The organism is Nitrospira marina (genome assembly GCF_059568365.1).
The window spans coordinates 2,249,189-2,364,531 of record NZ_JCANTH010000001.1; the positions used below are offsets into that span (position 1 = coordinate 2,249,189).

114 protein-coding genes, 2 tRNA genes and 3 pseudogenes (1 of these 119 cut by a window edge) are annotated in these 115,343 nt (G+C 50.0%); 72 read left to right on the forward strand and 47 right to left on the reverse strand.

Annotated features, from left to right (window positions below):
- Window positions 1-139: 139 nt before the first annotated feature.
- The gene (locus LX98_RS09225; protein ID WP_496428624.1) at window positions 140-358 is read left to right on the forward strand and encodes a hypothetical protein; all 219 of its coding nucleotides are present in this window, start codon (window positions 140-142) and stop codon (window positions 356-358) included.
- A gap of 14 nt (window positions 359-372) precedes the next feature.
- On the opposite strand, the gene LX98_RS09230 is transcribed toward LX98_RS09225, so the two are convergent.
- The 3 genes from LX98_RS09230 to rph all read right to left on the reverse strand — a co-directional run bounded on the left by LX98_RS09230 (window position 373) and on the right by rph (window position 1,802).
- A tRNA-Pro gene (locus tag LX98_RS09230) sits at window positions 373-449 on the reverse strand.
- Window positions 427-1,062 carry an XTP/dITP diphosphatase gene (locus LX98_RS09235; RefSeq protein WP_496428625.1) on the reverse strand — a complete coding sequence of 212 codons (636 nt, stop codon included), beginning with the start codon at window positions 1,060-1,062 and terminating at the stop codon, window positions 427-429. The genes LX98_RS09230 and LX98_RS09235 overlap by 23 nt, the downstream gene beginning before the upstream one ends.
- Before the next feature lie 14 nt (window positions 1,063-1,076).
- On the reverse strand, window positions 1,077-1,802 hold the full coding sequence (rph, locus tag LX98_RS09240) for a ribonuclease PH (RefSeq protein WP_496430584.1): 726 nt from the start codon (window positions 1,800-1,802) through the stop codon (window positions 1,077-1,079).
- 384 nt (window positions 1,803-2,186) lie between these two features.
- Here rph and serS point away from each other — a divergent pair, with 384 nt between their 5' ends.
- A complete protein-coding gene (gene serS / locus LX98_RS09245) occupies window positions 2,187-3,470 on the forward strand; it encodes a serine--tRNA ligase (protein WP_496428626.1) in 1,284 nt (427 codons plus the stop codon).
- Window positions 3,471-3,741: 271 nt separating this feature from the next.
- Window positions 3,742-3,829: transfer RNA gene (locus LX98_RS09250), tRNA-Ser, on the forward strand.
- A 502-nt stretch (window positions 3,830-4,331) separates the two neighbouring features.
- Here the strand turns inward: LX98_RS09250 and LX98_RS09255 are convergent.
- Together LX98_RS09255 and LX98_RS09260 are read right to left on the reverse strand one after the other, a co-directional pair.
- Window positions 4,332-5,186 (reverse strand): annotated as a pseudogene (locus tag LX98_RS09255) (IS3 family transposase); the annotation flags it as partial.
- Window positions 5,171-5,473 carry a transposase gene (locus LX98_RS09260; protein ID WP_496428627.1) on the reverse strand — a complete coding sequence of 101 codons (303 nt, stop codon included), beginning with the start codon at window positions 5,471-5,473 and terminating at the stop codon, window positions 5,171-5,173. The gene LX98_RS09260 and the pseudogene LX98_RS09255, both read right to left, overlap by 16 nt.
- Before the next feature lie 20 nt (window positions 5,474-5,493).
- On the opposite strand from LX98_RS09260, the gene LX98_RS09265 reads away from it, so the two are divergent.
- From LX98_RS09265 to LX98_RS09280, 4 genes are all read left to right on the forward strand, one after another.
- Window positions 5,494-6,081 carry a PsbP-related protein gene (locus tag LX98_RS09265; RefSeq protein WP_496428628.1) on the forward strand — a complete coding sequence of 196 codons (588 nt, stop codon included), beginning with the start codon at window positions 5,494-5,496 and terminating at the stop codon, window positions 6,079-6,081.
- Between the two features lie 518 nt (window positions 6,082-6,599).
- Complete coding sequence (locus LX98_RS09270) at window positions 6,600-6,974, forward strand: hypothetical protein (protein ID WP_496428629.1); 375 nt, start codon at window positions 6,600-6,602, stop codon at window positions 6,972-6,974.
- The gene (locus tag LX98_RS09275) at window positions 6,917-7,072 is read left to right on the forward strand and encodes a GIY-YIG nuclease family protein (protein ID WP_496430585.1); all 156 of its coding nucleotides are present in this window, start codon (window positions 6,917-6,919) and stop codon (window positions 7,070-7,072) included. The genes LX98_RS09270 and LX98_RS09275 overlap by 58 nt, the downstream gene beginning before the upstream one ends.
- Before the next feature lie 116 nt (window positions 7,073-7,188).
- Complete coding sequence (locus tag LX98_RS09280) at window positions 7,189-8,952, forward strand: M3 family metallopeptidase (RefSeq protein ID WP_496428630.1); 1,764 nt, start codon at window positions 7,189-7,191, stop codon at window positions 8,950-8,952.
- Between the two features lie 221 nt (window positions 8,953-9,173).
- On the opposite strand, the gene LX98_RS09285 is transcribed toward LX98_RS09280, so the two are convergent.
- The 10 genes from LX98_RS09285 to LX98_RS09330 all read right to left on the reverse strand — a co-directional run bounded on the left by LX98_RS09285 (window position 9,174) and on the right by LX98_RS09330 (window position 15,887).
- A complete protein-coding gene (locus LX98_RS09285; RefSeq protein WP_496428631.1) occupies window positions 9,174-9,602 on the reverse strand; it encodes a c-type cytochrome in 429 nt (142 codons plus the stop codon).
- 57 nt (window positions 9,603-9,659) lie between these two features.
- Window positions 9,660-10,340, reverse strand: coding sequence for a 7-cyano-7-deazaguanine synthase QueC (gene queC, locus LX98_RS09290; RefSeq protein ID WP_496428632.1), 681 nt, complete (start codon window positions 10,338-10,340; stop codon window positions 9,660-9,662).
- A 198-nt stretch (window positions 10,341-10,538) separates the two neighbouring features.
- Complete coding sequence (locus LX98_RS09295) at window positions 10,539-11,054, reverse strand: TraR/DksA family transcriptional regulator (RefSeq protein WP_312641248.1); 516 nt, start codon at window positions 11,052-11,054, stop codon at window positions 10,539-10,541.
- A 109-nt stretch (window positions 11,055-11,163) separates the two neighbouring features.
- Window positions 11,164-11,679 (reverse strand): adenine phosphoribosyltransferase, encoded by a 516-nt coding sequence (locus LX98_RS09300; protein WP_496428633.1) that lies wholly within the window; start codon window positions 11,677-11,679, stop codon window positions 11,164-11,166.
- Between the two features lie 83 nt (window positions 11,680-11,762).
- Window positions 11,763-12,053 (reverse strand): acylphosphatase, encoded by a 291-nt coding sequence (locus LX98_RS09305; protein WP_496428634.1) that lies wholly within the window; start codon window positions 12,051-12,053, stop codon window positions 11,763-11,765.
- A gap of 13 nt (window positions 12,054-12,066) precedes the next feature.
- Window positions 12,067-13,566 (reverse strand): protoporphyrinogen oxidase, encoded by a 1,500-nt coding sequence (gene hemG, locus LX98_RS09310; protein WP_496428635.1) that lies wholly within the window; start codon window positions 13,564-13,566, stop codon window positions 12,067-12,069.
- A 110-nt stretch (window positions 13,567-13,676) separates the two neighbouring features.
- Window positions 13,677-14,714: a uroporphyrinogen decarboxylase gene (gene hemE, locus LX98_RS09315; RefSeq protein ID WP_496428636.1), complete on the reverse strand. Its 1,038-nt coding sequence runs from the start codon at window positions 14,712-14,714 to the stop codon at window positions 13,677-13,679.
- A 164-nt stretch (window positions 14,715-14,878) separates the two neighbouring features.
- Entirely contained in the window at window positions 14,879-15,313 is a 435-nt protein-coding gene (locus LX98_RS09320) for a hypothetical protein (protein ID WP_496428637.1), read from the reverse strand.
- A gap of 72 nt (window positions 15,314-15,385) precedes the next feature.
- Window positions 15,386-15,589 (reverse strand): hypothetical protein, encoded by a 204-nt coding sequence (locus LX98_RS09325; RefSeq protein WP_496428638.1) that lies wholly within the window; start codon window positions 15,587-15,589, stop codon window positions 15,386-15,388.
- A 118-nt stretch (window positions 15,590-15,707) separates the two neighbouring features.
- Window positions 15,708-15,887, reverse strand: coding sequence for a hypothetical protein (locus LX98_RS09330; RefSeq protein ID WP_312641234.1), 180 nt, complete (start codon window positions 15,885-15,887; stop codon window positions 15,708-15,710).
- Window positions 15,888-16,088: 201 nt separating this feature from the next.
- Here LX98_RS09330 and LX98_RS09335 point away from each other — a divergent pair, with 201 nt between their 5' ends.
- The 22 genes and pseudogenes from LX98_RS09335 to LX98_RS09440 all read left to right on the forward strand — a co-directional run bounded on the left by LX98_RS09335 (window position 16,089) and on the right by LX98_RS09440 (window position 36,694).
- Window positions 16,089-16,382 (forward strand): FmdB family zinc ribbon protein, encoded by a 294-nt coding sequence (locus LX98_RS09335; RefSeq protein WP_312747467.1) that lies wholly within the window; start codon window positions 16,089-16,091, stop codon window positions 16,380-16,382.
- 185 nt (window positions 16,383-16,567) lie between these two features.
- Window positions 16,568-17,464 (forward strand): substrate-binding domain-containing protein, encoded by an 897-nt coding sequence (locus LX98_RS09340; protein ID WP_496428639.1) that lies wholly within the window; start codon window positions 16,568-16,570, stop codon window positions 17,462-17,464.
- 123 nt (window positions 17,465-17,587) lie between these two features.
- Window positions 17,588-19,006 (forward strand): acetyl-CoA carboxylase biotin carboxylase subunit, encoded by a 1,419-nt coding sequence (locus LX98_RS09345; protein ID WP_312641227.1) that lies wholly within the window; start codon window positions 17,588-17,590, stop codon window positions 19,004-19,006.
- A gap of 51 nt (window positions 19,007-19,057) precedes the next feature.
- Complete coding sequence (oadA, locus tag LX98_RS09350; protein WP_496428640.1) at window positions 19,058-20,998, forward strand: sodium-extruding oxaloacetate decarboxylase subunit alpha; 1,941 nt, start codon at window positions 19,058-19,060, stop codon at window positions 20,996-20,998.
- 2 nt (window positions 20,999-21,000) lie between these two features.
- The gene (locus tag LX98_RS09355; protein WP_496428641.1) at window positions 21,001-21,954 is read left to right on the forward strand and encodes an alpha/beta fold hydrolase; all 954 of its coding nucleotides are present in this window, start codon (window positions 21,001-21,003) and stop codon (window positions 21,952-21,954) included.
- Window positions 21,955-22,064: 110 nt separating this feature from the next.
- Window positions 22,065-22,718 carry a thiol peroxidase gene (tpx, locus tag LX98_RS09360; RefSeq protein ID WP_496428642.1) on the forward strand — a complete coding sequence of 218 codons (654 nt, stop codon included), beginning with the start codon at window positions 22,065-22,067 and terminating at the stop codon, window positions 22,716-22,718.
- 40 nt (window positions 22,719-22,758) lie between these two features.
- Window positions 22,759-23,427: a thiaminase II gene (gene tenA, locus LX98_RS09365; protein WP_496428643.1), complete on the forward strand. Its 669-nt coding sequence runs from the start codon at window positions 22,759-22,761 to the stop codon at window positions 23,425-23,427.
- A gap of 107 nt (window positions 23,428-23,534) precedes the next feature.
- The gene (locus tag LX98_RS09370) at window positions 23,535-24,245 is read left to right on the forward strand and encodes a hypothetical protein (RefSeq protein WP_496428644.1); all 711 of its coding nucleotides are present in this window, start codon (window positions 23,535-23,537) and stop codon (window positions 24,243-24,245) included.
- A gap of 59 nt (window positions 24,246-24,304) precedes the next feature.
- Window positions 24,305-24,694: a VanZ family protein gene (locus tag LX98_RS09375; RefSeq protein WP_496428645.1), complete on the forward strand. Its 390-nt coding sequence runs from the start codon at window positions 24,305-24,307 to the stop codon at window positions 24,692-24,694.
- Window positions 24,695-24,803: 109 nt separating this feature from the next.
- Window positions 24,804-25,409: a hypothetical protein gene (locus tag LX98_RS09380; protein ID WP_496428646.1), complete on the forward strand. Its 606-nt coding sequence runs from the start codon at window positions 24,804-24,806 to the stop codon at window positions 25,407-25,409.
- 327 nt (window positions 25,410-25,736) lie between these two features.
- Window positions 25,737-28,121: a secretin GspD/PilQ domain-containing protein gene (locus LX98_RS09385; protein WP_496428647.1), complete on the forward strand. Its 2,385-nt coding sequence runs from the start codon at window positions 25,737-25,739 to the stop codon at window positions 28,119-28,121.
- Entirely contained in the window at window positions 28,099-28,638 is a 540-nt protein-coding gene (locus LX98_RS09390) for a prepilin-type N-terminal cleavage/methylation domain-containing protein (RefSeq protein ID WP_496428648.1), read from the forward strand. Before LX98_RS09385 ends, LX98_RS09390 begins: the two co-directional genes overlap by 23 nt.
- Window positions 28,638-29,039, forward strand: coding sequence for a prepilin-type N-terminal cleavage/methylation domain-containing protein (locus LX98_RS09395; RefSeq protein ID WP_496428649.1), 402 nt, complete (start codon window positions 28,638-28,640; stop codon window positions 29,037-29,039). The genes LX98_RS09390 and LX98_RS09395 overlap by 1 nt, the downstream gene beginning before the upstream one ends.
- A 7-nt stretch (window positions 29,040-29,046) precedes the next feature.
- Entirely contained in the window at window positions 29,047-29,979 is a 933-nt protein-coding gene (locus tag LX98_RS09400) for a LysM peptidoglycan-binding domain-containing protein (RefSeq protein ID WP_496428650.1), read from the forward strand.
- On the forward strand, window positions 29,979-31,184 hold the full coding sequence (locus LX98_RS09405; RefSeq protein ID WP_496428651.1) for a type II secretion system F family protein: 1,206 nt from the start codon (window positions 29,979-29,981) through the stop codon (window positions 31,182-31,184). The genes LX98_RS09400 and LX98_RS09405 overlap by 1 nt, the downstream gene beginning before the upstream one ends.
- Before the next feature lie 51 nt (window positions 31,185-31,235).
- A pseudogene (locus LX98_RS09410) lies at window positions 31,236-31,637 on the forward strand (GspE/PulE/PilB domain-containing protein); the annotation flags it as partial.
- Between the two features lie 54 nt (window positions 31,638-31,691).
- Window positions 31,692-32,942 (forward strand): ATPase, T2SS/T4P/T4SS family, encoded by a 1,251-nt coding sequence (locus tag LX98_RS09415; RefSeq protein ID WP_496430586.1) that lies wholly within the window; start codon window positions 31,692-31,694, stop codon window positions 32,940-32,942.
- Complete coding sequence (locus LX98_RS09420) at window positions 32,942-34,123, forward strand: type IV pilus biogenesis protein PilM (protein WP_496428652.1); 1,182 nt, start codon at window positions 32,942-32,944, stop codon at window positions 34,121-34,123. Before LX98_RS09415 ends, LX98_RS09420 begins: the two co-directional genes overlap by 1 nt.
- Window positions 34,120-34,734, forward strand: coding sequence for a PilN domain-containing protein (locus LX98_RS09425; protein ID WP_496428653.1), 615 nt, complete (start codon window positions 34,120-34,122; stop codon window positions 34,732-34,734). The genes LX98_RS09420 and LX98_RS09425 overlap by 4 nt, the downstream gene beginning before the upstream one ends.
- Window positions 34,731-35,303 carry a hypothetical protein gene (locus LX98_RS09430; protein WP_496428654.1) on the forward strand — a complete coding sequence of 191 codons (573 nt, stop codon included), beginning with the start codon at window positions 34,731-34,733 and terminating at the stop codon, window positions 35,301-35,303. The genes LX98_RS09425 and LX98_RS09430 overlap by 4 nt, the downstream gene beginning before the upstream one ends.
- Window positions 35,303-35,899, forward strand: coding sequence for a hypothetical protein (locus tag LX98_RS09435; RefSeq protein ID WP_496428655.1), 597 nt, complete (start codon window positions 35,303-35,305; stop codon window positions 35,897-35,899). The genes LX98_RS09430 and LX98_RS09435 overlap by 1 nt, the downstream gene beginning before the upstream one ends.
- Window positions 35,900-36,019: 120 nt before the next feature.
- The gene (locus LX98_RS09440) at window positions 36,020-36,694 is read left to right on the forward strand and encodes a retroviral-like aspartic protease family protein (protein ID WP_496428656.1); all 675 of its coding nucleotides are present in this window, start codon (window positions 36,020-36,022) and stop codon (window positions 36,692-36,694) included.
- Between the two features lie 284 nt (window positions 36,695-36,978).
- Here the strand turns inward: LX98_RS09440 and LX98_RS09445 are convergent, their stop codons facing one another.
- A complete protein-coding gene (locus LX98_RS09445; protein WP_496428657.1) occupies window positions 36,979-38,019 on the reverse strand; it encodes a pectinesterase family protein in 1,041 nt (346 codons plus the stop codon).
- A gap of 119 nt (window positions 38,020-38,138) precedes the next feature.
- Between LX98_RS09445 and coaE the strand changes: the two genes are divergently transcribed.
- The 9 genes from coaE (at window position 38,139) to LX98_RS09490 (ending at window position 47,438) form a co-directional block, all read left to right on the forward strand.
- Entirely contained in the window at window positions 38,139-38,834 is a 696-nt protein-coding gene (gene coaE, locus LX98_RS09450) for a dephospho-CoA kinase (RefSeq protein ID WP_496428658.1), read from the forward strand.
- A gap of 41 nt (window positions 38,835-38,875) precedes the next feature.
- Window positions 38,876-39,796 carry a thioredoxin-disulfide reductase gene (trxB, locus tag LX98_RS09455; protein ID WP_496430587.1) on the forward strand — a complete coding sequence of 307 codons (921 nt, stop codon included), beginning with the start codon at window positions 38,876-38,878 and terminating at the stop codon, window positions 39,794-39,796.
- A complete protein-coding gene (thiI, locus tag LX98_RS09460; RefSeq protein ID WP_496428659.1) occupies window positions 39,796-40,998 on the forward strand; it encodes a tRNA uracil 4-sulfurtransferase ThiI in 1,203 nt (400 codons plus the stop codon). Before trxB ends, thiI begins: the two co-directional genes overlap by 1 nt.
- Window positions 40,999-41,196: 198 nt before the next feature.
- Window positions 41,197-42,012, forward strand: coding sequence for a hypothetical protein (locus tag LX98_RS09465; protein WP_496428660.1), 816 nt, complete (start codon window positions 41,197-41,199; stop codon window positions 42,010-42,012).
- 770 nt (window positions 42,013-42,782) lie between these two features.
- A complete protein-coding gene (locus LX98_RS09470) occupies window positions 42,783-43,109 on the forward strand; it encodes a hypothetical protein (RefSeq protein ID WP_496428661.1) in 327 nt (108 codons plus the stop codon).
- 121 nt (window positions 43,110-43,230) lie between these two features.
- Window positions 43,231-44,355, forward strand: a complete 1,125-nt coding sequence (locus LX98_RS09475; RefSeq protein ID WP_496428662.1) for a hypothetical protein — start codon at window positions 43,231-43,233, stop codon at window positions 44,353-44,355.
- Between the two features lie 280 nt (window positions 44,356-44,635).
- Window positions 44,636-44,947 carry a putative signal transducing protein gene (locus tag LX98_RS09480; protein ID WP_496428663.1) on the forward strand — a complete coding sequence of 104 codons (312 nt, stop codon included), beginning with the start codon at window positions 44,636-44,638 and terminating at the stop codon, window positions 44,945-44,947.
- Between the two features lie 149 nt (window positions 44,948-45,096).
- On the forward strand, window positions 45,097-46,218 hold the full coding sequence (locus LX98_RS09485; RefSeq protein WP_496428664.1) for a hypothetical protein: 1,122 nt from the start codon (window positions 45,097-45,099) through the stop codon (window positions 46,216-46,218).
- A 65-nt stretch (window positions 46,219-46,283) separates the two neighbouring features.
- Window positions 46,284-47,438 carry a phage tail sheath C-terminal domain-containing protein gene (locus LX98_RS09490; RefSeq protein ID WP_496428665.1) on the forward strand — a complete coding sequence of 385 codons (1,155 nt, stop codon included), beginning with the start codon at window positions 46,284-46,286 and terminating at the stop codon, window positions 47,436-47,438.
- An 83-nt stretch (window positions 47,439-47,521) separates the two neighbouring features.
- Here LX98_RS09490 and LX98_RS09495 read toward each other — a convergent pair whose 3' ends face one another.
- The 6 genes from LX98_RS09495 to LX98_RS09520 all read right to left on the reverse strand — a co-directional run bounded on the left by LX98_RS09495 (window position 47,522) and on the right by LX98_RS09520 (window position 52,159).
- Window positions 47,522-47,809 carry a hypothetical protein gene (locus LX98_RS09495; protein WP_496428666.1) on the reverse strand — a complete coding sequence of 96 codons (288 nt, stop codon included), beginning with the start codon at window positions 47,807-47,809 and terminating at the stop codon, window positions 47,522-47,524.
- Window positions 47,810-48,336: 527 nt separating this feature from the next.
- A complete protein-coding gene (locus LX98_RS09500; RefSeq protein ID WP_496428667.1) occupies window positions 48,337-49,275 on the reverse strand; it encodes an RluA family pseudouridine synthase in 939 nt (312 codons plus the stop codon).
- Between the two features lie 182 nt (window positions 49,276-49,457).
- Complete coding sequence (locus LX98_RS09505; RefSeq protein ID WP_496428668.1) at window positions 49,458-50,036, reverse strand: VTT domain-containing protein; 579 nt, start codon at window positions 50,034-50,036, stop codon at window positions 49,458-49,460.
- A gap of 284 nt (window positions 50,037-50,320) precedes the next feature.
- Entirely contained in the window at window positions 50,321-51,190 is an 870-nt protein-coding gene (locus LX98_RS09510; RefSeq protein ID WP_496428669.1) for an MOSC domain-containing protein, read from the reverse strand.
- A 178-nt stretch (window positions 51,191-51,368) separates the two neighbouring features.
- Window positions 51,369-51,827 (reverse strand): globin domain-containing protein, encoded by a 459-nt coding sequence (locus LX98_RS09515; protein WP_496428670.1) that lies wholly within the window; start codon window positions 51,825-51,827, stop codon window positions 51,369-51,371.
- A gap of 89 nt (window positions 51,828-51,916) precedes the next feature.
- A complete protein-coding gene (locus LX98_RS09520; RefSeq protein ID WP_496428671.1) occupies window positions 51,917-52,159 on the reverse strand; it encodes a thioredoxin family protein in 243 nt (80 codons plus the stop codon).
- A 109-nt stretch (window positions 52,160-52,268) separates the two neighbouring features.
- Between LX98_RS09520 and LX98_RS09525 the strand changes: the two genes are divergently transcribed.
- Window positions 52,269-52,835, forward strand: a complete 567-nt coding sequence (locus LX98_RS09525; RefSeq protein WP_496428672.1) for a MarR family transcriptional regulator — start codon at window positions 52,269-52,271, stop codon at window positions 52,833-52,835.
- A gap of 117 nt (window positions 52,836-52,952) precedes the next feature.
- On the opposite strand, the gene LX98_RS09530 is transcribed toward LX98_RS09525, so the two are convergent.
- The gene (locus LX98_RS09530) at window positions 52,953-53,696 is read right to left on the reverse strand and encodes a TerC family protein (RefSeq protein WP_496430588.1); all 744 of its coding nucleotides are present in this window, start codon (window positions 53,694-53,696) and stop codon (window positions 52,953-52,955) included.
- A gap of 379 nt (window positions 53,697-54,075) precedes the next feature.
- Between LX98_RS09530 and lexA the strand changes: the two genes are divergently transcribed.
- From lexA to LX98_RS09545, 3 genes are all read left to right on the forward strand, one after another.
- Window positions 54,076-54,618, forward strand: a complete 543-nt coding sequence (gene lexA / locus LX98_RS09535; protein WP_312641151.1) for a transcriptional repressor LexA — start codon at window positions 54,076-54,078, stop codon at window positions 54,616-54,618.
- 7 nt (window positions 54,619-54,625) lie between these two features.
- Window positions 54,626-55,831: a Y-family DNA polymerase gene (locus tag LX98_RS09540; RefSeq protein ID WP_496428673.1), complete on the forward strand. Its 1,206-nt coding sequence runs from the start codon at window positions 54,626-54,628 to the stop codon at window positions 55,829-55,831.
- Window positions 55,832-56,111: 280 nt separating this feature from the next.
- Entirely contained in the window at window positions 56,112-59,270 is a 3,159-nt protein-coding gene (locus LX98_RS09545; RefSeq protein WP_496428674.1) for a DNA polymerase III subunit alpha, read from the forward strand.
- A 201-nt stretch (window positions 59,271-59,471) separates the two neighbouring features.
- Here the strand turns inward: LX98_RS09545 and LX98_RS09550 are convergent, their stop codons facing one another.
- A complete protein-coding gene (locus LX98_RS09550; protein WP_496428675.1) occupies window positions 59,472-60,050 on the reverse strand; it encodes a hypothetical protein in 579 nt (192 codons plus the stop codon).
- A 473-nt stretch (window positions 60,051-60,523) separates the two neighbouring features.
- Between LX98_RS09550 and LX98_RS09555 the strand changes: the two genes are divergently transcribed.
- Complete coding sequence (locus tag LX98_RS09555) at window positions 60,524-61,726, forward strand: sodium-dependent bicarbonate transport family permease (protein ID WP_496428676.1); 1,203 nt, start codon at window positions 60,524-60,526, stop codon at window positions 61,724-61,726.
- A gap of 73 nt (window positions 61,727-61,799) precedes the next feature.
- On the opposite strand, the gene LX98_RS09560 is transcribed toward LX98_RS09555, so the two are convergent.
- Entirely contained in the window at window positions 61,800-62,003 is a 204-nt protein-coding gene (locus tag LX98_RS09560) for a hypothetical protein (protein WP_496428677.1), read from the reverse strand.
- Window positions 62,004-62,239: 236 nt separating this feature from the next.
- Here LX98_RS09560 and LX98_RS09565 point away from each other — a divergent pair, with 236 nt between their 5' ends.
- From LX98_RS09565 to LX98_RS09575, 3 genes are all read left to right on the forward strand, one after another.
- On the forward strand, window positions 62,240-62,548 hold the full coding sequence (locus tag LX98_RS09565) for a P-II family nitrogen regulator (RefSeq protein ID WP_496428678.1): 309 nt from the start codon (window positions 62,240-62,242) through the stop codon (window positions 62,546-62,548).
- Between the two features lie 161 nt (window positions 62,549-62,709).
- Window positions 62,710-63,462, forward strand: coding sequence for a c-type heme family protein (locus LX98_RS09570; protein WP_496428679.1), 753 nt, complete (start codon window positions 62,710-62,712; stop codon window positions 63,460-63,462).
- A gap of 113 nt (window positions 63,463-63,575) precedes the next feature.
- The gene (locus LX98_RS09575) at window positions 63,576-64,589 is read left to right on the forward strand and encodes a hypothetical protein (protein WP_496428680.1); all 1,014 of its coding nucleotides are present in this window, start codon (window positions 63,576-63,578) and stop codon (window positions 64,587-64,589) included.
- Between the two features lie 1,144 nt (window positions 64,590-65,733).
- Here the strand turns inward: LX98_RS09575 and LX98_RS09580 are convergent.
- The 5 genes from LX98_RS09580 to LX98_RS09600 all read right to left on the reverse strand — a co-directional run bounded on the left by LX98_RS09580 (window position 65,734) and on the right by LX98_RS09600 (window position 68,990).
- Complete coding sequence (locus tag LX98_RS09580) at window positions 65,734-66,039, reverse strand: BON domain-containing protein (protein ID WP_496428681.1); 306 nt, start codon at window positions 66,037-66,039, stop codon at window positions 65,734-65,736.
- Between the two features lie 64 nt (window positions 66,040-66,103).
- The gene (locus tag LX98_RS09585) at window positions 66,104-66,415 is read right to left on the reverse strand and encodes a BON domain-containing protein (protein WP_496428682.1); all 312 of its coding nucleotides are present in this window, start codon (window positions 66,413-66,415) and stop codon (window positions 66,104-66,106) included.
- 72 nt (window positions 66,416-66,487) lie between these two features.
- Window positions 66,488-66,973 (reverse strand): hypothetical protein, encoded by a 486-nt coding sequence (locus LX98_RS09590; protein WP_496428683.1) that lies wholly within the window; start codon window positions 66,971-66,973, stop codon window positions 66,488-66,490.
- A 590-nt stretch (window positions 66,974-67,563) separates the two neighbouring features.
- Complete coding sequence (locus LX98_RS09595) at window positions 67,564-68,232, reverse strand: SOS response-associated peptidase family protein (protein ID WP_496428684.1); 669 nt, start codon at window positions 68,230-68,232, stop codon at window positions 67,564-67,566.
- A gap of 314 nt (window positions 68,233-68,546) precedes the next feature.
- Window positions 68,547-68,990 (reverse strand): DUF3568 family protein, encoded by a 444-nt coding sequence (locus LX98_RS09600; protein ID WP_496428685.1) that lies wholly within the window; start codon window positions 68,988-68,990, stop codon window positions 68,547-68,549.
- A 453-nt stretch (window positions 68,991-69,443) separates the two neighbouring features.
- Here LX98_RS09600 and LX98_RS09605 point away from each other — a divergent pair, with 453 nt between their 5' ends.
- Both LX98_RS09605 and LX98_RS09610 read left to right on the forward strand, forming a co-directional pair.
- Entirely contained in the window at window positions 69,444-71,066 is a 1,623-nt protein-coding gene (locus LX98_RS09605) for a pentapeptide repeat-containing protein (RefSeq protein ID WP_496428686.1), read from the forward strand.
- Window positions 71,067-72,355: 1,289 nt separating this feature from the next.
- A complete protein-coding gene (locus tag LX98_RS09610; protein ID WP_496428687.1) occupies window positions 72,356-73,708 on the forward strand; it encodes a DUF481 domain-containing protein in 1,353 nt (450 codons plus the stop codon).
- A 180-nt stretch (window positions 73,709-73,888) separates the two neighbouring features.
- Here LX98_RS09610 and LX98_RS09615 read toward each other — a convergent pair whose 3' ends face one another.
- Window positions 73,889-74,620, reverse strand: a complete 732-nt coding sequence (locus tag LX98_RS09615; RefSeq protein ID WP_496428688.1) for an FAD-binding oxidoreductase — start codon at window positions 74,618-74,620, stop codon at window positions 73,889-73,891.
- A gap of 547 nt (window positions 74,621-75,167) precedes the next feature.
- On the opposite strand from LX98_RS09615, the gene LX98_RS09620 reads away from it, so the two are divergent.
- Window positions 75,168-76,139, forward strand: coding sequence for a DNA binding protein (locus LX98_RS09620; RefSeq protein WP_496428689.1), 972 nt, complete (start codon window positions 75,168-75,170; stop codon window positions 76,137-76,139).
- A 180-nt stretch (window positions 76,140-76,319) separates the two neighbouring features.
- Here the strand turns inward: LX98_RS09620 and LX98_RS09625 are convergent, their stop codons facing one another.
- The 7 genes from LX98_RS09625 to LX98_RS09655 form a co-directional block, all read right to left on the reverse strand.
- A complete protein-coding gene (locus LX98_RS09625; protein ID WP_496428690.1) occupies window positions 76,320-77,444 on the reverse strand; it encodes a citrate/2-methylcitrate synthase in 1,125 nt (374 codons plus the stop codon).
- Between the two features lie 108 nt (window positions 77,445-77,552).
- Window positions 77,553-78,434 (reverse strand): methylisocitrate lyase, encoded by an 882-nt coding sequence (gene prpB, locus LX98_RS09630; protein WP_496428691.1) that lies wholly within the window; start codon window positions 78,432-78,434, stop codon window positions 77,553-77,555.
- A complete protein-coding gene (locus tag LX98_RS09635) occupies window positions 78,431-79,819 on the reverse strand; it encodes an MmgE/PrpD family protein (protein ID WP_496428692.1) in 1,389 nt (462 codons plus the stop codon). Before LX98_RS09635 ends, prpB begins: the two co-directional genes overlap by 4 nt.
- Window positions 79,806-80,588, reverse strand: a complete 783-nt coding sequence (locus LX98_RS09640) for a hypothetical protein (RefSeq protein WP_496428693.1) — start codon at window positions 80,586-80,588, stop codon at window positions 79,806-79,808. Before LX98_RS09640 ends, LX98_RS09635 begins: the two co-directional genes overlap by 14 nt.
- Before the next feature lie 2 nt (window positions 80,589-80,590).
- On the reverse strand, window positions 80,591-81,574 hold the full coding sequence (locus LX98_RS09645) for a fumarylacetoacetate hydrolase family protein (RefSeq protein ID WP_496428694.1): 984 nt from the start codon (window positions 81,572-81,574) through the stop codon (window positions 80,591-80,593).
- Window positions 81,571-82,677 carry a homogentisate 1,2-dioxygenase gene (locus LX98_RS09650; protein WP_496428695.1) on the reverse strand — a complete coding sequence of 369 codons (1,107 nt, stop codon included), beginning with the start codon at window positions 82,675-82,677 and terminating at the stop codon, window positions 81,571-81,573. Before LX98_RS09650 ends, LX98_RS09645 begins: the two co-directional genes overlap by 4 nt.
- 43 nt (window positions 82,678-82,720) lie before the next feature.
- Entirely contained in the window at window positions 82,721-83,272 is a 552-nt protein-coding gene (locus LX98_RS09655; protein ID WP_496428696.1) for a VOC family protein, read from the reverse strand.
- Window positions 83,273-83,594: 322 nt separating this feature from the next.
- Between LX98_RS09655 and LX98_RS09660 the strand changes: the two genes are divergently transcribed.
- The 15 genes from LX98_RS09660 to LX98_RS09730 all read left to right on the forward strand — a co-directional run bounded on the left by LX98_RS09660 (window position 83,595) and on the right by LX98_RS09730 (window position 98,783).
- Entirely contained in the window at window positions 83,595-84,362 is a 768-nt protein-coding gene (locus LX98_RS09660) for an iron-containing redox enzyme family protein (protein ID WP_496428697.1), read from the forward strand.
- Window positions 84,363-84,452: 90 nt separating this feature from the next.
- Window positions 84,453-86,192 (forward strand): AMP-binding protein, encoded by a 1,740-nt coding sequence (locus tag LX98_RS09665; protein ID WP_496428698.1) that lies wholly within the window; start codon window positions 84,453-84,455, stop codon window positions 86,190-86,192.
- 103 nt (window positions 86,193-86,295) lie between these two features.
- Window positions 86,296-87,279, forward strand: coding sequence for a thiamine pyrophosphate-dependent enzyme (locus LX98_RS09670; protein WP_496428699.1), 984 nt, complete (start codon window positions 86,296-86,298; stop codon window positions 87,277-87,279).
- The gene (locus tag LX98_RS09675; protein ID WP_496428700.1) at window positions 87,276-88,268 is read left to right on the forward strand and encodes a pyruvate dehydrogenase complex E1 component subunit beta; all 993 of its coding nucleotides are present in this window, start codon (window positions 87,276-87,278) and stop codon (window positions 88,266-88,268) included. Before LX98_RS09670 ends, LX98_RS09675 begins: the two co-directional genes overlap by 4 nt.
- A 19-nt stretch (window positions 88,269-88,287) precedes the next feature.
- Window positions 88,288-89,469 (forward strand): 2-oxo acid dehydrogenase subunit E2, encoded by a 1,182-nt coding sequence (locus tag LX98_RS09680; RefSeq protein WP_496428701.1) that lies wholly within the window; start codon window positions 88,288-88,290, stop codon window positions 89,467-89,469.
- Window positions 89,466-90,656, forward strand: a complete 1,191-nt coding sequence (locus tag LX98_RS09685) for an acetyl-CoA C-acyltransferase (RefSeq protein WP_496428702.1) — start codon at window positions 89,466-89,468, stop codon at window positions 90,654-90,656. Before LX98_RS09680 ends, LX98_RS09685 begins: the two co-directional genes overlap by 4 nt.
- Before the next feature lie 56 nt (window positions 90,657-90,712).
- Window positions 90,713-91,576 (forward strand): 3-hydroxyacyl-CoA dehydrogenase NAD-binding domain-containing protein, encoded by an 864-nt coding sequence (locus tag LX98_RS09690; protein ID WP_496428703.1) that lies wholly within the window; start codon window positions 90,713-90,715, stop codon window positions 91,574-91,576.
- A gap of 23 nt (window positions 91,577-91,599) precedes the next feature.
- Window positions 91,600-93,264 (forward strand): methylmalonyl-CoA mutase family protein, encoded by a 1,665-nt coding sequence (locus LX98_RS09695; protein ID WP_496428704.1) that lies wholly within the window; start codon window positions 91,600-91,602, stop codon window positions 93,262-93,264.
- Between the two features lie 146 nt (window positions 93,265-93,410).
- Entirely contained in the window at window positions 93,411-94,265 is an 855-nt protein-coding gene (locus LX98_RS09700) for an MBL fold metallo-hydrolase (RefSeq protein WP_496428705.1), read from the forward strand.
- Window positions 94,262-94,663 carry a cobalamin-dependent protein gene (locus LX98_RS09705; protein ID WP_496428706.1) on the forward strand — a complete coding sequence of 134 codons (402 nt, stop codon included), beginning with the start codon at window positions 94,262-94,264 and terminating at the stop codon, window positions 94,661-94,663. The genes LX98_RS09700 and LX98_RS09705 overlap by 4 nt, the downstream gene beginning before the upstream one ends.
- Window positions 94,660-95,943, forward strand: coding sequence for a thiolase C-terminal domain-containing protein (locus tag LX98_RS09710; protein ID WP_496428707.1), 1,284 nt, complete (start codon window positions 94,660-94,662; stop codon window positions 95,941-95,943). The genes LX98_RS09705 and LX98_RS09710 overlap by 4 nt, the downstream gene beginning before the upstream one ends.
- A 7-nt stretch (window positions 95,944-95,950) precedes the next feature.
- Entirely contained in the window at window positions 95,951-96,448 is a 498-nt protein-coding gene (locus LX98_RS09715; RefSeq protein WP_312641074.1) for a Zn-ribbon domain-containing OB-fold protein, read from the forward strand.
- The gene (meaB, locus tag LX98_RS09720; RefSeq protein ID WP_496428708.1) at window positions 96,417-97,193 is read left to right on the forward strand and encodes a methylmalonyl Co-A mutase-associated GTPase MeaB; all 777 of its coding nucleotides are present in this window, start codon (window positions 96,417-96,419) and stop codon (window positions 97,191-97,193) included. Before LX98_RS09715 ends, meaB begins: the two co-directional genes overlap by 32 nt.
- 128 nt (window positions 97,194-97,321) lie before the next feature.
- Entirely contained in the window at window positions 97,322-97,483 is a 162-nt protein-coding gene (locus LX98_RS09725; protein ID WP_312641070.1) for a hypothetical protein, read from the forward strand.
- A 97-nt stretch (window positions 97,484-97,580) separates the two neighbouring features.
- Window positions 97,581-98,783, forward strand: coding sequence for a PrnB family protein (locus LX98_RS09730; RefSeq protein ID WP_496428709.1), 1,203 nt, complete (start codon window positions 97,581-97,583; stop codon window positions 98,781-98,783).
- Between the two features lie 487 nt (window positions 98,784-99,270).
- Here LX98_RS09730 and LX98_RS09735 read toward each other — a convergent pair whose 3' ends face one another.
- Complete coding sequence (locus LX98_RS09735; RefSeq protein ID WP_496428710.1) at window positions 99,271-101,247, reverse strand: acyl-CoA dehydrogenase family protein; 1,977 nt, start codon at window positions 101,245-101,247, stop codon at window positions 99,271-99,273.
- A 257-nt stretch (window positions 101,248-101,504) separates the two neighbouring features.
- Here LX98_RS09735 and LX98_RS09740 point away from each other — a divergent pair, with 257 nt between their 5' ends.
- Together LX98_RS09740 and LX98_RS09745 are read left to right on the forward strand one after the other, a co-directional pair.
- Complete coding sequence (locus LX98_RS09740) at window positions 101,505-102,293, forward strand: enoyl-CoA hydratase-related protein (RefSeq protein ID WP_496428711.1); 789 nt, start codon at window positions 101,505-101,507, stop codon at window positions 102,291-102,293.
- A gap of 437 nt (window positions 102,294-102,730) precedes the next feature.
- On the forward strand, window positions 102,731-102,985 hold the full coding sequence (locus LX98_RS09745) for a hypothetical protein (RefSeq protein WP_496428712.1): 255 nt from the start codon (window positions 102,731-102,733) through the stop codon (window positions 102,983-102,985).
- 613 nt (window positions 102,986-103,598) lie between these two features.
- Here LX98_RS09745 and LX98_RS09750 read toward each other — a convergent pair.
- Window positions 103,599-103,802 (reverse strand): annotated as a pseudogene (locus tag LX98_RS09750) (DnaJ domain-containing protein); the annotation flags it as partial.
- Window positions 103,803-103,913: 111 nt separating this feature from the next.
- On the opposite strand from LX98_RS09750, the gene LX98_RS09755 reads away from it, so the two are divergent.
- Window positions 103,914-104,441, forward strand: a complete 528-nt coding sequence (locus LX98_RS09755; RefSeq protein ID WP_496428713.1) for a hypothetical protein — start codon at window positions 103,914-103,916, stop codon at window positions 104,439-104,441.
- A 23-nt stretch (window positions 104,442-104,464) separates the two neighbouring features.
- Here the strand turns inward: LX98_RS09755 and LX98_RS09760 are convergent, their stop codons facing one another.
- Entirely contained in the window at window positions 104,465-105,553 is a 1,089-nt protein-coding gene (locus LX98_RS09760) for a hypothetical protein (protein WP_496428714.1), read from the reverse strand.
- A 201-nt stretch (window positions 105,554-105,754) separates the two neighbouring features.
- Here LX98_RS09760 and LX98_RS09765 point away from each other — a divergent pair, with 201 nt between their 5' ends.
- Together LX98_RS09765 and LX98_RS09770 are read left to right on the forward strand one after the other, a co-directional pair.
- Entirely contained in the window at window positions 105,755-106,180 is a 426-nt protein-coding gene (locus LX98_RS09765; protein ID WP_496428715.1) for a tetratricopeptide repeat protein, read from the forward strand.
- Window positions 106,181-106,377: 197 nt separating this feature from the next.
- On the forward strand, window positions 106,378-106,662 hold the full coding sequence (locus tag LX98_RS09770) for a hypothetical protein (RefSeq protein ID WP_496428716.1): 285 nt from the start codon (window positions 106,378-106,380) through the stop codon (window positions 106,660-106,662).
- 45 nt (window positions 106,663-106,707) lie between these two features.
- Here LX98_RS09770 and LX98_RS09775 read toward each other — a convergent pair whose 3' ends face one another.
- On the reverse strand, window positions 106,708-107,607 hold the full coding sequence (locus tag LX98_RS09775; protein ID WP_496428717.1) for a hypothetical protein: 900 nt from the start codon (window positions 107,605-107,607) through the stop codon (window positions 106,708-106,710).
- A gap of 153 nt (window positions 107,608-107,760) precedes the next feature.
- Between LX98_RS09775 and LX98_RS09780 the strand changes: the two genes are divergently transcribed.
- The 3 genes from LX98_RS09780 to LX98_RS09790 all read left to right on the forward strand — a co-directional run bounded on the left by LX98_RS09780 (window position 107,761) and on the right by LX98_RS09790 (window position 110,360).
- Window positions 107,761-108,096 (forward strand): flagellar biosynthesis anti-sigma factor FlgM, encoded by a 336-nt coding sequence (locus LX98_RS09780; protein WP_496428718.1) that lies wholly within the window; start codon window positions 107,761-107,763, stop codon window positions 108,094-108,096.
- Between the two features lie 233 nt (window positions 108,097-108,329).
- Window positions 108,330-108,989 carry a PilZ domain-containing protein gene (locus LX98_RS09785; protein WP_496428719.1) on the forward strand — a complete coding sequence of 220 codons (660 nt, stop codon included), beginning with the start codon at window positions 108,330-108,332 and terminating at the stop codon, window positions 108,987-108,989.
- A 294-nt stretch (window positions 108,990-109,283) separates the two neighbouring features.
- Window positions 109,284-110,360 (forward strand): 3-deoxy-7-phosphoheptulonate synthase, encoded by a 1,077-nt coding sequence (locus LX98_RS09790; RefSeq protein ID WP_496428720.1) that lies wholly within the window; start codon window positions 109,284-109,286, stop codon window positions 110,358-110,360.
- 219 nt (window positions 110,361-110,579) lie between these two features.
- On the opposite strand, the gene LX98_RS09795 is transcribed toward LX98_RS09790, so the two are convergent.
- The 5 genes from LX98_RS09795 to LX98_RS09815 all read right to left on the reverse strand — a co-directional run.
- Entirely contained in the window at window positions 110,580-111,065 is a 486-nt protein-coding gene (locus tag LX98_RS09795) for a MerC family mercury resistance protein (protein ID WP_496428721.1), read from the reverse strand.
- Window position 111,066: 1 nt separating this feature from the next.
- Entirely contained in the window at window positions 111,067-111,441 is a 375-nt protein-coding gene (locus LX98_RS09800) for a transcriptional repressor (protein ID WP_496428722.1), read from the reverse strand.
- Between the two features lie 358 nt (window positions 111,442-111,799).
- Complete coding sequence (locus LX98_RS09805; RefSeq protein ID WP_496428723.1) at window positions 111,800-112,354, reverse strand: OmpA family protein; 555 nt, start codon at window positions 112,352-112,354, stop codon at window positions 111,800-111,802.
- Between the two features lie 267 nt (window positions 112,355-112,621).
- Complete coding sequence (locus tag LX98_RS09810; protein WP_496428724.1) at window positions 112,622-112,810, reverse strand: Flp family type IVb pilin; 189 nt, start codon at window positions 112,808-112,810, stop codon at window positions 112,622-112,624.
- 826 nt (window positions 112,811-113,636) lie between these two features.
- Window positions 113,637-115,343: the 3' portion of a PAS domain S-box protein gene (locus LX98_RS09815; protein WP_496428725.1), read on the reverse strand. The gene runs 1,314 nt beyond the window's last position; only the last 1,707 of its 3,021 coding nucleotides appear in the window; its start codon lies off the right edge, out of view; the stop codon is at window positions 113,637-113,639.

Here is a 115,343-nt window from a genome sequence, read left to right on the forward strand (position 1 = left end):
ACAGTGAGTTCGAGGTTTTTATTTGAAATCACCACCCTCGCCTTAAAAGGGCGAACTTGGACGATTGCCCTAGAGAATGATTGAGTAAGACCAAGAATGATAATACCTTTGACTGGAAAGTGACTGCACGATCGCAGCCTTGCTTCGACACACCGGGACAGCTTTGGTGCAGCGTTATGCCCACCTGTCCTCTACCCACCTGAAGGAGGCTATTGAAGGGGTCGCGAGGTATGGAACGGTGAAAGAAAAGAAGGGGGTGACTAAGGTTGACTCTCAGCCTAATTCCGAAGGAATGGAAAACGGAACCGAGACAAAAACCGTGACCGCAGGAGTGAACGAGGAGAAGGAGATTGCGTAAGTGGTTATTTTTATTGGTCGGGGCGAGAGGATTTGAACCTCCGACATCCTGCTCCCAAAGCAGGCGCGCTACCGGGCTGCGCTACGCCCCGACTCTTGTGCTAAATGGCGATGTGTGGTGAGAAGACTCTTGGCATTGGTCACCGCTTGAGCGCGATGGCTGATTCGATTTTTTTCTGCAAAAGTCATCTCGGCTAGTGTTTTTCCTAGTTGAGGAACATAGAATACCGGATCATACCCGAATCCACCAGTTCCATGAAACTCCTGGGTAATAATTCCCTCTAACACGCCTACAACGGTTTCCGTCTCACCATCCGGGTTGGCCAGCGCCACCACGGTGATAAAACGGGCGGTTCGCTGGTCTGAAGGCACCCCGTGTAATTCCTGCAACAGTTTTTGACAGTTATCCTCGTATGTTGCATGCTCGCCGGCATATCGGGCCGCATAGACCCCTGGACGTCCCTGTAACGCATCCACTTCCAACCCGGTATCGTCCGCCAAGGCACAGTGTCCGGTAAATTTGGCTGTGGCCACGGCCTTTTTCACGGCATTGGCCTGACAGGTAAGCCCATCTTCATTAACAGCCGGAAAATCAGGAAATTCATTCAAGGTGAGCATGGGTATGCCCACATCATTGAGAATGGATTGAATTTCCTCAACTTTATGCCGATTCCCGGTTGCCAGAACTAAAGAATCAATGACCATCACCCTTATCCGACTCAGGCAATAGAGCCGATAAGCTCCTTCTGTAAGCTAATCAAGCGTTGAATCCCTTCCCATCCCATGGCCAAAAACTCATCCAGATCTTTTTTGGAAAATGGAGATTGTTCAGCGGTTCCCTGCACCTCAACCATCCGCCCATTCCCGGTCATGACTAAATTCATATCCACGTCCGCTTGAGAGTCTTCGTCGTAGGCCAGGTCTAACCGGATTTCCCCGGCAATCTTTCCAATACTGATGGCCGCCAGATAATCCAGAAGCGGGCATTGCTTGATCAGCCCTTTCTCTTTCAAAGTCGTAAAGGCATCAGCCAGGGCAATATAGGCGCCCGTGATCGAGGCGGTCCGTGTTCCTCCATCCGCCTGAATCACATCACAATCAATCCAAATGGAGCGTTCTCCCATTTGATGCATATCCGTGACAGCCCGGAGCGATCGTCCCACCAGCCGTTGAATTTCCAAGGTTCGCCCGCCCTGCTTGCCTTTGCTGGCTTCACGGGACATCCGATCATGGGTCGACCGGGGCAACATCCCATACTCAGCGGTAATCCAGCCTTGTCCTTTGTCCCGTAAAAAAGGCGGAACTTTTTCTTCCACCGAGGCCGTACACACGACCTTCGTCTCTCCCATTTCAATAAGCACCGACCCTTCGGCATATTTGGTAAAGGGACGAGTAATTTTGACAGGCCGCAGTTCATCCGCCCGTCGATTATCTGTACGCGGGATTCCAAGTGTCGGTAACATTATTCCTCACATTAAAAAAAAAGGGTTGAATTATAAAGAGGGCTCCTGCAAAACACAAATGCACCAGACACCTTGTCCACATGAGGTTGAAAGAATGACTGATCTATTTGGATGGCAATGACGAACAATCTGCATCGTTAATTTTGAGAGCCGGATGAATCATTTTTTACGATCCTGAACGACATACCAGCGAAAGAACAGCAATCCCGCTATGATCACACTCACCACGACAACAAACACGTCTTCATGAGGAAAGAGATACGGCATGGATGCTAGGCTGCGGCGGAAATGACAAAGGTTTTCTGGTTTGCATTCATTGACTGAGATGGGGACTCATGATAGATTCGGTCTCCCTGCCAGGCCACCATGCACGATATCCGAATCCTTAGCGACCAACTCGACTCTCTCCGCTCCCAACTCGGTGCCCGGGCTGGCGATATTCCCTGGGAAACCGTCCAGACCTTAGCGGCCCAACGACGTGTCCTCATCACTCAAACCGAAGAGCTTCGCCACCAGCTCAAAAAGGGATCGGATCAGATTGCCGAACTGAAGCGTAACAAACAACCGTGCGAGGATGCCACAACCGCTCTTCGAGAAATTCGCGACCGCATCCAGACCATGGACGTGGAATTGCGCACCACCGAAGAACGATTACAAGACCAGGCCCTCAGAATACCCAATATTCCTCACGAATCGGTCCCACCGGGGAAGGACGAACACGAGAACGTTGAAGTGCGAAAATGGGGAATTCCACCGGAATTTCCCTTTCCAGTCAAATCCCATCAAGACCTGGGAGAAGCCCTCGGCATACTCGATTTCAAACGGGCCACAAAAATCGCCGGAGCCAGGTTTTGCGTGTCGATGGGCCTGGGGGCCTTATTGGAAAGAGCGCTGGCCAATTTTATGCTTGATTGTCATATCCAAGAACATGGCTATACCGAAGTGCTTCCACCTATGCTCGTCAACCGGCCAACAATGACCGGAACCGGGCAATTACCCAAATTCGCCGAAGATCTCTTTCATCTACCTGAAGAAGATTTCTTTCTCATTCCGACGGCGGAAGTTCCCGTCACCAATCTGTTTCGAGAAGAAATCCTGGATGCAGAGCAACTCCCCTTGCGCCTTGTGGCCTATACCTCCTGTTTCCGACGAGAGGCCGGATCCTATGGTAAGGACACCCAAGGCCTGATTCGCATGCACCAATTCCAAAAAGTGGAACTGGTCAACTTTGTCCGACCGGAGGACTCCTATGACCAGCTGGAACGCCTGACCCAAGCCGCGGAATCCATTCTTCAAAAACTGGGACTTCCCTATCGTGTCGTCGCATTATGCTCCGGTGACCTGGGATTTTCCGCCGCAAAGACTTATGATCTTGAAGTCTGGCTTCCTTCGCAGCAACGGTATCGAGAGATTTCATCCTGTAGTAATTTTGACGCGTTTCAAGCCCGTCGAGCCAATATTCGATTCCGTTCAAAAAAGGACAAGCCTCAATTCCTCCACACGTTAAATGGCTCAGGTCTGGCCATTGGACGCACAGTGGTCGCCATTTTGGAGAACTATCAGCAAGCCGATGGAACCGTGCATATTCCTGAAGCCTTGCAACCCTATATGAATGGAGTCAGCGTCATTCGTCCGGTTGCTTTTCCATAAGTGAAAAATTGATGAACCCTATTCCCATGTGGGATCTTTCAGCTCCTGGATGACACAAAATTTTAGCGGACTCCCACCAAATTTCATTAGGCTAGAGAGTTCACATTCCTGCTACAGTCGGCTACTATAAGCTTGAATGGATATAAGCCTTGTGAGATTCATTGCATTCCGTGTCAAACAGAAGGTCTTGTCAGGTCATTGGAGTTAGGCCGCAATTGGGTGAGAACCAGTCCTACCAAACAATCCTCAGGCTTTTGACTCTAAATAATTCGGAGGGGTGCTAGAGTGGCCGAATAGACCGGTCTTGAAAACCGGCGTGGTGAAAGCCACCGTGGGTTCGAATCCCACCCCCTCCGCCATATTTTTCAATGGGTTGCGTCGTGGTCTTCTCCCAATCCCAATCGGTCAACTTACCGACTGTAACCATATTTGTAACCTTTTGGTCCGAAAAGTATTGATTGATCTGGTCCGCAGCCTTCTTCAAGTCCGCTTCATTTGTGACATTATTGCGATCAAACACCGACCGATTTTTATGCACTGAAATCTTCATCGCCACGGTTTCAGATACTCTGGCTCTCACCAAATTCCGAACCCCCGTTCGTCGAAGATCGTGGAAGGTCTTTCCCTCCAACTCAATCCGCTTACAAGCGACATTCCACCCATGACGGAGTTGTCCAAAGGATTTCCCGTTGATATGACATACAAAAGGGCAAATTGGAAAATCTCGGTTTCGTAGCTCTTTCGCTTTGCCTAAGACTTGATAGAAATCATCTGCCATAAATATTACCCGAGGCGTCTTGGTTTTCGTTTGAATGGAAGTGGTCTTCCCCCGGTTTTGTGGACGGGTTAGTTAAGAGTTTTTTAAATCTGTTCGGCGTATACCCCCGGTGCTAATCCTTTGGAGTTGGAATGCCGACGCTGCCGATTATAAAACCGTTCAATATAGTTAAAGATATCGGTTTGCGCTTCCGCCCGAGTCCGATAGTACCGCCGGTGAACCCGTTCCCGTTTCAGTAACCCGAAAAAGCTCTCCGCGACGGCATTGTCATAACAACTGCCCACGCCACTCATACTACTTACGATGCCATGTGTTTTCAGGAACGCTTGAAACTCCTGGGCCGTATATTGCGTTCCTCGATCGGAGTGCAGAATCACGGCTTCTGTAGTCGTTCGTTGCCACACCGCCATGAGGACGGCTTGGAGGACGATTTCACGGCCTAGCTGGGGTTGCATGGACCAACCAATGACTTGTCGGGTAAACAAATCGAGCACGACGGCCAGATACAACCAGCCCTCGGCCGTGCGGATATACCTAATGTCGGTGACCCATTTGGTATTCGGGGTCTCCGCTCCAAAATCTTGAGCGAGGTGGTTCGTCACATCCTGAGGGCGCTCACCTGACTTTCGACTCCGCCAACGCTTCTTCGAGGGAATGCCCTGGATCTTCTCCTGTTTCATCAGCCGAGCCACTCGATGCTGGCCACAGGCGTGCCCACGCTCTTGTAACTCCTGCCAGATCTTCGGACTGCCATACACCTCACCACTCTCCGTATGAATTTGTCGAATCGCCTGGGTTAACTCCTCATTGGCCGTTGCCAGACGGCTTTTCGTCCGAGTTTGCCTCGCGTAGTAGCCACTCGCCGAGACATGCAGGAATCGACACATCATACGAATGGGAAACAGGCTGCGACAGGAGGCAATCATGGCATACCTCGCGGCGTATCCCTGGCAAAGAAGACCGCCGCGTCTTTTAAAAAATCTCGCTCTCGCCTCACACGAGCCAACTCCCGTTTCAGTCGGGCCACTTCTTCATCTCGTGGAACCCCTTGTCCTCTAAACGCCTTTCCCCCATCCCGTTCCTGCTCTCGGCACCACCGACTTAATACATTCGTATGAATCCCTAAATCTTTCGCGACTTGGCTGATGGACAGATCGGTCCCCCTCGCCATCTGCACCGCCTCCTGTTTGAATTCTTTGGAAAATCTCCTCCGCTGTTGTGCCATGACACACCTCCTGGCCTATTGTGGCTCTTTTTAGATGTGTCCGCAAAAGCAGGGGAAGACCAGATGTCTCTTCTTCACCAAAAGAGGAACAAGAGAAATCTAAGTATTTAAAAATCTTCACTGTGTATTCCAATGAAGTCTATGGTTTTTCTTTTAATTATTCTAATGATTGGATTATTTATTCACCAACGGAAATATTAGAAAAAACCAACGGGGCTTTTAAACCCAGCGCCACATCTGTAATTTTCGTTGTTAACAAAGCAGATCCAGACAAAAATATTAATTTCCAAGTTATGAAAACGGAGAAGAAAGGTGTTCTTACGGAAAGCGAATTAGATCGGATGGCTAGTGACTTTGAGGAGTATTACTCATCTCACGTCATCAAATTTAAAAAACTATCGAGCCAAAACATAACCGTCGCTAACGTGAACGCCGTTGAATATATTTTTGAATCCTCAAAAATGGGTAAGACATTGAGGCAGAAATCCATTAATTTTTTGATTAATAACAAATTTCAAACCATTAGCTTTACTGCCAGGGCACCAGATTTTGAGAAAACAAATAAGAATTATTACATGCCCTTGATTGACAGCATATCTGTTTTTTAGCTTGCTATCCCGTATGGTCAAAAAACTCGAAACTCCTGTTTTGATCGGAAGTACCAAGTAGCCTGAGCTGTGCATGGTGATTAGGAATTCGCCATGCACAGGCGGAGATTGGGGTGAGCATCGGAATGATAACGGAGGTAAATCAAAACCCCTCTTGAACCCTTAGCTTGGTTCCTCTCTTGTAAACATATTTCTTTGGTTTGCTCAGAAAACCACCAGGTTTATATTGAGGGAGGTGAGGTCGGATATTTCAAACATCCATTCCCCTTTGGGAAATTTCTGCTTCAATTGAGAAGTTGGGCCAAATAGGCCTTGGCTTTTTTTATCTGATGCAGTAGAGCGGACAGGCTGCTTTGAAGGCCTTATTTCTGAAACATGAAGGGCTATGTTGAAGAAGAAGGCAGGAAAAGCATCGAATGGCTACCTTCACCAAACTGTACCCAAAAATGTAACCTAATTGAGACAACTCCCCCAAACTCTATGCAACTAGATGCAATCTTCGGTAGAATCTGATTCGATTGATTTATCAGAAGAATCCTCTGATTTATTGGAAGATTCTTCTTCACTTAATTCTTGGTATTTTAGATCTTGAAAACCGGCGTGGTGAAAGCCACCGTGGGTTCGAATCCCACCCCCTCCGCCAGCCTTCGCCAAGGCTTCGGCTGGCAGGCCAGCACAAAAATACCGAAGACTTTGCCCAGCTGGCCAGCACAGAAGAGAGCGAAGGAGGACACAGCCACTTTTTCACAATGAAGTATGGCTATCTCATCAAAAGCGATTCACATCTTAAGCAGAGTTACATCGGTATCACTTCCGATTTAAACAACGACTGGCCATTCACAACGGTGGCGGATCTGTTCATACGTCGAAGTTCAAGCCTTGGAAGCTCATAACCTTTAGCGCCTTTTCTGAGGACTCAAAAGCACTTGCGTTGGAACGCTACCTCAAAACCGGGTCAGAAAGAGCATTCGCCAAGAAAAGACTGTGGTAATCGGGATATTTCCCCTTCATAAAGTGACCGGAGCCACGACGTGACATTATTTTTTAGTCATACTGGATTAAGACAATAGAATATACTGTTCACTATATCCCCATTAAGGAGCACACATGTCGAAGACTCTTCCATCCTGGGACCTTCACGGCCTCTTGCGCCATCCAACCAAAGACTTCAAGCGGATCACCAAAAAGCTTGACTCCCTGATTTCCGAACTCGAGGCAGCACGACCGCAGTTATCGCCCGATATTTCTGCCGCCCGTTTCAATGAAATCTGGGAGCAATACGAAACCGTCACCGAGCACATGACGACGTTGCGGGCTTTTTCGTTTTTATGGTTTTCAGAAAATACAAAAAATCAAGAAGCCCGGGCATTTGACACCCAGGTACGAAACAGACTGACAGACTGTTCCAATCGTCTGGTCTTTCTTGACCTCTGGTGGCAAAGCCTCGATCCCACCAACGCGGCCCGGCTGACCGCAAAAGCCGAGCGGTTTCGGTATCATCTGGAGACCTTGACTCGTTTCACACCGCATACCTTGAGTGAATCTGAAGAACGGATTTTGACCATTAAGAGTACGACGGGTCGCCAGGCTCTCGAAACATTGTATGGCGTCACCACAAATAGTTTGACATTTCCCATGAAAATGAAAGGCCGGACGACCCGTCTGACCCGCGAACAACTCATGGGATATGTCCGCCATCCATTGGCTTCGGTTCGTCGAGGAGCCTACCACGCGCTATTCAAGGTCTATGGTGAACACCGGGATGTCCTTGGAGAAATGTATAAGAGCCTGGTTCAGGATTGGGGAAATGAAGGCCTCACCTTGCGGCATTACGCTTCGCCTATGGCCGTGCGTAATGTCACAAATGATGTCCCCGAAAAAGCCGTTGATGCTCTGCTTAAAACCTGCCGGAAGAATGCCGTCATTTTCCAGGAATATTTTCGGTTAAAGGCACGGCTACTGAAGATAAAACAGTTTCAACGTTACGATTTATATGCTCCCTTCGCGGCGAAGAAATCCAAATATTCTTTTGCCAGGGCGAAAGAGTTAGTGATGGAAGCGTATCAAGCCTTTTCCCCGGAATTGGCCCAACGGGCGAAGCGGGTTCTTGAAGAGAATCACCTTGATGCCGCGATTCGGCCCGGCAAAATGGGCGGGGCTTTTTGCTATAGCGTGCTCCCCACGCAAACTCCTTATGTCCTGGTGAATTTCACCGGAGAACCCCGTGATGTCTCGACCTTGGCGCATGAACTGGGTCATGCCGTCCACGCGATGATGGCAAGGGAGCATTCCATCTTCACGTTTCATTCGTCGCTCCCTCTGGCGGAAACGGCCTCTGTGTTTGGCGAGCACCTGCTCTCCGATTTACTTCTCCAACAGGAAAAGGACCCGAAGGTCAAGGCGGGACTCCTTGTCGATCAACTCGACGATGCGTATGCCACCATTATGCGACAGGCCTACTTTGTTCAATTTGAACGGCAAGCCCATCACATGATTCAACAAGGCGCGACCATTGATGCTCTCGCTCAAACCTACCTGACGCTTCTTCGGGAGCAATTCGGGCCTCGCCTACCCGTGGACAAGGAGTTTCAATGGGAATGGTTAGCCATTCCTCATATCTTTGCCAGCCCGTTTTATTGCTACGCCTACAGCTTTGGCAGCCTATTAGTCCTCTCGTTGTTTCAACGCTATCAAGCAGAAGGGCCTTCGTTCGTCCCACGATACCTACAATTGCTGTCAGGAGGTGGGTCGGCCAGTCCTCAAGACCTGCTCAAACCCCTACAGGTAGATATTACCTCTACGACATTCTGGCAGGCGGGATTTACACGGATCCGTGGGCTGGTCAATGAACTGGAACGAAGTATGCCGTGAACGTTTTGGACGACATCCTGCGATGTCTGAGAGGCTGTTGAATATTTCTCATATTTTGCCTTAGATGAATCACGGAAACCCCAACGAGGAAAAATAAGGGAGTGTTCAAAATGGCTCGTCCAGCAAGGCCGCAGCCGCTTGGGCGAGCGGAGCGTACGGAGAAGTACGTGAGCACGTTCAAGCGGCGAGAACGCCGCTGGCGGCATTTTTCAACACTCGCTCTAGGAAATTCCAGCTTGGCGCTGAAGCCACCGGACATAACCAATAATCTGCGTGACGTCATCCGCAGTCACCCCTTCGATCTTCGGCATGTTCCCAAACTTCCAATGGTGGGCTTTGACCCCTTGAGCCGCAGCTCGCTGAAAAGCGAAATCCGCATGGTGACTGGGCTCATAAATTTTATGCACCAAGGGGGGACCTTGAGCCGTTCCCACGGCCTGCACTCCATGGCAAGGAGAACAAAAGGTATTGAATTTTGTCTCGCCGTCTTTGAAATCTTCTGGCAGGTCTTTCTCTACCGATACTTGGGCGATGGTAGCAGGCGGAGAGGATTCCCGGGCATTCGTCCCATTCTCAGAACATCCAACGACAATCCAACAAAGAACCCCTGCCACACCGCTGAGTATTGTTCGCCTAGAATAATTGTTCATGTCCACGTTCCTTTATACCAGACCCGTTCGCAATCAGAGGGGGCCACGGTCCCACATTTATCCGGCGAGTAGCGGATCAGGAAGTTGTGCCTCCTTAAATCCTTCTCGACGAATCACGCAACTATCACAGTGTCCGCATGGTTGGTTTTGTAGACCTGGATTATAACAACTATTGGTCCATTGAAAAGGCACCCCTAAGGCATGCCCTTTTTCGATGATCTCACGCTTGCTCAAAAAGAGTAGCGGGGCGAGAATGTCGACCGGTTGGCCTTCCAATCCCATTCGGGTGCCAAGACGAGCCACCTCCTTGAAGGCCTGAATAAATTCCGGACGGCAATCCGGATAGCCGGAATAGTCACGAATATTGGCCCCAAAAAATATGCTGGTGGCATCCAACACCTCCGCATAGGCCAGCGCCAGGCTCAAGAAAATTGTATTTCTGGCCGGAACATAGGTGACGGGAATTTGCTGTGCACGTTCCCGTCCGGTTCGATTGGTGGGGACGGGAATCTGATCGGTTAGCGCGGATCCACCAAAGGCTCGCAAGTCCAATTGAATAATTTTGTGTTCTTTGACCTCAAAATATTCAGAAATTTTTTGCGCACATTCGATTTCCGTTCGATGGCGTTGCCCATAATCAACAGTTAAGAAATACAGCTCATATCCTTCTGATTTGGCAATGGCGGCCGTCACCGTCGAATCCAACCCGCCACTTGCCAGAACAACAATCTTTGACATGAGCTTATCAGAGCCGCCCTTGCACTCTTTTTCTCCCGCCTATCAAATGGATCTGGATTTTTTTGTACAGGAATGATTAGTCACAGGCTCAAGTGTTGGTGGGAGGATAGTTGAAGGCGAAAAACACCAATGCCAATTTGGATGGGTGTAAGCCAATTCCAGCTAGACATGAAAGAACAGAAGCGGCAAACCTGATAATTATTGCCGCTGTTCCGATCGTTCAATCTTTTCCATCAGTTCACGTTTAGATTTACACTCGACGCATAAACGGGCAAACGGAAGCGCTTGCAAACGCTTTTCATTAATTTCTCCGCCACATTCCGCGCACACGCCATAGGTACCTTCATCCAAACTATCCAAGGCGTCATCAATCAATTGTCGTTCACGGTTTCGCATTTCCTGAAGCGAAATCCCCATTTCGCGATCCAAATCCACCAGCGCCTGGTCCCCGCTATCCATGGCGGCTTCCAGCCGGCGTTGTTGTTCTTCTGTCACTGATTGTCCAAGCTGTTGTTTGATTTCTTGAATCAGCGCTTCTCGTTTCGCCAGGAGAATTTCCTTTAATGCGACATGACGATCTTCTGTTGGCGCTTTCGCGGGCTTCCGCGAGGCGGGAGTTGGGGAAGTGGCTTTTGAGGGGCCTTTTGCCGGACCTTTTTTTGTTCCGGCGGAGGCCGTTGTTTTGGTTTCTTTCTTGACTGGTCTTTCGGCCATACTACATTCCTTTCTTCCTTCCAAAGTTAACCATTCTCTCACACGACAGGAGGATGTATTGCGGACACCTTCCCCGTTGCATCATGCGGCAATACGATAGTCCATGTTCTTACTCATAGGTAATCAGGGAGTGAATGTCACACCCGTTCAATTTGTTTCGTCCATCGAGCTTCAGCAATTCGACTAAAAATACCACGCCGGCAATATCGCCACCCAATTGCTGAATCAGGTGGACGGTCGCCCCGGCCGTCCCTCCAGTGGCAAGGAGATCATCAACCACAAGCACTCGCTCTCCCTTTTGAATCGCATCACGATGAATCGCCAAAGTCGTCGAGCCATATTCTAAATTATAATTGACTTCAAACACATCGGCCGGCAATTTGCCGGGCTTCCGAACAGGAACAAAACCGGCTTTCAAGTGATAGGCTAATGGGCTCCCCAAAATAAATCCTCGCGATTCAATGCCAACCACTCTGGTAATACCGGCATCCTGATAGTGACGAATGCACTCATCGATGATGGAACGAAAACAAACAGGATTATTTAATAAGGGCGTAATATCGTAAAAAAGAATACCCGGCTTAGGAAAATCCGGGACTTCCCGAATATGTGCTTTATAGTTCATAAAATAACGACTCGACCTTAATAACGACCATGAATGGTTCCATTTTTGAGATTGGAATAACCCAATCCCCATGCCTCCATCCCTTACAGAGAAGTACGAAGGACATTAAACCCTTCAGTTTGCCTGTTTGGGTCTTTCCAGTCAACCGTTACCTGAAGAACTTGAGAGAGAGGAGGTCCATCGTGAATGGCTTCAAGAAAGGTATGAACAGATGCTTGAGGCCCTTCTACTTCCAATTCGACTCCTCCTTCAGCACGGTTTCGCACCCACCCATGTAATGCCATTTTGTTGGCCTGCATTTGCACAAACGCTCGAAACCCGACTCCTTGAACTTTTCCACTGACACGGGCATGAGCCCGAACAATCGCTTCCATTTGCTCTTCCACGTTATTTGACCTGGCCCCTTCCACCGGATTCTGTGCTCCCAGAATTTTTTATGCCATGGTTCGCGGCATAATCCAGTAGCAGTTGCTTTCCAACCTTCGTGCCTTCCCGGATACAATCAGGGATACCGATGCCATACAAGCCTGCTCCCGTTACATACAGACCTGGAGAATGGGCTAACTGTTCCTGAACCCTAGCCAACCGGTCCCGATGTCCGAGCACATATTGAGGCATTCCCTGGCGCCATCGATGGACTTCTGTATAGGTCGGGGCAGCCGTGATTCCGACCATAGAGAGCAATTCTCCACGAACACATTTCACAAGGGAGCTATCATCCTGCTCCACAACCGTCTCTCGCCCTCGCCCTCCGAGGTAACAACGGATCAGCGTTTCTCCAGCCCGGCTGCGATCGGGCCATTTCAACGAAGTCCAGGTTGCGGCTAGCAATGAGCGTTGTTCTTTCCGAGGCACCACAAATCCGAATCCTCGTATCTGTGAAGCAATAGACTCAGCGGAATAGGCCATAGAAATCGTCGCGGTCGAAGCATAGGGAATCCCATCTAACAGGTTCGCTGTTTCGGGGCGAATTGCACGAAGTAAACGAGCGGTCTGATATGCCGGAGTGGCCAACACGACCGCATCAGCCGGAAGCCGATTTCCATTCTCCAACATGACGTGAAATTCCCCTGACTCCAGAGTCGGAGATTGAATTTCCAGACACCTGACCCCTGCCATCAACCCTACTCCACGTTTGCGCAACGCCTCCACCACAGCCTGAATGAGTTCACTTAATCCACCACGAAGCGACATAAACATGGTCATGGCTGCGCCGGAGGAAGGCGGGGCCGGGGGCGCGCTGGCCAGAGCCTTTCGCATGCCCTTAATGACACTGCCATGTTCGCGCTCTAATTCGCGAAATCGAGGAAAGGTCGACTCAATACTCAGTTCATCTGCATCCCCGGCATAGATACCTGCCACCAACGGTTCGATTACATTTTCAAAGGCTTCGGTGCCAAATCGTCGACGAAAAAACTTTCCCAAAGATTCGTCTGCCGTCCAGGGATTCTGCTTTGGCCAAAACCGTTCGGCAGCCATGCGAAGCATCCCCCCCCAGGATAAGAGCCCGCTGGAAACAAGCGTATCAATCCGTCGGGGCCGAAAGGCCAATAAGCCTTGTGGCAGTTCTCGCAAAGCTCCCCGGCAAAATGAAAATGTCCGATTGTGTTGGGGGTTGGTAGAAATCAACTGATCCTGAAGTCCTAACGTGCAACACATTTCCAGAGCCCAGGGCTTGGAAGTCAGGAACGAGTCAGGTCCACCTTCAATCAGATAGTTGTCTGTCACATGTGTCAGAATTTTTCCACCCCACCGAGGCTCTCGTTCAACGACTGTGCATTGAACGGGTGTCTGTGTTTTCGCACCCTCCTCCGTGAGAGCATAGGCCGTGGCCAGCCCGGATATCCCCCCTCCGACAATGACGACTTGATATGGAATTTTCCTCATGAAGTCCCAAGTAATCAGAAAGGAAATGCATGTATGTGGCTAAGATTTTGAAGTAAACAGGTTTTCATGGAGGAAGGGAAGAAATCGGACAGGGGAAAAGTCCCGCTACATCATTCACGTGAGGAAGCCGTTGAATACCGGCGAACACATTCAATGGCAAATTCAACGCTGTGTAAAGGGGTATTGGGAAGAATTCCGTGACCCAAATTAAAAATGTGACCGGGTCTGCCGCCGGCTTGCTGCATAATATCCTTCACCCGACGCTCGATTTCTTTTTCTGGGGCGAACAGAACCAGGGGATCCAGATTGCCTTGAATACTCACATCAAACCCGATAGTGCCCCATGCTTCATCCAAACGAACCCGCCAGTCGACACCCATCACATCGCTTCCCGCCTTTCGCATCAGCGGAAAAAGTCCGGTCGTCCCCGTTCCAAAATAGATGAGGGGAATCCCCTCAACCCGTAAGGCAGAAAAAATATTTTGCACATGAGGAAGGACGTATTCTTCATAATCGCCAGGACTTAAACAACCGACCCAACTGTCAAAGAGTTGAATGGCTTGTGCGCCTGCTCGACTTTGTACTCGTAAATACTCCACGACAACCGCCGACAGTTTGGACATCAATTGATGCCACACGGTCGGCTGCGAGAACATTAAGTGCTTAGTTCGGGCATAGTCACGCGAGCTTCCGCCTTCAATGGCGTAACTGGCTAATGTAAACGGCGCTCCGGCAAATCCCAGTAATGGAACTCGATTATCGAGAGCCTGAAGTGCCTGGCGAATGGCTTCTCCGGCATAGGCAAACGCCTCGCCATCGACCGGACGCAGATCCACTATGCCCATCTCACCTCGTATCGGGTTATCAATGACCGGACCCTTCCCCTCAACAAATTCCAGGTGTAATCCCATGGCTTGGAGGGGCAATAGAATATCCGCAAAAATGATCGCCGCATCCAGATCAAAGCGATTAATAGGTTGCAGCGTGACCTCGGCAGCTAACGCAGGCGTTTTGCATACCTCCAAAATAGAATGCTTGCGCCGGATAGCCTGGTACTCTTCCATGTATCGGCCCGCTTGCCGCATAAACCAGACAGGGGTTCGGTCTACGGGCTGACGCAAGCAGGCTTTTAAAAATCGATCATTCATGGCGGGCATTCTACGAATGGCAAAAGAGTGAGTCAATCAATAACGACCACGGGTGGCGTGACTGGTCAATATGCACAGATCAATTTTCTGAGACCACCAATTACCATGAAAATTTCATCCCTGGCCTTGGGGTACACAAGACCACAACACAAACTCGCATCTGGTCATGGCAGGAGAGGTGTGAGCTCTTGCCGGATCCGCTGAGCCTGGGCTTCCACGGCATCTTGTTCAACTTCAGACAGAAGCCACGCCTCATCTGGTTGCAGCTCAATGCGATAATGTTGTTGATGAGCAGAAAACCATTCAAAGTAGGGATGGGGTTCAAGAAGAGGATGCGGATCAAACGACATGAGACTGACTTTTCCTAATTGAGGGACGGAAAAATCATATAACGATTCTCCTGCCTGAGGATCATCTAAAAAGCGAGGGTTACGAAAACCAATCGCCTTTCCGGCAATCTCTCCAACAAAATCACCAACTAAATACACATCCACGGTCTCAAGCCCGGCAAAGGTGATTTGCCCAATAACGGATCCGACAATCCGATTGTCTAAAAATCCCTCCTTGACCCACCGGGCATTCGCAAATTTCTCAGCCATACAAATACATTATTCAATAAGAACGAAGAATCCTGTTCATGGATTGATGAACCGATTATCCGCAAACACGAGTTACGGTTTACATAGGGGACATTTGAGTTGGAGGGAGGCATCAGTATTTTCCAAATATTCCAGAGCCGTATCCTTATCCGGATATTCGGTCCACCCACCCTCCCAAAAGTCAGACCGATGCGGGCCAGACGGCACCTCCGGGCAACGATCCCGATGGATCGTCGCTTCATCAAGTGATCGTTTCAAATGGATCCAATACCCCATAGTCATGCTGCTCCTTCACTGGATGATGAGCCGAACCTGCCCCATAGGCACAATCAAAGATGGACGTTGGAACAACCTGCCAGGAATATAACGGAGAGGGAGCCTGCCCTGCCGGAATTCAGTTGTCAACAAACTGCCACTCATCTTTGTCCAAAAAAACCTTTTGGCCGGCATCAAGCTTGGCCTGCTGTTCCTTATCAAAAAACTGCATATACCGCTCAATGCGATCTGGATCGTCAATGCGCTCCTCCTTGACCATTCCAGTGGGCAATTTAAATTTCCGGATTAACACCGACATGACTCATTCCTCCAAAAATTGTCTGTAATAAGACCAACGAAAAATTATAGTGAAATCATAAACTTGCCGTCAATCTTTTCTGAATAAATTCAGACACACCTCAATTAACTATTGGCCACGTCAATACCATCTTCGATATACTCGAACTCTGACGGAGATATCATTCATGTTCATCCTCGTATAATTTCAAAGGAGTTATGTATGCCATTATATGAATATGTCTGCGAAGGGTGCGATCATCATTACGAGGCCATGCAAGCCCTGAGCGTAAAACCGGAAGAAACGCTTTGCCCAAAATGCAACACAACCCAAAGCCGACGAATTATGTCCTCGTTTGCGTCGAAAATTGTGGGAACGCATAAACCAGGATTCGCTGAAGGCAAAGCCTATAATATGCTGAATGAACGAATGGATAAGTTTTCCAAACTCCCCCCCATTATGGGCCAGCGCGCGGCCCCGACCGAGGCCAATTCCCAACCCTCCGGAGGAGAATAGGATGAAGCCTGGGCGGCCCTTTGAATGGTCGTCGCCCAAGATTTTCTGACTTCCACATTCCTCTCCCCTTGACATTTATTTCCATAAACCGGAAAGATGTGCCCGTTTTTTATTCTTGGTGATAACTTTTTCTGTAGTTTCGACCACTTGCGCAACGGTAGTTCTTGCTAAGGAACCTAAGAAATATGGCAGCCACCAGGCTCTTTAACAATATTGTGGGCAAGGTTTCTTTTGTGGTCGGGATAGGTTTTCTTTGGGGACTCATTCTTCCAGTGGTCCCTGTTCATTCAAAAGAATCTCCTAACTCAGAGCCTCCCCTTACGGTTCCATCTCCGATTTCAGGGACCATTCTCATCGTTGGAAATGGACCAGAGCGATATCTCCTGGAAATTCTGGCTACGGAATTTGAGTCCCGTCATCCCTCTGTTTCCGTTGATATTTTTTGGCATCCCAACGCCAAGCCAATCCGAACTATCGAACTCAACGAAGCCGACATTGGCATTACGGGGGAAGAGGTTCCTTCTCTCAGATCTACGGCAATTGCCAGAGACGGGGTCGCTGTCTTAACTAATTTTTCAAACCCGGTGAAAGAAATGACCACCCAGCAGGTGGCGGATGTCTTTTCCGGAAAAATCCGGTATTGGTCTCAGGTCTATGAAGAAGCCCCTCAAACCAAAATCGTGCTGATCAATCGAACCACGAATGAAAATATTCGACAAGGTTTCGAAAAGACGTTAGGCATTCCAGATGGGATTCCGCGTTCCGCCTATCGAGCTGGAACCGAGGATGAAGCCATTAAATCGGTAAGTGGAAATCTTGAAGCCATCACGTTTGTATCCATGACTCCGGCTCTCCGGGCGAAAGAAGATGGAGTCGCGATCAATCTTCTGTTTATTAATCGCGTGGAGCCGGAAGTACAAACGGTCCTGGATAATCGCTACCCACTCCAACGACCCGTGATGCTCATCACCAATGCCCAACCTTCACCTCAGGCCCAGGCCTTTGAACAATTTGCCCTCTCACGGGAAGGCCAAAGCTTGATGCGAAAAGGCAAATTTTATCCACTTCTTACCAGCCAATAATTGGCGGGAAACCCTGATTCGGTTGTCCATCTTCTGATACCATCTCAGCCTTGTGAAAAAGACCGGAGCATCACCTGCCACGGGCATTTATCTCAAATTCTTACGACACAACACTAGAAACGAATGTTAAAAAAAGTTTTAGTTGCCAATCGAGGAGAAATTGCGATGCGGGTCATCCGGGCATGTCGAGAATTCGGCATCGCCACGGCGGCGATTTATTCAGAAAGTGACGCCACCGCCATTTACGTCAAAAAAGCCAATGAAGCGTATTTAGTGGGTCCAGGCCCTGTACAAGGCTACCTTGATGCTCGACAAATTGTAGGATTGGCCAAGCGTATTCGAGCGGATGCCATACACCCAGGATATGGGTTTTTAGCAGAAAATGCCGACTTTGCCCGGCTCTGCGAAGAAGCCGGCATTCTCTTTATTGGCCCATCTCCTCATTCACTTGAACTACTGGGCGATAAGGTCCAGGCTCGAGCACTGGCCATTAAAATTGGCGTCCCCGTTGTTCCGGGGACAGATGGCAGTGTGGGGACCCTAGAGGAGGCACTCACGTTCTCCCATAAGGCGGGATACCCGGTTATGGTCAAAGCCAGCGCCGGGGGTGGAGGGCGAGGCCTCCGCGTCGTGCGTTCGGATGATGAATTACAAGATGCCATGGAGGCGGGAGCCCGTGAAGCTCTGGCGGCCTTTGGAAACGGGGAATTATTTCTTGAAAAATATGTGGAACGACCCCACCATATTGAATTTCAATTACTGGCAGACAAAAACGGCTATGTGATTCATCTGGGAGAACGGGACTGTTCTATTCAGCGGCGCCATCAAAAATTGATAGAAATCGCCCCGTCACTTGTGTTAACCCCTCGACTACGGGCAGAAATGGGAGAAGCGGCCATCGCCATGGCTCGCGCCGCCCAGTTTTATAATGCCGGGACCGTGGAGTTTTTGTTGGATCCCGATGGACGATACTATTTCATGGAAATGAACCCCCGCATTCAAGTGGAACACACCGTCACGGAACAGATTACCACCGTTGATATTGTGCAATCCCAACTATGGATTGCCGCAGGACGCCCTCTGGTCTTCGGGCAGCATGAGGTCAATCTCCAGGGCTATGCCATTCAATGTCGGGTGAATGCGGAAGATCCCCAAAACGGATTCCGACCTTCCTCGGGAAAAATCACGGCCTATTTATCCCCTGGCGGCGTTGGTGTCCGCATTGACGGAGCGGTGTACAAAGATTATACCGTCCCTCCGTATTATGATGCCCTGTTAGCCAAGTTGACGGTACATGGGCGAACCTGGGACGAAACGGTTCGCCGAACTCATCGCTCACTCGAAGAATTTGTCCTGCGGGGTGTCAAAACCACTATTCCATTTATGACGAAGCTCATGGAAGAACCGGATTTTCGAGCCGGGCGATTTGACACCTCCTATCTTGAACGCCATCCGGAACTCTTTGAATATGAGGAAGCAGAAGAACCGGAGGATCTGGTTATTGCCCTGTCGGCAGCCATCGCCGCATTTGAAGGATTATAACAACCGTCATGATAACGTTGTGATCCCGTTGCACATGTGAAAGGTCGCCTTATGTCACGAAAAACCGCACACTCTGATAAAAGCAGGAAACCCAGTCGTCCCGTCCCTACCCGGACAAAATTGGATGCCGCTCCCGCTCTGGATATCGAAGCATCTCCGAAGCGCCAGGTCTTTTTAACCGATGTGGCTCTCCGAGATGGACACCAATCTCTTTTGGCGACCCGCATGCGCACAGAGGATCTCTTATCCGTGGCATCCGAACTAGACGAAGTCGGATTTTGGTCACTAGAAGTGTGGGGTGGAGCCACCTTCGATTCATGCCTCCGGTTTCTGAAGGAAGACCCCTGGGAGCGCCTACGAGCTTTCCGGGAGGCCATGCCGAAAACCCGTCTTCAAATGCTCTTGCGGGGGCAAAACCTTGTAGGATATCGACACTATGCTGACGACGTCCTTGAAAAATTCATTGAATTGTCTGCTCAAAACGGCATTGATGTCTTCAGGATCTTTGATGCGCTGAATGACATCAGAAATATCAGGCCGGCCATGGAAGTGGTGAAAGCTTGTGGCAAGCATATCGAAGCCACCATCTGTTATACCGTCAGTCCGGTCCACAGCCTGAATCATTTTGTGGAACAAGCCAAACAACTCGAAGATCTTGGGGCCGACACCATTTGCATCAAAGATATGGCCGGACTCCTTCCTCCCTTTGAAGCCTATGAACTGATTTCACGATTAAAGGCCACGGTTCGAGTCCCGATTCACCTGCATACACATTACACCTCCGGTATGGCTTCCATGTCTTCCCTGATGGCAATTATGGGCGGGTTGGATATTCTAGATACCGCCTTATCTCCCCTTTCCGGCGGGACCTCCCACCCTCCAACCGAATCGTTTATTGCCGCCCTGCGGAACACACCGTATGACACGAAATTGAATCTTGAACAAATTGCTCCGGCTGCGGATAAATTACGCAAGGCCCGAAAACGCTATCGCCAATTTGAAAGCGATTTTACCGGTGTCGACACGGACATTCTTCTCTCCCAAGTGCCTGGTGGAATGCTCTCGAATTTGGCAGCCCAATTGGCCGAGCAAAATGCGCTGGGGAAAATCAAAGAAGTGCTGGAAGAAATCCCGCGCGTGCGGAAAGACATGGGGTATCCTCCTCTCGTCACCCCCACCAGCCAAATTGTCGGAACGCAAGCGACGCTGAATATTTTAACCGGCGAACGCTATAAAGTGATTACCAATGAAACCAAAAATTATTTTCAAGGTTTGTATGGGAAACCACCTGGCACCCTCAACTCCAAGATACGACAAAAAGCATTGGAAGGTGATGTCCCCGTGTCCGGTCGTCCCGCTGACAACCTCGACCCTGAACTGGACGATGCCAAACAGGAACTCGTGGGGCGAGAGATGGCTGAAGAAGACATTGTCTCCTATGCACTCCTCCCCTCAGTGGCGTTGCAATTTTTTGATGAACGGGAGCGAGGGGAGTTAAAACCCGAACCCCTTCATGACTCTTCGGAGAGTGGACCGGCTGTGGCTCACGATCTTCATTTAGCCCCGGTAGAATTTAACGTGACGGTTCACGGCGAAGCGTATCATATTCGCGTGTCGGGATCAGGACAGACGGTTGACGGCGTGAAACCCTATTATATTAAGGTGAATGACAAACTTGAAGAAGTGTATCTCGAACCGATTCAAGAAGTCTTAGCCGGGTCACCTGACCCACCACCATCCCACACATCAAAGACGGAAAAACGCCCCAAGCCATCACAACCCGGGGACGTGACCACACCCATGCCTGGCCGGGTGGTCAAGGTCCTGGTGACCGAGGGTTCAAGTGTCAACGTCGGTGATTCCCTGTTGGTGGTGGAAGCCATGAAAATGGAGAATCGCGTCCAATCGCCTATTGCCGGGTCTGTCATCACCATCTACGTGAGAGAAGGCGATGAAGTGAATCCGGATGAAACCCTGATTCATCTGGAATAATAATGCGGGGCCGTTCTGACTTTCGATCCTTCCTCCTTTTCATGGCTTCGCTTGGATGCTTGACGGTCTTGGGTTGTTCCTCTCTCAGGACACTTCCCTCCGGAATCGAACTGATCCAACGTGTGCCCTATCAGATCACCAGAGTCAACACCCATCGCATTGCCTACCTTGACGTCGGGCAAGGTCCACCGCTTATCTTTATTCATGGATTTGGCGGGTCGATGTGGCAATGGGAACATCAATATTCTGTTTTGGCCCATACTCATCGGGTCATCATCCTGGACTTACTCGGCTCTGGGCTCTCTGATAAACCGGAAGCCGCATACACCCCAAAATACCTCTTGGAGTTTTTTCGGGAATTCATGGATACCCTCAATATTCAACGAGCCACCTTAATCGGGAATTCCATGGGAGCCGGGTTGGCGATGGCCATGGCCCTTGACTATCCGGAACGTGTGGAACGACTTGTGCTCATTTCGGGATTTCCTGCCCAGGTTGAAAACAGTATCGCTTCTTCGCACTACAAAAGCTTTCTCTATCACCGCCCTCCCCTCTGGCTCGCAAAATTGGGAAATTGGATGGCAGGGAAAAGAACCACGGAACATATTCTCAAAGAAATCATTTATAATTCAGCACTCATTTCCCCTACTATCATTGACCGTTCATTTCACAATCGCCAACGGGGCGACTTTCTTGCCCCTCTCTATTCTTTAATGGACAATATCAAGACATGGGAGGGACAATATGGAAATAGGCTTCAAACGATCTCTCATCAGGTCCTGCTCTTGTGGGGGGAGCATGATCGGGTGTTTCCACTCAAAGTCGGTGAACGGGTAAAAGACCAGTTACCGCATGTTCAATGGCATGTCATTCCTGAGGCCGGGCACCTTGCACAATGGGAAGCACCCACTATCGTGAATCAATACATCCTCTCATTTTTAGAACGAAAATCCTGAAGAAACATTATCCAACAGGCTATCACCCTATGGTTGACCGAAAATGATATTTTGTACACACCTCGGCACCTCAAACTCGGGCCACCGATCTGTATAGAAGGAGCATCATTATGCCAAAAATTTCGATTACTTCGTTACTTCTCATCTTAATGGCTGTTTCATTGCCAGGTTGTTCGACCCTTAATGGGCAGTCAGAACACGATTTCTCCTACAAAAACATTCCAGTTGACAAAGAAAGCGCCAGAACAGGAGAGGGTTCGACCATTCTATTTCGAGGCACCCCTTTGCCGCTGAGTGGTAATGAAGTGAAAGCCGGAGAAACCCTTCGTGCGGTCCCATTGGCAAAAGGCGATTTATCACTCGTAAACATTCATGAAACGCAAGGGAAAGTCCGCATCATCAATATTGTGCCTTCCCTGGACACGAAAGTGTGCGAACAACAAACGCATTATCTGAGTGAGAAAAACCAGGGTCTTGATCAGCAGGTGCAACTGATAACCATTAGTGTCGATACCCCTTTCGCGCAAGAACGATTTGCGAAAGAAGCGGGCATTACCAATGTTAAATTTCTGTCAGATTTTCGAGGCGGAGAATTTGGCTTGTCCCATGGATTACTGTTGGAAGGGCCCCATGTTCTGGCACGAGGCGTCATGGTTGTCGATGCAAATAATGTGATTCGCTATCTCCAGGTCACTCCTGATCTCGGCCATATGCCGGATATGGATAGAGCGTTTCAAGTGGCTCGCTCCGTTCTACAAAACTAGTGGCACCGCGCACACTCAGAAAAACTCACCCCGGAGGCTCATGACGTTTTCAGAACAATTACGAAATCGTGCAGCGCCTATTTGGGCAGCCCAGTTAAAACATCCCTTCGTCGTGGCATTGGGCAAAGGCACGTTACCGGCAAAAAAGTTTCAATATTACATCCTACAAGATGCAAGGTATTTAGAAGAATTGGCCAGAGTCTTTGCTCTAGGATCGGCCAAAGCGACGGATGGAGATACGGCCCTTCGCTTTGCCAAACTCGTTGAAGACACGATTACCGTCGAACGAGGGCTTCATGAATCGTATGGAAAACAATGGGCTCTTTCCTCCAAGGACATGCGATCCACCCCCCTTTCTCCAACGAATTATGCCTATTGTCGGCATATGAGAAGCGTGGCTCAAACCGGGACACTCGGGGAAATTACGGTGGTGGCTCTCCCCTGCGCATGGGTCTATTGTGAAGTCGGACACCACCTCCTGGAAAAGGCAACACCTAAACCCTCACATCCGTATTATGAATGGTTGCAACTCTATGGGTCACCCGAATTTGCGGAAGTCACCCGATGGCTGCGCGAAGTCGTCGATCGCTGCGCGAAAACCGCAGGCAGGGCAGAAAAAGGCAGGATGGAGGAAGCCTTTCTCATCAGTTCGCAATACGAATGGATGTTTTGGGATATGGCCTGGCGGGAAGAAAAATGGCCCGTCTAGCTGATGGGGTGTGTTTATCTTTTTATACCATGACGTGGGCTGAATTCATCCATTCCAACACTCCGAGCTTTCTTTCACCCAACGCCTGGCTTCGAGAACGCAAACACATGAAAAGGAGCCCAAATGCCTTACTTTATTCTCTCGCCTTATTCAATTTATTGGTAGGGCTCCAGTTTCCGGATCAGGTCAGCGGACAACCTCCCATGGCTAAAGGAATCCAACCCCTTATCCAACTGGAAAGCCAGTCCTTTCACCACCTGATCCCTAAGAATATCCGGCCCCTCCTACTTCCAAAAGAACAGGAACAATTTCTTCAGGAACTTGAAGGCCAGCCGCCGGATTGGCACACCTTACAGAGCCTGGATCACACGGAGCAAAGCGAACGCCTGTTCCAACTGAACCGCGCACGAGACGAGGCCCGCCTTAGTCACAAGGACATCATTCAACATCCCATTGCCTTCTTATGGTCAGGCTTTCTCCGTAGATATATGCCCGAATACCAAGGGTTTTTGGTGGCCCTTGGCCCAGAACTCACATCCACATCATGGGGTATTGTTCGCTTCAAGCCCATGGGATTGCCCGACTATCTTGTGGCCATCCCCTCTCTTGAATCGGCCAAGCAAATTCGGAGTCAGCAACAAAAGGGTGAGCAAATTGCCATCGGCGTCCTTTTTTTTGGTACTCTGGTTGCCGATGAATCACTCATCTATAGTTTTTCTCATGATCAGAAAGGGGACGGGATGATCTTGCCCGTCGTGCAAATCGAAGACGTACGGTATTTCATTACCCGGCCAAACCCATTATCATCCAACAATTAAGCCACCATTAAAAAAGGACGTGTCAGATTTCTCCGACCCAAACCATATCAAAACCATTCGTGATATTGAAGTATTGGGGACCAGTGGTCCTCTATGCGCTCGCTATTGTGTATCTCTCCTCTCAATCCAATCCTGCCCAACAACTCCACCTCCCTTCCTTTATATTCAATATTAATGATAAATTTTTACATGCCTGCGAATATGGCGTACTCGGGATTTTGCTCTATCGCGCATTTAAATATACCACCCCGAACGCGGGAAATATGGGCCTCGCCATCATCTGCGTCATTGCATTCGGGATTTCCGATGAGATCCATCAATGGTTTGTCCCTCAGCGTCAGGCTGACATTTTGGATCTAGTTGCCGATACTTTTGGTGCCGCATTTTTAATTTTTGGTTGGGTGCTCATCACAGAGAAAGGACGAAGACGCCTGACTACCCGCAAGTAACACCCACTCAACCCCATGGCACTGTGGTCATGAAACTGATGTCTGCACCCCCACACCCAGACAGCATCATTCGATGAGGAAATTTTTCAAGGAATTCTCGGAAAGCCGGATGGCCTCTCTCGCGAACCAGAATGGGGTCACCTATCTTTTCGTCATGATACTGGTTGTCGTCATGTCCGTTGCCACGTTGGAAGTCACTCAACCATGGTCGGTCATCATGCAACGGGATCGAGAGGCTGAGCTACAATTTCGTGGGACCAGTATTGCGAAAGCCATTGAGCGATTTGTGGCGGACTGGGAAATTCAAAGAGCCACACGACCCAACCAATGGCCGCGAACGCTTGAAGAATTAACGAAGAAGGCTCCCAAACGGTATCTCCGGAAGGTCTACGCTGACCCCATAACCGGGAACAAATTTGCGCTAATAAAAATTGGCCAGGAGATTCATGGAGTCAAAAGTACCAGCACCGAGACCCCCTACAACCAGGATATCTTCAAGGGTGCCAAGACGTACCAAGCCATCCGCTTCGAAGCCAAGGGAAACACCAACTGCCAGGTCAACCCGCTCAATCCTAATGCGCCGACCAACTGTGCTCCCCCAGCGAACACACCTCCTTCTGGGGAAACTTCCCTAGGTGATACTCCTTCGACAACATCCCCGGTTCAAGCTCCATCGACAGAAGCCCCGGCAGAGGAAACCCCAACTTTTCAGTAAGATTAAACCATTAGATTTTCCATGCAGATTATGTTGTGATAATGCTCCTATTCGAACCTCCTTCAGGTATTTCAAGGGGCGGTAATCACCCAAGGAGCGTAAACATTCCCCGGCTCGGTAATACCTAAACACACACCCTTTTTTTTCTGACAACATTTTTCAGGCTCAATATTGACGAAGCGATATCCGATACAGAAACTAGAGTAGCTTAAAGAAACGAGCAGGTATCTCTAGCTCGAACTTGACAGATATGCTATGTTCAGGAGGATTTTTGATTTCTTCTGTCTTACCCCCCCGTCATTCTCATTAAATATAGCGAAGGTTCCAATGCTTAGATTGAATCCGTTTTGCGTGTTGGCCATGGTCTTTATGATGGCTTTGATGTCCTGCACTCTTCGTGAAACACAACTTGGGGATGAACTTGAACAAAAGGGCGATTTCGACGGTGCCGTGGCGGCCTACCGGGAAGCTGTTCGAAAAGACCCCTTTAATACAGAACTTAATGAAAAACTGAAAACGGTAAAAATCCGGGCGGCAGAACAACATTTCTCCCGTGGAAAGCAAATGTTGAAAGAGCAGAAAATTGGAGAAGCTCTTCAGGAATTCCAAATAGCGGTAGGGCTCGATACTGAAAAGCCCGAGTATCATACAGCCCTCAACGATGTCTGGCGCTCCAAAACAGCCCAACAACTCTTATTGGACGCCAAAAGTATGGAAAGTCTCGGACGATATGACGAGTCTTTACAACTCTATGAATCGGCCGTCGAATTGGATCACGCTCTGGTAGAGGCTGTTGAAGGCATCACCAGAGTGGTCCAATTGCAGAAAGCCTCGCAAGCCATCGGCGGCTCAGCGGAGCCGGTAACCCTTCGATTCCAGAATACCCGTCTCAAACAAGTCTTTGAAATTTTAGCGAGAACCGCCAATATCGACATTTTATTCGATAAGGACGTGCGAGATGACCTGGTTACAATTTTCACGAAGGACACGCCGTTTGACGAAGCCTTAAATCTCATCTTAACGACCAATCAACTGTTTGCCAAGCGAGTGGGCCCCGACCGGCTCCTGGTCATCCCGGATACCAAGCAAAAACGGGAGCAATATGATGACCTGCAAATTCGCACATTTTATCTCTCCAATGCCAAAGCCAAAGACATGGCGAACTTACTTCGTACGATTTTAGAAACGAAACGCGTCTATGTGAATGAGCCCTTGAACACGGTGGTCATCCGGGACGAACCGGACAAAGTCGGTCTGGCGGAACAGATCATTCTGGCCAATGATCGTAACGACTCGGAAGTCCTTTTTGAAGTGGAGGTCTTGGAAGTCAACCGTACCAACACCCAAAACCTGGGCTTGCAGTTTGCCAAAGAGGCTGGATTTGGTATTTTTCCACCAGGCACTGAGTCTCCGAATTCCGCCGCATTTTCCCTCCCATCAACATTTTCGTTCAAACAATTGACAGACATTGGTCAGGAGTCTTTTCTTTTTCGGTTTCCCAGCAGTGTGTTATTGAATTTTTTCAAACAGGAGTCTCAGGCCAAAACGTTAGCTTCGCCTAAACTCAGAGTGCTCAATAATGAAAAGGCCTCCATCAATGTCGGAGATAAGCAGCCCATTCTTCTCTCAACCACCAATGTCTTACCGGGACAGGCGTCCACGGGCGCCGTTCCCACGACTTCAACCGTGACCTCCATCGAGTTTAAGGATACGGGCATTAAACTTACCGTTGAACCGACCGTGCATTTAAACAGAACCATTTCCCTTCGATTGCAAATAGAAGTCACACGGCTCGGCGAGCGGGTCATTCTTCAAGCTTCTCCCCTAATTACCCAATTCAAATTTGGAACCCGTACCGCGGACACGGCGCTCAATATGCGGGATGGTGAAACCGTCGTTCTCGGCGGGCTCCTTTCAGAAGACAACACAAAGACGCGGGATTCCGTACCCGGAGTCGATGACATTCCAGTCCTGGGGGAACTCTTTAGTAACACCAATACCAATAAAGTTGTGACCGAAGTCATTTTGGTCATTACCCCGCACATCGTACGCAGCGTCACACCCCCACAATTAGCGAAACACACGATGTGGTCAGGCACAAGCAACCAGTACAGCACGAAACCGATGTTTTCACCACCCAACCCGGCTGTGTCTCTTCTGAACACCCAGGACATGCTCACAGACACGACCGATTCTTCCGATTCGGCAGCGTTCCCCAAAGATTCCCCATTAACCGAGGGGAAGACACCCATGTCAGCATCCGTGGAACCAGGCTCGGCGGATGCATCGCAGTCTGTGACCGATAGACCTCGTCTACAAGTCCTGCCGACCGCGGCGTCAGTTAAAGTGGGGGAGCAAATATCCATCACCATTCAAGGGGAAAACCTGTCATCGGTTGGAAAAACCTCTCTTACGCTGACCTATGACCCAGCGGTCCTTTCCTTTGCGCAGGCCAGTGAAGGGACAGTATGGACATCTCAGCAGATGGTTCCAAGTATGACCGTTTCCGCCGTGCCACATTTAGGACAACTGGTCCTTCAGATGGGCCAGGAGGGAACAGCCGTCCAAGGAAGCGGCTCACTTGCCACGGTGGCTTTCGAAGCCACGGGGCCGGGGACCTCAAGCATTCACATTCAACAATCAACGTTCTTGGGAGCCAATGGCCAATCTATTCCGGTCATGGTGGAACATGGCAGAGTGCAGGTGGAATAAATTCTCGCCGGCTCAAGAGGGGGTAACCTTAATCGAACTCTTGGTCACATTGGTCATTATGTTCATATTAGCCTCCGTCGCCCTACCCATTGCGAAAGTCAGCATTAAACGGTCGCAAGAGTTGGAGCTTCGCCACACCTTACGAACGGTACGAACCGCTATTGATGCATTTCAACAGGATTGGGCGAGAGATGGGACTGTGCGTACGGGAAAACTCTGCGTGGAAAACGTGACGACTTGCCAGGAGTCCACGGGAGTGACCGGTTACCCTAAGACCTTGGAAACTCTCCTAAAGGTTAAATTAACCGGCGAGAAAGCCCAACTCGGCGAGCAATCGGAAATAAAACGATACCTCCGGAAAATTCCCTTTGATCCAATAACAGAGACCACGGAATGGGGGCTCCGGTGCTTCCAGGATGAACCAGACGAATCCCGGTGGTGCGGGGAAGATGTCTTTGACATCTATACCACCAGCGAAAAAAAGGCAATTGATGGGACCCCCTATCGTGAATGGTAATGACCCACTTTGTAGTTATTGGCAAAAAGGGCTACACTTTACTCGAGCTCATGATTGTCGTGGCAATCGTGGGGATTCTGGTTTCTATCGCGATCCCCACATTTCAACATACGGCAATAAAAGCCAAGGAAGCGGCTCTGAAGCAAAATTTATTCACAATGCGAGCGGTCATTGACCAATTTTATGCGGACAGAAAGGAATATCCGGCGACCTTAGAGGACCTGGTGGAAGAGAAGTATCTTCGAGCCATCCCCGTGGATCCTTTTACCCACTCCTCGACCACGTGGACCGAAATTTATGAAGAACAGGAGGAGGGCGAGGACTCTCCTGCTGGAATATTTGATGTTAAAAGTGGGAGTGACGGCCAAGCGCTGGATGGCACTCCCTATACAGAATGGTAGGTAGGAAATGAAATGTAATCAATGGACGCAAATGATTCTGAGTGGCACATTTATCCTGATTTTAGGCGGCTGTGCTCAAAAACCGACCAAACCGGTCGCGGTTGATTCATCGATAGAGTATGTCTCCCAGACTTCTCACCAACAGGTGCTCCTTCAGGAAGCCAGGATAGAAAATGAAAATTTACGGGCGGAAATTGGGGCATTAAAAATTCTCATGGCCAAACAAGCGGGTGAACTGCAATCGCTGAGAGGCCATACGAAATCCATTCAGCATCGGGAACAGGATCAGGGGCTTGAGCTGCAACATATTCGTGGAGAACTTCTGGACACTCAGGCCGACCGAGATCAACTGCGAAAGCACAACATGGAACTTGAGGGCCAGGTTGCCAGCATGCCGGATACCACGCAGCTCGTGTCGGATATTCAAATCCTCAACCAATCATTCCAGCAAATTATGACGAGCATGAAACAGCTTTCCACTGATATCACGCTGATTAAGCAGGAACTCCACCAATCCTCAGGTAAGGGACAACCCCTGCAAACGAAACACATAATTCCCAAACCACCATCCTCGTCCATGAATAAACGCATGCCGGATTCCCAAGGACGGATCGTCATTCAAAATGGCGACTCCCTCTGGAAATTATCCCAAATATATGATGTCTCCATTGCCCAATTACATGAATGGAATGACCTCGATTCTGACGTGATTATGACCGGATTCAAAATTCAGGTCACCTCCCCGATGGCATCTCAGCCGAATGCGGTAAACACATCGAGTCATCCAAGTGAGCCAGCGAATTCTCCTGCCATCCCAGAGGCCCTGGCTGAACCGGTACAGCATGAAAGCCTTCCCATACAGGACAATCGTGTGGAAAGTGCCCCTGAGCCGAAACATATACTCTCGCTTGGCAATCCTCATTTACCTGAGTCACCCTAGTGCCCCGGTTTCATTACAAAGCCGCTCGTCCGGATGGAACGATTATTGAAACCGATGGAGACGGCGAAACATCTCAAAGCCTACGCTCTCAACTCGAAGCTCAAGGACTGCTTGTTCTTGACCTGGCAGGCTCTGGCGCCAGGCAGATCGTCTCAGGAAAAAAACGGCAACGTCCTTTAGCGCTGAGAGATTTCCTGATTTTCAATCAGGAATTTTTAGCCCTGCTCAAAGCCGGATTGCCCATGTTGCGGTGCTTTGATCTTCTGGCAGAACGAAACACCCAGGGGGGGTTTCAACAAGCGCTGCAATCCGTCCGAGAGCATATTCGAGGAGGATCGGCCATTTCCGAAGCCATGACCCATCACCCAACCTACTTTCCAGAACTCTATCAGGCTTCCTTACGAGCCGGGGAGCAGGCTGGCAACCTCCCGGAAGTCCTCAGCCGATATATTGCGTATTTAAAAATGCTTATTGGGGTTCGGGAAAAAGTCGTGAAAGCGACCATTTACCCTATATTTTTATTGGGATTCGGTCTCCTGGTGACCATGGGTCTGTTATTTTTTGTGCTTCCGTCATTTGCGGAAGTCTATCAAGAAAGTCGCGTGGAATTGCCCTGGGCCACCCAGCTTTTGATTGATCTAACCCAGTCCGCCACTCAATGGATCATCGGACTGCTGATTTTCTTAGGGCTTGCGGGGATGGTGATCTATTGGTGGAAAAACACCCCTCAAGGTCAATGGCAAATACATTGGTTATTTCTCCATGCTCCGATACTTGGGCCCTTGTTTTTAAAAAATCAAGTGATACGTTTAGCCAGAACGCTGTCAACCATTCTTGGAGGCGGAATCCCGTTGTTATCAGCCCTGCAAGTCACAGCGAAATCCATGCCCAATAAAGTTTTTGCCAAAGCGCTTCAATCAGTCATTGTCCATGTCCGGGAAGGTACCAGCCTCTCCGCGGCATTAAAAAAAGAAAACTTTCTCCCTCGCCTCACTCTGGAAATGGTTGAGGTCGGTGAAACGACCGGTTCACTGGAAGCCATGCTTTTTGAGGTCGCCGAATTTCATGAAGGAGAATTGGATTTTCAATTATCTCGACTGATGACATGGATCGAGCCTATGTTCATCATTCTGATTGGCGTAATTTTAGGAGGGGTGGTCATTGCCCTCTATCTTCCTATTTTCCAAATGGCAGGAGCGGTGTAACGACCCAGTGACCTCGACGAGAGAAAAACCATGACCACACCAGTTAAACGCATGCCATTCGAGGACCTCTTGGTGGAAAAGGGGCTCATCCTGGAACGGGAAAAAGAGACGTTGATCGAAACGGCCCGATCAACCAATCAGACTATTCCCACCATCTTGTTAGAACGAGGCACCCACACGGAAGAGGTGATCGGCCAGGTCCTGGCTGATCAATATGGTTTACCATGGAATACGCTTAAGGAATTTCGTATCCCCTCACCGCTCATGGAGTCCATTCCGGTCGAACTCATGCATCGGTATGAATTCGTGCCCATTGAACAAGAAGGGCAGGTTTTGACCATCGCTCTCGCAAAACCACATGACCTGCGAATGATCGATGAATTGGAGCACCAATTGGGATTTGAGTTGCGATTAGTGGTGACATCTCACTCGGCTATAGCTGAAGCCTTGAGCAATAGCGAAGGCAATAGCCAGGTGCTCACCCGCATCAAAGCGGAATTGGATCCAGTGCTGATTAAAGAAGACGAGAAAGGCGAAGAAATCCTCTCCGTAGAACGGATCACCAAGGACCTCAGCCCGGTAGTCAAACTGGTCAATACGATTATCCTAACCGCCCTGCAAAAGCAGGCGAGCGACATTCATATTGAGCCCACGGAACGCACGGTGGAGGTCAAGTTCCGGATTGATGGCGTCCTCTATTTGGCCATGGATCCTTTTGATACCGGCATTCACCCCTCTCTCATTTCCAGGCTCAAAATCATGTCGGAACTCGATATTGCGGAACGTCGTACGCCGCAAGATGGTCGGTTCAAGCTGCTGCTGAATCACCGAACCATTGATTTCCGGGTCTCCATATTGCCAAGTGTGTACGGAGAATCGGTGGTCATCAGAATTTTGGATAAACAACATATATCCGCTGGGGTCCAGGGGCTACGCCTGGAAGCCCTTGGGTATACCGGAGAAGACCTTCGCCGATTCCGGCGAGCCATCACCCGCCCCTATGGCATGGTGCTGGTGACCGGACCCACAGGAAGCGGAAAAACGACAACCCTGTATGCCGCGATCAATGAGGTGCACTCCGACGAAGATAAGATCATTACCATTGAAGATCCGGTGGAATATCAGTTAAAGGGAATTGTACAAATTCCTGTCAATGAAAAAAAGGGACTCACGTTTGCCAGAGGGCTTCGATCCATTTTGCGGCACGATCCTGATAAAATCATGGTCGGAGAAATCCGGGATTTAGAGACGGCACAAATTGCCATCCAATCGGCACTCACCGGGCATTTGGTCTTTTCTACCGTGCATGCGAATAATGCTTTTGACGTCATCAGCCGGTTTGTGAATATGGGCATTGAATCTTACAATTTTGTGGCTTCTTTGAGTTGTATTCTCGCCCAACGCCTGGTGCGATCCATTTGCCCAACCTGCCGGATCCCCGTCCAGATACATCCTGAGCAGTGCCAGGAATCCGGCATTGAATATGAAGACGTGAAACACCTGACCTTTTTCGAAGGGAAAGGATGCAATGAATGCCACGGTTTAGGTTTCCGAGGTCGAAAAGCCATTACAGAATTTTTAGATATGACCGACTCCATCAAGGAAATGATTTTAAACGAGAAATCTATTTCAGAAATTCGCACGGCCGCTATGGCTCAGGGAATGACCTCGCTACGGCTAGCAGCCCTTGAAAAAGTCTACCGAGGAGAAACGACGCTCAAAGAAATTAATCGGGTCACTCCGATCGAGGAAATCTAATGCATTTTTTCCCCATCTCGGCCCCCACCGTCGCGCTCTCTCTTTCGGATGAGGAGCTATGCCTGGTGGAAATCAAAAAGCATTGGCGTAAAAGTTCGCTCCGACACATCGCCAGACTCCCGCTTTCCCCGGGGGTCCTTAGGCTCTCTTCGACCAAACTCAATATTGCCAATACCGATGAGTTTCTTACTCAACTCAAGGCGCTGGCCAAGCCCTATCGTCGCCCAATTTCCATTGCACTCAGTCTCCCGGATATATGCGCCCGGACGAGTATTTTTGATTTTGCATCCTTTCCCACAAAAAAACCGGAGCAGACGGCACTGGTGAATTGGCGTTTTCAACAGGACCTCAAATTGGATACCTCCCAATCACGGCTGGCCTTCGGTCTCTATGTGCCCACTTCGGTCAGGGATTCCACTTCCCCGGATACCACGGAACATGTCAGAGTGTTAGGCACGGCCATTCGCCATGAAATTATTGAACAATATGAGAATTTGTGCTTAGAGGCAGATCTCATCCCAACTGCTGTTGGAATGTCGGGGCTCGATGTCTTTGATCTGTACCGCCCCAACATTCAGGACCGACTCACGGCTGAAAACTCTTCTCAGTCCTTTCATCCCCCAACATTCATGTTCCTCTTCATCAGTCATTGGGGGTTTACATTTTTGGCCTTTCAGGATGGTAGCCCACGCTTCATTCGCACGAAAGCTCTTGCCATTAAAACGGAGGGCCATGATCATCAAGACCCTTCACTGGAGACTGAGTCGGAGCACGGGGAGACCGGAGATCATCGTCCGACATCGTCAGGAGATCCCTCTTCTGACACACATCGAGATTACGCCACAGGAAATACTCCCTACCCTTCGTATACCGCGATGAAGGTGGAAAAGGAAATCCTGGCAACCCTGCAATATTATTTCGAGATGTTTCCCATATCTGCTGCCACGGCCTCTTCCCCGGTTAATCTATTCATGACCACTGATCTGGCGCTCGGGCAGAGCCTTATGCCGCCTCTCGACCATATTCAACAGACCCTGAAGGCCAGTGGAGGACATGAGCCTCAGATTCGAATCACCCCGCTATCCCCGGCCTCACATTTCCAACTATTGAATACACACCTGGCGGTGAGCCACCAGGAAGAAGCGGCATTACCAGGCTATGCCAGTCTGATGGTGGCATGATGATCCCACGTGTACATAGGAATTTATCTGCACCCGGCATTCCTCTTCTTCAATTGTCCCAATTCGGACTCACCCTTCTCACCGCCGGTGCCCTTGCCCTTACAGCTTCATTCTGGTGGGAGGGAAACTCATTACATGAACAGATTGATGTCCTGGAAGAGCAAGCTGCCGGTGTCGAGACCGCCAACCAACAATTGGTCGCCCAAGCCAGGGCGGCCGGACTTGACCTTTCGCACCAGGCCATTCGAAGCATTCCCTCAAAAGTCACTTTTGTGAAACAGGTTCGTGAACGGGTGGGATTTTCCTGGACACAATTATTGACGGATCTGGAAACAGCGATTCCTTCGGATATCACCCTGAACTCGGTGTCTCTCGATGAAAAAACCGACACAATCCTTCTCCAAGGATCGGCAGCATCTTTACCCGACCTCAATCGACTCATTCACCAGTTAGAGAAGCATGCAGCCTTTCAGAATGTGTTGCTATCGCAGCATTCCACAAAAACTACAAAAGAGGAGCAAGGTGGCTCACATAGCGTATTTTCGCTCACCGTCACCTATGATGTCCGACACCCAACTTCTCACCTGACAGGGGTTCCCAGGCAACGATGAATTCTTTCCAGATCATACAAGGATCAAAGACGACGATCCGCATTTCGAAATATTTAGGTCCGCTGTTCATCGTGACGGTCCTTGCCGGATTGTCATCGGTCGGGATGTTTGCCTTCATCTTTTACCCGGCCCAGGACCGTTTTTACCATATCACGGCACTGAATCAAGCGTCCTTGCATACACAGACAACCATGCAGACAGCCCGGCAGACCCAAACCATTCTATCCACCATGTGGAATGCTCTTCCGGATTCCGGTGAATTCACAGATTTAAGTTTAGACATTGCCGATTTGGCAAAACAAAATCATGTACAAATTCCTGGCATGGGATACGACTTCAAACCCCTCGCCCATAAACTGGCCACAAAAGGCACCTTTGCGTTTGAAGCCGCAGGCCCCTATGAGGCTATTCGAAAATTCATTTTCGAACTGGAGCAACGCTGGCCCTATCTCTTTATCGAAAAACTGTCCGTTGAAACATCTAAAAAACAGAAAGGGGTTATCTTTAAACTGAAGGTCTCCACCTTTCTGAAAGAATTCCCTGAACCGGTTAAAAAAACAAAAGCCTAATGACGAATCAACGAAAATGGCTGGTGTTAGGAGGCTTGTTATTGGCCTGGGGAATGGTGACGATTTTCCAAATGTGGGACTCTACGCCAACTGATCCCCTGCATTCCTCGGCCACTTCAGGGGTGCCACTTCCACCGATTAAAGATCTGGAGTTAGATCCGGCATTTTCTAACCCTCGCCAAACCGCAAAATTCTCTCTACCCCGCAACATCTTTGCACCTCTAGGCATGTCCCAGATCGCCCACCAAAAAAAAATAGACACTCCCCCCACTTCTCGCCTTCCCAAAACAGCACCCTCCCCAGCTCCGCCCCCACCCCCACCCCCAGGTCCCTCTCTGGCCGATCTTGCAGGGCAACGGGCCCGGGAACAACTTAACCAATTCCGGTTCCTGGGATATTTAACCAAAGGGGGGGAAAGCCAGGCATTCCTCACCAATGGGCAAGCCATCTATATCGTCAAGCAGGGAGAGATGTTGGAAGGTCGCGTGCAGGTGAACAAGATCGAACCAGAAACCGTAGTTCTGTCCACCCAGGTGCTGGAAACCGGCTCGCATGTGCAGGCCACCATTCCCTTAACACCCGATACCAGCGGATAATCTCCTTCATAGCGTTTTCCCCCCGCATCTTGGTATTCTTTTCCCACTATGTATGAATGTCGCCGTGTTTCGTTTCTTCGGAATCCTCACCACACCACCTTTTGGTGGGTGCCAGGATTGATGGTATACATTGCCCTATTGGTGTCTCCAGGGCATTCAGCGACATATGACTGTTTTGATGAATCCGGAACACGCGTTTTAACAGACAATCCAGCCCAACTATTTAACTGCACGCTATTGCCAACACAAACCCCTTCTCCCAGCAATCAAGCGTCATCCCCGACTGCAACACTTCAAACAACCCCCAAATCCGTTCCTGACCCGGAACCTCCTGACACCCAGATTTCTACCCAGGTGTCTTCATTGAATGAGGAAGAGCAGGACAGACCTGTTAATCAGGAAATCACCATACCCCTCACCAAAAGTGGAGGGTCATTTGTCGTTCCTGTCATGTTGAATCAAGAACGACCGGCTCAACTCATTGTAGATACCGGTGCCTCCATGACCGTCCTCTCGACTCAGGCCGCCATTGATCTCGGAATCCTGGGAACCACCGACAATGAACTTTTGACCGTCAATACCGCAGGAGGGTCAGTCCAGGTCAATATGAATTATCTCTCTTCCATCACGGTCGGAACCGCACGGGCCACCAATGTCGCCGTAGCCCTTCACGATCTCCCGGATATTCCGGAACACATTGAGGGTCTGCTCGGCATGTCCTTCCTTAAACACTTTCTCGTGACGCTGGATGCGGAGCATGCTCAATTGATTCTCCGCCCCAAGCAAAAACCCTAATCCAAAATACCGTAGTTCCGGGATGTGCAGAATCCCTGGGTCTGTGTGGCATAGCGTTGGTGCGAGGCGAGAGAGGGGCAGATTATGGATTCCTGCTCCAACGCTGTCCCTCCACAAAAAGGACTCTCAAAGATTTTAATATTCGGTCTTCACATTCACGCATGGGCGAAAAAAACCAACCGAAGAAAATTTATGGAGTGTTGAAAAAGACTCGTCCGGTCATGCACTGAGCCCTCTCGAAGAGAAGGCCGCAGACATTTGGACAGATGGAACTGAAAGAGAATTTATGGGTTGGAAGAAACCGGAGGCAAAGCCCCTAAATATGGAAAGGCACCAACCTGGATCATGGAAGAATCGGACTGAAGACGAAAATCCCCGTTTTCAGGACTGACAAAGCCGGGGGCAAATTGTACATCGGTTTTCCCTGCCCTATCCGGAGCCGGTGTGGGTGGAGTTCCGGTCATGACATAATTTCCCTGGTTGTCTGACAAGGCGTTAAAGGCCAGCGTGGTGTGACTCCCCGGAAAAAATAAAAAGCCTACTGCGCTCTGACTAATAATATTTCCCTGCACATCGGCTTGAGCATCGTCATGAAAAGCAGCCCCACCTCCATTCTGAGCCAGGGTATTTTGAATCAACCGGGCTTTGGACTGATCAGTCATCAACACGGCTTCATAAAGACTTCGGGTTATCACATTCTGTCTGAGGGTCACATCAGAGTTTCCTCCGATAACCACGCCATGGTCATTATGGTAAATCAGATTACCCAATAGGGTGCCTGTAGAATCCGCAAATGCCACCCCTGTTGTCTCACTGTCACCAATCACACAATCTTCCAAAAGAACATCCTGCACCTGTTGACTAAACACCATGCCATTGACACGAATCCGTGTTAATCGCACGCCACTGCCATTAAAAATGCCAACTCCCAATCCTCCATGTTGAATCACGGACAGATCTTGAATCGTCACATTCGTTGCCCCATACGGCCATTTACCAATATGAAGAGTCCCGACACGCTTTTTCCCGGTCAAAACTACCAAGTCCATGCCTTCACCGATAATCGACAAACCCTCCTTGCTATGCACAGTAACATCCTCGGCATAGGCTCCCCGTTTAATCAAAATCGTATCACCTGATGCAGCCTGATCAATCGCTTCTTGAATCGAGGTGAAATGCCCTGATCCATCCAAGGCAACCTGCCATACCGAAGAGACAACGGCATCAGAGGGCGCAAGTTCCTCAGAATTGGCAGGCGCCAATCCAGGCAGGACACACAAAATTAGGGCACATAAAAAGAAAACTGGTCGAATGGTGGTCGACATGTGTTGAACTCTCACGGTGTTCATTCTCCCCTGTGATGCTCTTGCCCGTCGATCGGCTCACCCAAACGAAAGGACTCTCATCGAGTCAATAACCCAAGGGGTTTGGCAGGGTCAAGCTGGTGCCAAAATTTTTCCTCATTTATTGTCGCTCCCAACCCCCTATGCTATGGTTGGCTATGGTCGTCGTCGGGTTAACTGGAGGATTGGCATCAGGAAAAACGACCGTCGCCAAGATATTTCAATCCCTTGGAGCCAGGATTATTGACGCCGACGAACTGGCCAGAGCCGTTGTTCAACCTGGAAAACCGGCTTGGAGGGATATCGTTAAGGCATTCGGAACTCAAGTGCTCGCCGAGGACCACACCATCAATCGCCAAGCTCTCGCCGAGATCGTATTTAAATCACCTAAGAAATTACACCTTTTGCAAGCGATCATTCATCCCCGTGTGGCCCGAGAGCAGGCCATACAGGTTAAAAGCATGCGACACAAAGATCCCCATGCGGTTATCCTTTATGATGCTGCGTTATTATTGGAAGCCGGTGCACACAAACGTATGGATCATGTCATCGTGGTCACCGCCGACCGGGCCACTCAGCTCGCCCGCGCCTGCCGTCGTGATGGCCTGACCAAGGCCCAAGCGCTCCGGCGAATCAAACAACAAATGCCCCTTCGGCAGAAGCTCGACTATGCCGACGCCGTATTGGATGGAACATGGGCACGTACACAGTTGCGCCATGCGGTCCAGTCATTGTATAGGACATATGTCAGTGAGGCGAGGTCACGAACGGCCCGCCGCAGCCTCAATACTCCATAGACCGTTCACCTACATGTCTAACTGTAAGGAGTTCACGCATGGTGCATGACGTCATTATTCTGGGATCGGGCCCGGCTGGATTAACCGCCGCCGTCTATACCGCTCGAGCCAATCTTTCCCCCTTGCTCATTGATGGTTCGCAGCCTGGCGGACAATTAACCATCACCACCGATGTGGAAAATTTTCCCGGATTCCCTAAAGGCATCATGGGACCTCAACTCATTCAAGACATGCGGGCCCAAGCCGAACGATTCGGCACGCAATTTCGCCAAGGGCATGTCACCAAGGTAGATCTCCAGGTGCGCCCCTTTCAGGTCACGGTTGATGACGAAGCCACGCTGGCAACCCGAACCCTGATTATTGCGACAGGAGCCTCGGCCAATTTACTGGGCCTGCCCTCCGAAAGCCGCCTCATGGGTCATGGTGTTTCGACATGTGCCACCTGCGACGGGTTCTTTTTTCGTGGCAAAGAGATTGCGGTCATTGGCGGTGGTGATAGCGCCGTGGAAGAAGCCACATTTCTGACAAAATTTGCATCAAAAGTCACCCTCGTTCATCGTCGCGATAAATTGCGCGCATCAAAAATTATGCAGGACCGGGCCATCAACAATGAAAAGATCGCCTTTCAATGGAATAGTGCCCTTGAAGAGGTCCTGGGTGATGACGTCGTGAAAGGAATCCGGGTCCGCAACGTACAAACCAACCAGGTTGAAGAGATTCCGTTATCTGGCGTCTTCGTGGCCATCGGTCATACGCCGAACACCAGCCTGTTTACCGGACTCATCGATATGGACGAGCAAGGCTACATCCGCACTCAGCCAAATCGGTCTACCACCAACGTCCCCGGGGTTTTTGCATCAGGTGATGTGCAGGATTCACATTATCGCCAGGCCATTACGGCTGCCGGATCGGGCTGCATGGCGGCTATCGACGCCGAGCGATATTTAGAATCACTCCACTAATGCTTCATGTCTTAGTGCATTATCATGAACTCGCCCTCAAGGGAGGCAACCGGAAACATTTCGAATACCGGTTAGTCCACCATCTGCGAGGAGCCCTGAAACCCCTGGCGCATGTGCATGTCGCAGCACTCCAGGGACGAATACGGGTGAGCTTCGAGGATGAGGCGGCGTGGCCGCGCTTGCAGGAACAGATCAAGCGCGTATTCGGTATCGTCAATTTTTCTTTGAGCAGAGCCGTGCCGTTGGCTTACGACCAATCCGATCTCACGGTTCTCAAAGATGCGATCGTTGCACACCTGCCCACTCATCCTTATGCCACCTTTCGAGTCAGTGTCAAACGGGCAGACAAGCGATTCGTCAAAACTTCAATGGACGTGGAACGAGAAATCGGGGCCGCCGTCGCCGACCATACCGGCAAGCGAGTCAACCTTTCACACCCCGATATGTCGATTTTTATCGAATTAGTCCCGCCCTACGCCTACTACTCCTATCAACGGGAGGCAGGACCCGGGGGACTACCGACGGGGACCGGAGGAAAAGTTATTTGCCTCATTTCCGGTGGTATCGATTCTCCAGTGGCAGCCTATCGCATAATGAAACGTGGCTGTAAAGCCGTCTTTGTGCATTTTCACGGTCGTCCATATCTTTCACGGGTTTCTGAGGAAAAAGTCCGCGATCAGGTCGCGTTACTCACGAAGTACCAACTGTCTTCCCGTCTTCACCTCATTCCCTTTGGGGATATTCAAAGCCAAATCGTCCTCAACACGCCGCCGCCTGTGCGCGTCGTGCTTTACCGTCGCTTGATGCTCCGCATCACTGCACGAATTGCCGAGCAGGAGGAGGCATGGGCCCTCACGACCGGAGACAGCCTGGGGCAAGTGGCGTCCCAAACGCCGGAAAATATTTCTGTCATTAACGAAGCCACGTCACTTCCCATCCTTCGTCCGCTCATCGGAATGGATAAGTTGGAAATTACGCAACAAGCTCAAGCGCTAGGATCATTCGAGACCTCCATCGAACCGGACCAAGACTGCTGCACTCTCTTTGTCCCAAAACATCCACAAACACGATGCCAGCTACCCCATATCCTCAAAGTCGAGCAAGCCCTCGACATTCCCAAGCTGGTTCAGCAAAGCCTAGAAGGAAAGGAATTGGTCACTTTCTCCCATGCAGAACGGATGGATCGAAGGGCACCACAGTAGAATGCTTCTTCCAGGTTAAAACCACCGCACACCATCAGACAGTACCGGTCCATACTCTGAAAAAACGTTATGATCAATCATATTTAGCGAATTGCTCGAATCCTATGTTCCAGTTGTAGAAAGAGATCATTCTTCAACCCCCTACCCTGGCAATATCATAACCAAAGGAAAATCTTCAGTGAGGAAAACGTGAGCATCATGCCTTCTGTCCTGTTTATCTGGCTCTATCGGGTTTTTTTCGGGTTACTCCTTATTCTAGGCCTATGGGAACCAATAAACCACAAGTTGCACCTTGGACTACCTTCCGCCTGGGCCGAAACAGGCAACATTTCGAAGGAAGAAACTCCCCACGATCACACCGTCCACCATCAGAACGCTGCTCCGCAGGTTGGACAATGGGAAGGCTCCCCGGAAGGGATTGCCTATAGCGAATTCAACCATGCGTTCGTTGGAGTCGGTGTCATTCTGATGGGTCTCAGTGAATGGCAAAGAGTAATGGGCTGGCAGGCATTCATGTGGGTTCGTTGGCTCTTGCCGGGTTCACTAATAGGATCAGGAATCTTCCTGTTGATCTGGAGCGATCATTTGGCATGGCCCATTGGCTCATGGACATTAGCCGAAACCTTATCCGGAAAAGATCCTGAAATGCTGCAACACAAAATATTCGGCATCCTGGCCCTGGCTGTCGGCCTGGTGGAAGGATTCCTTCGGGCTGGGAAATTTTCTCACGTGTTCTGGCGGTCACTTCTGCCGGGTTTTGCACTGGTCGGTGGGCTTATGTTGTTTCGCCACATGCATGGCCTTCACCCAGGCGGCCATGACATTCAGACTCACCATAACATCATGGGCACATTGGCCCTGGCAGGCGGTCTAGCCTGGTTTGCCAGCGAGTTCATACCACGATCTCATGCTGGGATGCAGACCACCTCCCGCGTCCGATTTGCATTCAAAATCCTCTGGGCTCTCCTGGTCACCACCATCGGCGTGCAACTACTCTTCTACACAGAGTCCTAGGAAAGACCCTGCCAAATTATTCTAGGGAAGAATTAGATATCGATTCCCACATACGGCATGCCAACATACCTAATGAGTCACACCAATTGACGCTGCCATCGATCTTATGGCTCAAAGACAAATGCGAATCAGCCGTGACCAGAGACCAATCTTTGTCGTACGCTCAAACGGTTGATCTTCAACCCATTGGCTTTAACAAGGCCAATCAATGAATGATACCCCATTAACATAGAATCCCTGGGCCTAAACGCGTTGACAACCGAAGCCTCGCGTCCTCGGCAAGAAGACCAGTCAGGCACACACGAATGTGTTACTCCTTCTAAGGAAAAATGTGACCTAACTGTGCGTATCATGAATGGGCATGGGAGTGTCCGGACTATGGTTGATTACCGTAACCCGTCCTGACAGGAATCAACTATTTCATACCTTCCGCACACCATCCCATCGCCAAAATGGCACACGCCACAGCTTCATCATGACCACTGCCAAGGCTGGCAAAAAGTGCGAGTTCGCACCACACGCGCCTCTTAAAACCGCTCACTGAATCCCGATAAGTAAAGGGGCAAATTTTTTCTGGGTTCTGCTCCTGTGGGGACGACACGTCCACAGTCTTTCTTCTAGGGCATCTATTATGCAATGAATTTTCCGATACTCTTACTCATTCTCCCGAAAAATAGAGACAACCCTCGAGACTAAATACAGGAATCACGATTCCAGTGTTCTGGGACACAAATCTGACAACCTGGGACTGTTCCAGATGAAGAGAAAACTTGCCGACCGTCGTTGAAGACGTCAGCCAGAAAGCAGAGGAAGGTCAACGTCTCCAACTGGTCATCGGCATGACCCGGATGAAACTGGATAAGGTGCCAAGTACAACACGTATCGCTCCCCTCGAACGCAACGGGACCTTCTTGACAGGACCCGGTATCGGCCACACACTGATGGAGTATTATTTTCAGCATTTCCCTGAGCAATGGATCGGGGCGGTCCATACCTATGTACGTTCCTATCAGAATGAACCACCATGGCACCCATGGTGGCTTTCTCCATTCTTGCCAAGTGAGCACTTCCGCGCCGGTCTTCTGGTGTTCGCATAATGGCTGTTAGTTATCCATATTTCTTGAAGGAGGGTGCGATGAGGGCCATTGAGATCATGAAGCAGATCATCTCCAAGACGGCTTCTTTCGTCGTCACGCGGTTCTGGGAAGGAGGAAGGTGATGCCCATCCTCTCCACACCACAATCTGTCAGCCTAGACCAGCTCAAGGAGGAGGTAGATATTCACGACTTGAGCATAGGGCAACGCATCGACTGGCTCGTCGAATTTTCTCGTCAACACTCCAGGGAATTCCAAAGTCCCGAAGCATGGCTCGCGCGCAGCCGGTACGTCGCCCAGCACCCGACCGCGATCGCCGCATTCATGTGCATGGATGGGCGCATCAATATTCCCGTCGCCACGAACACCCCACGCGGCATTATTTTCCCCTTTCGTAATCTAGGTGGGCGTTTTAACCTGGGGTGGCCACACCTCGGCGAAGTCATAACAGAGCATGTGCAGAGTATGGTCAGACAAGGCCGCCGCACCCTGGCGCTCATTACCTACCATTATTCCAAAGGCCATCCCCACCGCGGATGTGCCGGATTTAATTATGACACCGTCGCCGCACGTACTTACAGTCTTGGTATCAAACAACAGATGGAGGCGGTCTTCGGTACTGGGCATGACACGATGTATCCGATCGTATGTGGGTTTGAGACCGACGAAGACGCTTTAATCCTCCACGGCACGAAAGAAGACTTCTTAGATCTCTCCTCTGTATCCCCCCTCGATCAGGACTACTTGCCCGCTTTGCTGGAAAAGTTGTATCCCGACATGCCCCAACAGATCCTTCAAGACCTGTTGCCTTTAGTGCGTGACAACATCACCCATGTCGCCAACATCAAGCGAACCAACCGCCAACTCAATATCGAGCATCGCGAATGGGTCATTTGCGTAGGACGAGGCTTCGATTGGCTGCATACCTCCAATCTGGCGCTCATCATCGGACCCTACAGCCCGGACCTCGCCGACCCTATTCGAAAAGCCGCAGGCATCATTGAGGCCAACATGCAAACAGGACGTATCCCAGATGATGGCTTCCTGCTACTCGCCAAGGCGCCTTACCATGAAACCGGTGTTGACCGCGCCTGCGCCGAACTCAAGAGCGCGTTCCTGTCAGGATTTGCCACCGAGGTCATCCGCACGGAATTTCCGAAACTGGCCGAGAAGATGCACGTGCGCACGGCCGTCCTCGCCTGGCAATCACGGGTGATGGAAATGATTGATGGTCGGATAGGAATTTGACGATCCCCTTCAGAATCCTTCGCTTCTACTCCAGGGATAATCAATAACCGGCACCCTGACACGGGAATGAAACTCCCAACTTACTTGGGAGTCTTGCCTCCAGAAAGATGTATTTCCGGACCCTCCGAGATTCCACAGGAACATGGTATGTTACTGATAGATCCATTGATATGTGAGGGAGTGCTTTTGCAACCCTCTGAATGAGGCCAACATGAAGGTATGGCCAATGCGGTATCCTCACTTGTGTATTGCCTCACATCCACCATCGTATAGGTAAACCATGAAAAAACTGTATGTCTCACAAAGCCTCATCGAAGTGGAATCCCGAAAAGAACTGTTGGATCAGGCCCAGATACCGTCCACGATCAAGAACCAACGCTCAGCGATGTTGGGAGGGGAAGTGCCATTTGTTGAAGTCTTCCCCGAATTGTGGGTGCTGAAAGACGAGGACCTTGACCGCGCCCGGACCTTACTCAATGACTGGGAGTGCGCTAAACCTCTGGAAGCAACGAAATGGACCTGCTCCGGATGCGGAGAACTGCATCAAAAAGAATTCACCACATGCTGGAAGTGCGGGCTGGAAAGACGGTAAGAGAATTCAGCCTGGCCTCACCAAGACTATTTCATCTTGACCAAGATTTTTTTACCGTTGGCTCAGGAGGCCGGTCTGGTTTAAGCTGAACCAAGACTTCATGTGTGCCTCCAATCTCTACACATGGATATCTATTTTTTTACAGTCCCATGTCTTTCACAAAAGTAATCAACGGCAGCATTTTTATTTCGTTGCTTCTTGGGCTGCCTCCTCTGGGGATTGTCTTATCTGGCCAAGCGCTTCCTCACGATTTGACTCTATTACCCATTCCTCTGCAATCAGGAGACGCCTCTCTTTCCTGGCCGGTCTTCGGACTCCTGGCCCTGTTCATCTCCGCAACGGTTGCCCCGTTTCTTTGGCGATACGGGAAAACCCGTTCCCACAGCCCATGCAAATCCGCCTCTGCCAAAGAGTTTCCCTGGTGGGGATGGATGGCCGTAGGATGGACGACTTTCGCTTCAATCCTCGCGTGGACGCGTTTTTCCTGGTTCCAGGAATGGCAACCCTATACCTTCCCGCTCCTTTGGTTCGGCTATATTGTCGTCATCAATGCCTTATGCTTTTCTCGAACCGGCAGGTGCATGATCACCCACCAGCCCGCTTATCTTTTCAAACTCTTTCTCCTCAGTGCAGGCTTCTGGTGGACGTTTGAATATCTTAATCAGTATGTACAGAACTGGCACTATGTCGGTCTGGTATCAACTCAACCGCTTCTGACCTATTCCTGGTTCACTCTTTCATTTTCGACGGTTCTACCCGCCGTTCTGGGTACCTATGAATACCTGTCTTCCATTTCTTGGATAAGAGCACCATTTGAAAACTGGCTGGCCATCTCTTCAGTCAATGAATCGCACACCGGCTGGCTGATGTTCAGCCTTGGTTGTTTCGGGCTTGTAATGATTGGGATTTGGCCCACGCTGCTGTATTCTCTTCTCTGGGTGGGTCCGCTCCTGATCATGTTAGGCATACAAATAATACGGAGGGTTCCAACCCTTCTGTCCCCATTAGCCAAAGGAAACTGGAGTCCCCTGGTTCTTTCGGCTCTGGCAGCCCTGGTCTGTGGAGGCTTTTGGGAAATGTGGAATGCCGACAGCCTGGTCCATTGGGAATATTCGATTCCCTACGTCCACGCACTCCAGATGGGGGAAATGCCGATCCTCGGTTATGCCGGCTATTTGCCATTCGGGATGGAATGTCTGACGATTACAGCCTTTTTTCTGGAAAATCAGTTCCGTCGAGGAGAGACCTATGCGGAAGCCCTAGCAAGCTAATCAAGGCCGTATGAGGTTATTCCTCCTGAGTCTAAGCTCCACAGAAGGAGATAAAACATTTTCCTATGAAAGAAATTCACTCGACTCCTGGCGCATCTATCCACAAACCGTCGATCGTCCCTCCCGTGATCGAGTCAGCCTCCACCTCAACCGCGGCCATCATCGGCTCATTTTCCAAGGGGTCGATGACGTCTCCGCAACAGGTCCGGACATGGGAAGCATTTGAGAAAGAATATGGGGGACTTGAAACAGAGGCCCTTTCCTCCCTTTGCATCAAACAATTCTTTGACAATGAAGGAAAAGCCATTTGGGTGGTACGTATTGGAACAGGACAGATCAAAGGCGTGTCTCGCTTTCTGCAAGGCCTTTCTCTTCTCGACCGCATAGGAGATTTCAATATTTTGTTCATTCCTCAAACCGAACAGCTCCCGGATACCCATGCGAGCAAAGTCATGCAAGCAGCCATTGCTCTTGTTGCCAGACGCCGTGCGATGTATGTCCTGGATGTCCCTCAACGCGATGCCCCCCGACAAACGGTCAGGGCTCTGACCACCTGGTTAAATCAGCAATCAGGAATTCACCATCCAAATGTGGCCATGTACGTTCCGCATGTCCAAGTCCCTCCGTCCCTTAAGAAGGCACCTCTGCACATCCCCGCCAGCGGCGCCATGGCTGGGGTATGGGCCAGGACCGATCAACAACGAGGAGTATGGAAACCCCCGGCAGGAACGGCCGCCATCCTTCATGGCATTCAGGGTATCGAGCAGACACTGACGCAACCGGAAATGAGACAACTCACTCAATTGGGGATCAATCCAATCCGGCAAACCTCTCCGTCACAGGTTGTCGCCTGGGGTGCACGAACCCTGTCACCCAACAGAGAATGGCAGTATCTTTCCGTCCGGCGTCTGGCCTTGTTTCTGGAATCAAGCCTACAACAGGGATTAGGGTGGGTAGTAGATGAACCGAACGACCAAACCCTGTGGGCTCATATTCGGCAAGCAATTGACGTATTTCTCCAAACACTCTTCCGGAAGGGGGCCTTCCAAGGACAAAAATCCCAGGAGGCTTATTTTGTCAAATGCGGACCGGATACCATTTCGTCCTCTGACCAGACTGCCGGTATCGTCAATATCAGGGTAGGGTTCGCTCCACTCAAACCAGCTGAATTCATTATTCTTACAATTCAACAGAAAGCCAAATCTGTCCGCCAAGCGTAATCCCTATTTTCATTGAAATTGCAAAGCCCCTGCTTTTTAAAACTGCAGTGAATGGGAAATGCCTGTCCATACACACACAGGATTTATGCGGCAATCTCAACCGAATCGCCTATCGATAGGGCCAAGCCAAACAACCCCAGATAGTGAGCAGTGAAAACGACCCGCCTTGCAGCATCACCTTCGGTATGAAAATGTTCGGAAACAATGAAGGGAATCCAGAAGCTGGTGGTGATGACGACTCGTGGATAGGCTTGTTGCTCCGAATCGGAACGCAACACGGTATAGGAGGAATCGACCGCATCCAAAGCTCGACGAACATGATCCTGCCCCCGTTCCAGTTTCACAAAAAACGGCTGACTCGACATCATCACGTGGGAATACCAGAAGGTGGCATTCTCAAGTCAGGCGGCTTGACTGGACAGAATGGGAGTGATGAATATTACTAATTTCCAGGGGCATATTGACCCACAGGCACGTTGCATATCAGAGGCCTCGGGGCGGTTCAAAAAAGTTCGTCCAGCAAGGCCGCAAATTGCCTGCCGTGTCCCGAAGGGCACAACTTATGTTTTGCGCGCAGAGCGTACTTCCAGTACGTGAGCACGGGAAAATGGCGAGAACGCCGCTGGCGGCTTTTTTCAACAGCCCCACAATGGACAGATACCCTACCATCACCGCTACCAACAGTACGAGGATCTTACGCCACATTCTGATTCATTCTTTCTCAATATGTATTGATTACGGTAATTCCTAGCCGCCCCACCTGTCCCAACCCATGGAAGCTCAAGTCAGGTGAAACTCCCTTCAGGGCTCTCTTTCGATTGTAACGGTCAGATGAGAAAAAACTTGACGAGGATTAATGAAATATTCAGGAGATGAACAAAGATATGTCCATTCACTATTATTTGTTGAGGAACGCCTGAGAGATCCCTTGCATGTCCAACGGAAAGCCTACGGAATATTCCTGAAACATCCCGGATACGGGATGTTGGAATCCTAGTGTACGTGCATGGAGCATCACCCGTGGTATGTCGATCTCCATCATCCGGCATACTTTCTGACCGCCATACGTCTCATCCCCCAAAATGGGGCACCCTAAGGACGCCAGATGAACCCGAAGCTGATGTGTCCGCCCTGTGCGTGGAAACAACACGACCTGTGAGGCCAGGTCACCAAATATGTGTTCCACCCGATACTCCGTGACCGCTCGTTGTGGCTGTGCGGTGTTGGATGAAACCTTTTTCGGTTCTCCCCGATCCCGCCCAATGGGCAACTCAATCACTCCCTGTTCATGGCGAGGTCTGCCCCAGACGAATGCCTCATAGATCCGATTGATCGAGTGTTTTTCAAACTGTGTCGCCAGAGTACGATGGGCATGATCGGTTTTGGCGACCACCATCACTCCGGAGGTGTCCTTATCCAGTCGATGAACCAGCCGTGGTAGCGCCCTTTTCCCATTAAATATTTCTGCATCAGCATGGTTGGGAATATGGGCCAACAGCGCATTGATCACGGTGCCCTCCCAGTTCCCTGCCGCGGGATGCACCACCACACCGGCAGGCTTGTTCAACACCAGGAGGACTTCATCCTCGTAAAGGATTTCCAAAGTCATAGCCTTCCCGTCAACCAGAAGCGGTCCCGGCTGGGGAACATCCATCGTAATGTGATCCCCTGGTTTAATGGTGTGACTCGGCTTGACCATCCTGTCATTGACCCGGATCCGTCCCAACTCAATCAAGCGTTGTAACCGTGAACGGGATATGTCCCGCTCACGGTTGACCAAAAATTGATCAAGGCGCTTGCGGGTTTCACCCTCCGTCACGATAAATTCAGTAATCATCTTTGTGGATCAGATGTGACAGAAAAGTGCAGGGTGGGACAATGGTCCGTGGATAGCTTCCTTCATGACCAACATAATAATTGCGAAATCCATGCGTCTACCCCATGTGAGGAAGCCCATTTCAAGCCTTTGTGTAACCATTTTCCCCTCTTTACCTACATTCCACACATGTCTATGTTTGCTTACCTATTCAGAAGATGTTGGAAAATCAGTTCAAAAAAATAACAATACAGAAAAATAGGAAGCGGCAACCCTACAGCAGTTCCAACCAGATAATCGCGAAAGCGAATGTCCGCAAGGGCCAGGGCATAATTTAGAGCGGGCAAGGTCTGAAACAGCAGGCGCAAGAACGCCACCGATAGAATTGGACGTTCATCCAGATGCGCAAAAATCGTGTCGGCCCATCGATGATTAAAGCTGCGAAGCGCCGTTCCACCCACCGCACGAATCAGGAGAAAACTGATCGTGGAAGAACACATCGCGGCCATCAAGGTCGCAACCCCACCCCATTCTTTACCCAACGCAAAGACGGCCCCGACTAAAAAGATCCATCCTGGCACATACAAGAGATTGCCGAAGCTAAAGGCCAGACAAAACAGCACAAGACCCCAAACCGGATACGCAAAAAATAATGACTGAATGACATCAGGCGATAGATGAGATCGCAGGCCGGTCAGTGTACCTATCACATACAGCAGGAGAAAGAACGCAATGATGGAAAGAAGCTTTTTCTTAGGATCGGTGATAAGAGAAAACGTCATTTTCACACGCATCTTACGGATGCATGCTGAAAAACTCAAAAACCACGGATACCCACAAGCGGGTTAAATGAGAGGAAAACAGACCAATACCAACTCAGGAGATACATTTGAACCCGTTGACATGGCCAGCTCAAGAACCTTCGCGGTTCCCCTCAATAGGCTCTGACTTCGTCAACCATTGCAGAGTCAAACGGGAAATTTCCAGCTCCTGATACACCTAACACAAATCCAACGGCGTTGATGCTCTTTCATACCGACACAGGCAGACATAACTTCACAATCATTCATTTCTCCAATCGTACACCATCCCCGATTCGAATCGCACCGCCCTGTATGACTGAAGCATAGACCCCGACATTGCCAAGATTGTGTTGGACCGCTGTGCGTAAAATCCCGGGGTCCTTTAGAAGTTCTCCTTGCGCTAGCGTCGTCATGACACACCGACCGCATGAGCCGGTAATCTTCAACCGCACGTTGTTCCCAATGCCTAGCGTCTGACCAATCCACCCCTGTTCGATAAAGCCTTGCTCATCAGCTCCAGTGTCCACAACAACGTTCGGCCGAAACCGCGGCACCTCAAAACGCCCTTCCGGATATGCCTCACGAAGTTGATTAAGCGTGCCCGTCGTCAGAAGGTGTACCATCGCGGCATCGAAAAATGTGCCGGTCGGAAGAGAGAAATCCGTCACGGTGTCCCGTTTCTCGCGACCATCCATGTCGGGCCAGTATTCCTCAGACTGCGCAATCCATTTTTCAGGCATGGCTGATTGGACGCCGGTCATCTTCCCACCCTCGATGAGCGCCAGGGTGACCTCACGGTTCAGAGCTTTGGAAAGGACCTGGGGCAGATCCTGTTGCTCACTGGTAACCATTGTGCCGTCAGGCAGCGTGATGCGGATGCGAGATCCGGATTCTTTGCCTCCTGACGGCTCCAAGAAAGTTGCCTCAAAGGCAAACATATTGGGCCATTTTTTGGGATTTTTGGCTGTGGCTACTTTGCCATCGTCACGATCCAGGATGGCATAGGCACGGTCTCCGACAAGTCCGTGATCAGTAACCTGGGCAAGGGACAAGGCTTCACCTCTCATCGACTTGACTGGATAGCGCCACAACGACTGAATGACTCCCATTTCGGATTGCAAAACTTTTGTCACTTCTTACTCTCCTTTTTTAAATAGTGATCTCTCAGGGTAATCACACAGTCATTCTCAGGAATGGCTGAGTCTGAAACAATTTCCCGCCGATGTGCTCTATAAGGAAGAGCCAGGGTACTTGGGAGGATGAGACCTCATCCCCCCAAGACTTTTACAGAACCAAATATTCCAGGCAGGATTATGGAATTTCGACAATATCAGATTTCATGGAACCGAGCAGCCCAAGTAATTCATCCTGTTCCGGTTTCGGAACCTTGAATGTATTGAGTGCCGTGACCAGGTCCTCAACCATAGCCGTAAAGTCGGCATTGGTAATCCGCATTCCCGCATGCGTCGACTTCATGTCCCTGCCCGTATAGGTGCAGGGCCCACCAGTCGCATTACAGACTTGATCCACCAGATGTCCCTTCAGTTTCGGAATATCGGTAGTGGCAAAGCGACCATTAATACGGTCATCGTTAGCAACATTGCTCACAAATTCATCGATGACCGCCGTGATAGCCGGCTTTCCCCCTAACCGTTCGTACAACGATGTCGTCGCCTTTCCCGCCGGGGGTTCAACCGTTGAACAGGCCGCCCCACTCAGGGACAACCCTAGAGCGAGCCCGAGACACACATTCCTCACCCATGCACGCATACTATTTGCTCCTTTCGTTGGTAACCGGGAGTCGGCGTTCAGGCTATCCCTGGAAACCCGTCTTACTCCCGTACATAAAATCCTTCGCCTTAAATACTGGCTTTCACATCGTCCATGGATGCACCAAAATTCACGTGAAATACCTGCCCCTCTAACACCAGGGCAGGAACAGACTTCACACCTGCCGTTTCGGCCTCACCCACCCGATCGGGGGTCCGTGCAAAATGAACGATTTCCAGATCGTATTGCTGACGATCGATGGCCTGAGTCACCATGGTTTCCGCAGAAACGCAGACCGGGCACCCTGCATGATAAAACACGGCTTTCTTCATACACTGTCTCCTTTTGAAAGATTGAAATTAGTATTGAGTCGAAACTAGTTGAAATTTACCAGCGGTATTCGCATTTGTCAAATCTGTATCGAGACGATACAATTGATCTATGAGTGCCCGAGAAGCCAATGATGTCTTAGAGCGATTGTGTAACCTGCAACGGATGGAGGCACGGGCGTTTGGTCTGCGTTACGGATTACAACCAGTGCAGATGGAAGCGCTGACGTATCTGACGCAATGCAATCGCTATTCAAATACGCCGCAAGCCGTGGCGGAGTATCTGGGACTCACGAAGGGAACCGTTTCACAATCGCTCAAGGTCTTAGAGCAGAAGGGATTCCTACGGAAGCAGACGGATAATGAGGACAAACGAATCGTACGCCTTGCGCCGACCACCAAAGGGAGCAATCTCATAAAAAAGGCCCTTCTCACCAGAAGTCTGGAACCGGCACTGGCGAGGACGGATTCAATAAAAATCGCTCAACTGACTTCTGCTTTGCGCTCAATCCTGCGAGGAATGCAGCAGGTCAATGGACGAAAAGCCTTTGGTGCCTGCCACACCTGTCGTTTCAATGAAGATCATGAAAAGAACGGGTATGTCTGCGGTTTGACACGAGAACCGCTGAGTGTGCAAGACATTCAATTAATCTGCCGCGAGCACGAATATCCGCATTAGCGCATCTTGCACCACATCATTGGGACTTCTCTCACATAGACAAGTGCCGAAATCATCTCCTCTCCCCTCTTCCGCGAAGGACCTCACACGCGTCCTGTGGCGTCCGCGTATTTCCGGCTATTCGGAAAGCGTCTTGTACAGTTTGACCGGTGTCCGTTTTTTCCGCATGCGAATATTGAGCATTTCCACCGTGATGGAAAACGCCATGGCAAAATAAATATAGCCCTTCGGGACATGCACCTCGAACCCCTCCACCATCAGGGTCACACCCACGAGAATAAGAAATGAGAGGGCAAGAACCTTGATGGTCGGATGCTCATCGACAAAATCTCCAATCGCTTTTGCGGCCATCAGCATCACGAGGACGGCCAGGATGATGGCGATCGCCATGAGAGAAACCTGATCAACCAGACCGACCGCCGTGATCACCGAATCCAGTGAAAACACAATATCCAAAACCGCAATCTGGACAAGAACCATTCCCAAACTCGCAGCCACAATCGTGTGCCCCCTCTCTTCTTCCAGCCCTTCCAGGCTGTTATGAATTTCATGCGTGGCTTTCGCCATGAGAAACAATCCACCGCCGACCAGAATAATATCGCGCCCTGAAATCGTGTGGGTGAACACCGTCACCAAGGGTTCGGTTAACCCCATGACCCATGAAATCGAAAACAGCAATCCCAGGCGTGCCACCATGGCGAGACCAAGCCCTGCTCTTCTGGCAAACCCTCGCTGACTCTCGGGAAGACGTCCGACAAGGATGGAGATGAAGATAATATTATCGATCCCCAGGACAATTTCTAACGCGGTTAACGTGCCTAATGCGATCCATGCTTCAGGACTTGTCAGCCATTCAAACATCAGATTCTCCTCTTCTTTCTTTTGATCATCGAATGCGTTGAGCCATGCCGGCAGCAACATTCCTCCGTAGCGATGTGCGACCATGCAGGATGCGCCGGCATGAATATGTGCGCCATTTTCTAGGGTGGATCCTGCACTTCTTGGTTCGTGAACAGGAAACAGTGCTGACCTGTCTTCCCACGATGAGCTGTCCTAAGAGTGACATTCCCGAAACTGTCCCTAGATGGCATGAGAGACCCACCCTATTCAGCATAAGTGATTTATAAAAAACAGATAATAATCAAATACTTACAATATTTGCACTCGATGTAGTCATGAGTGGGTCGGTGGCAACCACCTCTCTTGACACCTCCCATGCCACAATGTAACCATTGGTTACATGACGCCTGAAGCCTTCAAACAGATCCGGCAACGCCTGGGATTAACCCAAACCCAACTAGCTGAACGTCTCCGCACCACTCGTATGACCATTACCCGCTATGAATGCGGAATGCGTCGGATTCCCGGAGTGGTCGAAGCCATCCTCTCCCAACTGGATTCTCCGACACAGATTCCCATGGCCGGCATCGTCGCGGCCGGCAACCCGATTGAGCCCATTCCCCAAACTGAGCTGGTGGAGGTTCCACCTTCCATGCTGCGAACGGGAGACAATTTCGCATTACGAGTGAAAGGTGAATCGATGCGGGATGAAGGCATCCTGCCGGGTGACCTGGTGATTGTACACAAGCAACGAATGGCGCGAAATGGACAAACCGTGGTCGCGCTGGTGAATCGGGAGGCGACGATTAAGAAATATTACAACAAAGAAGGGCAAATAGAACTGCATCCGGCGAACGCAACCATGACTCCGATTCTGGTGACGCCGCAGGATGAATTTGTGATCGAAGGAGTGGTGATCGGGGTCATTCGGCATTGTGGCTAGATGCAAAATGATGGACCGTCAAATTGTCTGTTTATGCATTCCTCGATTCGAAGTGGCCCTGGCTCGCGTCGACGCCCCCTCCTTACGCACCAGACCTGTCGCCGTGGCTTCCGCCCATGCGTCCCGTGCCATCATCCGTGAAGTTTCTCCCGAAGCTGAAGACGCCGGAGTCATACCCGGACTTCAGGCCGATCGGGCCAGACGACGCTGTCCCTCGCTTCGACTCGTGCCTCCCAACCCTACTCGTGTTGCCCAAGCCCATCATGCCCTCGTGTCGTGCATGATACCGATCGCACCCATTTGGGAGTCGTTTAGGCCTGGGCATTTTTATTTAGATTTGACCGGCACCACACGGCTCTTTGGCGCAACCTGTGACACCACGATGCGTTTAGAGCGCGATGTGACATCGCGACTTGGGCTACAAGCCGTCGCCGGTATCGGGACCAATAAGCTTGTCGCGCAAATGGCCAGCTCCATCCTCACGCCGCCCCAATTATGTGATGTCCGGGCAGGCTCCGAACAGGACTTTTTATCGCCTTTACCCGTCTCAATACTTCCCGGGCTACAAGGTCCTGGAGGGTCCGCACTCCACACACGCTTGACCGATTTGAATCTACAGACCATCGGCGACGTGAGCGACGTGAGCTTGGAAGCCTTGGAAACCGTCTGCGGTCGATGGGGCCACCGGCTCTATCAGTGGGCACGCGGGATTGATTTTTTGCCGGTCGTTGCTCCTGAGGCCTCGTTATCGCTGACCCATTCTTATCTCTTTGAGCCTGATACGATTGACCACGACCGGCTCCTTGGAGGCCTGTCATGTCTTCTGGATTCTCTCTGCCATGATCTACGTCGGCGACAGCGCCTGTGTCATCGCCTCAGACTGACGCTGCTCTCTAGTGATCAGCTCACGGTTCACCATTCATCTGTCTTATCCACACCCACACATTGGGAGGTTGATATGTTTCCATCAGCTCAGACCTTATTCCGTCGGTGCTTCCAACGACGCGTCCGCGTGCGCTCACTGACCATTCGAAGTAATAGCTTTCGTCCTCCACCCGAACAACTATCGCTCTTCCCATTACATGACCAGGAAGAACCTCAGGCACTCCCCCGTCCCCATCGATTGGCATTAGCCCTTGATCGTTTGCATACCCGGTTCGGCATGAAAGTCATTCAATGGGGACGCTCACACCTGGCCTCTCGTTTAGATTGAATAGGGTGAATCTTGAAAAATTCTCAAGCGATGCTACCCTCTGGGGCATGAGCACCCTCATTTTTTTGGCCTTACTTAATATGCAAAATAAGCAATGAATAATAGGTGTTTTGTATTTTAAAATGATTGAAATTAATCAAAAACTTTAACTAATGATTTATCCACAGATAGAAAAAATAAGGCATCACTTCAATCAACAGGTTATCAACATGAACATAAAGTAAACCGATACTTTAATTAAAAATGGGTACGCAATTTATCATTATTGCCGCATTATTTCATGTCAGCCTTTGTCCATTTACACGTTCATTCGGAGTACTCCCCGATGCAAGGAGTGTCCTCACTGGAAACCTTGTGCCAGACGGCAAAGGGACAGGGAGCCGAGACACTTGCCCTGACCGATACGAACGGGCTGTACGGTGCCATTCGCTTTATCGAGGTCGCACAGGCCCATGGCTTACGCCCGATCCTGGGAGCCGAACTGACCCACAACCGGCACCGCGCCGTGCTCCTGGTCAAAGATTCTTTTGGCTATATCAATCTCTGCCGCCTGCTCTCCCAACGCCATTGCGATGACGACTTTGACTGCATCGCCGCGGTTCAGGAGCATCGCCAAGGACTGATTATTCTCTCTGATGACCCTGCCGCGCTGACGGCCTGGAAACGCCACTCACCTAGCGATCTATACGTAGAGCTCTCGCCTGGCGCACTCATGCACCAGGCCCTGGCCTTTAGCCGCCGCACATGCCTTCCTCCCGTCGCAACCAACCGGGTGCATTTCGTGACCCACCAGGAATTCCCCTTCCATCAAATTCTCCGCGCGATCGCCTTAAATACCACCCTCTCTCAGTTGCCGCCGGAGGCATGCTGTGCACCCCATCATTGGTTGATGCCACCTGCGAGACTGGCTTCACAGTTTCCCCATGTGCCTCACGCGATGGCCAATACCTGGAAGATCGCGCAGCAGTGCCAGACCGAGTGGTCGTTCAAAGAGACGATTTTTCCAAGTTTTCGCCAGCTCTCCGACCCGCATGCCTTCACTCTGCTACGCGAGAAGACCTACGACGGGGCCCGATGGCGGTACGGCTCACTGACAGCGGTCGTGACTGATCGGATCGAACGCGAGCTGAGCGTCATCCGGGATAAAGGCTACGCCCATTATTTTCTGGTGGTTGACGAGATTGTCCGCCAGGCGCCTCGCACCTGTGGCCGGGGATCGGCAGCGGCATCCATTGTGTCCTATTGCCTGGGGATTACCCATGTGGATCCCATCCGGCACAATCTGTTCTTTGAACGCTTTTTAAATCCCGGGCGTCACGATCCGCCGGATATCGACGTGGATTTTCCCTGGGATGAGCGCGACCGCATTGTGGATTTTGTCTTTGCGCGCTATGGCAGCCGGCAGGCCGGCATGGTGGCCAATCAGAATACACTGGCACTTCGGGCAGCCGTGCGGGAAGTCGCCAAAGTCTATGGCATGCCTCCGGCGGAAATTCAGCAGGTGAGTCGACTGCTGACTCGCCTCCCGCTCACTGATCTTCCGGCTCAAGAGTCCTCTATCTCCCCATGTAGCCAATCTGCGATCCGGCAGACTCCCCGCCTTCCCAATATTCGAGAAAATGAGAAGCCTCGCTCTCTTCCATCTTCGCCGTCTTCGAGATCACACAATGGCAAAAAACCACCCTCACACCTTGATGAGGCCTCGGCGTTCATCGATTTGCGCGAGCCATGGCCGGAAATTGTCAGACTCGCCCTTCAACTTCAGGGACGGTTTCGTCATCTGTCGCTGCATTGCGGGGGCATCGTGATTGTCCCTGATGACCTCCGCCGCTATGTGCCGGTGGAAGTGGCCGCAAAGGGTGTTCCGGTCATTCAATGGGAGAAAGATCAAACGGAAGATGCCGGCCTGGTCAAAATCGATCTCCTGGGCAATCGATCCTTAGCCGTCATCCGGGATGCCCTTGCGGCAATTGCAGAACACACCGGCCGACAGATCGACTATGCCACCTGGGACCCATTAACCGACCCCAAAACGCAACAGCTCATTCAACGGGGTGAGACAATTGGATGTTTTTACATCGAATCGCCTGCTACCCGACTGCTTCTCAAAAAACTCTGGACGGGCATGCCGGCGGATCGGCGCATGCATGCGGATGTCTTTGAGTATCTCGTCATCGTCTCATCATTGATTCGTCCCGCCGCGAACCGGTTCATTCAAGAATTTGTCCGGCGGGCGCATGGCGGCGCCTATCGCCCCTTGCATTCGTTAGTGGAAAGCGTGCTCGGGGAAACCCACGGCATCATGGTGTATCAGGAAGACGTGACCAAAGTGGCCATGGGTCTGGCGGGGTTTTCCGTGGAAGATGGCGACCAACTCAGGAAAATCCTCAGCAAAAAACATAAGCAACGCCGGCTTCGCGATTATCAACGCCAATTTGTCGACGGCGCGCGCGCGCGCGGTGTGGATGCGCGAACGATCGAGCGGGTATGGGCAATGACGATGAGTTTTACCGGCTATAGTTTTTGTAAACCGCATTCGGCCAGTTATGCGCAGGTGTCATTTAAGTCGGCCTATCTCCGTGCCCATTATCCTGGGGAATTCATGGCCGCCGTCATCAGCAACCAAGGTGGGTTTTATTCAACCTTCGCCTATCTGTCAGAAGCCCGCCGGATGGGATTGACCGTGCTCTCCCCGGACATCAATGTCAGCGCATGGGCATATGAGGGAGAAGGAACGACCATCCGCATGGGCTTGATGCAAATCAAAGGCATCGTACGGGGATTCATTGATCGGCTTCTCGAAGAACGATCTCGCCACGGCCCGTTTCAGTCGTTTCATGATTTTCTGAGCAGACTCAACCCCGAACCGGCGCAGACGCGGTTATTGGTTCTGGCAGGTTGCTTCGATGCTATTGCCGGTGAGGTCACCCGCCCCGGCCTGCTCTGGCGGGTCTACGCCGAGCATCCAACCTTTGGCATCTCCTCACCCAGATCAGTTGCACAACACGCCACCCCGCTGTTGCCATCCGTTCGTCTGCTCCCGATTCCGAATGAATATGACACAGAACGGCTGATCCAGCATGAGATTGGGCTCTTCGGCTTCCCCCTCCGTTGTCATCCGTTGACGCTCTATGCGAAACATTTGCAATGCCTGCAAATCACTCCCGCAACAGAGATGGCTATGCATATCGGCCGTCGGATCATGATGGTTGGCTGGCTGATCACGGAAAAGGCCGCCTCGACGAAACATGGCAAACCCATGGAATTTATCACGCTGGAAGATACCACGGCACTTTACGATGCCACGCTGTTCCCCGAAATATTCCAACGATACGGACCGTTACTCACGAACGAACGGCCGCTTCTTCTGGAGGGATTGGTGGAGGAAGACTTCACCGCCACCACACTGACGGTACAGCATATGCGAGTGATCGGTTAACACCCAAGCTGTCCAAACATAGCCTTCACAGTTAAGCATGGGCCGAACACATCCTGGTTCAGGCCCCCCACACCATATTGTCACCCTGAGCCAACAGGAAGGGGTCTATGTTCAGATAGAGAAGTTATTTGTTAGGAGATATTGCAGCCTGCAGAGGCGCCAGCTCGCCTTCAAAGGGATAGGTAACGACATCGCGATCCCTTAAGATTCTTTTTTCTTCGGCGGGTCGAACTCTTCCAGCGGTTGGAAATTGACTGGGAGTTGAAATAAATAATCGGTTACGGGCCGCAGCTTCACATGTCGATACTCGACACTCCAGCTTCCGTCCTTCCTGGTCAACTGCATCGGGAACTGAATGTCGGTGGCAAACCATTGGTAGTAGACATCGGTCTCATCGCCCTGCTTCACCGTCACCTCATATAGGATCGTCGGATGGCCCTCGCGCGTCTCCCTGCCGATCTCTTCGCGCGAGATCTCTCCTTCCAGATGCTCACTCAATTTTGGCTCCTGAGCAGGATCGTAGGGGAGCGTCTTGAAGTGTCTCACGCGGGAGAGCAGCAGCCACATGAGCTGCTTGTCTTTACGCACAATGGTGACATTGACCGGACCCATCGACTGATGTTCCAACCGCCACCGGTCATCCCGATAGTACAGATTGGCCTTTTGAGTCTGCCGCCCGAACTTAAGGATCTGATCTGCAGTAAATTCCAGTCCCCAAGCCTCAAGGCCTGAAAAGAAGGCACTGACGATCAATACTCCGGTGAGAATCCGACAACGCATGTACTTATATTACCATATTCGAGTCTAGTGCCTCAAAAGATTATTGCCTTGGCACCGGGATAATCTTTTCATGCCGAATATTCTCCTCACCAGTTTGTCCATTTCAACGAGCCTGCTTTCAGCTGTAGATCTCTCATCAAAAGTTTCTGCCCCGGTTATTTGCAAATTAGTGAATTTGAACAGTGCGCGGGTTGCGTTTTCGCTCAGAATAGGAGGAAGTCAACCTCCAATTCCAAGAATTAAAAAGTCATCTCGATGGACCAACGCCTGTATTTAGTGGGATTAGGCAGATTTTCCTGTGGTGACATCTCAATGAATAATCTTGGACCTAATTTTGCAAAAAGACTTTGGAAGGGGAAATATTAGAGGACCGTACAATGAAACCTTTTATTTCAGAAGGCTTGCGAAAGCATCCGAGATCTCAACCAATACCTGAACATGCAATGCAGACTTCATAGTTAAAGGAGCGATGTATGCTTGAAGAATTTATGTACAACTTTACCCATAACTTGTTCAAACCGTTGTTGCTATTTTTCTATCTTGGATTTTTAGTCCCCATCCTCAAAGTACCGTTTGAATTTCCACACGTCCTGTATAAGGGATTAACCATTTATCTTTTGATCGCTATCGGTTGGCACGGAGGCGAAGAACTGGCTTCTCTCTCAATGGCCGAATTGCAACATGCTCTTGGATTCATGGTAATTGGTTTTTTCACAAACCTGATCATCGGCATCGCCGCCTATATTATCCTTCGAAAAACAAAGTTGCGGCGAATTGATGCTGCAACCGTAGCCGGATATTATGGCTCTGACTCAGCGGGGACTTTTGTCACCTGTCTCGGAGTGCTGGCCGCGGCGAATATCGCCTTCGCAGCCTATATGCCTGTTCTTCTTGCCGTCATGGAAATCCCCGGCTGCCTGGTGGCTCTTTACCTCGTATCGCGCCTTCGGGCCTCCGGCAGGCTGGACGCCCTTGGGAATATGCCGGATGAGCCGGGATATAATCCTTACGCCCGCAAACTCGTAGACCCCACAACTGAAGGCGAAGACAGTCACACTAACCATGTCGAACAGCTCCCGGTTTCTTTGCCGGCCCAATCGCTGGGTGCAGCAGCCGCAGCCGACTATGCGGAACCAAAACCGATCTTTAGTGGAAAAATGCTACACGAGATTTTCCTGAACCCTGGACTGTATTTGCTCTTCGGGGGCATCCTGATTGGATTTATCAGCCGGCTCCAAGGTGTGAAGGTCACAGAAGTCGACGACAGATTCTTTGTTGCCCTCTTCCACGGCATCTTATCTCTCTTTTTATTGGAAATGGGAATGACCGCTAGCAGACGACTCCAAGACCTTAAACACGCAGGGCTATCATTCATCTTATTCGGCCTCATCGCTCCAAACGTTTTTGCCACGGTTGGGATCGTGGTGGCCCATAGTTACAGTATGCTCCTCGGAGTACCCTTTACACTCGGCACCTATGCGCTCTTTGCTGTGTTGTGTGGGGCAGCGTCCTACATTGCAGTTCCGGCGGTTCAACGGCTGGCGATTCCGGAAGCGAGTCCAACACTGCCATTGGCAGCCTCGTTAGGTCTGACGTTTTCATATAACGTGACGATCGGCATCCCCGTTTATATTATGATTGCCACGGCACTGACCAGAGCAATACCTGTTGGCTAACCAAGGAATGCTTAAGGAAAAGTAAAAAACGGCCACCATCTTTTGTGTGAATAGGTATGCCTCTTGGAACAAATCAATCCAAAGGAGAGGTTTTCTCACATTCCACGGGAACGGGGTGGAACATCCATTGGGCGCTAGGGTAGATATTATCTGAAACACTTTGGATAATTGAAACACGTTCTTTAAGGGCTTCGTAAACTTCTCCACCAAATAGTGTGACTTCTTTAACAATCTCCAATTTCTTGCTGGGGACCTCAGCCTCGTTTCGAGTTGCCATTCATCCTCCTGCAATGGGGATCTCTGAATGTTCAGTATGGCCATATGCAAGATTCTAAAACTCCCCGACCGCCCGAATATGGAGGACGGCCCATTCAGACAGAACATGGTTAAGAAAAAATTATGAGCAAGCACTCGCTCTTCATCAAGGGGAATTCATTTAGAAAAACGACGTAGTTCATATCCAAACATGATCATCGTACTTTAATTAAATGATGAAAAACCTGGAGGTGCAAAATGCCCGCAGTTAAGGCAGTACTGGTTACCATCATTGCCGAAAGTGGTGTGGTACCGAATCTCAAAGATCTGGTGAAACGGGCGGGAGCGACGGGCTATACGATCGAAGAGGTCGCTGCAGGATGCGGCACACATGGACACCGGAGCGGCAATTTGGAAAGTGACCAGACAACCAAGATGCTCCTAGTGGTTTCCCAATCAGTTGCGCATAGGATCTTTGAAGAGATCGAACGAACAATGGAACCTTTCTATGCCATTACAGTATTCAGACATGAGGTTGACGTCCTCATGCCCCTCGTCGACAATTAACCAACCTATTTCATTCCAACATGAGCGTCCTGGCCGAAGCCAGAACTGGAGTCCTGGTGGAAAATAAACCTTTATTCATGACTTCTTGCAGGCACCTCCTGCACAAAAGGGAAACCGGGAAAGCTCTGGAGATTACCAGGCATGAGACAAAGGAGAATGTCATGCAGTTTTATGGACGAGGATTATTGGTAGGTGTCATTCTCAGCTTATTTATCTTATCGAATCCGATTGCTGGAATGAACATGTCGGTTTATCAAGCAGAAGAAGAAGCCCGGCTTATTGCCATGCTCCTAAGCGCAGGTCGGGTCGTCATTGACCGGAATCAATCCCTAATCAATGATCCCGATCGAGACAACAAAGGATTCACCCCTGAGGTGTTTGAACGACAGGTGATTGAGGAATTTCGTATCCGTACCGGAGTCGACCTCACGAAACCAGCCCTGACCCATCTGCGTGGAAGCGTGATAAAGGTCTTAGGCGAGTTATTGAAATCGAGCAAAGAAGTCGTCGCTGAAGCACAGCCGGTTATTAATCAAACGGGAGTCGGGTTTAAGAATTTCATTCCCGCCACTTTTGGCAGCCGCGTCTCTGAGCGGTTTTCTAGTAGATCTGGCATTGGGCTCAAACAGACCACGTTGCAACCACGAAACCCGAAGAATGCCCCGGATCCTTATGAAGCTGCCGTGTTACAACGATTGTTGACCCAACCAAGTCAGTCTGTGACGATTAGCGAGGTGCCGGGAGAAGATAACAACCTCCGCCTCCTCATTCCGATCTATTTTGAGAATGATTGCCTACAATGTCATGGGGAACCAGCCGGCCAATTGGACATTTCCGGATACCCAAAAGAAGGAGCGCACGAAGGTGATTTAGCCGGGGCGATTAGTGTGTCATTGCCAATGGACCAACGATGAGCGGCTCGGGGTTTCCCATTACCTTAAGAAAGCAACAAATCAGATAGGTCAACGGAACAATATGCCAACTCATCAGTAGCCATCGGGCATTGGACAGTGAAAGGGATAAAAAAATGACTTTGTTGGTCGGTCGATTTCTTTTGCCTATGCTTATTTTCACGGGTTCCATTGCTTTTACCACTCCTGCCACAGCCGGGGAAACCTACGCAATCCGGGATATCGGAGTGCTCGTGCCTGGCGGCACAGTTGAGGATCTGACCAATGACGGGCAGATCGTTGGCACAGCACCGCTCAGTTTGACGAGAAACCATGGCTGGTGGTTCGACGGAAAAAAGAACATCGACCTCGGGGCATGTGGTGGAGTTGGCTGTCGGATAATGGGCATCAATTCCAGATCTCAAATAGTGGGAAATATTGGACGTGATGCATTCATTTACAGTGATGGGAAATTTATAGATATTTCACTTTTTGCCAAGTCTCCCGGAATGGCACTTGCCGTCAATAATGCCGCGTTCGTCGTGGGATGGTTTACACTCATTCCCCATTTAGAGAGAAATTCAACCGCTCCATCAGAACGACACGCCTTCCTCTATCGCGGGCGAAGGCTCACGGACCTGGGCACCCTCGGAGGGAAAGAAAGCGTGGCCACAGACATTAATAATAACGAACAAGTGGTCGGCTATTCGAGCACATATCGCGATGAAACTCATGCCTTCTTGTACACACAAGACCGGATGATTGATTTGGGGACGCTTGGGGGAACCGAAAGCAGGGCCAATAGTATTAACGACCTGGGCAAGGTGGTCGGCAGCGCCGCTGTGGCTGGCTCCAATCGGCCCCATGCTTTTCTCTATGCGGATGGAAAAATGTCTGACCTGGGAACCCTCGATGGTCAGGAAAGCACCGCATTGGATATCAATCAATCAGGATACATCGTGGGGATGAGCGGCTCCCGTGGCTTTCTTTATAGAGACGGGAAAATGCTGGACCTCAAATTGTTACTGGCTCAAAAAGCAGACTGGAAATCCATTCACCCCTGTTGCATAAATGATGGCAACCAAATTGCCGGCATTGGAAATTCTCACGACGGCAAGTCCCGTATCATTCTTCTCAACCCCATACAATAAAGTCCCGTTCATTCCCCCACAGTCATAATCCTTCCTTGACTAGTTGGATCATGATTTTTAAAAGTGCCCACAATGGCCTTAGTATAAGAGTGATTATTTCATGTGATATGCCCACCCTCAAATCCTTCCGATTTATCCCTCCCTCTCCTTTGAAGGTTAGAGAAGAGGGAGACTGTGGGCTCTGTCTGGCTTTCCATTAAATCTCACTATCAGCCCCAAGCGGTTTTTCCAATCAACAAGACATGGCAAGCTTGTTCCGGCCTAGCCATGTGTTTGAATCAAAGACATTTGGATGACAGGCCATTCAACATAGTGGAATTTCTTTTTCTCAGAGTATCACGATAAATATGTGCGATTTTGCAACATGCGATCTGTTCATTTTTGTACTTATCCCGTTTGAAATTAATTATGAAAGCATAGTGAACACTACCCCGACCCAAACGTTTATCCAGGAAGTTGCTATTGACTTCTCGCAATCAGCCTAAAATTTCTTTTAGGAATGGGGATTTTTAAAGATTTTTTATCTCTTCTTGGACAGATATACCGGGATAAAATAATTGCTCTATGAAATTGAAGTGGAATCTACTTTTTCGATATTTGGGTACGGTGTTTGCGTATATTTACTTTAACCAGAGCGGGAGACGTTAACCATGGGATCTGTAATCAAACACCGAAAGACTTCGCCTGAAATTCCAACACTTTCTAATGGAGTAAATCGTTATGTATGAGAACTATTTTTTCCGGGAGGATCGCGGGAAAATCCTCCTTGAACGGAGGGATAAATTTCAAAAAAATATGGTCCGATCGCGGAAGAATTCCCCATCATTCACGGAACGGATAATTTTAATTATTTTCGGGATATTGTTTTTTATATTTGCTACTCATTATCTGGAAAGTATGGCACCGCCCGAAAGCCTGTCAGCTTATCACTGGATGTGGCAATAGGTGTTTAATTTGTGAGCCGAAGAGTGGGTACGGCGCCATCTGTCGCGTTAGAGGGAATGGAAGGCTAAGAGGGGGCAGGAAAACCCTGGGTAGGTTGATTGCTCTTATTTAGAAAAAATGGAACTCCAGTGAGAGCAAAAAAACAAAATTCCCAATTTCTCCCTAATGAGAGAGTGGGTTTGATTCAAAAATTTATTATTCATTTTACACTCATTCGATTTTCAACCAAACCCACTCCCTCAATTTCTCTGGATAATTTAATCGCCTGTTCTATTTGCTCCATTTCATCAACAAAGCCACTGAGTTGCACGCGATTTTTAAACGTCTCGACATGGACTGCAGTGCCGGACACCATGGGACAACGGAGAAGAGCGGTCTTTACTTTCGTCGTTATAACGCTATCATCAACATACTCTCCCGTGCTTTCATGGAGGTGGGTGCTCGCGCAACCCATGGAAATCCCCATCATGATAGAAAGCCCGACCATAAGCAAACCGCTTTGCATATTTGACGTTTCCTCTCAGTAAAAAGTTCCGCTATCCCTGGTGTCCCATGCGAAAAGAGTCACATTATTTGATGGACAGATTGTTCTCGACTGCCCGGACCCCACCGACTCGCCTTGCCAATTGCGCAGCCTGATCGATTTGCTGAGCATCATTCACTAAACCGTTTAATTGTACACGACCTTTGAAGGTCGTCACATTAATATCCATCCCGGAAACTTCCGGATCACTCAAGAGAGCGGTTTTAACCTTGGTCGTGATAACACTATCATCAATGTGCTCTCCAAAACTTTCCTTTTGAGGCCCACCCGCGCATCCCACCATCAAGGAAACAATAAAAAGACAAGCAACTAATCTCATAGTCTGTAATTGTTTCATAAAGTATCGCTCCTTTTTGTCGTGAAAGAAAAAGACATTTGTCATTAATTCGTTGAAATACATCAACTTCACTTATCGGCCATCAGGCCTATCCTCCATTCGTCCAGCACTGGACGGGCTAGATGCGTTTATCGAACTCCCAAAAAAATTACTTCGTGCATCTTGAAATCTCTCTCGGGCACCCACAAATTTATCACGAGCCTCTAAATACCGATCCCGCTCTCTGCTAAATTTTTCATACGTTTTATTAAATTGGTGTTCTTCCTGCTCATACAGAGATCTGGCTCGATCGAATTTCGCTCTGGCTTCGTTGTACCGCATCCGGTCATTCATAAATCGATCAACATTTTCATTGAAATTGTCCTGAGCCTCTTCATATCGATCTATGTCCCGTTGGGCTTCACCCAGTTCTTTAAGGGAAGGACCGACGTCTGAAAAGGCTGCCGAGTCTTTTGAAGTTTCAGATTCTTGAGCAACCGCACTGGTCCACCCTATACCAAGGAAAAACACCATAAACAGGGGGAAAGACAAAACAGTCTTCAAGGTGTACATCTTCATAAAACCTCCATTTGGGCTTAAGTGGTTTATTCTGACCGGGGGTGAAACTCTTTCTGTGGGTATAAGTACCACGACAGTATGCGCAGACAAACTGGCAGAAACCCTTGTTTGCCTGGTTTTTCCCATAAAAACCGATGTTTAAAAGGGAACGGACCCGTGAAGTAGCGGCCCACAAGCAATGAGCTAGGGACCCGGAAAATGAAGGAAATTATAAGATGGGGGACAATGGAGACAGACTGGCCATGGTGGGCCCTTCCCCAAGACGAAGTGAGCAGAACAGGCCTTATTCCAAAATGAGATTAGTCTTTTCCTTCCTCTTACTAAAATGGGAATTACTAAACTTGGAGGGTACTACAGAACACAAATAATGAAATAGATTTCCATCATAATCGGGAATCGTTATTTTTCAGGTGGCCTCAAATTCGACTTGCTCTCGATGGCAGGACAACCTCCCCATGAACTTCCAGATGGCAACTTCACGGATCAATTCACGACAAACGAAGAATCAGATCAGATTTCTCTGTGAATATCAGTCCACCAACCGGCGCATCCTCCAATTCTCGCAGCATGCCAGCCGAGTTTCCCTTTCATTAAATAGGGACCACACATTCAGGCCGATCATGTCGTGGATTATTCACGAGCTGACTGACGGGATAGGCTTCCATCTCCTCGGGTGGATACGGTCGGAGTAACGCGTTGACTCGCTCAATAGCTTGCAAAGATGGATCGAGCCAATCGGCATAATCTTTAGAGGTTAAAATGACCGGCATCCGATGATGGATAGATTTTATAACTTCATTGGGAGCGGTCGTAATGAGTGTGCATGTTTCCAGAGGGTCCGCCCCGTCTTTCTTCCACCGTTCCCACAAGCCGGCGAACGCAAAGAGCCGTTGATCTTTGAATCGGACGTGATAGGGTTGTTTTGTGTTCCCTTCTTGTTTCCATTCATAAAAGCCATCGGCCAAGACCAGGCAGCGTTGTTGTTTAAATGCTTTGCGGAAAGCCGGTTTCTCCGCCACAGTCTCTCCGCGGGCATTAATCAACTTATTTCCGATGCTAGGGTCCTTAGCCCAGGAGGGCACCAGTCCCCACTTCAATTCCGTACATTCTCTTTGTCCTGATTCAAGATTTGTGCGCACACAGGCCACCAACTGCGATGGAGCAATATTGTAGCGAGGGTTCAATGGCGGAAGGACCTTTAGACCCAACTGTTCCGCCAAATGCTGGAAATTCTCTTTGCGTGTGAAGCGACCGCACATAATGGGGGTTTTTAAATTTCCAATCCAACCTAACCCTACAAAATTTCGTAAATAAAGGGAAGAATTTTCAATTTGACGGGCACCAATAACATAAACCAGGGGAATTCCCAGCCTTTTTTAAATGGATCTCTTAAATATTGCGTTTCTTCGGTCTCACCCTACGGAATCCATCCAGGGATTACCTTAGATCCTTCACGGTAAAGCCTTTTTCATGATGAAGGGAAAAACCGTCTGAACGTTTTTTATGATTTAAAAGAATAACCAAACCTGGGAATCATCAAATTGCAAAAACAACAGGGGTGGGTTTGAGAAATTCACAACCGCGTAAGAATGGCTTGTAAGATCTGTCGGGAGCGGGCTTCATCTCCCAGAAGTCCCACCCTAATTACGATTGTTGACCGGGAGGAAGTGAGCGAAGTGATCGAGATCCATACCTTCTTTTGATCAGCCGTTTCTGACTCCAACTCCGCCGCCAATTTATCTCCCCGCTCTTTGTTGACAGGAAGTTCCAATGATTTCAGAGCGGCCACCGTAGCCCGGCGGACTTTTGAAACGGGAGCGTGGACTTCATCCTCCAGCTTGCCCATCACATAGGACGCGCCTGCGACACCGGCTCCCGCCCCAGCACCAAACAACGCAACAGCGCATCCGGACATCAGCGGCATGGCCCACATGACAAAAAGAAGCATGATGCCATAATTTTTCGTCAGACGAATAATCTGCTTGAAGTACATTGAATGCTCGATCCTGTCGCCCATTGGAGCGTTTCAAACGCAATCGTGAGTATCATAGACTTTCACATACGCATTTATATTTTTATCGGATACGGCTCAATAGAGTTAAATGAAATAAGCAGAAACTTCCCAGGATCTAGCAACCCGAATTCGCCCATTCCTCCTGGGACCACCGTGCCAGCTTCTTAGCATCCCGGCCTTGAGGCTTAAATCTTATGCGCCCACAGTCAAACGCACCAACCTACCGCAAGAATTCATCTGGGAATGGGTTGTTATATGCCAGGCGTTTAAGTGGGACGAAAAAACCGATTGCTTCTTACATATCGTCTTAATTTCCAAAAGATCTAGTTGAAAGGAAAATAATCTTCTTCTGAGCGAATTCTCAGGCGATCTTTAAAAAAAGTGAATGATATGCTTCCCCGTTCCTGGTATGATTTTTTCGTTTGTTTTCCGTAATTCTTATAAATGGTACTTTTTATGAGCCAAAAAGAATTTCATTGTAAACACCTTGGATGTGCCTGGAAAACAAACGATCCCGATTGCTTTTGTATCTTACATGATCCCAATCCTGAAAAGGATTTCCATAATTTTCAAGAAGCCTTAGGTGAAGTTCAAGCAGGAGCCCAAAAGCTTGGAAGGCTTTGTTTCAATGGATTCGTTTTCCCTTCGAAATGGGATTTGCACAAATGGAAAGAGGATGTGGCTACAAAGGATCCCTCAATATGGGGGCGGCCCATATCATTTACGGAGGCAACATTCCAGGGGGAGATACTTTTTTTTCACGGTTGGGAAAATAGCAGTGAAACAAGTTTTGATTTTGCCACATTTCAGGAAAAGGTCACTATCGTTCAATGCGGTATAGAGGGGGAAATCTCCTTTTCCCACGCCACGTTTAAAAAAGAAGTTGTGATCAGAGAGGACGTCACATTCTTCCAAAATGTACGGTTCGATAAAGCTTGTTTTCAGAACAAGGTCATTATTGGAGGTGACGTGGCAATATCTTTTTTTAAAGATGTCAGTTTTAAAGGGGCAAAATTCTTACAAGATGTTTCCTTTTCTGCTACTAATTTTGAAAAAAATGTCCTTTTTGGAAATGCCGAATTTCAAGGACCGGTCTCCTTCTCTTCCCCCTATGGTACCGTCAGTTTCTCTGACATGGGCCAATTAAATTTTGATGGTGCCCAGTTCCAAAAGGAAATGTCCTTCGATAACCTTATATTCAAAGGAGAGGTTTCCTTTAAAAAAGCACTTTTCAGGAAAATGTGTTCTTATAATTATGCCAAATTTCACGAAAATGTCGACTTTGATGGTACCTTCTTTGAGGCTGCCGCAACATTCCGGGAAACAAGCTTCAATGGCGATGTTTTAATGGGTGCCTATTTTGTGTCCCGTGCCTCTTTTATCGGAACAGAAGAAAACTTGCTATTTACGGATGGAGAAAAAGTCTCAAATGTATCTTTTGATGGTGGGTATTTCTTTCAACCTCACCTTGTACTATTCCAAGATGTAAACTTTTCCAAATGCCTTCTTGTTGGAATCGACATTCGAGGAGTCGATTTGCATAGAGTCAAGTGGCCAGAAACAGTTCGGCTTAAAATCTTTAAAAGAAAATGCATTTATGAACCAAACCATAAAAGGCCGGAGGCGCTTGAAAATGCGTATCGGCAAATAAGACAAAGTTTTGAGGATAGGAAGAATTATCCTGGGGCAGGGGATTTTTACTATGGTGAGATGGACCAAAAACGAAAAGGAAACCGGTGGCGTAGATTTCTGCCTTCCTTAAGCTGGTTCTATTGGATTTTTAGTGGATACGGGCAAAAGCCAAGTCAGGCAGGATTTTTCCTTAGCCTCCTCTTAGTTGGGTTTACTAAATTATTCATTGAAGCCGGAATGTTTGTAAATGCAGATGCCCCTTTAGAGCGTGTGGATTTTTGGACTGTTTTATGGGCGTATACTCTCAAGATAGTAACATTCGGTTCACCATTGTACTTCACACCCGAATCTGAATGGGGAGATTTCTTCACCATACTCGCTAGAATCCTCGTTCCCATTCAAGCCACCCTTTTTGTGCTAGCAGTCAATCGAGCCTTTAAAAGATGAATTTTAAATTTAAAAAAAAGATGAAACCCCATCTGCTGTTTCTTTCAATTAAAAGAAACGTAGCGCCATGCATACTAATTAGGCGTGAAAAGTTTGTTAATACGGTTCAGAATTTTCCCTGACAAACTAAGTGATATAAGCGAAGGGCCTGAGCTACAGTTGCATCTGAAAGGACCGTTAAAACCCACTCGGCGATACTGGTGGTTCAACCAAATCTCACTGAATTCTTCGACGCCTGCCGTCTGGCCACAGGGATGGACGCTCTGACCACCTGGCGGACCTTGTTTGAGCGGAGCGAGTTGGTCCGCCCTTCTCTGTCTGGCGTCCGTCCCCTCCAATAAGCCCGGACGGGGCGTCCCTGGTTTTTGGTGCCTTTTGCCGGAACAAAAGGGCCTCGCCTGCTGGGGCGAAACCCGGCAACACAGAACAATCACGATGACACTAGAGCTGAGTACAGACGTGCGAAGCATTCACCTCCAGAGAATCTGTCCTGTGCACCACAAATGGATACTTGATTGAGGCGAAAAGTTCATCAAGGAACACAGACTATCCGCAAAACAATACGGCTTGGGTACAATCCCGATTCACTCTCGGGAAACACCGGGGCGCTTGCTAAATTACTCCTCAGCAAAACAGTAGGAGTTGAGTGACTTTTCGAACAGACAAATAACTGGCGGTATCGGAATCGGTTAGAAAAACTCACTCGTCCCTTCCGGCGCCGGCTTCTTCATAGTATTGTTCCGTGCGAATGGGGCAGAGGCTTTTTTGTCACAATTGCCGTCGTGTCCCGAATCATGCCCCCATTTCGGCACAGAAAAAAGTCACATTGCTCACTGCCGCAGTATTGTTCTCGACTAATGGAGTCACTCTTCCGGTCGAAACTTTCCAAGGAACCTTATATTTCTCCAAAATACAATGTGGGACACCTTTTGTTTTCCTCGCCAGTCGTCAAAAAAGATTTATCCCTTTTTTGCATTTGAATAAAAGTGAAATATCCCTTTTTCGAAAGTTACACAATTTATTCAGTCTGGCCTATATCGGGGTAGCTTTGTGTTGAATCTGTGGCTATAATCCCAAACTTTTCGGGTACCGTGCACTGTTAGTGGGCTCCATCTCAACTTCCGTTCACGCCAAATCTTTCAGTTGCAGACCCAATTTCTACACAGTTTTTCGTAAAATTGTCCGAAATCACATTTAATAGGAGTGATTGTTGATTGCCCGTGATTTGTGATGAAGCATCCGATTAATTACACACAAGGCTATTTTCTCTACCAGGGAGAATCATTGCATTGAGATTGAAGCTCTTCATCGTCCTTCTTAGCATTACGCTGATCAGTGGGGGAGGTCCTCTTTATGCCGCCGTCTCAGGACAGATTTCGCTCAAAGATGGCACCATTCTTAAGGGCAAGATATTTGGCATGACGAATGGCGTCCTCCGGGTAAGAGCGTCGGCGAGTATGCACAATCCTATTCCGCTCCGTTGGAAAGAGGTGACGGGGTTAACGACTGAAGAACCGGTCACGGTGGTTCTGGATTCCGGCGAAATCTATGAAGGCCGAATCCAATTGGCCGAGTCCGGGACAATCCAGGTGTTGAGAGACCAGGACTCGGCTCCCCTGATGATCACCCTCAATTCCGTAAAGGCTATCAAAAGCTCAAAAGAGGATACCGTGGCGGGGGAAGAGAGTGCAGAGTTAGATGAGATCACTCTCAAGAATGACATGCATCTGATCGGAACCATTGTCTCGATGGAAGAACAGACCCTTACTATCGAAACGACATATGCGGGAGATATATCGGTTCAGTGGGATGAGGTGGAACAACTCCAGTCCCGAACACCGCTTTCCGTTCAAGTTTTTGAGGAAGAGAAAGATTCCGATGGAGATGATTTTCTAAAAACCTCCCGTACGACTGTGACCGCGTTAGGTGGAAGTGAAGGCATATCGCCCGCGCGTGTGAAGACCATCAATATTCCAGAACTTCGCTATAAAGGAAATTTCGACCTGGGAGGTAATCGTACGAAGGGAAATACGGACACTACGGCTGTGAACGCCTCAACGGACAATACCATTTGGACCGAACGACACCGTGGCCTTTTAAACGGTAAGTATGCCTTTGCCTCGGCCGATGGAGAGAACACGGCCAAAAATGCACGAGGCACACTAGGCTATGATTATTTTTTCACCAAAAGATTGTTTGCCAACAGTTACGAATTCCTCGAATATGATAAGTTCCAAGGGTTGGATCTTCGGAGTACGACCAGCCTGGGGCTCGGGTATCAATTTTTTGATACCCCAAGCCATAGTTTAAGTGGGTCCATCGGTCCAGCGTTTGTTTACGAAAAATTCCAAGAGACCGGAACAACCAAAACCGTTACCGCTGCGTGGGGGGTGGATTGGGAGTATGATCTGATTTCAGATCGAATACGGGTGTATCACCGCCAAAAAGGATTTCGCGACCTGGGAGTGGGCGGAAGTACTGCCCTACGGTGGACCTCCGAGCAGGGAGCTCGCATAGAAGTGTATGGGAAATTGTATCTGAAGGTGGCATTTGAATACCGGTACAACAGCGACCCGGAGCCAGGGAAGAAAAAATCGGATGAAGCGTTCATATGGGCCTTGGGCTATGAGTTTTCGAGTTGATTGACGGTTAGTCTCCCGCCTTTTCTCCCAACCGCTGCGAACGACCACTGAACCCTCCGGCACTCAAAAATAGACCCCGGGTTCCCAAAAATGGCGGGGAAGTTTTCTGAAAAGCTCCACTTGTTGTTTGGCTCGACATTTATTGCCATCTCCTGTTTCATTCCTAGAGTCGGACCAGATTCAGACGTCTGTTCCGGCCACGGCTTTATCATAGTATTGTTCAGTGCGAATGGGGCAAAGGCCTTTTTTTCTCACAATGGCGGTCGTGTCACGTATCATGCCGCCATTTCCGCATAGATAAAAAGTCACATTGCTCACTGAGGCAATGTGGTTTTCAACTAATGTTGTCACGCGTCCCATGGGACCTTTCCAACCGTTTTCTGGCCTGGACAGGATTGTGATAAAACTGAAATTCAGATGCCGCCGTGCAAGGGCTTCCAATTCATGTTGGTAGTAAAGATCTCGCTGGCTCCGCAAGCCCCAATATAACGTCAAGGTTCCAGCTTCAGGTTCCTCCAAGAAGGTAGAGAGCATTGAACGGAATGGCGCAATCCCGGTTCCCGTGGCCACAAAGACGAGGTCTCGTCCGGATTTCTCCTGGAGAACAAACGATCCATTGGGCCCTTGAAATGTTACCGGATCCCCTTCGTGAAGACCAAACAAATAGTTTGAGCCTGGGCCATCAGGTACCCGGTTAAAAAGAAGGGTGATCTGATGGTATTGACTTGGTGGGGAGGCAATTGAATACTGCCGCGGAACGTGCTGTTTCAATCCCGGATTCCAGACGTTCAGAGATATCCACTGCCCCGCCTTAAAGTCGATTGCATCAGGGGCGAGTAGGGTGAGTGCCAACTCACGGACATCATGGGTCAGATCCTTGACTCGACTGACACGGGCATTAAAGTCTTGCATTATTGTAGGTTCCTGCCGATTGAGGTTATTCTCTTGAAAGCGACATTACACATTACCAAGCTTAAAAACCGCCTGCAAAAAATTAAGCGAAATTGCCGCACATCACATCAATAAGGGCGACTGGCCATCAGTGCTCTATTTTGGAAAGGGAAAAGCGCACATGAATAAGGGAGCCAGAAAGAAAAATGGAAAATGAACAGAGATAGCATCCCTTTGAACAGAACAACATCCCAATGAGAAACCACAAAGGGATGCTCTTCACCTCATTTGCAGCACCCATCTCCAGTTACCCTTTCCTTTAATAATCTCTTGGTCACTCACCTTGACCAACGGATACTTCCCCACCATCACAAAAGCACCAGATTACCCGGAGCCAATGTAAGGCCGGCTTGAACTTTCAAGAAGCCTGCATTTTAAATTCCGGATGAATTCGTCTAGAATCACCTCTCTGAAGCAAGACCGGATTGCATGCCCCTCATCCGGCAGTGAAAAATGATCTTTCTTGCATTCCACTAATTCATTTGGATCCATTTTTTGGGAGCCGAGCATGGACTTTCCTAAGTTTATCGAGCAGATCAAAAAAACCTATGGCATCACGAACGATTACGCCCTGGCAAAAAAACTCAAAGTGAGCCAGCCTGAGGCCAACTGGTTTCGCCGCGGCAAAAAAGTACCGAATGCCACGGTTTGCATCCGGATAGCCAACCTTCTCAAAAAAAATCCTGTCGAACTCTTAATCGTTGCCCAGAAAGACCGGGCCGCCCCCGAAGAAAAGAGCCATTGGGCCATGGCGTTGTCAGCCGTCGATGTCATGATGCATGTGCCGGAACGACCGAGATACATTCCGCAAAAAGTGGAGGCCATAGGCCAGGAACTCCGCCAGCTTGAATCCCAAATGCTGTCCTATGAGGGAACCATTGCTCAGAATGAAGCCATTCAACTACTGAATACCGTGGAGTCCACCATTGATTCGATGATGGAACGATGGCAGATATGGAAACGGGATGGCCCCCTCTTTCCCAGTTATTTATTGGCAAATCAGGCAGCGGTTCAGCGGGGAGTCAAACTTCGTCGGGTGTTTATCTTCAACAGAGAGCAGATGAACGATGCCTCTCAAATCGAAGACTGCCTTCAAGTATTAAATGATCAACGACACGCGGGGATTGCCGCGTTTTACGGATTTCGTGAGCAGCTGGCCACGACCCTCATTTATCAACGATTGGTTGCAGAATTTCGAGCCCGTGGCGTCAAAGAAGAGATCAATGCCGCGTTATTCGATAACGAAATTCTCATCTTTTCCCGATCCTATGCCTCTAGGAATTTGGGCATGAACAACAGTAGTTCCATCTCTATCACCGTCATTGACCAGTTGAATATTTCCTGGAAACCGGACCATTTACGGGATCTGAATCCAAGCCCCCTCTTTGAAACCCGCTTTGTCTTTGAATATCAAGGAGAACGACAATTCAAAACACAACTCGGTCGGTTTCTTCGGACATACGGTGAAGACAAGAACTAAATTATTTCTTCCAGCCGTTCGACGGCTGCGCGGAAGGCGGCAGAAGGGCTCTAGCCCGAAATTTGGATTTTCTTGAGACCCAAGTCCCTCACAAAAAAGGTTGGCTGCGGCCGCACGTCTCAGCACAGTTCCTTGGCTTTACCCTTGATGACAGCAGAGGGATGGGGCGGTTCTTTTCTCTTATCGGTCCTCGATAAAGAGAAATTCCCGCGCAGGAGGGCCGACGTAGGAGGCTCGTGGCCGGATCAGACGATTGTGATCCTGTTGTTCGATGATATGGGCACACCATCCACTCAGCCGGCTTGCCACAAAAATGGGCGTGAAGGCTTCTTTGGGAATTCCGATGAACAGGTAGACCACTGCCGTGTAAAAATCCAGATTCGGGAGGAGCCCCTTTTCTTCCTTCATCGTCTGTTCAATGATTTCCGCAATTTCGTACCACCGCGTCCCATCCGCATGTTGACTCAAGGCTTTCGCTCGTCGTTTGATGATAACCGAACGCGGATCCTCGTGTTTTAAGACTCGATGGCCAAACCCCATGACCCGTTCCTTCCCGGACAATTTGGAATGGACCCACCCTTGCGCGTTTTCCGGGTCCCGAATGGCGTGGAACATCTCGGCCACAGCTTCATTCGCTCCGCCATGAAGGGGGCCTTTGAGTGCCGAAATAGCCGCCGTGACAGCCCCATAAAGATCAGCCAGAGTTGAGGCCGTGACCCGACCAGCGAACGTTGAGGCGTTCAATTCGTGCTCGGCATAGAGATTAAGAGAAACCTCCAGTTCTTTTGCATGATCCTCCCGGAGATTCCCTGTCAACAGATACAAGAGGTTTTGGGCAAACGATTTTGTGGCAGGAGCCTGAAAAAAAGGATGCTTGAATCGAGTCCGACTCGCCCAGGAAAGAAGTAGGGGCATTTGTGCGAGTAAACGGACGGCCTTTCGGAGATTCGCCTCATGGGATATATCCTGAGCTTCAGGGTCGATCATCCCGAGAAACGATACCCCGGTTCGAAGCACATCCATGACATTCGCAGAAGCTGGAACCGTTTGGAGAAATTGCCTGACGACCGGGGGTAAGGACCCGACATGAGCCACCTCAGCCTGCCACTCCTGAAGATCGCGGGATGACGGGAGGTCTCCATGCAGTAACAAATAAGACACTTCTTCAAACGTCGCATGCTCGGCCAGCTCTTCAATGGCATACCCTCGATATCGTAAACTTCCCCTCATCTCGTCTATTTGGCAGATGGATGATTCCCCCACCACCACCCCATCAAGGCCGGGATTATGAACAACCGTTTCCATGATACACCTGCCTTTCTTTACAGGCCTTGTTGAAAAATTTTGTTCCGAGGCGATCCCAAGAGGCCGTCAGATGCATTCCCAGAGTTCGGAAAATTTAACGCTCCTCCTTCATTCCGTTGGGACAGATTCATACTTTTGATAATCCAACATTTTGTACAATGCCTGTCTGGTTTGCATGCGATCGAGGAAAGCTTGTTGGGTTCCCTGTTTTTGTAATTCCAGGAGAACTGCTCGGCCTTCCTTCGCCATCACACGAAATACGGTCATGGGGAACAGCACGATGTGATATCCCATTCCGGAGAATTCCTTGACGGTCATATAAGGAGTTTGTCCCCATTCAGTCATATTGGCGACCAGAATGCCCCCGGAATATTTTAGGGCTTTGGCTGCCATTTGAAATTCTTTGGCTGACTGTAGGGCCTCCGGGAAAATCGCATCAGCGCCGGCTGCCCTGTAAGCTCGAGCCCTCTCAATGGCCCCCTCCAGACCTTCCACAGCCCGGGCATCCGTCCTCGCAATGATGATCAGATCCCGATCCTGTTTTGCCTCAACTGCCGAATGAATTTTTTGACACATGCCCTCACACGAAATCAGGGTTTTTCCGGGCAAATGGCCGCAACGTTTCGCCAATACCTGGTCTTCCAATTGAATTCCCACCGCCCCGGCCGATTCTAACTCCTGAACCGTGCGATACACCTGGTGCCTCTCTCCAAAGCCCGTATCGGCATCGACGATGACCGGAATTTGAACCCGTTGAGTCACGTACCTAGTTTCTGTCACCACCTCTGTCATCGTTAACAGCCCGATATCGGGTAGTGCCCGGGAAGCCGCCATACCCGCTCCTGACAGGTATGCTGCCGGAAAACCGGCATCCTCAACCAATCGAGCCGAAAATGTATTAAATACGCCCGGCACCGCCAACGTGTCCCGTTGAAGTTCGGTTCGAAAGCGGCGCGCCCGACTCTGGGAGGTTATTGGTTTCCCACTCATCGGCTATCCAATACTGGTAATGCCGACACCAGGACATTAACGTCTTTCAGACGGTCCAGTTCCCACACGGTTTGGATAACGTTCGACATATCTTTCCGGCCGATTTTCCGGGAAGACAACTTTTGAAACTTCAATTCCAGTTCGCGATCAGTGAGCGGGCGTCGTGGATGACCTTTGGGATGGTCAATCTGAGCCGTGAACGTCCTGCCGTCCATCAGGGTGACATCAATTCTGTTGGCCATGGCATCGGGATAACGCTCGGAAAACTCTTTGACCTCTTCAACACGGATTTTCTGCATCAGATTCAACAGAACGGTATCGTTCAGGCGATGCGGGGAAAATGACCGGGGAGATATTTTCCCATCCGTCAGAGCGACTGCCACGCAAAAAGGGAGACTATGATCAGCAGTTTCGCGGGTTTTGGGATGCCACTTTTCCTGATCCCGTCCAATAATTTCGATCGCCACATCACCACTGCCGACAATAATGGCTTTGATCCGGTGGACAGGGTATTCCCCACACGCAGCAATCAGTTGTTCCCGAATGGCGAATGCCGCCTCCACGGCCGACTGTGCATGATATTCCACCGGATGGGGCTTGATGTAGGTGTCAAGAATTTTATAGGAAGAGCCGTGACGTCCTCCCATTTCGGGTAAAGAGAATGGGCCGGAAATCACCTTCATAAACCCCTTTTCTCCTTCAAACATGGCCTCAGGTCCGGTCATACCCTCGCAAGCTGCATACCCTGCGAAGATTCCATTCCTGCTTGCATTGGCAAACGCGCAGGCTTTCCATAGGGAAACTTCTCCCACTCTGGTCTGACGAAGTGCTCCAGCCGTAATTCCCGCCAGATTGAGCGCATGCACGATCTGTTTTTTGGGAAGTTTGAGCAACCTGGCTGTAGCGGCCGCGGAAGAAAACGCTCCGTAGGTGACGTGATCCCATCCTCGAGGGCGGAGCGCGGCGGCGTCACAAAGACGGCACTGAATCTCATAGGCCAGCACGATGGACTGAATGAATTGCCGGCCATGAACATGAAGACTTTCGGCAACCGCCAGACAGGCCGGAATATTGTCTGACGGATGAGCCGGCTCCTTGGAGAGGTAGGTATCGTTGCAGTCGAGATACCGCACCGCCGTGCCATTCGCAAAGGCGGCCAGATCCGGACTGGTTCGATGGCGGGTTCCCCATACCGTTGCGCCGTCTTTGACCATCACCCGGGTCGCCAGGCGTCTCGCAATCCTGCATGGGGGTGCGGTGGTGGCACCATATGCACAGGCCAGGCTATCCAACACCCGTCGCTTCACCTCATGGATCACGTCCGAAGGAAGGTTCTGGAAGGTCAAAAACTCCGCATACTCGGCCAGGCGGTCAGCAAGCATCATCCCCTCTTGCCCTGAGATCGGACGGCATCTCCTTCCAGGAAAAGATTTCTTCTCCGGCTCGACAATTCGGGCAGTCCTGAATTTCCCATTGAGGCATCGTCACGTTCGTCCCGTAGTAAAATGGATAGCGAGACATCAAGTCGTCCATTAATGGGAATTGCCCGCTATCCCGACGGGCAAATACCATCATTCCTACGACGTGTCCGCCATGATCGTTCACAATGGTTTTGAGTTTATTGACGCAGCTCCCTCGCGCGGTCACGTCATTGATCACCACAAAATTATCCCCTTTTTGTATCGAGCCTTCGGGAATCTCTACTCCAATCTTTCCTGTATCCTGATTGAAAGGCGCATATACCACTCTCATCGTCATCTGAGGGCTAATGCTGGTCGCGATACCCTCTGCCAACAAACGTGCATCCGATGCCGGCACGAGGAGTCCGTCGATTCGATGGTGTTGGCTCAGGCCTAAAACCCAGTGGCCCATATCCGCACTGATAAGGGAAAGCAGATCCGCATCACGTGTGATGGACTCAAATCCTAAATAAGTCGAGGTATGGTGGCCCGACACGACGGATACATGCGTATCAAACAGAATCGCCATTGAATCGCGAAGTATCCGAATGACCTCATGTTTCGACAGGGAAGAGGATGGGGATTCTCCGACAATCGATTGAAGCCGTTCTTCGACGGTTGAATCCGCGTAGAGCCTTCGCTGATAATCGATTAACTCCGATAGTCGTTTGTGTTTCTCAAGCACCAGATTCATGCTCAATGCTCCTTGGTAATCTTGGTTTTCAATGTTCCAATAGGCTGAATTTCCAGCTCTACGACATCATCCGGCTGTAAAAACCGATCCAGCTCCAATCCACATCCCCCACCCACGGTTCCAGAGCCGAACACTTCACCGGGATAGACCGTTTCTCCCCTGGACACATGTTCAATCATTTGAGCGAACGACCAGAAAATGGTCCCAAACGACCCTTTCGACCAGACTTCTCCGTTGACACGAGCCACCATGGCGACCTGCTTCAGGTCTGGAATCTCATCCGGCGTCACCAGGCAGGGTCCCAACGCCGTGGCAAAATCTTTCCCCTTCGCGGGTCCGAGCCGACAGGCCATTTCCTGGAATTGAATATCCCGGGCACTAAAATCATTCATGATGGTATAGCCGGCAATGTAGTCCCACGCCTTATCCGCCGGAATATCTCTACCTTTTCGACCAATGACGCAGGCCAACTCCAGCTCATAATCGAGTTTTTGTGTCTGTAACGGCCACACCAGAACGTCTTCGGGCCCGATGATGGTCTGTGGATTGCCTTTATAATAGACCGGCGCCTTGTACCACTCCGGGGGTATCGGTTGACCTCGTTTTTTGGAGGTCGCGGCGATGTGCGCCTCAAAGGCAATAAAATCACGAAGAAGAGGGGGATGAGGGATCGGCGCAAGCAACGAGACCTCTTCCCTGTTATAGACAATCGTTTCACCATCAGGGCCATGGACCAGATGATCGTTGTCACTAATATAATGAAAAGCCTCCCGGGCTCTATTCATCGCCGACACTTCCCCCTGAAGAAGCTCCAGCATAGAGGACGGGACTTCCGATGTGGCCAGCCTGTAGGGTTGTGCCTCCCCTTGATCCGCCAGCATCCTCGTGTATGCCATGTTCAGATCCACGATGGACTCATGGTGGAATGCTCCGACCCGCGCAAATTTTCCTATTGGTGTGTGAACCTGGAAAGTGACAAGTTTCATGGTGTGCTCCAACTCATGGAATAGTTTTTTAATTCAACAGCCTCAGCCTCAAGCATCACGCAGAAGGGCTGCCGTGACTCCACCATCACCGCAATTTCATTCGTCTGTGTTTGTGTTTTACTGGCCTCAACCGCCCCTGGATGGGGCCCATGATGTATGCCCTGAGGATGTAAGGTCAGGGTTCCGGGATGAATGCCCGACCGGCTGAAGAAATTTCCCTCGTGATAAAACAGGACTTCATCAAAATCCGTATTCCGATGATAAAAGGGAATTTTCAATGCACCCGGCTCACTCTCCAGCGGTCTGGGGGCAAACGTCGAAATCCACACCCTACCCGCCTGAAAGGTCGCGTGCACGCTCGGAGGCAAGTGATAGCGGGGACTGGTCACCGGCCGAAAATCCCGAACGTTGAGTTTCGTCGGCCAAACCTCTCCCTTCCACCCGACAACATCCAATGGAGAAAAAGGATAAAACACCTTGGTATACGTTCCATCACGTTTGATGCGAAGCTCCCATTCATGTTGACGCTGTGTAGTGACGGGCGCTGAAAGTTCGGGGACCACAAGGACCTCGGGATCGAATAAAGCATGCTGTCCCAACAAACCCCGTTCGGGCAGCATGACAGGTTCAGAAGTTTCGATAATCAACATGACACCGGGTCCTTCTTCGACCACCATCCGGTAGGTGGTCCCTTTGGGAATGACCAGATAGTCTCCGGGTTCATACGTCAGCACGCCGTAATCGGTTTCCAGCAGACCACGCCCTTTATGTACAAAATGCACTTCATCCCCATCCGCATTGCGAAAGTAATACGGCATCGTTTCTTTCCGACGGGAGATAGACACCTGGACATCCGGACTTCGTAATATTTCCACCGGTCGGCTTTCCCTGGTGAAAAAATCTGGAGGGGTCAGATCGCTGCACTGGAAGGCGCGAGGCCGACAAGGCCCATCGATCCGAAGCCAGTTGGTGGGAGGATGGGAACGATAGAGATGGGAAGCCGGACCGGCAAATCCCTTGCGTCCATGTTCCTCTTCATACAGACCTGTCGGAATATTGACGTGCGCTTGCCGGGGTGATTGACCTTTCCGTGTTAAGTACATGGGGTCCTTTCTGTCAGCATGAATCCACCATGGCCATGGCTGCTTAGGGGATATGCTTAAAGTCAATAATAGTCTGTTCCACGCCCTGCGTTTGATCCCGTTCGATATCCTGATATAAGGACTCGACTGTGCTCTTCACAAAAGTCTTTGACTCTTCCTGTCCCTGTCTACGCTGAGTCAGTTCGAAGAAAATTCCACTGCCGGGAAACAGTGGATAAGTAAAACGCTGACGGAGCGGACCGAATCCATCCCGACCTTCCTTTACGGGTCCGCTGAACTTCACGCCATGGGCTTCCCATTCCTGGCAGACGGTTTCGATATCGTCTACTTCCAATGCGACATGTTGTATACCTGGCCCAAACCGTTCGACAAATTCCGTAATCTGTGATTTACCGGTTTTATCCCGGCCTTGCATAAGGGCCACTCGAATATTGTTCCGTTGAACCACAATGGTATCCATGCTTGATCTATCGGACCCCACATCATCGGCAGACCAGATCGTTCGAAAGCCGAGAATGTTGTTGAACAGGTGTTCAGCAGCATGAAGATCATTCACACAAAGGGTAATGTGATCAATTCCAACCGTGTCACCCATTGGATTCTCCTTCCCTATCAATAATTCGAAAGGACTTCTGCAGACCTTTCATGTTTCCCAGCATCTTCCGGTCCGTTATGAGCCTTAGCTACCAAAATTAATTTTAATTTACCATTAAAAAATAATTATTAGCAATCTTTTTATAAGGCATTGAATATAATGACCTATACGATACTCTTACCATTCCCTATCATTGCTTGTAATCCATAAAAGTTTTATTATAATAATAATATTTTATCATTAAATTCTTGACCGGCAATTACCACAGAACAATTACTGAAAAATTGGGACTTACTTATATGTTCAGACTAAGGAGGCCACCATGTCAGGATTTTATCGGGAGATGCGGGAATTCGTACTTCATCATGGTGCCATCAATAACTCTTATCTGAATTGGTTTAAGAAGGGTGACGCATCCGATGAAGAACTCCATGCGTTTGCGGTGGAGTTTTATAACTTTGCCCGGTACTTTCCAAAAATTCTTGTCGCACAACTGGTCAACACCGAGGATGAATCCGTCGCTGAGGAATTGACACGGGTTTTGTACTCAGAATTGGGGGAGGGAAATCCTGAAAACAGACATGAGTTACTCTATCGGCATTTCCTGCGTTCCATCGACATCGATCTTCATCAAGCCTTGACTACACCGATGATGCCTTCTACCCGCGCCTATATCGAAGGGATGGAAGAATTGTACAGCAGCGGACTTCATGAACAAGCCCTAGGAGCTTCCTTTGGCCTGGAAAACATGGCCATTACCATGTGGGATCACCTAATTCCCGGCTTACAGTCTTTGCGTCGTCAAAGATTCCCTGGCCTTGATATGAAGTATTTCACCTTCCATCGTGAACTGGAATCCACTCATGAGGAAGCCATGGTGCATGCAGTTGCGGCAATGGAAGGGCATGGCTCTGCCCAGGGGACACTCTCCATTCAAGAGCGACAGGATTTTCACGACGGCGTCCGACAGGTTCTGAACTTTTTAGAGGGGTTCTGGTTGGGTCTCGAGCGTCAACGCACGATGAACTTCTCCAACCACCACGGGGCGCATTCCAGGAACAGGCAGGTCACACTCGGGGACGCGCGATGAAAGAGCGCTTACTTAAGAGTGAGAACGGCTATCGCTCGCGAGGCTTCATGCTCACAGGGGAATGAGTCCTTTCCTTAAAGAGTAAAACGGATGATTGAAACGATTTCCATGAATAACAGTATTCAGGAAGCCCATCGGAACGGAAACCCGTTCCTCGAATTCCCTTATTCTTCGTTTACGCAATTTTTTCAGCAGCGGGTGGGCGATCCGGCACTCATGAAAGAAGTGTACTTAACGCATTACGACGATTCCGGAATGGTTCGAAGCTATACCTATGAGGAATTCGGAAACGCCGTCAATCGAACCGTAACCTTCCTGCGTGAGCAACTGGGAATCCAACGGGGTGATCGCATTGCCACCCTGCTGTTTAATCATGACTTTACCGTGGTGATATATTACGCCGCATGGGTCCTGGGAGCTGTGATGGTGCCGATTGACATAAATGAATCTGAAGACCGTCGCTTCTACATTCTGGAACATTCAGAGGCCTGTATGGCCTTTTGTTGGGGAACCGAATACGAAGCCCTCCAGGATATCCGGAATCGACTGCCCTACCTCCGGCATCTCGTCTCTCTCGGGAATGGAACCTCACCGCTCATGGACATAATGGGTCAACCTCGCCCAGCTCGATCACACAGCCACGGATCTCTCGATCAAGCTGCTCTCCAGGATGAAGCATTGATTGTCTACACCTCCGGAACGACGGGACCGCCGAAAGGGGTTGTGCTCACGATTGAAAATCTTCTCGTCGATGCCCACGGCATTGCACGATGGCACGGATTGGAAAAGGGTCATTGCCTCATGTGTGTGCTGCCGATCCATCATGTAAACGGAATTGTTGTCACACTCATCACACCATTTTACGGACAGGGCAGATCCGTGCTGAACCGGCGTTTTCGTCAGTCCGCGTTTTGGAACCGAATCCGGGATGAAGGCGTTACCTGCGTGAGTGTGGTCCCTACTATTCTGGAATTTCTGCTGGAAGGAGCCCGGGATAAGCGGGATTACCGGCTTGACCATTTTCGTGGATTGATTTGTGGTGCCGGCCCTCTCTTAAAGGACACGGTGTCACGGTTCGAGCATCAATTTCATGCTCCGGTTCGTCATGGGTACGGCCTATCTGAAACCACGTGTTATGCCAGTTTTCTCCCCGTGAACCTTTCCGAACAGGAACACAGGCATTGGCTTACGGAGTATGACTATCCATCCATTGGCCTCGCAATCCCTCACAACGACATGGCGATTCTCAATCCCCAAGGACAACCGGTCGGCGAGATGGTAAAGGGGGAAATTTGTATCCGCGGACAAACGGTGTGTTCAGGTTACTTGAAACGACCGGATGCGAATGAGGAAAGTTTCCAGTGGGGATGGTTCCGGTCGGGAGATGAGGGGTTCTTCGTTCGTGATCAGGCTGATCGCCCGTACTTTTTCATATCCGGGCGACTGAAAGAATTAATCATCCGTGGCGGTGTGAATATTTCGCCCTTGGAAATTGATGAAGTGCTCAGGAGGCACCCTTCCGTCAAATTCGGTATGGCCGTTTCCTTTGAAAACCGTTTCTACGGAGAAGAAATTGCCGGATACCTCGTTCTCAAAGAACATATGCCGCAACCTTCGGAAGATGAGATGGTCACATGGTGTCGCCAGGCGTTGCCCTATGCCAAGTGCCCCAAGGTCATCATGTTTGGCCAGGAAGTGCCCTATACGACAACGGGGAAACCCAAACGTTTGGAGTTAAAGGCCCGGTTGAGTCCCACATTGGCACGCTACCGGGACGTCCAATTCCGCTCTTTGCAACGCGGCTCAACTTCAAAACATCAGACGGCTTGAGGAGGCCGTCATTGAATGAGTAGTGGACATGACGTATCACCCAAACCACACCCAATGACCAACAAGAGGATAATTATTCAAGTCTAGACAAAAGGAGAGTGTTATGGAGATTTCACAATCTGAATTTCTCCACCTCTATTATTTTCTTAAACTCACCAGAGCGTTGGAGGAACGAGTGACCACGCTGTACCGGCAAGGTCGCATCGTCGGTGGTGTGTACACCAGCCATGGAATGGAGGCGATTTCGGTGGGCTATGCTTCCGCCCTGCAGGCCGATGACATTATCGCCCCTTTCCATCGGGATATGGGCGCGTTCTTAGTCAGAGGCATTACGCCGGGTGAGGTTTTAGCGCAATATCTTGGCAAGCGCACCGGACCCACCAAAGGGAAGGACGGCAACGTGCATATGGGCGACCTGAAACGTGGCATCATCGCCTTTGTCAGTCATCTGGCTGACAATCTTCCCGTCGCGACCGGAGTAGCTCTGGCGTTTAAGCTCCGTGGTGAATCCCGTATTGTGGCCGCGAATACTGGAGATGGAGGGACCAGTCGCGGAGATTTTCATGAAGCGTTGAACTTCGCGTCCGTTCGCCGGCTGCCGGTGGTGTTCTTTTGCAATAACAACCAGTACGCCTACTCCACCCCTCTTCACCATCAGATGGCCATTAAAGATGTCGTCGAGCGGGCAAAAGCCTATGCCATACCCGGTGAAATTGTAGACGGTAACGATGTCGCCTCTGTTTATCTGACCGCACAACGGGCCTTTCAACGCGCCAGGGACGGAGGAGGTCCCACCTTTATCGAATGCAAAACCATGCGAATGCACGGGCATTCGGAACATGATTCCGCCAAATATGTGCCTCGAGAACTCCTGGAGGAGTGGAAGAAGAAAGACCCTATTTTGAAAGCGGAACGTCAGCTGAAAGAATTGGGGTATGCCGGTCAACTCGAATTCCAGGAAATCCATATGAGGGTTAAAAAGGAAATTGATTCCGCTTTGGAGTTCGCGGAACAAAGCCCTCTTCCGGAAGGTCCGGAAGCGTTGGAAGGCGTCTTTGCCGCCAATCCCGTGGAGGTACTGATATGACCACATCCGCCATCACACATGAAGTGACCTATCTGGAAGCCATCTCGCAAGCCCTTGATGAAGAAATGAGCCAGGATGAACGGGTCTTCCTGATGGGAGAGGATATCGGCCCTTACGGCGGGGCATTTCGTGTCACCGAAGGGTTTCAAGATAAGTATGGTGAATGGAGAGTGCTGGACACCCCTCTGGCGGAATCGGGAATTGTCGGCGCCGCGATTGGGGCGGCGATGATGGGCATGAGACCCGTGGTAGAAATGCAATTTGCGGATTTCATCTCCTGCGCGTTCGATCAAATTACCGAGATGGCCGCCAAGAATCACTATCGCTGGGGAGCAGAGGTGCCTCTGGTCATCCGCGCACCCTTCGGGGGAGGGACTCATGGAGGGCCGTTCCATTCCGTGTGTCCGGAAGCCTGGTTCTTTCATACCCCGGGGTTGAAACTGGTGGCGCCTTCAACCGCCTATGACGCCAAAGGATTGTTGAAGGCCGCTATCCGGGATCATAACCCCGTCATTTATTTTGAGCATAAATTTCTGTACCGGCGCGTGAAGGAGGTGCTTCCTGCTGAAGATTATATCGTCCCGATCGGAGAAGCGGAGATCAAACGGACAGGAAGCGAGATGTCCGTCATCACCTATGGAGGCATGGTCCACGTGGCATTAGAGGCAGCAGAAGCCTTGGAGCAGGAGGGGATCGACATGGAAGTCGTGGACCTTCGCACCCTGAGCCCCCTTGATACCGACACGGTCAAAGACTCGGTTCGAAAAACGGGCAAAGTGATTATTCTCCACGAAGATACGAAGACCGGAGGAATCGGTGGTGAGATTGCCGCAATTCTGGCTGAAGAATGCTTCAATGCGCTTGATGCGCCGATTATGCGGATCGCAGCCCCCGATATTCCCGTGCCCTATAGTCCCCCGCTGGAGGACTTTTTTCTTCCGAAAGCTCATGACGTCATCACTGCCGCCCGCCAATTGGCGGCCTATTGATTACACAGGGGAGCAATTCATGGCCACCGACATCGTCATGCCGCAGTTAGGTGAAAGCATTGCCGAAGGCACTATCGTGAAATGGCTCGTTCCGCTGGGGGCACAGGTGAAAAAAGATGAATCCCTGTTAGAGGTGGAAACCGATAAAGTGGCACTGGATATTCCTTCCCCTGCGACCGGAGCCTTAACCGAGATTTTGATCCAGGAAGGGGAAACGGTCCCGGTGGGCACCCTTCTTGCGCGACTCGATTACCATTCCGAATCCGGAAACGGTAATTCCGCGACAAGCACAATTCAATCACCGCTATCGTCCGATCACGGTCAGTCAACGATCTCAGGATCCCCTGACCTCCTTTCACCGGCCGTTCGAGACCTTGCTGCGAAGCACCAGGTGGACCTCAGCCGCATCACCGGAACCGGCATGAATGGACGGATTACCAAAAAGGACATTCTGGAGTTTCTGGACAAGCAGGGCCTGCCCGGAAAAGAGTCCGGCGATACGCTAAAGGGACAACCCGCATCAGTACCCCCCTCCCCTGAAGAAGAGGTGATTCCCTTAAGTTCCATGCGACGAACGATTGCAGAACGCATGGTCAAGAGTCGACAGACCGCAGCCCACGTGGTGACATTCTTTGAAGCCGACTTCACAACAGTCGAACCCACCAGACAGGAGTTGCATCTGACCTATCTGCCTTTTGTGATCAAAGCGGTCACGCAGGGAATCAATGCCTTTCCGATTCTTAATTCCTCCTGGTCTGCCAAAGGTCTGATCCTCAGGCATGCCGTGCATATCGGTATAGCTGTCGCCGTAGAAGAAGGGTTATTGGTTCCCGTTGTCCAACATGCCGATCAAAAAGATCTTCGACAATTGGGTAAAGAAGTCGCCGATCTGTCTCAACGGGCACGAAGCAAACAACTCCAACCCGAGGAAGTCCAAGGAGGAACTTTCACCATCACCAATCACGGCGGAACGGGCAGTCTTTTCAGCACCCCGATCATCAACCAACCGCAAATCGCCATTCTTGGAGTTGGCGCTGTTCAGCGACGAGCAGTGGTCGTGAACGAGTCCATTGAAATTCGCCCCATGGCCTACTTGAGTCTTGCCTTTGATCATCGGGTCATCGATGGAGCCACGGCCGATCAATTTATGCTCATGGTGAAATCTGTCCTGGAACAACCGTCCTGGGAGGTCACCTCATGAAGGATTTTAGACATGCGGTTATTGTGAATGCGGTCCGCACTCCCATGGGAAGCTTTCAGGGGGTCTTCAGCCCGGTTCCCGCGACGAAACTTGGAAGCCTGGCCATTGCGGAAAGCTTACATCGCGTTGGCCTGTCAGGGGCGTTGGTGGACGAGGTCTATATGGGTTGCGTGCTGGCTGCCGGTCTCGGACAGGCACCCGCGAGGCAAGCCGCGCTTGGAGCCGGCCTGCCCGACTCGGTGGCCGCAACCACCATCAACAAGGTCTGCGGGTCCAGTCTCATGGCCATCATTATGGCCACTCAAGCCATCAAATTAGGGGAAGCCCGGATTCTGGTTGCCGGAGGCATGGAAAGCATGACCGGCGCCCCCTACCTCCTGACCAGGGCCAGACAAGGCTACCGGCTGGGCCATGGGGAACTGATCGATAGCCTAATCAAGGATGGCCTCTGGGACGTGTATAACGATTTCCATATGGGTCAGGGTGGGGAACTCTGTGCGTCCAAGTATCAATTGAGCCGACAGGCCCTTGATGAATTTACGATTGAAAGCTATCGACGAGCCCGCATGGCCATTGCGACCGGCGCATTCAAACAGGAAATCGTTCCCGTCGAACTGCCTCAAAAAAAAGGCGATCCCCTTCTCGTCACAGACGATGAGGAACCGAATCGCGTGAATCTTGAGAAACTCACCAGCTTGAAGCCGGTGTTCAAAGAAGACGGCGTGTTGACTGTCGGCAATTCTCCATCTTGCAATGACGGTGCGGCAGCCCTTGTTCTGATGGAAGAAAGAGAGGCCGAACACCATGGCATCAAACCGTTGGCACGAATCATCGGGTATGCCGGCGCCGCATTAGCACCGGAATGGTTTACCATCGCCCCGGTTCACGCCATCCAAAAAGTTCTGAAGCAGACAGGTCTGACCATCGAGCAGATTGATCTCTTTGAAATCAATGAAGCCTTTAGCTCGGTGTCTCTTGCAATTAACCGGGAACTCAAGCTGGACCCGGCAAAAGTCAATGTAAACGGAGGTGCCGTGGCGCTTGGACATCCTATCGGAGCTACCGGCGCACGGATTATGACCACCCTGATCTACGCACTGGAAGCCAGAGGTGCCCGTTTGGGGCTTGCCAGTCTCTGTATTGGTGGAGGGGAAGCCCTGGCTGTGGTGATCGAACGCATGACCTAGCTCATGATATTGGCGGCCCTGCTCACGTTTCTGTTTTGACTGGAGGAGACGCGCACATGCCATCACAGGCCATAGAAACCATGGGTGTCGTAGGAGCCGGCCAAATGGGTGCGGGCATTGCGTTCGTATCTGCGCTCGCAGGCTGTGAGGTTTTCCTCTACGATATCCACACCGGATCCCTGGAAGCCGCTCTTGAACGCATTCACAAGGGATTCGACAAACAAATTCAGGATGGCACCATCCCGGCTTCGGAAGGCGAAGCGGCCTTAAAACGAATCCGGACCACCCAATCCCTCGGGGACATGTCTGATCGTCACCTGATCCTTGAAGCCGCCCCCGAATATTTTGAAATGAAATGCGAGCTGTTCCGGCAGCTTGGCACAATCTGCAAACCGGATGTGATCCTGGCCAGCAATACCTCCTCGATATCCATCACAAAATTAGGGGCTATGTCGGGGCGGGATGCTCAGGTAGCCGGCATGCATTTTATGAATCCGGTCCCGGTCATGAAATTGGTGGAACTCATTCGAGGTTTGCGAACCAGCGATGAAACCATCTCTCTTCTCGCCGGACTTGCCGACCGCATGGGAAAAATTGTGGTGGAATCCAAGGATTCTCCAGGTTTCATCGTTAATCGCCTGCTCATGCCGATGGTCAATGAAGCCATTTTTGCATTAGCCGAAGGCCTTGCCACTGCGGACATGATCGACAAGGCCATGACTCATGGCACCAACCATCCCGTAGGGCCACTGGCGTTAGCCGATCGGATCGGTTTGGATACCGTGCTCAACATTTGCGAAATTTTATTTCAGGAATTTGGGGATCAAAAGTTTCGCCCGTGTCCGCTTCTTCGGAAATATGTTGAGGCGGGTTGGTTGGGTCGAAAATCAGGAAGAGGATTTTACACCTATCAACCTTGATCCCCTTGTCAGGATATGACGCTATGAAGATTGCTCACGATTCACCGATGGTTCAGCAAAAGGGTTCGGCTGAGGAACGTCCGGCCTCTCACCATCCTCAGGACAGGAAGACGCCGTGTACTTCTTTGTCCGGACTGCCGATTGCCGATCGGTATACGCAGGAAGACCTCAAAGATTGGGATCCTGAACGTGACCTCGGGCTTCCTGGAGACTTTCCCTACACACGTGGCATTCATCCGACGATGTACCGCAGTCGGCTATGGACGATGCGCCAATTCGCGGGATTCGGGACAGCTCTGGACACCAACGCCCGTTTCAAATATCTCCTGGATCAGGGACAAACCGGTCTTAGCGTCGCGTTTGATATGCCGACCCTCATGGGGCTGGATTCTGATGATCCGCAGGCAGTTGGGGAAGTAGGCTATTGTGGAGTCGCGGTCTCGTCACTGGAAGATATGGCCACACTCTTCGACGGAATCCCTTTGGATCGGGTATCGGTTTCCATGACGATTAATGGCCCGGCCGCGGTGATATTCGCCATGTATCTCACTCTGGCTGAACGGCAAGGCATTCCGCTGAATCGGCTCAATGGCACGCTTCAAAACGATATTCTCAAAGAATATATCGCACAAAAAGAATGGTTGTTTCCGCCTGCTCCCCACATGCGATTGATCACGGACACCATCGGCTACTGCAGTGAACACGTACCGAAATGGCATCCCATCAGCATCAGCGGGTATCACATCCGGGAAGCAGGATCCACCGCCGTGCAGGAATTGGCCTTTACCTTGTATGACGGGCTGACCTATGTCGATGCCGCCGTTCAGGCAGGATTGCCGATCGACGCCTTTGCTCCACAACTGTCCTTTTTCTTTAATTCGCATAACGACTTTTTCGAGGAAATTGCCAAGTTTCGTGCTGCACGACGCTTGTGGGCGCAGGAAATGAAAGACCGATACCACCCCAACAATCCACGCTCGCTTCAGCTCCGCTGCCATGCCCAGACAGCAGGCTGTTCCCTCATGGCCCAGCAACCCATGAACAATGTGGTGCGCACAACCCTTCAGGCTCTGGCAGCTGTGCTCGGCGGCACTCAATCGCTCCATACCAATTCCATGGATGAGACGCTGTCTCTGCCCACTCAGGAGGCCGTAACGCTGGCCTTACGGACCCAACAGATCATTGCTCATGAAAGCGGGGTCACCAACACGGTTGATCCTCTGGCCGGTTCCTATTTTATTGAACACCTCACCAACCGGATGGAAGAAAGTGCCCGCGAATACTTTCGCAAGCTGGATGCCATGGGTGGCATGTTGGCCGCCATCGAACGGGGGTTCCCACAACAAGAAATTCTGGAGGCATCCCAGCACTACCAGGAAGAAATCGACCGGAAAGAACGCATCATCGTCGGCGTCAATGAGTACGTTGAGTCGGAGCACACCATTCCCACCCTGCGAATCAGGGAGGAAGCCGAACAGTATCAGCTGGAACGATTACGTTCGTTTCGCGCCAAACGGGATCCCAAGAAAGTGGGTGAAGCGCTTCATGAAATTCAATTGTTTGCGCAATCCGCCGAAAATCTGTTGCCCCACCTGATGCACGCGGTCAAAGCCAAGGCCACATTGGGAGAAATGTGTGGAGCCTTAAAGGGAGTCTTCGGAACCTATCGTGAATCGGTGGTGCTATGAACTGTGGTCGCAGTTTGGGGACCATAAGGCATGTTGGCCTTCATGACTCAATTGGTAAGGAGGTAACAGAGCAAACCGGCATACAGATTTCACCAATGTTCCTGTAGCCGAATAACCCTTTTCTCAAAACAGAAGGGACCAATCCTGTGAAACTTGGACAATTTAACATTTATCCTGTGACAGACGGCCGGTTCCGGCTTGACGGCGGAGCGATGTTCGGGGTGGTCCCCAGGGTGCTCTGGGAGAAATGTTGTCCGGCCGACGATCACCACCGCATCCCGCTCAGCTTGACCTGTCTGCTGATCCAGGCACATGGGAAGAACATCCTCGTCGATACGGGACTGGGCTCAAAACAGGACAAAAAATTTCATCGAATGTTTGCCGTGGATCAATCCTCCTCCCTTCATGATGCCTTACACCACTTCCGCCTTGCCCCGAAGGATATCGATATCGTGATCAATACCCATCTCCATTTCGATCATGCCGGAGGCAACACGCGGTGTAATGAAAAAGGACAGACGATCCCGACGTTTCCGATGGCCCGCTATCTGGTGCAACGCGGAGAATTTGAGGATGCCATCAAGGCGAACGAACGGACCAAGACCAGTTACCGTCAGGAAAATTTCATTCCTATTCTGGAACATCATCAATGTGAGTTTGTCACAGGCACGACCGAGTGGCTGCCCGGTGTCTCAATGGTGATCACTCCAGGTCATACCAAATACCACCAAAGCATTAAGATTGAATCCGAAGGACACACGGCCTTCTTTTTAGGGGATTGTATTCCCACGGTCTCTCACCTGCCCCTCCCCTACATTATGGGCTATGACCTCTTTCCGCTACAGACGCTGGAAACCAAACGATGGATTCTTGATCAAGCCTACGAAGAAGGATGGCTCCTGATTTTCGAACATGACCCCCGGATCGAAATGGGGTACGTCCACAAAGACACGGAAGGCAAATACTTCTTGAAACCTGCAGAGGAAGCGAGAACAGCATGACCACAGCGACGACGCCCATTCGAGTCCTGATCGGAAAGGTTGGTTTGGATGGCCACGATCGCGGCGTGAAACTGGTGGCACGAGCCCTACGAGACTCCGGCGTGGAGGTCATTTATACCGGGTTACATCAAACCCCCGAGCAGGTCGTCAATATCGCCATTCAAGAAGACGTGAACGCGATAGGCCTCAGCATTCATTCCGGTGCCCATTCCTCTCTGTTTCCACGGGTACTGGATTTACTAAAAACGCATGATGCCGAGGATATCGTCGTCTTCGGTGGAGGCATTATCCCCTCTGATGATGTCGGCCCTCTGATGGAAAACGGTGTGCGGGCCCTGTTCCCTCCCGGCACCTCGATGTCATGCATTGTGGAATTCGTAAAAGGACTGCCCCGATGAGACCGGTCTATATGATCAGTGGTGGGATCACAAAATTCGCCAAAGCCCATCCGGATAAAGATTTCCGTCTGATGGTCAAAGAAGCCTATGATGCCGCCCTCCAGGACGTACCCGGCTTATCGAAAGACATGATTGATGGCGGGGTCGGCTCCTATTTTTCAGATCATTTCACCCGACAGCTCAAAGCCGCCAGCATGGCACACGATTACCTGGGACTGTGCCCTAAACCGTCAAAACGGGTCGAAGGGGGCGGAGCCACGGGAGGCCTGTGTTTTCAATCGGCCTGGGAAGCGATCGCCTCCGGACGAATGCATTGCTGTGTGGCGTATGGTTTTGAAACCATGTCCCGGGTCAACACCTGGAAGGGCAACGAATTTATTGCGTTGGCTTCCGATACGAATTTCGACTTTCCGGTCGGCGGGTTTTACAGCGGGTACTATGCCATGATGGTCAATCGCCATATGCATGAATTTGGCACCACGGTTGAACAGATGGCTATGGTCTCCGTCAAAAATCATCTGAATGCCCTGTACAATCCCTATGCGCAGAAGGCAAAACGTCTCACCGTCAAACAGGTTCGGGAATCTCCCATGGTAGCCACCCCATTGACCATGGAAGATATCTGCACCATGTCCGATGGAGCAGCCGTATGCATTCTGACTGACGAAAACATTGCGGAACAGGTCTGTGACCGGCCGGTGCACATCACCGGCATAGGATCAGGGTCAGATGCCATGCGCATGGCTGACCGGCCGCATGGAAAAGTTCCGCTGCTTCCGCACGAGCAGGAATCCGATTATGCCCGGCTCAAATACCCCGGGGTGCATTCCTTTCGCGGTGGTCGAATGGCGGCAAAACTGGCCTACGAAATGGCCGGCATCCGGAATCCATTGGAAGATTTAAGCTTTGTCGAACTTCACGATGCGTATACCTCCTCTGAAATTCAAACCTATGAAGACCTGGGGTTGTGTAAATATGGGGAAGGCGGCAGTTTTATTGAAAAGGGTATCCCGTTCATGCCGGGGATTGAGTATGACTTGCCGTTACCGGATCAAGGGCGATTCCCCGTGAATCCATCCGGGGGACTGTTGGCCTGCGGCCATCCGGTCGGAGCCACAGGTCTGATGCAGGCCGTCTTTGCGTTTTGGCAACTGCAAGGCACGATCGAGAAGCATTTAGGCAGTCCGGCATTACAACTTCGCGATCCCCGACGTGGACTCATCCATAGTCATGCGGGCACCGGGACCTATATCACAGTGTCGATCTTGGAGAGGACATAACCACACCATGAAACACTCTGAAACAACCGGCAAACCCATGGAGAAACGCCAGGAGACGAATCTACCGGAAGGCGCCCCGTTGATCATCCAGGACCACTACGAAATCGACTACCGGCATAGTTATGCCCAGGATTCCCCCTTCTTTGTGGGTTTGAGTCAAGGCCGCTTGCTGGGATCGCGATGTACGGGGTGCCAGTATATGTATGCGACACCACGGGCACATTGCATGGAATGCGGGGCGCCCACGACGTGGGAAGCACTTCCACCAACCGGACGCGTGCATACCTTCACGGTCTGCTATTACGGCGGGGAGAGTTTTCTGAAAGAAACCCCCTTTCTGTTGGTGTTGGTGGAATTTGATCAGGTGAATACGCTTTTTCTCTCCCGGCTCAAAGGCGTGCCACCGGAAGAGATTCACATTGGACTCCCGATTCGTCCACAATTCTCCGACACCCCCACTTACAAGGTGACCGATGTCTGGTTCGAACCCCTTGACCGTACATGAATTTCCCACGATTCCTTCCTTACTCAAGGAAGTCCGAACGGGAAACATCCGGGCAATATCCCGCGCCATCACGTTACTGGAAATGAATGGGCCGGAAAGAACAGCGGTCCTGGAGGGGCTAGAGCCTTTCCCCGGCCATGCAAGCACCATCGGGGTCACCGGATATCCCGGCGCAGGAAAAAGTACCGTGATCGACCAATTGATTACGGCGTACCGGTCACAAGGGAAAAAGGTCGGCGTGCTGGCCGTGGATATCAGCAGCTCATTAACCGGCGGCGCCATTCTGGGAGATCGAATTCGCATGCAGCACCATTCGTTGGATGAGCGTGTCTACATCCGGAGCATGGGCACGAGAGGACACCGGGGTGGCCTGGCCCTGGCGACACAGGACGCCATTCATGTGCTCGACGCCGCCGGGTATGATGTCGTGCTGATTGAAACCATCGGGATGGGACAAGAAGAAGGTGAAATTGCCCAGGTAGCCCAAACAGTGGTAGACGTCGTCGCTCCCGGTCTTGGCGATGACGTGCAGGCCATGAAGGCCGGGATTTTTGAGATTGCCCATATCGTCGTCGTCAATAAGGCCGATCATCAGGGAGCCCACGAAACCCTTCAGTCGTTGCGGGAATGGGTGCCAGAGGTGTTGCTGGTGACCGCCACGACCGGAGAAGGCATTCCATCGCTGGTGGAGGCCATAACCCGCCACCAACAGTCCCTTGAAGTTGAGACACCCGTTTCCGGTTGAATGTGCATATTCCCTGCTGCGGGGATCTAAATTAAAAAGGGTTCTTCTGGTTTTTCTGTGGGTAGGAGAATGGGTTACGCGTTCGTTAGGTTCAAACTCTTTTGGTAGGCGAAAGACAGGAGAGAGGAATGACCTGGTTGACTGCTCTATTGGCTACCCCGCTCCTGGTTCCTTTAGAGGTAGGACGCCTGCTACCTGGCCTCTGGGCGGACGCTGGAATCAATCGGCGGGCCTTGTCTGAGCCCAGCGAGTTGGCCCGCCCTCCTAGTCGTCGCGTCCGTCCAATCTGATGAGCCAGGTGGGGCGTCAATGGTTTTGGGTCCTTTTGCCAAAACAAAAGGACCTCGGCTGCCGGGCCGAAACCCGGCGACTTAACAATTAACTCTCATGCAACCTGCACCACTTCAACGACATTCGTTATCCCATTTTGAGATGTCAGAGGAGCGCGGATTTTTGTCTGTTCCCGACCCTCTTTCTTCCTGCTCACTCTGCCCTGATCTGGAATGGCTGGGGCAACAACTACCTAAGCTGCTGGCGGCCCGCCAACTCCGGAACACCATCAACAGAATGCAAGACCTCATTCCCGGTAAGAAGGACGACTGGACCGTCGCCACCTACCGATACGCAAATCGCATCCTTTCCTTTGCTGCGCATGGCTACATTTGGGAAAATCCGAATCAACCACTCGATCGTCTTCCGGCCAACCTGGCCGTGCCCTGGTGTGAGATATCACGCAGGTTAGGCCGGCCTCCGGTTCTTTCCTATGCCTCCTACGCCCTGGACAACTGGCGCCGTCTCGACCCGGACCGCCCGATCCAACTCGATAATATCGTGTTGTTGCAAAATTTTTTGGGTGGCTTGGATGAAGAATGGTTCGTGGCTGTCCACGTAGACATTGAAGCGAAAGCGGGACCAGCCATGGCCGCCATTCTTCGCGCGCAGGAAGCCGCGGAACGGGATCACGCCGATGAAGTAACGAAGGAATTATCGGTATTGGCGTCAACACTGGAAGGCATGTGCCAGACGCTGGATCGCATGCCCGAGCGATGTGATCCCTATATTTATTACCACCGTGTAAGACCGTTTATTCACGGGTGGAAAAACAATCCGGCCCTTCCCAATGGAATCGTGTATGGGGGTGTGGAAGAGTACCGGGAGGAACCGCAATATTTCCGAGGAGAAACCGGAGCTCAAAGCACGATTATTCCTTCGCTTGATGCCGCACTGGGCATCACGCACGCGGAAGATCCCTTAACCGTATTTCTCGCCGAAATGCGCCAGTACATGCCGCCGGCCCACCGCGCCTTTCTCGAAAGGTTGGAACATCAGCAGGACCATGCCGGCCGTCCCTTGCTGCCCGGATATATTATGGATCACAAATCCAACAAGCCCGACTTATGGCATGCCTATCACGAATGCGTCCAACTTCTGGCACGATTTCGAGCCACACATCTGGACTATGCCGCAACCTATATTCATCAGCAAAGCGAGAAACAATCCAGCAATCCCACCTCGGTAGGCACCGGCGGCACCCCGTTTATGGAATACCTGAAGAAACATCTGGATGAAACCAAGTTAATTGGGCAGTGATCCAGCGTGTGAAGTCATTTCAATAAAATTTCCCGTTGTTGGAAGCGAAAAAATGCACGTGGCGGGTTTCGGCCCGGCAGCCGAGGTCCTTTTGTTTCGGCAAAAGGGCCCAAAACCATTGACGCCCCGCCTGGCCTCATTGGAGCGGACGGATGCCAACCTAAGGAGGGCGGACCAACTCGCTCCGCTCAAACAAGGCCCGCCAGCCAATAAGAGCATCCCTCCTTTGGGCCAGACGGCAGGCGTCGGACCAGGAAAACAGATCTTTCAATTACACACATGAAAGAACGAGGAACCCTTCTTTCAGTATGATTCGAAAGGAGCGGCGATGAATGGCAGGAGGTACTTAATCCTCCAGCCAACGACTACTGCAAGGAATAAGTTAAAACAAAGAAGCGGCATCGCCGTTGTGGATGGCATGATGGTTTAGGGATTCGTGAGGAGTGCTCCGGCCCACCCCTTGTCTCTCACTTCCGCCTACAGGCGATCAGGCATGGGGAGTGAGAACGGTTTTTTCTGAGGATTGCTCGTGATAAGCGTCCTTCTCTGGCCGAACGGCCCCCGGCTCTGGAGACAGGTAATCGGTAAGTCCCCGTTGAATAATGCCGTGATTTAGAAATGGATATTGCCCCAGGAACGCCCGCTTTCCGACCGATGCGGCGACGGGATCATCATTATGAATAATTCCCGGAATCATCCGGTCAATCCGCTCACGAGCGGCATGAAATACTTCATCCGACAAGTCCCAGACCCGGGGATCCCCCTCCCGGTTATACTGCCGTTCAGCCCATAACGCCGTGGCCGCAATGATCAACATATCTTCCCCGACTGACTCAATCCTATTTTGCCTGCCCTGGTCCTCACGAATCCCTTCCTGGTGAATCGCCAGAATGTAGAAAATGGCTCTGGCCAGACGGCGGCTCGCCCGTTCGACATATGTGAAGTGCTTGCGGACTTTGGGATGATCTATCGGTGGACGGGAAGGAAGTGGTTTCCGTTTCCACAGGTCAAGGTACCGGGGAAAATACCATTGCGCGACCTGCACCCCTTCCCGGATACGTTCAAGGGCTTTGCCTTTTGCATCCAGATAATTCCTAGCTTGCTCCAAATGCGGGTTCAGGGCCTCACGGGCCACAAAGGGTCGCAGAATATCCGTGGCTCCCTCCCCGATACGGTACATTTCGATATCCCGAACCAATTGTTCAATCCCGAAGGCGGGCTCCCCCCGAACCCGCTTGGAATCAGCCTTTTCGTATCCCATCCCTCCAAAGATTGTTTGCGCACCTTTGAGAAAATTAATCGCCTTTTCCGAACACGCGATTTTGGCAATGGCGGCTTCAATTCGAATGTCATATGCATGTTGATCGGCCATACGCCACACCAGCCAGGACAGGGCCTCCATGGAAAAAAGATCCGCAGCCATCTGTCCTACGCGCCTCATTTGGGTTTGCCGCCGGCTTAGCGGCTGCTGAAAAGTGACACGTGAATTTGCCCGATCCAACGTGGGTTGCCAGGCCTGTTTGGCCATTCCTAAACACAAAGCCGGAATACTGATGGCCCGGCCGACGTTCAGGATGGTCAACGCGTATTTCAGTCCTTTCCCGATTTCTCCAATGAGATTATCCACTGAAATTTGCACGTCGGTGAATGTCATATGGGCGTTTTCTATACCCCGGCACCCTTCAAATTGACATCGCTGTTGAATCTTCACACCCGGGCTGGCCATGTCCAGGATGAACGCCGTGTGTATGGAAGCCTCTGCCCCCTTTCCTTCGGGTACGGGGACCCATTTGGTCTTTCCGTCCAGGAATATCCGTTTTGCCGGCACGCGGGCCACCAGTGTTATCAGGCTGGCGAGGGAGCCATTCGTGCACCAGAGTTTTTCGCCGTTGACCACAAAATGTGTGCCCAAGGTATTGAGGACGGCATTCGTTTGAATATTGGCCGCATCCGATCCAGTGTCGGGTTCCGTGAGCGCAAAAGCCGAGATTTCCTTTCTCGCGACTCGGGGAAGAAATGCCTTTTTCTGATCCTCGTTTCCAAATAGAAGAATCGGCATGGCAATACCGATGGACTGTGGCACCGCAACGGTAAGGGCCAGGATATTGCTCCAGCTGGCCATCAGCATCAGCACCCGCCCATAGTTCGTATACGAAAATCCCAGCCCGCCATATTCTTTGGGTATTTTCATCCCGAATGCCCCAAGGTCCAGCAGGCCCTTGATCACATGCTCCGGGATTTTAGCGGTTCGTTCGATGTTGTCCGGATCCACATGCTGCTTTAGAAAATTTTCAATTTTCTGGCAATATTCTTCGCCGATTTGCTTTTCCTCTTCTGGCTCTTCCGGCGGAAACAGCAGATTGAAGTCCGGATTTCCCATATACAGGCCCGCCATAAAACTCTCTCCGGCCTTTTCCTGGCGCGCTTCTTCTATTCGCTCCATGCCTTTGAACAGTTGTGACATGTCCGGACCTCCTTACTGTGAATTCTGGGGGAAACCAGTTTTACATCTAACTCTAGAATTCTCTCAGGATACTCGATAGGTTTTTCAGCCAGATGGTCTTTTAAAGAATTCCTTTTTTACAGTCCGCAAGCAAGGATATTGAACTCATAATATTCTATCATTATGCTAGGATAAAGTTATATTATTAAAGTATGGCCCAAGGCTTCGGCTAGGGCATGCAGGCCAAGGATGCACGACTCTCCAGAGGAGACAAGACCATGAGCGCACTTCCTCGCATATGGCTCACCGAACAGCTGGCAGATCATGTCGCGACGGTGACGATCAACCATCCTCCCGCAAATGTGCTTTCACCCCAAGGGATTAGTGAACTCGAATCAACCCTGGACGATCTGGCCAATAATGATCGAGTCAAGGTCATCATCATCACCGGAACAGGGCGGTTTTTCATTGCAGGGGCCGATATCCGGATGTTGGCAGAAATCGGGTCCAGGCAAAAAGGCAAAAAACTGGCTCTCACCGGCCAAAGAATTTTAAATAAAATTGCGGCTTCGCCGAAACCCATTATCGCAGCCATCAATGGTATCTGCCTCGGCGGTGGCTTGGAATTGGCATTGTGTTGTCATATCCGATTAGCTGCTGAAGGAATTCAACTCGGGCTTCCGGAGGTTAATCTTGGTCTGATCCCTGGGTTCGGCGGGACCCAACGCCTGCTCCGTCTCATCGGCCAATCGAAAGCTACTGAAATGATTCTGACCGGGGATTCTCTCTCGGCAGAGGATGGCAAAACATGTGGACTGATATCTGGGGTTTTCTCTGATAAAGATTTGATGCCGCAGGCTATCGGACTCGCCAGTCGGATTGCCTCAAAAAGTCAAAGTGCTGTTCGAGCAGCCCTTCAGGCCATTCAAATGGGATCGGATTTGAAACTTTGCGAGGGATTGCTGCTAGAAGCAACCTTGTTTGGAGACCTTTGCGAATCCGAAGATAAACAAGAAGGGCTGGCGGCCTTTCTAGAAAAGCGCACTCCGCATTTCAAGGATTTCTGATCCCCCAAGTGTTTTAGCGAATCTGTCAGGAAACGAAGAGGGATAGATCAGTTGGTTTTGAAAGATTCCTGCTAAAGGCAAACACCCATTTTCCCTAAATACACAATAATCGGGAGGTAGTGAGAGACTCGTGGATTTCATGAAAGGGAGGCACACGATCAATTAAACTGACCCTTCCTTTGTACCGCTCGACTTCAAAGATAGCCCAATCACACCGTTGTTTTGACATGCCTGTTGCTCTTCTATAGCCCATTCACTTGTCATTGGCGTTGTGAGCGTCCCAATTGATTCCTTGTCCTTTTTGGCAAATAGTTCACATTCTGTGTCATTTGATTAAATCCACCCATTCCCTCGCCGCAAGCATTATGAGCACAAACCGATACAGAGATTGTAAGGATAGTCTCAAACTCATTCAGGAGAGCAAAGGAGTACTGGCCATGACTTTACCGGAAATAGGAGCTATTCAATTTCTGCAACCCGCATCATCGGGAGATCATTCACGAAAACAGGTGACCGCCGTGAGTTCCGATGAGGAGAGTGGCAAAGCCAAAAGCCATCGGGAACGAGGTGTCCCCTCTCCTATCCAGGACCAGGTGACCTTGTCGAAGGAGGCTCAGGCATTGTCCACATCAAGGCATCACGCCTCAAAAGGCAATTCCTTCCAGCAACCCTCTTCTCCCTTTGATCGCTGAAGGTTGTAAAATGGCGATAATCCGGCAAATGGGGCATCCCATTTGCTGGCATCGAATTCTGAGTAAGGTTTGCCTCCTCATTGTTGATCATTTCCCTTATCCACTTCCATTTGTGTTGTTCTCAATGTATCCGTCCTGATTACCGGCGCTCGTAAAGGAGTTCACAAGCTTGTTCGTATCCTTGGATCCATCCTTCCTGATACGCCTGTCCTAAACTTCGTCGTACCTGATCCATTTGCTCTTCGCCTCGAAACGAACCTGGAACGGCCGAGCACACCATCTCTACGGCTACATCTACGAGTCGCTCTCGGCGCTGTTTGAGCTCCACGGACACGAGTTCATCTAATACTTCCTGGCCTCGCTGCATGACGATTTTCTCCAGAAAGGTATCATACCCCTGGGCACGAATGACCCGTTCCCGAATAATGCCTAATTCTTCTTTAATTCTTTGTGTATTGCGTATCAAGACCATAAACAGTTGCTTGCGGGATTCCTCTCGAAGGGTTTCTTCCATTCGTTGCAGGACCACTGAGGGAGAAATGGATTCTTCCGGCTCGGGATCCGGATCCCTATCCCGTCGGTGCACCATCGGCTCGACATAACCCAAACGCATTCGATCATACGTTTTTCTGGCATCCGGATCACCCAAGATTTCATAGGCGGCATTGACTTCACGAATTTTTTGTTCAGCCTGACGATTCCCTCGATTGCGGTCAGGATGATATTGAAGGGCCAATGCGCGATAGGCTTTTTTTATCTCATCTTGCGATGCTTGAAGAACAACACCGAGAACCGCATAATAATCGACGACTGGCATTGACATGTTCCTTACAGAAGAAAATTCTTGCCCTGGTTATTTGCGCAGCTTTGGCGAATATCCACGGTCACTGGTCCCTGAATATTATTTTTAACAAACAGCGTTTCCTTCATGACCGTTTTTTCAAAAGTTCTGTTGATTGGAGCATGGAATGCTCTCATGTTTGTTGGGACGGACATTACGCATCAACCGGTATTTCCCTTGAAAGCTTCCCATGAGGGAGTTGCCTGGGCACCACCCACGCCCAGGCTTTTTTGGCACCTTTCGTCTCGCCTCCCCTCCTCCACTTTTACCACATCACCCGAACCCGTCTCCATTGCCATGCTGCTGAGTCAACCGGATTCCTATCATCAACAACTCGTGGCCGTTCGTGGAGTAATCACTCAACCGGAAATGCACCTTGATGACTCAAGGTTAGCCATACGCTTTGTCTTTCGTCTGGCCGAGGGGGAACAATCCATTGTCATCTTTGGTCAACACGATCGCACGCAAGGCTCACCGTCAATTTCACTGGATCTTTCCGTGGAAGTGATCGGAGTATTTTGGAAAGAACGAGAATTGAATGCATCACGAGTTTTCAATACGATTGAGGCCCTTACAGTCTCTCCCTATCCCTCTCTGATTCCGGATAGTGCTTGAAAAGATCCCCAGCCCGTTTCCCTTCAAGACGACAAATATGTTTTTAACTGACGAACAACGTCACCCGTGCCCGGTGACGGAAGCGCCTCAGACGGAACCGCTACGGTAAGCACAGCTCGAAGAGTCGGTTCCCAATTGCCCGATTCAAAGTCATCACGGGATAACTCCATTCCTTGCCCGTGTCGATGGATATAATCCACTAGGATCTGTTCGTCAATGAAATTGTGTCGACGGACGTAGACCAATGCCGTCTTATCCTGGACCGCAGCGATCACAGTACCATACCCCGGCTTGGTCATGATGATATCCGCCTGTTGACTGATTTCTCCAAATGGCATCGCAAGATCTTCGACACGATGCACCGAGGCATAGGAAGACAAAGATGGGAGTTCGCTTACTAAAAAGTGGAACCCGGCCATTGCGGCCATCTCCTCAAGCGGAAGACGGTTGAGCGGCACACCCCCAAAGGCAATGAGGACTATCAATTCATGCTCTCCCACCCCCAAGGCTTTTCGCAGATCATAGCCATTCGGTTTCCTCAAGGGTGCCGAAGGTCCTACATCAACCGTCGAACCAAAGGCCGGCATCTCAATACCCGGATGAAGGCGGATGAGAGAGTCTGCCAACGCATAGCTGTTACGAATGGTTTCGAGAATCGAACGGTGAATACCGGAATCGGCCTGGGCAAATGGCTCTAACACCCGATCCCAGGATAGAGAGGCAATTCCCACCACCGGGCACTTCACTTGAGCTGCGCCGGCTATGGCAAGAGGCGAAATATTGGAAATGACCAGACGCGCCTTGGACAATCGGATGGCCTGAGCTTCCTCCTCAACCTTGGACTCCCACTGTGTGTAAAATTTGGTGTAGGCCTCCCATGTTTCCTCCACATCAATATCCAAGGGCCCTCGCTGGACACATCCCACATCTTGTTGGACATCCTGCAACTCCCAACTCACCCGGAGATGACGTTGAAAGAAATCGGCAGGTACTTGGGTGCGTAGAACCACATGCAGGTCATCAATCGCCCCACCTAATTCATTCAAAATTGGCATTAATTGCGCGGCATGCCCAAAGCCATGGGCCGAGATCGAACACCACAGGACCGTCATCGTGTAATTTTCTCCATTCAAAATCACTATGAATTGGTTTTTGATAAATTATAAACTGGGGAGTTCACTTGCGAGAACAGGTTCAGAGTTCATAGAATCACTTCTAACTTTCTATTCGAGGATTTTTTGAAGATGCGTTGGTCAGGGTGTAGTTCTATGAACCGGAATATACGATCTATTTTTAGGATGATCTGGACCACCATGCTTTTGATTGGCCTACTCAGCGCATGTACCTCCCCTTCAAGAACACCTTCGCCTTCTTCTCGGTCCTCGCTTCCGGCAACAACCGGAGAGGCAACCACCCCTGCGTTAGAAAACCAGTTATTGGCCACGGTTAAACATGCTGAGGGGTTAGGACCGGGAAATCCCCTGCTCTTAAGTAGTCTATATAGTTTGGCCACCTATTACGAAGATCGGAAAGAATATGACAAATCCGCTGCGCAATATGAACGAGCTCTTAAATTAAAGGAAACCGCGAATGGCCCGAACCACCCAGACGTGGCGGCCATCCTTCAACGATATGCTCGAATGTTACAAGCAGCGAATCGACCATCGGAAGCAGCCAATCTCCGCCTTCGTTCTGAGGCGATCCTCTCTCGACCCTCAACTCCCATTTCCAGCCAATAAACTTTAGCCGGACACCGGCTCTCCAGCACAGCATTTTTGACCCTGTTCCTCGGGAAAATTTTACCCAGTGTCGGCTTCCTTCCTCCTATTTCTAGGTCGTTTTTGGACTTTCCTGTCACTTTTTCCTCTGAAATTTTGGCACAGGAATTGGTTATAACAAAATGAGTTCTTCTCTTACCTTGACCAAGGATTCATTCATGAAAAAGTCAGCACAGCCGGACCAACCAATCGGCAAGTCACGCAAGACTTCCCCCAAAAAGACCGTGACCAAAAAGACCCCCACCGACAAGTATCCTCGTTGTTCTCGATGTGGGTCTCGAACAGTACACTTAGAACAGTTGGAACAGGAACTTCTTGTCACACTCAGCTTGCACTGTTTGATCTGTGGACATTACACCTTCCTTGGTCGCCCCGTGATCCGCTTATTACGCCGTCCCAATGTGACGATTCCAGATTCCATTACACGGCCCGCAGGGGAATAGGGAATCACCCAACCAAATTCCCCTGCCTTTTAGCATGGATTTTTTCTACCAGGACTCCGTGCGCAGCGTCAGCGGAACCAACCCGCCTTGTTCAAGTCCAAGAGTGAGCTGCCGGCAGGCCGTGAGGCTCCCACATATCCGTAAATGCGATTGGGCTAAATTCGGCACAATAGTTCGAAACGATGAAATGTCGACTTGCTCGTGTCCGGACACGGAGTGTACCACTCGCTGGATTCGACCTTTCGGATATCCCCAGGAAATCGGCCAGGATCGAGTTAACACTGGTTGATATCGAAAATGTTCGGGGAATTGTTGCTCAAGGGTAACCATTTCCTCGTGCAGCATTAACTGCCCCTCATGGCGAACACTAGCCACCAGTGTCAGGTGGGTTCCAACTCTTCCTCCATTTCGACCAAAATTTTTGGCTTTTAAATAACGGGCATACGATAAGAATGGTGTAATTCCCGTGCCGAAGGCCACACAGACCATTCGCATTCCCTCCCATATCCCATCGTCTTCCAAGCGAAGATTCGTAGCCTTACATACCTTGGTATTTTCGTATACCAACACGCTCCCCTTCTCTTCATCCATTTGTAGACGTACTTCTACAGTCTTTCCTTTCTCAAACCAGTCAGTTGCCATTTCCGATTGCCACCAACTGGAGGTATCAGACTGGTCGAGATGGGTATAATTGATGAACGTCTCCAACAATCGTGGCTCGTTGAAGGAGGCATTTGACCGGGTATACATCCGTCTTCGATATTTGCCCGTCCGGTCTCCCCAGGGTTTTGCGAGAAAGGCCGTTCCTGGACGCATGGTATCTTGGAGAGCATATAGTTTTCCGCCTATCTCAACCTCCTCAGGCAGTGCTAACTGGATCAGCCGGATTTCTCCTGGATCAATGGTCTGTAATTGATGAATACGTGCGCCCACAACATGTTCCATTATTATCTCAATCCTCCATGAGAACCGCTCACAAGGTGACGAGGGATATCATCGGAAGAACTAGACGGCCAAGAGGGACGATGATGCCATTTGATTCTTCTATACATATTTATTTAAGATTTCACTTCACTCTGGAATACCTTTTAACGACCGATGAATCAACATTCCTCCATCCCACCACCAGGAGATGCCCGATCAGGAGATGCCCCATCGCGTCCTCCTAAGGCAACGGCCTTGTCATCTCCCGATGTTAGCAACCAGGTTTCCGCTTTAACTCCAGACTCTGACAAAGATGACAGAACATCCCCTTCCACTCCTAGCCGAAAGGTTACTTTTTACCTCGAACAAATGTCTCAGATTCCGGATGTTCGACAAGACAAAATCGCACATTTCCAAAAAGCCATCGATTCACAGCACTATGTCATCTCTGCTGAAAAATTAGCGGATTCACTCATTCAAGACCTTCATCCGCACCCAGAAGAACCCTGACAGCCAACCACAATTAGTTTTCATTGCCGCTTAACGGCAGAGCTTTTCCTTTAGTCCCCTTCCAAGCCGATGGAGTGTCGATCCACCCATGGGCAATAAGCCTTCAAAAAACATTCTAGAGTTTTTAACCTGTTCTTGTATATTAAGGTCAGTCCTTTTCCGTTCTCTCCTCCTCATCTTGTCGGTCGGAATTTGGCCTTGTAACATGGCCTCACACAACCGAAAAGGGAATCATGAATTCGACATCTCCGCACCTATCCATAGGTTCAAACTCCATTTGGTTGACCTTTCCCTCCACACCTGAGAAATTGTTAATCCAAACCTATTTATTGGGACTGGGAGCGGATCACTCCCTCCTTTGTGCACTCCCAAAAGATCCGGCACTCAGCAGTCTCAGATGCGGGATTCCCTGTAAAGGTCGTTCATGTATTGATGAGGACATATATGAATTTGAAACGGTCATTCAAGAAATTCTCACACAGCCCCCGACGATTCGATTAGGTGCCCCCCCAAACGTTTCACGTCAACACCCTCGCTCATTTCCTCGTTTAACGGTCAATATGACTGGAGCCGTTCGACCCCTCAGTGACAAGGGGAAAATCCTTGCTGTGCTACCTGTTCAGCTCAGCAATCTTTCCCCAACGGGTTGCCAGTTTCGCGTCGCCCCTTCCGCATGGCCACTCGTCTCCTCATCACATCTCCACATTAGTTGTCGTTTGCCAGGGTTCAGCCACTTTTCCAAATTTTCCGGAACGATTGAGTGGGTTGACCCCACGACGGATTTAATCATTGGCACCAAATTTTCATTTACCTCTATTCAAGACCCCGCCAACCAAGATGTCATGCGGTGGTATACCTCTCAACAAGCTAATTTGATCAACACCACAGCTTGACGGGCTTTGAAGTTTAAAAATTCCTTCCTCATTGTGCTCCAAGAATAAGAGTTCTTGATTTCTTCCCATTTAATTGCCAGGGAATTATTTCACCTACCTCACATCTCACCCTTTTTAAATGGTTTTCCTAGCCACTCTCAACAATCCTGTTCTATTTGACGTATGACAGATTGCCATTGACAGTTGCCTGAATATAGGGTTTCTTATTACAATGTTGTTAATTCCCGCATAATTTGGTTACGGTAGTAATTCTGCAATTCCAGATATTCTCTCATTTTACCCAGGACGTCTCGCATGGCCGAACCAATCAATAACAGAAACATTATCGATATTTCTCCACTTCCGACCCCAAAACAGATGCAGAGTTCCTTGCCCTTGCCCGAAAAAACCGGGCAAATGGTTCTCCAATCTCGGCAAGCCATTCGAGATATTCTTCATGGACGAGACTCACATCGCCTGTTAGTTATAATTGGCCCATGTTCGATACACGATCCGGAAGCGGCCATTCTCTATGCCGAACGCCTCAAACTGGTCGCTGATCGAATTCAGGAGCATGCCCTGATTGTCCTTCGAACCTATTTTGAAAAGCCCCGCACAACGGTGGGTTGGAAAGGACTTATCAACGACCCCCATTTAGATGGCTCCTGCGAAATTGGGGGAGGATTTGAACTGGCCCGTTCTATTCTACTCCGGATCAATAACCTAGGATTGCCATGCGCTACGGAATTTCTGGATCCTGTCACGCCCCAGTATATTTCCGACCTAATTAGTTGGGCGGCTATTGGCGCACGCACCACCGAAAGCCAAACCCATAGAGAAATGGCCAGTGGCCTATCCATGCCCGTTGGCCTCAAAAATGGAACGGATGGGGGTCTCCAAGTCGCTCTCAATGCCATGATTGCAGCCCGACATCCTCAAAGTTTCATTGGAGTGAACGCCGACGGCCTCACCTCAGTAATCAAAACAAATGGCAATCCGGACCGACACCTTGTTCTTCGTGGTGGCGGTGGACGAGTCAATTATAATCCGGAAGATATCTCTGAGGCCGTGCGTTGCATAACGAATGAAGAGATTCGTCGTCCGGTAATGGTTGACTGCTCTCATGGCAATTCAGAAAAAGACCATACGCGGCAGATTCCCGTGGCTCAATCAGTTATCAAGCAATTCACCAAGGGCCAACTCGCCATCATGGGCTTGTTAATTGAGAGTAATCTGAAGCCGGGCAATCAAAAATGGGAAGCAGGGAAACCCTTGGAGTGGGGAATATCAATTACAGATGCCTGCATCGGATGGGAAGAGACGGAACAACTTCTTGATGATTTGGGGGAAGCCTTGGATAAGTCGGCTAAAAGTAAGATTTTGACTTCATAACCAAATTAAGGTTCCTTGACGAGTATCGAGAATCTTCATGATTCCCCTTAGTTACCCATGATACCTGCCCCCATTTTATAAACGGGCGTTTCATTCCAACCCTTACGTACCCCACAGGCCTCGTTTCGGTAGAAAAAAGACACACCGTGATTCCGTGGATTTCACAAAGAAAATTCCACTAGATGAAGCCTGCGGGAAACACGCTAAAGGTATTGAGGCTTAAGAATTGGAGGATAAATCAGGAAGGGGTTGAATTTTAGAACTGCTGGTTTCATGCGTGTGCTTATGAGTATGACAGCCTAAATGGTGGCATAACCGGCGATTCCAGAATCCAGCCAGTGCGATCATCGAGGCTCCAGTCACATCAAGGAATATCTCTAACCCACCGCCTGATTCGATCAGGAGATGAGCGGTCATTAACACCACAAGTCCGCAAGCAGTCAAAAGAGCAGGACGGCTATCTCGATGCCTAGGATAGGTCGCCAACAATCCAAAGCCTGCCAATAGAGCTATCACTCCCAAAAACATCCATTCAGTAGTATCGGCCCAAAAGGCTCCTATTACTCCATCAAGACCATCCCAGGAATGTGCAGCTATGACGGGAAGGGCAAGCAATGCCAAAGGGGTCACCGCACAGTGCACAGCACATACCAGAGAAGCGATAGAGCCGGCTTTTGAAAGCCTCGGTCCAAGAGTTTTAATCATCTTATTGGCATTGTGGACACAATCCCGTGAATTCCAATGTATGATCATCCACGATAAATTGGGTCCGTTGTTCAATCAATTTTGTGACTTTTTTTAACGGGCATAACAACAAATCCTCAATCTGCCCACAGATCTGGCAACGAATATGATGGTGATGTTCCCGCCCCTCTTTCAGTTCATATCTGGCGAGACCTTCCTGGTGAAGGTCCAATTGGAGAACCAGGCCTAAATCTTTCAGCACATGCAAGGTTCGGTACACGGTCACCAGATCAATCGCCACTTTTTCCTGGTGCAATTGTTCAAAAATTTCCGCGGCACTTATTGGTTGGCGAGTCCTTTGTAATAATGCCAGGACGGCTTGGCGTGTACGGGTCATGCGTCGCCCTGTAGCTCGTAGACCTTTTTTGATGCTAGGTTCTAATTTCAACAAGGGATGTAAGCCTAATTTTGCGATACCTTATTGCAAGTCCATTGCAAATACCATATCGGCAAATGATTGTCAATTACGAAGAAAAAACCCGTGAAAGCCGGCTCAAGACAACTCTTCACCAAGAAGGACTCTCGATGCCACCCAACACATACATACAACATTTACGAATTGAATTCTCAAGAATTGATTTGGATCCGGGAAATTCCGGAAGAAAGACTGGAAGACCTATCAGATGGGGACTTTACAAAAAGTCAGACTCACGCATTTCGACTAGGGGGAAGGGCATTTACCGATAGAAAGAGCTTTACTCCAGAAGCAAGTCAGCACGTCGGTTAAATTGATGGCATCGATGTTCGTCATCGACTTCACACAGGACCAGAGTATTCCCAAAGGAGACCGCATCAAGACGTTTTCGTGAAATTCCTAAATTGGCAAGATATTCTTTGACGGCTTTTGCTCGTCTTACGCCCAGAATCATATTATAACTTTCTGTTCCACGTACATCCGTATGCCCCTCAATTATGAGTTCATAATTCGGAAAGCGGTTCATCCAACTAGCCGTGGCATCCAGACGATCTTGAACATCTGATGAAATCTCCCAACTATCAAATGGAAAATACACAGTGGGGAAAGGATCTATTGAGGGCTTTTCCTGAGATATTCCCGTCTTCGGGCCTTGAGGAATGCTCATGCGTTGGGCAAGTGACGAGGAGCTTTCAGCTTCCCCTGTCGAAAGAGAGGTCAATGTGGCCGGGGGTGGCCCTGGCGTCAGGACATCCGCAGACTGATGGGTCATTGAAAGCGATTCACAGCCCCATGTCGCACACACCATAAGAATTCCAAGAAATCGTACAAACATATCTAAACTCCCTTCTTTTTCTCATTTTTTCGGCAAAGCACCCCCGAGACTTAAGATTTAAAGATGACAGTCTTTTTTAAGTGGACTATTTGATCCCATGTACAGATTTTAGAAAAAAATTGCCTTACCACCGTTGAAGAATTCAAAAACCCTTTTCCCGAAAAAACGACGAATTAAACCAGGTTTTTTTGAATCAAAGTGAAGAAAAGCACATGGAAGGTAGAACCTTAGAGGGCAGAGTGCTAAGAAATGGTAGGAACTTTCTACCTATGGATGATGCAATAGATCATCCTTGAATTGGGTCGATACAAAAACATGGTCTAGAGCCGAAAGACCATCAAACACACTGGAGCCTAACGCCTGAAGAGATCCGACAATGATCATACCGATCAAACTGAGAAGTAAGGCATATTCCATGGCTGCCGCCCCATCTTCTTTGAATAAAAATTCACCCATTTCGCAATCTCCTTGTGAAACTACGTTCTCTCTATTGTGGGGCTTCCTCCACCCAACCTTATATGCAATATGCAAATGGTAAACCGAACACACATGGCGCCCCATTTTCATTAATTTCCCTTGCTTGCCTTGACTCTCTTTTCCCACCTAGTCCTTACGAGGAAGACGTTAAACCAGCAGTCCTTTCTTCTTTTGACAAACACTTCGACGTTTTCGGCGATGGCACAGGTAAGTCCACCACCATCGAAAGCTAAGTTTCTGATATTCAAAAAAACAGCCACAGACACTGTCAACCAACACGACAAGTTTGCAATAAATGCCCCAAAAGGCCTAATAGATAATGGACTTTAAAATAAGAGCAAAAGAGGAAAAAACGAAATATAGTTGGTGATGCTCAGAGCAATCAACAATTCCAAGATAATCCCTATCCACTGGTGCGAGCGTTCTGTCCCCCCCATCTCATGGAATGAGAAAGTATCTTTTGCGATTCGTCCACTCGTTGTGAAAAGGGTACCTGCAACCAATATGGGCAACTTTCTCAAAGGCATTGCATTCTAATGGAGTCACCACCACCTGGTAGCGGATCAAAATTATCCTCCTCACGGATCTATTACCAGGGATTCTCCAGACTTGTTTTCCTAACCTACACGATAGTGAAACCGGAAATATTTGAGTTGAGAGTCAAAACATAGGATCAATCAACCTTTTCCGATCCCTTCATGCTCTGTCATTACGGAAATTAAAAAACCACGAAGAATCAACTTAAAATTCCGCCAGATAGTATTGGCACGAGGGAACAATTAAATACAGAATCGAATCCCTTGGCTCAATGAGGGACAGAAGGAGTCAATGCAACTTGAAGCGCTTGCTCCATATCCCCCATTAACACCGGCTTGGCTAAATAGGCTCGGAAACCCATCGACAAGGCTTTGTCTTTATTCATTGTGTAACTAAACCCTGAACACAAAATAACGGGAAACCCTGGACGTATGCTCATTATTTGACGAGCCAGCAATTCTCCCGTCATGCCTGGCATGGTTTGATCCGTCACAAGTACATCAAATTGATCAGGATTCTCTTTAAATGCCTGCAGCGCTTCAGGACCATTGGTAAATACGACAACCAGGTAGCCCATATTTTCCAACATATCCTTGGCCCATCTGGCAATAGACACCTCATCATCCACAAACATCACTGTTCCCTTCTTACAATAGGAAGAAGACTTTGACGGGACCTGCTGAACTTCGACTGGGAGAGAGGAACAAGGGAAGTAAATGGTAAAGATCGTGCCCTGACCTTTCCGACTATCGACCCGAACCACTCCTCCATGACTCGTCACGACCCCATGAATAACGGCCAACCCCATCCCTGTGCCTTCCCCAACATCCTTGGTGGTAAAAAACGGATCAAAAATTCGTTTCGTAACACTCGGTGACATCCCTTGCCCGGAATCAGCAACTTTTAGGCGGATATAAGGCCCCGCATGCAACCCTTGAACAAGAGAAGCGGTCGTTTCATCAACAGCTACTTCATCTAATGTGACCGTCAACCTTCCGCCCATCGGCCGCATGGCATACTCTGCATTAGCCCCCAAATTCATGACCACCTGATGGATTTGAGTCGCATCAGCCAGAACCGGCGCAGTGCTTGGTTGGAGTTCTGCATGTAGGTAAATCGTAGACGGAAGAGAAGCACGAAGGAGGTTCAACGCTTCCTGAACAATCGGCTGTAAATGCATCACTTTTTTCCCAGATTCATCTCGCCGGCTGAAAGTTAAGATTTGCCGAACAAGATTTTTGGCGCGATAACCTGCTCGTAAGACTTCTTGCAATCGGGGCAAAACCGGGCTTCCCACCCCAATTTGAGTCATGGCCAATTCGGTATAGCCTATTATGGCCGATAAGATATTATTAAAATCATGTGCAATCCCACCGGCCAAGGTCCCAATCGCCTCCATTTTTTGGGCTTGACGACGCTGTTCTTCACTTTTCAACAAGGCTTCTTCTGTCTGTCGTCGCTCGGTTAAATCGCGGAGAAACCCACTCACAATTACTTTCCCTTGTGATTGGACAGCCGTAATCGCCAATTCCAGGGGAAACTCATGGCCATCACGATGCAACCCGGACAATTCAATCCGTTTATTTAATATTGCACTGACCTCTGACGTGATATAGTGTTGAATTCCCTGTGGATAGGCATCCCGGTATTTCGGTGGGATTATAGTAGTTACGACTTGTTGCCCAATGATTTCTTCCCTGGACCATCCAAACATGCGTTCCGCCTGTGAGTTCCACCCAATAACATAGCCAAGCTCATCTAGGGTAACCACCGCATCAAGGGCCGTGTCCAGAATGAGCCGTGTTCGTTCCTCACTTTCCCGTAAAGCCATCTCTGCCTCTTTTCGTTGCATAAACTGCCCAATCTGGCTTCCAACAGACACCATTTGGTGCAACAAGGCCTCATCCGGCTCCTGGATTTCCCGGCTAAAAAACTCCATTACTCCAAGAATTGTCTCGCCTAGCCTGATAGGAAA

What these genes read in the sequence shown, in the direction of transcription:
- LX98_RS09485 (WP_496428664.1), top strand. Translation starts at nt 45,097, where the DNA reads ATGTCTTTCACAAAAGTAATCAACGGCAGCATTTTTATTTCGTTGCTT.
- LX98_RS09325 (WP_496428638.1), bottom strand. Translation starts at nt 15,589, where the DNA reads ATGGGGTATTGGATCCATTTGAAACGATCACTTGATGAAGCGACGATC.
- LX98_RS09545 (WP_496428674.1), top strand. Translation starts at nt 56,112, where the DNA reads ATGTCAGCCTTTGTCCATTTACACGTTCATTCGGAGTACTCCCCGATG.
- LX98_RS09615 (WP_496428688.1), bottom strand. Translation starts at nt 74,620, where the DNA reads ATGCAAGACTTTAATGCCCGTGTCAGTCGAGTCAAGGATCTGACCCAT.
- LX98_RS09785 (WP_496428719.1), top strand. Translation starts at nt 108,330, where the DNA reads ATGAATTCGACATCTCCGCACCTATCCATAGGTTCAAACTCCATTTGG.
- LX98_RS09355 (WP_496428641.1), top strand. Translation starts at nt 21,001, where the DNA reads ATGCGGGGCCGTTCTGACTTTCGATCCTTCCTCCTTTTCATGGCTTCG.
- LX98_RS09430 (WP_496428654.1), top strand. Translation starts at nt 34,731, where the DNA reads ATGAATTCTTTCCAGATCATACAAGGATCAAAGACGACGATCCGCATT.
- LX98_RS09435 (WP_496428655.1), top strand. Translation starts at nt 35,303, where the DNA reads ATGACGAATCAACGAAAATGGCTGGTGTTAGGAGGCTTGTTATTGGCC.
- tenA (WP_496428643.1), top strand. Translation starts at nt 22,759, where the DNA reads ATGACGTTTTCAGAACAATTACGAAATCGTGCAGCGCCTATTTGGGCA.
- LX98_RS09725 (WP_312641070.1), top strand. Translation starts at nt 97,322, where the DNA reads ATGACCTGGTTGACTGCTCTATTGGCTACCCCGCTCCTGGTTCCTTTA.
- queC (WP_496428632.1), bottom strand. Translation starts at nt 10,340, where the DNA reads ATGTCAAAGATTGTTGTTCTGGCAAGTGGCGGGTTGGATTCGACGGTG.
- LX98_RS09335 (WP_312747467.1), top strand. Translation starts at nt 16,089, where the DNA reads ATGCCATTATATGAATATGTCTGCGAAGGGTGCGATCATCATTACGAG.
- LX98_RS09530 (WP_496430588.1), bottom strand. Translation starts at nt 53,696, where the DNA reads ATGTTTGAATGGCTGACAAGTCCTGAAGCATGGATCGCATTAGGCACG.
- LX98_RS09505 (WP_496428668.1), bottom strand. Translation starts at nt 50,036, where the DNA reads ATGACGTTTTCTCTTATCACCGATCCTAAGAAAAAGCTTCTTTCCATC.
- LX98_RS09655 (WP_496428696.1), bottom strand. Translation starts at nt 83,272, where the DNA reads ATGGGTGACACGGTTGGAATTGATCACATTACCCTTTGTGTGAATGAT.
- LX98_RS09635 (WP_496428692.1), bottom strand. Translation starts at nt 79,819, where the DNA reads ATGATGCTTGCTGACCGCCTGGCCGAGTATGCGGAGTTTTTGACCTTC.
- LX98_RS09775 (WP_496428717.1), bottom strand. Translation starts at nt 107,607, where the DNA reads ATGGAACATGTTGTGGGCGCACGTATTCATCAATTACAGACCATTGAT.
- LX98_RS09650 (WP_496428695.1), bottom strand. Translation starts at nt 82,677, where the DNA reads ATGTACTTAACACGGAAAGGTCAATCACCCCGGCAAGCGCACGTCAAT.
- LX98_RS09605 (WP_496428686.1), top strand. Translation starts at nt 69,444, where the DNA reads ATGAGCCAAAAAGAATTTCATTGTAAACACCTTGGATGTGCCTGGAAA.
- LX98_RS09600 (WP_496428685.1), bottom strand. Translation starts at nt 68,990, where the DNA reads ATGGGCGACAGGATCGAGCATTCAATGTACTTCAAGCAGATTATTCGT.
- LX98_RS09560 (WP_496428677.1), bottom strand. Translation starts at nt 62,003, where the DNA reads ATGGCAACTCGAAACGAGGCTGAGGTCCCCAGCAAGAAATTGGAGATT.
- LX98_RS09715 (WP_312641074.1), top strand. Translation starts at nt 95,951, where the DNA reads ATGAAACACTCTGAAACAACCGGCAAACCCATGGAGAAACGCCAGGAG.
- hemG (WP_496428635.1), bottom strand. Translation starts at nt 13,566, where the DNA reads ATGAGGAAAATTCCATATCAAGTCGTCATTGTCGGAGGGGGGATATCC.
- LX98_RS09680 (WP_496428701.1), top strand. Translation starts at nt 88,288, where the DNA reads ATGGCCACCGACATCGTCATGCCGCAGTTAGGTGAAAGCATTGCCGAA.
- LX98_RS09735 (WP_496428710.1), bottom strand. Translation starts at nt 101,247, where the DNA reads ATGTCACAACTGTTCAAAGGCATGGAGCGAATAGAAGAAGCGCGCCAG.
- LX98_RS09400 (WP_496428650.1), top strand. Translation starts at nt 29,047, where the DNA reads ATGAAATGTAATCAATGGACGCAAATGATTCTGAGTGGCACATTTATC.
- LX98_RS09755 (WP_496428713.1), top strand. Translation starts at nt 103,914, where the DNA reads ATGACCGTTTTTTCAAAAGTTCTGTTGATTGGAGCATGGAATGCTCTC.
- LX98_RS09395 (WP_496428649.1), top strand. Translation starts at nt 28,638, where the DNA reads ATGACCCACTTTGTAGTTATTGGCAAAAAGGGCTACACTTTACTCGAG.
- LX98_RS09710 (WP_496428707.1), top strand. Translation starts at nt 94,660, where the DNA reads ATGAGACCGGTCTATATGATCAGTGGTGGGATCACAAAATTCGCCAAA.
- LX98_RS09555 (WP_496428676.1), top strand. Translation starts at nt 60,524, where the DNA reads ATGCTTGAAGAATTTATGTACAACTTTACCCATAACTTGTTCAAACCG.
- LX98_RS09340 (WP_496428639.1), top strand. Translation starts at nt 16,568, where the DNA reads ATGGCAGCCACCAGGCTCTTTAACAATATTGTGGGCAAGGTTTCTTTT.
- LX98_RS09280 (WP_496428630.1), top strand. Translation starts at nt 7,189, where the DNA reads ATGTCGAAGACTCTTCCATCCTGGGACCTTCACGGCCTCTTGCGCCAT.
- LX98_RS09260 (WP_496428627.1), bottom strand. Translation starts at nt 5,473, where the DNA reads ATGGCACAACAGCGGAGGAGATTTTCCAAAGAATTCAAACAGGAGGCG.
- LX98_RS09575 (WP_496428680.1), top strand. Translation starts at nt 63,576, where the DNA reads ATGACTTTGTTGGTCGGTCGATTTCTTTTGCCTATGCTTATTTTCACG.
- LX98_RS09515 (WP_496428670.1), bottom strand. Translation starts at nt 51,827, where the DNA reads ATGCGTGCATGGGTGAGGAATGTGTGTCTCGGGCTCGCTCTAGGGTTG.
- oadA (WP_496428640.1), top strand. Translation starts at nt 19,058, where the DNA reads ATGTCACGAAAAACCGCACACTCTGATAAAAGCAGGAAACCCAGTCGT.
- LX98_RS09445 (WP_496428657.1), bottom strand. Translation starts at nt 38,019, where the DNA reads ATGTCGACCACCATTCGACCAGTTTTCTTTTTATGTGCCCTAATTTTG.
- LX98_RS09490 (WP_496428665.1), top strand. Translation starts at nt 46,284, where the DNA reads ATGAAAGAAATTCACTCGACTCCTGGCGCATCTATCCACAAACCGTCG.
- LX98_RS09780 (WP_496428718.1), top strand. Translation starts at nt 107,761, where the DNA reads ATGAATCAACATTCCTCCATCCCACCACCAGGAGATGCCCGATCAGGA.
- LX98_RS09550 (WP_496428675.1), bottom strand. Translation starts at nt 60,050, where the DNA reads ATGCGTTGTCGGATTCTCACCGGAGTATTGATCGTCAGTGCCTTCTTT.
- LX98_RS09685 (WP_496428702.1), top strand. Translation starts at nt 89,466, where the DNA reads ATGAAGGATTTTAGACATGCGGTTATTGTGAATGCGGTCCGCACTCCC.
- LX98_RS09500 (WP_496428667.1), bottom strand. Translation starts at nt 49,275, where the DNA reads ATGATTACTGAATTTATCGTGACGGAGGGTGAAACCCGCAAGCGCCTT.
- LX98_RS09620 (WP_496428689.1), top strand. Translation starts at nt 75,168, where the DNA reads ATGGACTTTCCTAAGTTTATCGAGCAGATCAAAAAAACCTATGGCATC.
- LX98_RS09590 (WP_496428683.1), bottom strand. Translation starts at nt 66,973, where the DNA reads ATGAAGATGTACACCTTGAAGACTGTTTTGTCTTTCCCCCTGTTTATG.
- LX98_RS09580 (WP_496428681.1), bottom strand. Translation starts at nt 66,039, where the DNA reads ATGCAAAGCGGTTTGCTTATGGTCGGGCTTTCTATCATGATGGGGATT.
- LX98_RS09810 (WP_496428724.1), bottom strand. Translation starts at nt 112,810, where the DNA reads ATGGGTGAATTTTTATTCAAAGAAGATGGGGCGGCAGCCATGGAATAT.
- LX98_RS09475 (WP_496428662.1), top strand. Translation starts at nt 43,231, where the DNA reads ATGCCCATCCTCTCCACACCACAATCTGTCAGCCTAGACCAGCTCAAG.
- prpB (WP_496428691.1), bottom strand. Translation starts at nt 78,434, where the DNA reads ATGAGTGGGAAACCAATAACCTCCCAGAGTCGGGCGCGCCGCTTTCGA.
- LX98_RS09770 (WP_496428716.1), top strand. Translation starts at nt 106,378, where the DNA reads ATGAAAAAGTCAGCACAGCCGGACCAACCAATCGGCAAGTCACGCAAG.
- LX98_RS09745 (WP_496428712.1), top strand. Translation starts at nt 102,731, where the DNA reads ATGACTTTACCGGAAATAGGAGCTATTCAATTTCTGCAACCCGCATCA.
- LX98_RS09805 (WP_496428723.1), bottom strand. Translation starts at nt 112,354, where the DNA reads ATGTTTGTACGATTTCTTGGAATTCTTATGGTGTGTGCGACATGGGGC.
- LX98_RS09570 (WP_496428679.1), top strand. Translation starts at nt 62,710, where the DNA reads ATGCAGTTTTATGGACGAGGATTATTGGTAGGTGTCATTCTCAGCTTA.
- LX98_RS09705 (WP_496428706.1), top strand. Translation starts at nt 94,262, where the DNA reads ATGACCACAGCGACGACGCCCATTCGAGTCCTGATCGGAAAGGTTGGT.
- LX98_RS09800 (WP_496428722.1), bottom strand. Translation starts at nt 111,441, where the DNA reads ATGACCCGTACACGCCAAGCCGTCCTGGCATTATTACAAAGGACTCGC.
- LX98_RS09540 (WP_496428673.1), top strand. Translation starts at nt 54,626, where the DNA reads ATGATGGACCGTCAAATTGTCTGTTTATGCATTCCTCGATTCGAAGTG.
- LX98_RS09370 (WP_496428644.1), top strand. Translation starts at nt 23,535, where the DNA reads ATGAAAAGGAGCCCAAATGCCTTACTTTATTCTCTCGCCTTATTCAAT.
- lexA (WP_312641151.1), top strand. Translation starts at nt 54,076, where the DNA reads ATGACGCCTGAAGCCTTCAAACAGATCCGGCAACGCCTGGGATTAACC.
- LX98_RS09520 (WP_496428671.1), bottom strand. Translation starts at nt 52,159, where the DNA reads ATGAAGAAAGCCGTGTTTTATCATGCAGGGTGCCCGGTCTGCGTTTCT.
- LX98_RS09380 (WP_496428646.1), top strand. Translation starts at nt 24,804, where the DNA reads ATGGCCTCTCTCGCGAACCAGAATGGGGTCACCTATCTTTTCGTCATG.
- LX98_RS09625 (WP_496428690.1), bottom strand. Translation starts at nt 77,444, where the DNA reads ATGGAAACGGTTGTTCATAATCCCGGCCTTGATGGGGTGGTGGTGGGG.
- LX98_RS09425 (WP_496428653.1), top strand. Translation starts at nt 34,120, where the DNA reads ATGATGATCCCACGTGTACATAGGAATTTATCTGCACCCGGCATTCCT.
- LX98_RS09660 (WP_496428697.1), top strand. Translation starts at nt 83,595, where the DNA reads ATGTCAGGATTTTATCGGGAGATGCGGGAATTCGTACTTCATCATGGT.
- LX98_RS09525 (WP_496428672.1), top strand. Translation starts at nt 52,269, where the DNA reads ATGAGTGCCCGAGAAGCCAATGATGTCTTAGAGCGATTGTGTAACCTG.
- LX98_RS09305 (WP_496428634.1), bottom strand. Translation starts at nt 12,053, where the DNA reads ATGGAAGCGATTGTTCGGGCTCATGCCCGTGTCAGTGGAAAAGTTCAA.
- LX98_RS09440 (WP_496428656.1), top strand. Translation starts at nt 36,020, where the DNA reads ATGGTATACATTGCCCTATTGGTGTCTCCAGGGCATTCAGCGACATAT.
- LX98_RS09585 (WP_496428682.1), bottom strand. Translation starts at nt 66,415, where the DNA reads ATGAAACAATTACAGACTATGAGATTAGTTGCTTGTCTTTTTATTGTT.
- LX98_RS09645 (WP_496428694.1), bottom strand. Translation starts at nt 81,574, where the DNA reads ATGAAACTTGTCACTTTCCAGGTTCACACACCAATAGGAAAATTTGCG.
- LX98_RS09385 (WP_496428647.1), top strand. Translation starts at nt 25,737, where the DNA reads ATGCTTAGATTGAATCCGTTTTGCGTGTTGGCCATGGTCTTTATGATG.
- LX98_RS09235 (WP_496428625.1), bottom strand. Translation starts at nt 1,062, where the DNA reads ATGGTCATTGATTCTTTAGTTCTGGCAACCGGGAATCGGCATAAAGTT.
- LX98_RS09675 (WP_496428700.1), top strand. Translation starts at nt 87,276, where the DNA reads ATGACCACATCCGCCATCACACATGAAGTGACCTATCTGGAAGCCATC.
- LX98_RS09295 (WP_312641248.1), bottom strand. Translation starts at nt 11,054, where the DNA reads ATGGCCGAAAGACCAGTCAAGAAAGAAACCAAAACAACGGCCTCCGCC.
- LX98_RS09465 (WP_496428660.1), top strand. Translation starts at nt 41,197, where the DNA reads ATGCCTTCTGTCCTGTTTATCTGGCTCTATCGGGTTTTTTTCGGGTTA.
- thiI (WP_496428659.1), top strand. Translation starts at nt 39,796, where the DNA reads ATGCTTCATGTCTTAGTGCATTATCATGAACTCGCCCTCAAGGGAGGC.
- hemE (WP_496428636.1), bottom strand. Translation starts at nt 14,714, where the DNA reads ATGAATGATCGATTTTTAAAAGCCTGCTTGCGTCAGCCCGTAGACCGA.
- LX98_RS09285 (WP_496428631.1), bottom strand. Translation starts at nt 9,602, where the DNA reads ATGAACAATTATTCTAGGCGAACAATACTCAGCGGTGTGGCAGGGGTT.
- LX98_RS09330 (WP_312641234.1), bottom strand. Translation starts at nt 15,887, where the DNA reads ATGTCGGTGTTAATCCGGAAATTTAAATTGCCCACTGGAATGGTCAAG.
- LX98_RS09320 (WP_496428637.1), bottom strand. Translation starts at nt 15,313, where the DNA reads ATGGCTGAGAAATTTGCGAATGCCCGGTGGGTCAAGGAGGGATTTTTA.
- serS (WP_496428626.1), top strand. Translation starts at nt 2,187, where the DNA reads ATGCACGATATCCGAATCCTTAGCGACCAACTCGACTCTCTCCGCTCC.
- LX98_RS09760 (WP_496428714.1), bottom strand. Translation starts at nt 105,553, where the DNA reads ATGACGGTCCTGTGGTGTTCGATCTCGGCCCATGGCTTTGGGCATGCC.
- LX98_RS09420 (WP_496428652.1), top strand. Translation starts at nt 32,942, where the DNA reads ATGCATTTTTTCCCCATCTCGGCCCCCACCGTCGCGCTCTCTCTTTCG.
- LX98_RS09345 (WP_312641227.1), top strand. Translation starts at nt 17,588, where the DNA reads ATGTTAAAAAAAGTTTTAGTTGCCAATCGAGGAGAAATTGCGATGCGG.
- LX98_RS09795 (WP_496428721.1), bottom strand. Translation starts at nt 111,065, where the DNA reads ATGATTAAAACTCTTGGACCGAGGCTTTCAAAAGCCGGCTCTATCGCT.
- LX98_RS09390 (WP_496428648.1), top strand. Translation starts at nt 28,099, where the DNA reads ATGGCAGAGTGCAGGTGGAATAAATTCTCGCCGGCTCAAGAGGGGGTA.
- LX98_RS09665 (WP_496428698.1), top strand. Translation starts at nt 84,453, where the DNA reads ATGATTGAAACGATTTCCATGAATAACAGTATTCAGGAAGCCCATCGG.
- LX98_RS09740 (WP_496428711.1), top strand. Translation starts at nt 101,505, where the DNA reads ATGAGCGCACTTCCTCGCATATGGCTCACCGAACAGCTGGCAGATCAT.
- LX98_RS09730 (WP_496428709.1), top strand. Translation starts at nt 97,581, where the DNA reads ATGCAACCTGCACCACTTCAACGACATTCGTTATCCCATTTTGAGATG.
- LX98_RS09670 (WP_496428699.1), top strand. Translation starts at nt 86,296, where the DNA reads ATGGAGATTTCACAATCTGAATTTCTCCACCTCTATTATTTTCTTAAA.
- LX98_RS09595 (WP_496428684.1), bottom strand. Translation starts at nt 68,232, where the DNA reads ATGTGCGGTCGCTTCACACGCAAAGAGAATTTCCAGCATTTGGCGGAA.
- LX98_RS09790 (WP_496428720.1), top strand. Translation starts at nt 109,284, where the DNA reads ATGGCCGAACCAATCAATAACAGAAACATTATCGATATTTCTCCACTT.
- tpx (WP_496428642.1), top strand. Translation starts at nt 22,065, where the DNA reads ATGCCAAAAATTTCGATTACTTCGTTACTTCTCATCTTAATGGCTGTT.
- LX98_RS09300 (WP_496428633.1), bottom strand. Translation starts at nt 11,679, where the DNA reads ATGAACTATAAAGCACATATTCGGGAAGTCCCGGATTTTCCTAAGCCG.
- LX98_RS09565 (WP_496428678.1), top strand. Translation starts at nt 62,240, where the DNA reads ATGCCCGCAGTTAAGGCAGTACTGGTTACCATCATTGCCGAAAGTGGT.
- meaB (WP_496428708.1), top strand. Translation starts at nt 96,417, where the DNA reads ATGTCTGGTTCGAACCCCTTGACCGTACATGAATTTCCCACGATTCCT.
- LX98_RS09695 (WP_496428704.1), top strand. Translation starts at nt 91,600, where the DNA reads ATGAAGATTGCTCACGATTCACCGATGGTTCAGCAAAAGGGTTCGGCT.
- LX98_RS09480 (WP_496428663.1), top strand. Translation starts at nt 44,636, where the DNA reads ATGAAAAAACTGTATGTCTCACAAAGCCTCATCGAAGTGGAATCCCGA.
- LX98_RS09640 (WP_496428693.1), bottom strand. Translation starts at nt 80,588, where the DNA reads ATGAATCTGGTGCTTGAGAAACACAAACGACTATCGGAGTTAATCGAT.
- LX98_RS09690 (WP_496428703.1), top strand. Translation starts at nt 90,713, where the DNA reads ATGCCATCACAGGCCATAGAAACCATGGGTGTCGTAGGAGCCGGCCAA.
- LX98_RS09765 (WP_496428715.1), top strand. Translation starts at nt 105,755, where the DNA reads ATGCTTTTGATTGGCCTACTCAGCGCATGTACCTCCCCTTCAAGAACA.